We start from the raw sequence: 101,477 nt of genomic DNA, 5'->3' as shown, positions 1-101,477 counted from the left end.
CGCGCGCGGTGCCGACACTGCAAAACGTCCCGATGAATGCGAGTGTCGCAAAAGCGCTGCAGATGAATCCACTACGAGACATTGGCCGCTTCCGAGGCTCCCATGGCTAGTCCAGTGAAAGATAGGTAGTTACGACGGCATTTGAAGAAGTCGACCTGGGCCAACGCAGAGGCGGACCCAAGCCAGCACCCGTCCCGCAGACCGACGTGTCGTTCATACCGTACCTCCTGTCACATCGGGAACTCCCTGCGCTGCTAGCTGTTTACGCAGCGGAGGAGATGCCGATGCCCTCACAGAAATCCCAGAAGTGGTCGAAAGCCGTTCTCGTGGAGATCGAGTTTGAAGAGGAGTTTGCGGTTCTTCAGGTCGACAACACCCGCGAGGCCGCGGAATGCCTTATGGAGCTTTGGCCCACGTTGGATGGTGTCGCGTTCCACCGTGCCCTGGTTGTTTGTGCAACTGCCCTGGAGGGCGGCGCTGACGATCGCGGCGCTCGTGAAGCCTTCAGGGCAGCGGCGGAAGAAGCCGATATCCTCGTCCCGATCCATTGATCTACTGAGGAGCGAGGCGAATGGACCCGAGGTACTGGACCAAAAGCGTAGAGTTGGAGTTGGGAGGCCTAGCGCAGGTTGAAATTGTGCGGAGCACGCATCAGGCGGCCACCGCCCTTTCGCATTGGCCGCGTAGCAACAGGGCGCGGCCTACAAAGAAGCCAAGCGAGTCTGCCGGGCTGTTCTGAAACATGAAGCGCCTTCACAAATCGCCCGCGATGCCTTCATTCGCGCTGCTGAGGAAGCGGGAATCCTCATACGGAAGAAGTGAGAATGCGAGGATGAGTTTTGATCCGGCGCTCATTCTAACTACTAAAAAGACCGGGGCGAACCCGACCTTCCGAAAGCGGCGCCTCACCCATTTGGGGTGGGCAGGAAGGAGACGGGCCGTCCATGAGAGTTCTGCCGCCGGCTCGATCAGCTGCGAAACAAAAAGACACCGGGGACGTTGAGCTCTCACGAAGTTCAAGTTCGGGAGTCAGTTGCATGGGCACCAGCGACGATTTGGTCACAGAGTCGGCGAAGGTTCTATTCGAGGGCAACGAGCAACTTGAGATCGTCGATCGAAGCGACGGGGTGCGGTTTGTCGATCTCGTTACCGAGGCCAGATATGCCGACGGCATTGTCCATCTCTCCTTCGGCTGCAGCATCTACGAATACGACAATCCTGGGATCGCCGAGGTCTCGACACGGGTGAGGATGTCTATCCTTGGCGCCCAAAACCTGCGGGCCTTGCTTGATGACTGCATTACAGAGGCTTTGCAGCCAGTTATCGAAAAGAGGACTGGGAGATAAGCCCGGTTAAGCCGCAGGAACTCTGGATTCAACGGCTGATGCGCTTCCTGGGCCTCCGTGAGGCGCCCGGCCTGTAAAGTCGCGCCGGATACGCCCCGCCTGGCCGTCGAGCGATTAGCATGCGGTCTACGTTTCAGCAGCCGGAACGCCGTGTGTATCACGGCAGGAGCATCGCCTTGATAACGATCGGACTGTGCTGGCCCTGGGAGTAGACGCGGATGACTGCCCTGCGCATCGCTTCACCTTCTGCCGCGTATTGCGGGTGAGGATCGCCGGCATAGGACGCGCCTGTGTGAATGCTGTCGTACTTTTTTCACCGGCACCGGCAGTTCCCTTCGGTTGTCGCCGGTCAACAGGATGCGCGCCTGGCCGAGAGGAGAGAGATGGGCTAAAAGTTCGGGCGGTACATTGAGACTCTTGTTTCGCCGTTCAGCCGCCGCGTGCCGTGTCCGAGCCACAGGAATACCTTTCATGTTAATTCGTCCTTCCACACCCATCGATATGCCAGCCCTTCGCGAACTGTTCCTGCAATCGCGACAGGCGGCGTTCAATTGGGAGCTGGCATCGGCGCGTACGCTTCTTGATTTTGACAGCGAGACCGAGGGTGAACGGCAGATGGTGGCTCTCGATGGTAAGCGCTTGATCGGATTTATTTCGATTTGGGAGGCTGACGACTTCATTCATCATCTACACGTTCATCCGCAGTTCTTGCGCCGAGGCATCGGACGGGCGCTCCTCCATGCGCTGCCGGGCTGGTACACCAAACCTTATCGGTTGAAGTGTGTCTCCCTCAATAATGCTGCTCTAGCGTTCTACCGTAACAATGGCTTTAGACCCGTCGGAAGCGGTGTGGCAGACAATTACGAATATGTGCTGCTTGAATCTGGCGGCGGTGATAACATAGTAACTTCTCGTGCGCGGATACAAAAACAGGGAGGAGTTGAGTCGCTCAGGGAAAGTGGCGCTTGATCACGTGCGTCTGGTCAAAGGGTCGTCATGACTACCAACGGGCCACCGCGTCTATTCCGGCCAGCTTGCTCTGGTCGAAGCAATGGCGGGGCTGGCTGCGGCTCTTGTGGCCTCCGGTCATCGGCCGGCGAACACCGCACGCAGATATTGCGTCGCCTGATCGACGGCACCCCGCACCGCGGGCGTGCTCGCGATCGGGTTGAGCAGCATGAAGTCGTGGATCGTGCCATTGTAGCGGACCGACGTGACCGGAACGCCAGCCGCTGCCAGCTTCCGGCCATACGCCTCGCCCTCGTCGCGCAGCACATCGTTCTCGTCGACCAACAGCAGCGTCTGCGGCAGGCCCGTGAGCTGCGCCGAACTGGCGTTGATCGGAGAGACATGAATGTCGGCGCGCTTGGAGGCTTCGGGCAGATATTGATCCCAGAACCATTCCATCCCTTTTCGGGTCAGCCACGGCCCCTCGGCAAACTCCTTGTAGGAGCCGGTCGACGTCGAGGCGTCAGTGACCGGATAGAAGAGAAGCTGTGCCTTCACGTCAGGGCCGTTGCGCTCTTTGGCGAGAAATGCGACCGCGGCCGTCATGTTACCGCCAACACTATCGCCTGCGATCGCAATTCGGCTGGCATCTGCGCCGAACTCGTCGGGATGCTCGGCTACGTACTTAAGCACTGCATAACTTTCTTCGACCGCGACAGGATAGCGGCTTTCGGGCGAGCGATCATAGTCCACGAACACCACGACTGCGTTTGCTCCAATGGTCAGCTCGCGGACCAGCCGATCATGCGTCTCGCGGTCGCCCAGCACCCAGCCGCCGCCGTGGGTGTAGATCACCACCGGCAGCGGGCCTTTGGCGTTCTCCGGCCGATAGATCCGGATGTCGGTGCGCCCCTTGGGGCCGACATTGAGGACACGATCCTCGCTGCTCGCGGACACGAGCTTTACCGACACCGACTTCTGGGCGTCGGCGAGAACGTTACGAGCCGTCTCGGGTGAGAGCGTGTAGATCGGCGTTGCGCCGGCAAGGCTGTCGATGAAGGCTTGTGTGGTAGGCTCGAGCTGACTCATGAGGTTCCTCCGGTGTTATCCGACTGTCCTCAGCCCTTCGCGAAGCGCCTAAATCGTCTTGCAAATGGTGCAGGTGATGCACCAATGTTTTATTCGGTGCGGCGCACGCGAAACATCGGGCACACTGCCGCGCAACCGAGCCCGGCTATCATTTCGCGGCGTGCAAGTTGCATGCGCCCCCTTCAGTACGAGGCCTACCCAGTGAACTATAGCACGTCGCGCGTACCTGCGGTATTCACGTTCGCGAAGGCGGTCACGCGCGCCTCCGTCGTGCAAGCGGCGCGCCTGGCCTAAGGCTTCATACGAACAATGATCGGATATTATCTGATCTCACGTACGGTGACTCATTTCCTTTCCAGAAAATCGCGGATGGTGGCGACTGTGGCCGCGGGCTGTTCCTCCATCAGCCAATGGCCGGAGTTGGGAATCACCACGCCGGTCACATTCGTGGCAACGAAACGGATGTCGTCGGCCATCGCGGTGTTGAACGACTTTTCAGCACCGATCGCGAGAACCGGCATGGCCAACTTCCCGGTTTTGGAAAGCAGCGCCTTGTTATCCGCAGCATCCTGGGTAAAGGCGCCGAACTGCTCGAATGCATCATGCATCCCTCGCGGCCGCGCATAGAGTTCGGCGTAGTGGTTGCGGGTCGCCTCATCGATCGCGGCGGGATTGGCGGAAAGTTCGTTGTAGAAGCGGTCCAGATAGATGCGCTCACGCCCCGCGACCAGCCGTTCGACGTCCGGGCCGCGGAAGTTGAAGTGCCACAGGCGCGGATCACGTATGATATTGTCCCAGTCGCCGATGCCAGGCAGCGGGGCATCCATGACGACCCAGCGCGTCACGCGATCTGGATACTGTGCGGCGAAGGCGTAGCCGACCATATTCCCGATATCATGGGTAACGAGATCGGCCTTTTCGATCTTCAGGTAATCGAGCACGCCGGCAATGTCCACACCCTGGTTCTTCTTGGTGTAACCTGCGTCCGGATGCGCCGAGAGGCCCATGCCGCGCAGGTCAGGAACGATAACCGTGTGGTCCTTTGCCAGCACGGCCGCCAGCGGCGCCCACATGTCACCGGTGTCGCCGAAGCCATGCAGCATGAGGACAGCCGGCCCCTGGCCGCCGATACGGACGTGAAGGCTCGTGCCATTGGTCGCGATCTGGTCGGAGTGGAATTCGGCCGGGAACGGATCGACACCACCATACGATACCGAAGCCGCCAGGCTGAGGGCCAAGGCGAGACAGAGAGCATACATGTAGGCGGAAACACGCTGGATCATTGCTCGGCGCGCATTGCTCAAGGTGTTCGGATCTGCCCGCAAATCGTTCATCGCAGTTCCTTTCGCCTCGTGCGGGTCAGTTGCCCTGCTTCGCCAATGCGGTTCCGATCGGCAGTTTGCGCAGCCGCGTGCCGGTGGCGGCAAAGACTGCATTGGCGATCGCCGGGACGACCAATGAGGTTCCGGCCTCGCCCAATCCCCCGGGCGGCTCCTCGCTTTTGACAACATGCACTTCAACAGCCGGGACTTCGTTCATTCGAAGCATCTGGTAGGTGTCGAAATTGGCCTGCTCGACGCGTCCATTCTTCAATGTGATTTCGCCATACAGCGCCGCTGTCGTGCCGAATATGATCCCGCCTTGCACCTGCGCCTGCACGGTGTCGGGATTGACCGCGGTGCCGGTGTCAACGGCGCAGACCGCCCGATGAACACGAACCGCGCCGTCCTCCGACACCTCGACGTCGGCGACCAGCGCGAGGTAGCTGCCGAACACGGATTGCAGCGCAACCCCCCGCCCTCTTCCCGTCGGCATTGCCTGTCCCCATCCCGCCTTTTCTGTTGCGAGGTCGAGGACCGCCTTCGCGCGCAGCGATTTGGGGAGAAGAGCCCTGCGAAAGGCCACCGGGTCCTGCTTTGCTGCAGCCGCCATTTCATCGATAAAGCTCTCGGTGACGAAGACGTTGTGCGAGGGACCAACGCTGCGCCAGAAGGCCGTCGGGATGCCCGGCGGTTCCACGCGCACACATTCAACATGGAAGTTCGGCAGATCATAGGCCAGATTTATAGCGCCTTCCGTCGAGTCGGGGTCGAGGCCGTCATGGAACCCGGGGGGTAGCCAACGCGCGATGACCGAGGAACCGGCAAAGCGGTTGGACCAGGCAACTGGCCTGCCCTCCCCATCCAGTCCCGCGGAAATTCGATCGAACCAGTAAGGTCGGTACATGTCGTGCTGGATATCTTCCTCGCGGGTCCACACCACCTTCACGGGGCCGTCGACATGCCTGGCGATCTCGACGGCGCGGAGAGCGCCATCAGCCTCCAGCCGACGGCCAAAGCCGCCGCCGATCAGATGGTTGTGGACGATGACCTTGTCCTGCGGCAAGCCCAAGGCCTGGGCGGTCATCGCCTGGACACGAGCCACGGCCTGGCTACCGATCCAGATCTCGCATTCCTCCTTGCGAAAATGCACCGTGCAGTTCATCGGTTCGAGCGCGGCGTGCGCCAGAAAGGGCACCTCGTAACTGGCTTCGAGCCTTGTCACGGCGCTCGCCATCGCCATTTCGACATCGCCGATGTTCTGCGCCACCGCGCCGGAGCCGAGCGTCGCCACTTCGAGCTCACGGGCGATCTTTTCGGTGTCGAGCGCGGCGTTAGGGCCGTCATCCCATTCGATTTTGAGCGCTTCCAGGCCTTTCTTCGCGGCGCCCATGTGATCGGCGACGACGGCAACCGCGTCGTCGAGCCGGACGATCTTGTGCACGCCTTTGACGGCCATCGCCGCCGCATCGTCGACGCTCTTCACGCGGCCGCCGAAGGCCGGCGACTGCGCAAGGGTTGCAATCTTCACACCCGCCGGGCGGGCGTCTATCCCATAGACCGCCGTCCCGTTGACCTTGGCAGCCGCATCCAATCGTTTGGCCGAGGTGCCGATAAGCTTGAAATCTTGGGGTGACTTGAGCGACACGCTTTCCGGAATCGGCACCTTTGATGCCTCAGCGGTCAGGTCACCGTAGCTGGCGCGCTGGCCAGTCGGCTCATGGATCACCTCGCCGTTTTGCGCGCGGCAAGCCGCCGGATCAACGCCCCAGCGCTGGGCCGCAGCCGCGACCAGCATCATCCTCGCAGTCGCCCCGGCCTCCCGCAGGGGCTTCCATGCCCCTCGCATCGCATTGGAATTGCCGGTCGCCTGCACTCCCAGCAACGGATTGGCGTAGAGCTTTTCGTTCGGCGGGGCATGCTCCAGACGAACCTGCGCCAAGTTCACTTCCAGCTCTTCAGCGATCAGCATTGGGATCGCGGTATAGGTGCCCTGCCCCATCTCGACATAGGGCATGGTCATGACGACTTCGCCATCGCGGCCGATACGAATAAACGCATTCGGCGTGAAGTCGGCCGGATCAGCGGCCTCGCTCCGGCCGAACGGTAGAGCGAGACCCAGTATCAGCCCGCCGCCGGCGGCGGCGCTGGTCACGAGGAAGTTGCGACGGGAAAGATGGAAGCCGGGGGATGGGATGTGAGCGGGGGACATGGTCAGCCTCCTTGATTGCCGGCTTGCGCGGCGAGCTTGATCGCCTCGCGTATGCGGACATAGGTCCCGCAACGGCAGATATTGCCGCTCATCGCGTCGTCGATGTCGGCATCGGTCGGATGTGGATTGCTCTCAAGAAGTGCCGCCGCCGACATGATCTGACCGGACTGGCAATAGCCGCATTGCACGACCTGATGATCGAGCCAGGCTTTCTGGATTGCCGCCCCGGCCGGGGTCGCGCCGATGGCTTCGATGGTGGTCACCTTCGACTGGCCGATGCTGTCGATCGTCGTGATGCAGGATCTGGTCGCCACGCCGTCGATATGTACGGTGCACGCGCCGCACAGCGCCATTCCACAACCGAACTTGGTGCCGGTCATGCCAATCACATCGCGCAGGACCCATAGCAATGGCGTGTCGTCGTCGACATCGACGCTGTGCGGCTTCCCGTTGATTTCGATGGTGAAGGCCATGATGCTTCCCTTTCCATGACGGGTGGTCCCGAGGATCGCCCGATGATGTCCTTGCCCTCCGCCGATGGGGCGGCCTAAGAAAACAGGGCAGCCGCTCATCGCGACTGTGGCTGGCCGGTCTGCTCCTGGAACATGTACGCGGCGTACCAGGTGGGCCAGTCCTCGTCACGGTGACCGAGTTCCTTCTCGAATGCGCCGTGTGCGGCCTCCGTACGGCGGAGCGCACCAGCGAGATCTGCCGCCGAGGTAAACGTCGTGGCGCCCGCGTCGACGCGTCCGGGCAGGCGTTCCGTGACCTCCTGGAGCAGCCAGCCGTTGCCATCCGGATCGCTGAATGTAGCGTAGGAGCGGTAGCTGCGCCGCTGCGGATCTCGCCCGCTGATCGGCGGCTGTCCCGGCCCTTCACGGTGGGAGATCTCGCTCACCTCGGCCCCGCGATCGATGAGTTCGGCGCGCGCGGCCTCGATGTCCGACACGACGAGAAAGGCCCCGCTTGCCGTGCCGGGCGCGGCCGACGTGATCCCCTTGCCGAAGTGGATCGAGCTCGGTGAACCTGGAGGCGTGAACTGCACGACGCGGAAGCCGTCGCCGACAGCGAAGTCCGCGTCGAGCCGCCAACCGAGGCCGCCGTAGAACCGCTTGGCGCGATCGACGTCGGAAACAGGGATAACGACGACCTCGAGCTTCAAGTCGACCGTCGGCGCTCTGTCGATGCTGGGTGCTGCTGTCATGGTTTTCTCCTTGGCTGGACGGGCGACGCACGCCGTCTGCTTTGTTGACCGGCTAACGCAGCGACTCGAATGCGGCTCTGAGTTCCTGTGTGAGGACCTCCGGCTGCTCCCACGCTGCAAAGTGCCCGCCCTTGTTGAGCCGGTTGTAATAAATGAGCTTGGGAAACGCCTTCTCGGCCCATGATCGCGGTGCCTGGTAGAGCTCGTCTGGAAAGGCACTGACGGCAACCGGGATTGCAACGCCCTTTGGAGCAAAGAAGGCGAGCTTGTTTTCCCAATAGAGGCGCGCCGAGGAAACGCCCGTGTTTGTCAGCCAGTAGACTGTAACATTGTCGAGTACGTCGTCTCGCGTGAGGCCTTCGCTCTGACCGTCGAATACGCGTGCTATAAGAGCGTAGCTGCGGTCATCGTGGTCGAGCATCCAGCCGGCCAGTCCGATCGGCGAGTCATCGATACCGTACAGCGTCTGCGGACGCTTGCTCATCTCCAGGGCGTAGGAGAGCCCATTCTTGTAGAAGAAGTCGAGCTGGTCATAGGCTTGACGCTCGTCGGGCGACAGCCCGGACGGCGGCGGGCCGCCGGCGTTGAGCGCCTTTTGGATCTCGTCCGGCACGGTTGCCGGCATGTTTGTATGAATGCCGATGAGTTCGGGTGGTGCCAACAACGCCATCTGCTCCGTTACCGCGTCACCCCAATCGCCGCCCTGCGCGACATATCTGTCATAGCCCAGGCGCTTCATCAGAACCGTCCAGGCACGAGCGATCCGCACCGGATCCCAACCGAGATCGGCAGGCTTCCCCGAAAATCCATGGCCGGGCAGTGATGGTATGACGACGTCGAAAGCGTCTGCCTCGGTGCCGCCATGAGCCGTGGGGTTCGTCAGGGGATCGATGATCTTCATCTGCTCGACAATCGAGCCGGGCCATCCATGCGTGACGATCACCGGCATGGCGTTGTTGTGCTTTGAACGCACGTGAATGAAATGAATGTCGACCCCGTCAATGTTTGTGACGAACTGCGGCAAGACATTGAGCCTCGTTTCGAATTTGCGCCAGTCGTAGCCCGTCGACCAGTAATCTGCGAGCTTCTGCATCGTGGCGAGCTGGACGCCCTGGGTTCTGTCGTCCACCAGCTCCCGGTCCGGCCATTTGGTTGCGGCGACGCGCTGCTTCAGGTCGGCAAGGGCCTCGTCCGTTGCATGGAACTGGAACGGACGTATGGACTCGTCGACGGCCGGCTTGGTTTCGGTCGCACCGGCTGCGGAACCCTGCGCGACGATTTGGGGGCTCGGAGCGGGCGACGTGGTTTCGCCGTGCGCGGCGACCGCCGCAAGAAGACCAGTCGCTCCAACCAATGCGGAAGCCGCAAGGTGATAGCGCTTGCCCATCAGGGAATGGAGTCTGGACATGATCATTCTCCTTTTCTGTATGGGGGGCGACCGGAAGCCGCTGTTGTGGCTCCGCGATGTGAAAGGTGCGGACGGCATGAGCTACCCCATTGACTTCGAGCAACAACATTAAGACCAAGCCGCCATGTCTCAAATGCCATATATACGGCATTTTCAGTCACAGCAGGCTCACGCCAACGCGAAGATCACTTCGGCATCCCCTCGGTGGGGAGTGCCGTACCGTGCGCCGGCCGCCCGTCCGATCGCTCTGAAATCAGATACGATCGACGTCGACGACGGCCTGGGCAAAGGCCTGTGGCGCTTCCTGCGGCAGATTGTGGCCGATCCCGCCGGTGATCAGCCGATGTTCATATTTGCCCGAAAACTTCTTGGCGTAAGCAGCGGGCTCAGGATGTGGCGCGCCGTTGGCATCGCCCTCAAGCGTGATCGTCGGCACGCCGATGGGCGGGAATTTGGCGAGCCTCTCCTCCAGATCATCGTACTTCCGCTCGCCCTCCGCAAGGCTGATCCGCCATCGGTAGTTGTGAATCGTGATGGCGACGTGATCCGGGTTCACTAAAGCCGCCGCGCTGCGGTTGAAGGTGACGTCGTCGAAATTCCATTGCGGCGATGCGAGCTGCCAGATGAGTCTCGCAAACTCATTCCGGTATTGCTGGTAGCCGGCACGCCCGCGGTCCGTAGCGAAGTAGAACTGATACCACCAGGCAAGCTCGGCTTTCGGCGGCAAGGGCTTCTTGTTGGCTGCGCGGCTGCCGATCAAATAGCCGCTTACCGAAACCATGGCCTTGCAGCGCTCCGGCCACAGGGCGGCGATGATGTTGGCGGTTCGCGCTCCCCAATCGCAGCCCGCAATGATCGCCTTTTCGATCCCAAGCGCATCCATCAGACCGATGATGTCGGCGGCTATCGCCGACTGCTGGCCATTGCGCGGCGTGTCGGGCGACAGGAAGCGCGTGGTGCCGTAGCCACGCAGATATGGAACGATCACCCGGTAGCCGGCCGCGGCCAGCAACGGCGCCACATCGACATAGGTGTGGATGTCATAGGGCCAGCCATGCAGAAGAATCACCACAGGCGCACCGCTCGCGCCGAGCTCGGCATAGCCGACATTCAGGACGCCTGCATCGATCTGCCTGAGCGAGCCGAAAGTTGTGTCCGTCCTGGGCGCGGTCGCCGGAATGTTGGGGGCTGATTGCGCCTGACCGACACGCGTCATGCCGAGCTGCGCGCCAGCAACCGCCAACGCCATTCCCATGAAGTGCCGCCGCGGCTGGTTGATTTCCTCTGTCATTGATTTCTCTCCCGACTATTTGAAGACAGTCGCAGATGCAGGCGCGCCCACCTGCCGCCTATGCGCTTTCGCGCGCATTCCGCCGGATCGTCTGGGGCGGCTGTCCAAGGGTGCGAAGAAAGGCGCGGCGCATGCGATCACGATCGGCAAAGCCGGTTTCCTCGGCGATCACGTCCATGGAGTGCCGCCCCTGCTCCATCATCAGCCGGGCTGTCTCCACGCGGAGATTCTCCACCGCCTTGGCGGGCGACTGTCCCGTTTCGGTTCGGAACGCCCGGCTGAACTGCCGCGCGCTTAAGCCCGCCGCATCCGCGAGCTCTTCCACCGACAGAACGCCGCGAAGGTTCGCCTTGGCATAGTCGATCGATCGTTGGATCCGGTCGGATTTCGGCTCGAGCTCGAGCAGCGCGGAGAACTGTGACTGGCCACCGGCGCGTCGGTGATAGACGACGAGCTTGCGGGCGACGGAGCGGGCGATGTCCTGGCCGTGGTCCTTTTCGATCATCGCAAGCGCAAGGTCGATGCCCGCCGTCATCCCGGCGGACGTCCAGACACTGCCGTCGACGATGAAGATGCGGTCCTCCTCGACCTTCACGGCGGGGAAGCGCTCCTGCAGCAGGCGCGCGAAGGCCCAGTGGGTCGTGGCCCTGCGCCCATCCAGCAAGCGGGCTTCGGCAAGGACGAAGGCGCCGGTACACGGCGCTGCCACCCGCCGCGCCGTTTCGGTCGCGCGTCGCGCGAAATTGATCAATCCCGGTGTCATCGGCTCGATCGTAGAGCTGGCGCCGAACATGACCGTGTCGTACGCCGTGTCGTCGAACGCCTTCGTAAGGACGCCGAAGCCGGCGGACGACTTTACCTCGCCGCCGTTCTCCGAAAGCAGGTCAATCTCGTAAACCGTCTCCCCAACGGCGACGTTCGCCATCTCGAACGCGGTCACCGCCGCGAAGCCCATGAGCTGGAATCTGGGAAAGACCACAAAGCCGATCCGATGCATGGCACAAATCCCTGACTGGAATTGCTGTATATACGGCATTTGCGACATGGCATAAACCCTGATTGCTGTGAGGACGGGACGCCCCTCACCGCTTCGCCATCGGGATATCTGCTTTCTGGGCCTGCAACCGAACTAACGGCCCTCGCCAGCCCCGATTGTAGCGGTACCAGGTCCGACTTGGGTCGCTAGACCCGCTAACCCGCCACGGCCCGGTAGCGGGCGGCAGGAGCGCTGCGGGAAAGCTGCGGCATGAGCTTCTGACGCGCCACCTCGTAAGCCTCCCAATCGGCAAGTTCTGGCAGCGCCGGAATGGTGATCGCCTCGCCGAGATCAAAGCCGGCGAGCGCAGCGTCCACCATGTCCTCCGCGGACATGACGATTTCACTCGGGAGATGCTGTACGGGCGTCCCGGCTATACCCCAGAAATCGGTATCCGTCGCGCCAGGGAGGACAGCCTGGATGCGGATGTTCTTTTCGGCGAGCTCCTTTTGGAGCGAGAGCGTGAAGGCGAGCACGAAGGCCTTGCTGCCACCGTAGACGCCATTCAGCGCTTCCGGCGCGATAGCGACGATCGATGCGATGTTGATGATCGCACCGGTCGCGCGGGCAACGAAGCCTGGCACCACCGCGTAAGTCAGTCGCGTCAGCGCGGCGACGTTCAGCGTGATCATCTCTTCCATCTTGTCGACATTGGACGCCAGCAACGGGGCAGTCGCGCCGACGCCCGCATTGTTGACAAGCAGGGTTATGCTGGCGTCGGTCTGAAGGATCTGCTCGACGCGGCCAAGATCGGCCTTGTTGCCGAGATCAGCCGCGACCACCTCGACGGCGCGGCCGGTGCCGTCTGTAAGGCGCTTGGCCAAGTCGTTGAGGCGGGCCTGGTTGCGCGCCACCAGGATCAGATCATATCCCCTGCGCGCCAACCGATCGGCATAGATGGCACCAATGCCCGAGGATGCGCCGGTAATCAGCGCGGTACCTTTCGAATGCTGGGTCATGACGGGCTCCGTTCCGTTGGATTTGGAGCCCCGATACTAGGTCCAAACGGGTACGTCTCAAATGTCATATATCCAGCAAATCCCGCCATCAATCGTGTCAGCGCCGCAAAGAGGTGACAGCCCAACGGCTGGATGTTGCACCTCAATAGAGTGGTTTTCGGAAGCAAGAGACCTGCGAATGGGCTATAAAAGGCATGCGACGCACGCTGGCCAGCAGGACTGGAGCTTTTGGCTTGGATCGATGCTGGCCATAACCCGCTCACATGGTGAACGCCTACCCACAGGGGGAAACCGTTATGGACGTCGTTGTAAGAACTTACACAGGCAAGGGCGCGAAAGAGCTGTTTTCGTTGCTGGAGGAACGCAAGGCAGAGATTGAAAAGCTTTTGCGCTCGACCAAGGGCTTTGTAAGCTACACTCTGGCCCGGAGCAGTGAAAGTGACGGTGGGCTATCGATGACCGTATGCCAGGACAAGGCAGGCATCGATGAGAGTACCAGCATGGCCAAGGACTGGATTGCGAAAAACGCATCACACATCGCCGTAGATGCTCCGAAAATTTCTCTGGGCAAGATAGTCATACACGCCACAAAATAGCTGACCTTTGCCCGGCCGACCAAACCCGCCGACCGGGCTTTTTGCCGCCCTTAAAAGCGGATGCATCACCTCATTTGCGGCGATGGACGCCAAATGGCTTCCGCCTGCAAGTTTGGGAAACGGGTGGCTTCCAAAGACCTCCGGGCGGACCATGCAGTTCCCACAACTGAGGAACTTGATATGTCATCTATGCTGGCACTTCATATCCTCGCCGCGGAGCGCGGTGATGGACTCCGTCCAGAACTCGTGGAAGCGCTCAAGCGACAAGCCCTTATGGATCGGCTTCCATACATCTCTACGCCGCCTCGCGCTTCGTGGTCTTCACGAGCCGTGCCTTCCGAGGCGGTTTCGCTCGATCCAGCCGCCGCGAACAGTCGAGTTGCAGTCGATTGAGACGCGCTAAGTCATGACGCCTTGTGCCGATGTGCGACGCCCAGACCGCCAGAGAACTGGCCTTGTTTATGACAGTTCCATGACGGATTGTCTGCCGAGGCAGCAGAGAGGGTTATGCGGATGGGCGAGAAGCGCAAAAAGGTTTATGCGGCGCTGGTTGACGGTGCTACCGAAGGTCTGACCGATACGGAACTTTACAACTTCGTGCTCAACCATCGTCCTGGCACTTCCAGCAAGAAGATAATCCGTGCGTCATTGGGCGTTCTGAAGGATTCGCGTGTGCGGGACAGAAATGTAATGCAGGCAGTCCTTGCGTTGGCGATCAATGAACGAATGCGACGCTTCGACGGACAACCGCCAGCGCGTGACGCATCTGCTGAAGGTCAAAAGCGAAACTCGATGAAGGTCAAGAACAAGACAAAGGCCGACACGCCTACAGAGAGCAGCGGAACATCCGAGCCGACGGTCGCCTCAGGTGACTAATACAAGCGAAGAATGGCCCGCAGAAGCGGGCCAGTCGTGTTCAGGTGACTTTAACACGGGAACCTTCGTGCATTGTCGCCCAACGCTCAAAACTGTTTATGGGGCGGTAAGCCGTCAAGTCGAGGCGCGCCCTGCCCAACCGTTCCGTCACTTGGTCTCGGTTGCAGCCTTCTCGATGAGGTCAGCAACGGCCCTGGGGTTCGAGACGTAGATTGCGTGGCTGCCAGGCACTTCTTCGACCGTGGCACCGGCGCGCTTGGCCATCATGCGCTGCGCAGGCGGCGGGATCATTCGGTCATCACTGGCGACGAGATAGTAGCTCGGCTTGCTCTTCCAGGCGGGTTCTGTCACGGCACCGGCAAGAGCCTCGACGCCCCACCGAACCTGCGAGTCGGCCATGAAGGCCGCGGTGCCCGGATCGACGTCGGCCGCGAAGGCGTCGGCGAACTTGGCCTTGTCGAGGAGCAGGAACCCATCGACCGGAGGCAGGATCGGCGGCACCGGCGCGCCTTTCGGCGGATTGGCGATCAGCGTCTGGATCGACTCGCCCTTGTCGGGTGCGAACGCGGCGACATAGACAAGCGATTTCACCCTTTCATCGGTGCCGGCTTCGCTGATGACGACGCCGCCGTAGGAGTGGCCTACCAGGACTGCGGGACCGTCGAGCTCAGCAATGGCCCGCTTGGTGACGGCGACATCGCCGGCGAGCGAGACCGTCGGGTTCTGGACGATCGTGACATTGTAGCCATCCTTCCTGAGCAGGTCATAGACGCCCTTCCAGCCAGCGCCGTCGACGAAGCCGCCATGGACGAGGACGATGTTCTTGATGCCGGTCGGCTCAGCCTGAGCAACGGTGGAGCCGGTTGCAGCGATGACGATGGACGCAGCGGCGCCGAGCAGAGAATTCCTGGTCATTTCGGTATCTCCTTGTCATTGGCGCGATAATCATTATCGCAATAATCATTAATTAACTGATCCTGATTTGCCTGTCCAGAACTTTTTATCGCGATAATGATTTTTGTGGTAATGTGACGACATCCCGTGAACCAGGAAGCGCCCATGTCGAAAGCCCCACCCCTTCTGCCGTTGGACAGACAGCTCTGCTTTTCCATCTACTCGACCGCGATTGCGATCAACCGGGTCTACAAGCCCATGCTAGACGAACTCGGCGTTACCTACACCCAGTATCTGGTCCTCAGCACATTGTGGGAACAGGACGGCTTGACCATTTCGGCTATCGCCGAGCGACTGTGGCTCGAGCCGAGTACCATAACGCCGGCGGTCAAACGTCTCGAGGTCGCTGGCTACCTCGAACGCCATCGGAACAAGAATGACGAACGGCTGGTACAGGTCTTTCTGACTGCGAAAGGAAAGGATCTGCATGCGAAAACCGGCTGCCTGACCGAGACGTTGTTGCGGCGATCCGGCTTCTCGGTGGGCGAAATGGTCGACTTGAACGAGAAGGTGCAGAAACTGCGAAGCGGCATGCACAGCACCTCGTCGTGATCCTCACCTCGGTCCCCTGGTTCACAGCTTGGCGTGAGCTGAAATGAGTGTTCGCATGAAACGGCCGGGCGACTGCCCCTCCTGGCGAGTGAAGGCCGTGCAAAACGTGCTTGCCGAGCCATAGCCGATCCGCCCGGCTACTTCCTCGAGCGAGATCGCTCCGCTACGCAGCAGGCTCTTGGCGACGGCAATACGCCAGCCCAAAAGATACTCCATCGGGCTTGTCCCGACCGTACGGATGAAGCGCTCGAAGAAAGACGACCGGGACATTCCGGCCTCTCGCGCGAGATCAGCAGCCGTCCATGATCGCTGGATGTCGCTGTGCATCTTCCGCAGGGCGACAGCGATCCGGGGATCCGACAGGCCACGCAAGATGCCTGGCTGTGACGTATGCAGCGACACCGCCCGCAGAGCCTCGATAAGCAAGATTTCCACTAGGCGCGCCAGGATGAGGTCGCGGCCAAGGTTCTCTCTTTCCGCTTCCTCACCCACAAGCCGCACCAGTTGGGTCAGTCTCGGAACACTGCGGACGTGAACCATCCGCGGCAGCAGAGATACGACCATCGCGGCATCGGGCGATTCAAAGCTGAAGTAGCCACCGAACTGCCGGACATCCGGCGGCCCATCCGGACGACCATAGCGGACTTCCGTGGCAACTCCTGGGGCGGTCTTCGGGTCAATGAACTCAGGGGAGACCGGCTCGAAACCCGACATGGTGAAGGCCGGGGTCGCCGGCAGCAGGACAAAGTCCCCCTCTTCGAGAACGACCTGCTCCTCGCCATCGACAGCGAGGCGGCAACGCCCTTCGGTCACAGCCGCAAAGCCCGGTTGACCGAACTCGGCATAGCGCACCGCCCAGCGACCAGCACCGCTGATCCCTTTGGAAAACACGGCGCGGGGGCGCAGAAGCTCTATCACCTGAGACAGTGGGTCGGCCATTTCGGACTATCGCAAAAGAAATATGGACTTTCAATTGATGATAGTCCAATTCAATCCGGTTACTCCTTTCGTGTCAACATCGAACACAGGAGACCGACATGAAGACCGTCTTCATCACGGGCTGCTCGTCCGGCTACGGCCTGGAAACGGCGCGCCACTTTCATAGGCATGACTGGACTGTCGTTGCCACCATGCGCAATCCACGGAACGATCTGTTTCCCAGCTCGGAGCGCATCCGCATCCTGCCGTTGGACGTCACCAAGCCCGACAGCATTACCGCCGCACTAGAAGCGGCCGGACCGATCGACGCGCTGGTCAACAATGCCGGCATCGGCGTGGTCGGGGCTTTCGAGGCGACGCCGATGACGCATGTACGCAAGGTATTCGAGACCAACACCTTCGGCGTCATGGCAATGACCCAGGCCGTGATCGAACCGATGAGAATGCGCCGGTCCGGAGTGATTGTGAACGTTACCTCCAGCGTGACGCTGGCCCCGATGCCATTGGCAGCCGCTTACACCGCTAGCAAGCAGGCGATCGAGGGCTTCACCGGCTCGCTGGCCCATGAACTGGCGGCCTTCGACGTGCGGGTCAAACTGGTCGAGCCCGGCTATGCGCCGACGACACAGTTCGCGCAGAACACCGACATAGCTGTCGCGGATCTTATTCCCGAAGCCTATCAGGAATACGCGCGGCCGATCTTTGCCGAATTCGCCAATCCAGCGCTGACAACAAAGGAGAGCGACGTTGCCGAAGCCGTGTGGCAAGCGGTCACCGACGCCTCGGAGCGGCTGCACTATCCGGCGGGATCCGATGCGGTGAAGCTGGCCTTGGCGCGCTGAAGCGAACAGTGGAAGGCGAGTCCTCGCCCGCTTCTCGCCGGTCCTACGCACGCTTCATGACAAGCCCGATTGAACGGTGTATACCCCACCTTCAACTTGCCGCGTCGTTGGCATGGCCCCAAACCAGGGGTGCACGGTGGCTGTCACAGCACTGCGATGAAGCAATGACGGAAAAGCTCTCATCGATCTATCTGGCCAGACATGGCGAAACGGCCTGGAGTCTCTCCGGCCAGCACACCGGACTGACTGATCTGCCGCTCACGCAGCGGGGCACCGAGAACGCCTGCCAACTGCGTGAACGGTTGAGCGGGCTTCAGTTTGCGAAAGTCTGCACCAGTCCGCTGCAGCGTGCCATTCAGACGTGCGACATCGCCGGTTTCGGATCAGTGGCCGAAGTCGAGCGCGACCTTCTGGAATGGAATTACGGCGCCTATGAAGGGCGCCGCACCGGCGACATCCGCAAGGAGAGGCCCGACTGGCGGCTTTTTCGCGATGGCTGCCCCGGCGGCGAATCGCCGGCGGATGTTGGCGCGAGGGCGGATCGCGTGCTCGCGCGCATGCGCGCCATCAATGGGGATGTGCTGCTGTTTTCCAGCGGCCACTTCCTGCGCACGCTCACTGCCCGCTGGCTCGGGCTCGACCCTGCGGCGGGCAGATATTTTCAGTTAAGCACGGCCTCGGTCAGTATCCTCGGCTTCGAACATGACCTGTCCGATCCGGTGATCCGGTTGTGGAATGAGACCGCGTCGGTGCGCCAATGACCGTTTTGCGCGAGCGCCCTGTGCGACAGGATTCGACGGTCATATCGACCGCGGTTTCGTGGTAGGATTCGTCCACCAATCGCAGAAAGAACTGTGCAGCCAGGACCTTGGTGGAAGGTCGGAGCTCCAGTCGATCGATCGAGGAGCCCACGCGACAGCACGAGGGTTCGATAAATGCGCTTGTTGGCGCTGCCTTTGGCTAGCCTCGATTTAAACAGCGCGAGGAAGTGTCATGCAACTCGGAATGATCGGACTCGGCCGCATGGGCGCGAACATGGCGCGGCGGCTACTCAAGAATGGCCATCACTGCGTTGTGTTCGACAGGGCGCCGCAGGCTGTTCAGGCGCTGACGCACGTAGGGGCGGACGGCGTCGGTTCGCTGGCCGACCTGGTGAAAAAACTGGCCAAGCCGCGGGCAGTTTGGCTCATGGTGCCAGCGGCCGTGGTCGACAAGGCGATAGCCGATCTCGTGCCGCATCTGGAGGCCGGCGACATGCTGATCGACGGCGGCAATTCCTACTACGTGGACGACATAAGACGAGCCAAGGAGCTCGCCGCGATGCAGATCGATTATGTCGACGTAGGCACCAGCGGCGGCATTTGGGGCCTCGAACGCGGCTACTGCATGATGATTGGCGGGCCGCAGGCTGCAGTGGAACGCCTCGATCCGGTCTTCAGAACGCTGGCTCCGGGCCCCGGCGAGATCGTCCGCACCGCCGGACGGGAGACGCTCGCCGGTACTGCCGAGATGGGCTACCTGCATTGCGGTCCGAGCGGTGCCGGTCACTTCGTCAAGATGGTCCACAACGGCATCGAGTATGGGCTCATGGCCGCGTACGCGGAGGGACTGAGCATCCTGCGCGCCGCGGACGTCGGCACGAAGGAAAGCGAGACGGATGCCGAGACGACGCCGCTCCGGGACCCTGAGCTGTATCGGTACAACCTCGACCTGGCCGATATTGCCGAGCTATGGCGGCGCGGCAGCGTGATCGCCTCATGGCTTCTGGACCTGACGGCGGCGGCGCTCGTCGAAGACCCGGCGCTCACCAAGTTTGCCGGCCGGGTTTCGGATTCGGGCGAAGGGCGATGGACCATCAAGGCGGCGCTCGATGAAGCGATACCCGCGCCGGTCCTTTCGGCCGCTCTTTACGCGCGCTTCAGTTCGCGCGGAGAGGCCGAATTCCAGAACAAGCTCATGTCGGCGATGCGCTACGAATTTGGCGGCCATCTGGAAAAAGTGGCCGGCAAGTGATGATCGCAAACGGAGGTCACAGTGAGCGAGGTCAAATCCGACGCCCTGGTATTCTTCGGTGCCACTGGTGACCTGGCGTACAAGAAGATTTTCCCCGCATTACAGGCGATGGTGAAACGAGGCCACCTCGATGTACCGGTGATCGGCGTGGCCAAGTCCGGTTGGAACCTCGACCAGTTTCGTGATCGGGCGCGGGACAGCCTTGAGAAACATGGCGGCCTGGACACCTCGGCCTTCCGGAAGCTGGTCGCACTGCTTCGTTACGTCGACGGGGACTACGCCGATCCGGCAACCTTCCTTGCGGTCAGAAGGGAACTCGCGAATGCGGAGCACCCCGCCTTTTACCTCGCGATCCCGCCCGCCTTGTTCGGGCTGGTGGTCGAGCAGTTGGTAAAGGCAGAATGCACCAAAGGCGCGCGAGTGATCATCGAAAAGCCCTTTGGGCGCGATCTCCAGTCAGCCCGCGCGCTGAATGCCATCCTGCTCAAGACCTTCGACGAGGCGCGGATATTTCGTATCGACCACTACCTTGGCAAGGGGCCGGTGCGCAGCATGCTCCACTTCCGCTTTGCAAACGCCTTTCTTGAGCCATTCTGGAACCGCAACCATATCGAAAGCGTGCAAATTACAATGGCGGAGGATTTTGGTGTCCAGGGGCGCGGAGCGTTCTACGACGGAACGGGCACCACCCGCGACGTGGTCCAGAACCACCTGTTTCAGGTACTGACCAATTTGACCATGGAGCCGCCGGTAAGGACCGACAGCGAGTCGGTTCGCGACGAAAAGGTGAAGGTGCTCAAGGCGATCGCCGCTCTCGATGAGAACTGCATCTTGCGGGGACAGTTTCGTGGATACCGGAACGAGCCCGGTGTCGCGGCGAAGTCGACGGCCGAGACGTTTTCCGCGTTGCGGCTCAGCATCGATTCCTGGCGCTGGCAGGGCGTGCCGTTCTACATCCGCGCTGGAAAATGCCTGCCGGTGACCTGCACCGAGGTTTTCGTCCGCCTGCGACAACCGCCCAGCGTGTACACTGCGGCCAACCAGGTGCCCAACCATGTAAGGTTTCGGATCAGCCCGGATGTCTCGATTGCGATCGGCATGATGGTGTTGTCGCCGGAACAGGATCTCGTCGGCCTGCCGGTCGAACTGGTTGCCAGCCAGCTTCCCCGCGCCGGTGAGATGGATGCTTACGAGCGGGTTCTTGGGGATGCGATGGTTGGCGATGCGACGCTCTTTGCGCGCGAGGACTACGTGGAGGAAGCGTGGCGGATTGTGGACCCAGGGCTGGCGGCAAATCCGCCGGTCTACGAATACGATGCCGGCACCTGGGGGCCTCCAGAAATCCATCACCTCTCACCGCCGGGAGGTTGGCACAATCCCACTGTCGCGGACATGGTTTCGAACCGATCCAAGCCTCGTGAGAACTAAGATACTCGCAGACGCTGACCAGGTGACCCGACACGTCGCGAGCACGCGCCGCACTGATGCCTAGCCAATACTGCCGGCAAATCTCTCAGCGAGTTGCTGGCGTCGAAACGCGTCCGCGACGAAATCGACAAAGACCCGGGTCTTTGACGGGAGCAGCGTGCGGCTCGCGTAGTAGATCGAGATCGGCCCTTCGTCGATGTACCACTGGGGCATCAGGCGGACGAGCGCGCCGCTCTCCAGATGCGGCAGGACGTGGCACACGGCATTCAGGGTCACACCAAGACCAAGCACCGCCGCGCGACAGGTCGCTTCCGGGTCGTCAAGGACGATGGTCTCCTTGAGCTTCACCGGTACTGCGGCGCCTTCGACGTTGCGCATGATGCGTTCGCGGACCCGGCCCGTCCGGGATGAGCGCCATGCGATCCCATCGAAAGCAGAGAGCTGCGTGGGGTCGGTCGGCTGTCTGCGCTTCTTCATGTATTCGGGCGAAGCAACCGCGATAAGATGCAGCGGCGCGAGCGTGCGCGAGACGACGCCGGGACCCCATTCGATGCCGCCGCCAATTGCGGCATCGAAGCCCTCGGCGATCAGATCAGTCTGACGCGTCGTGAATTGCCAATCGGGCCGGATGCCGGGATAGCGGGCCAGGAACGCGGGCAGCATCGGGAGAATGTAGTCAGCTCCGAAGTTGAGGCCCATGCTCACCTTGAGCACGCCCGCCGGCTCTTCGCCGTCCGTCGCCACGCTCGAAATGGCGTTCTGGAGCCCTTCGAGATTTTCCGTGATCTCCAGCAGGAAACTCGCCCGCGTCCGTGAGCGTCAGCTTGCGCGTACTGCGATGAAACAGCCGGACACCGAGGTTGCGTTCGAGTGTCGCGACGTTGCGGCTCACCGCAGCAGGCGTGAGCGACAACCGACGAGCGGCCGCAGAAAACCCGCCCGTTTCGGCGCTGCGGACAAAGGATTCGAGGTTCGCAAGGGTTTCCATAGTCGACCTTCAAGCATCGCTTGGAAGTAATATTAGCTTTTACCGCCTAATCATCCAGCAACAAACATGGCGATATCGGCTTCGGAAACACCGCCAACCAAAACCGGAGCGACCGCCAATGACCCAGTCCACATTCCTCAAGAACGGCCTCAACGCCCTGCTGACCCCGGAAGAGTCCGTGCTGGTCCTGATCGACCACCAGCTCCAATTCGCCAACCTGCACAGCCACGAGCCGATGATGATCGTGAACAACGTCATCGGCCTCGCGAAGGCAGCCAAGGTCTTCAACGTCCCGACCATCCTGACCACCGTTGTCGAGGATCGCGGCGGCAAGCTCATTCAGGGATTGCAGGACGTATTCCCCGACCAGAAGCCGATCGACCGCACCTGGATCAACACCTGGGAAGATGCGCGGGTCGTCGACGCGGTGAAGAAGACCGGACGCAAGAAGGTCGTCATGGCCGCGCTCTGGACTGAAATCTGTCTCGCGATGCCCGCGATACAGGCGGCCGGCGACGGTTATGAAATTTACGCGGTCACCGATGCGTCGGGCGGCGTCAGCGTCGAAGCTCACGAGATGGGCGTGCGCCGTATGATGATGGCTGGCGTCGTGCCGATGAACTGGCTGGCGGTCGCAAGCGAATGGCAGCGCGACTGGGCGCGTCAGGAATCAGCGGCGGCGCTTGGCGACGCGGTCCTGCCGCACACCGGCGCAACGGGTACATCATTTGCGTGGGAGCTTCAGCTTCTAGGCCAGAAGGCGGGCATCGGGGCCTGAGCCCGAAATAGTGCTGCAAACATCTCGGCCGTTTTTTCCGGAGCACGTCATGACCATCAACGATATCGGCGAAGCGGCAAAGGCCGTCATTCGCCGCAATACCGAAGAAGTCCAAGGCGGCGGCAATTTTCAGGTGTTCGAGGAGTTGTTCGCGGACGACTTCCTCGATCACACGCCGCAGCCGGGCCGCACGCCAGACAAGAACGGCGCGCGCGAGCTTTACAAAGTCCTTCGCGCCGCATTCCCCGACTTCCATGCCGACATCCATTGGCAGCTTGCCGATGGAGACCGTGTGACGACCTACAAGACCTATCACGGGACGCACCGCGGAGAATTCTTCGGCATCGCGCCGACGGGCCGCGAAATTCAATTCGAGACCGTCGATGTCATGCGGGTGCGCGACGGCAAGATCACCGATCACTGGGGCGTAGCCAATCTCTTCTCACTCATGCAGCAGCTCGGCGCACTGACGCCGAAACTTTGACCCGCAGGCGCCATGTCGACCACGGTCGGCAACCGCGCCCGCTCATCCCGAAAGGACATCATATGACCATCGGAATCATCGGATCAGGCGCTATCGGCACAGCCTTCGCGCGCACGTTGGTGCGCGCAGGGATCGAGGCCGTGATCTCCAACAGCCGTGAACCGGACTCCCTGCAGGAGCTGGAGCATGACCTTGGCCCCACGATCAAGGCAGGCACGCGCGAGGAAGCGGCCCGCGCCGATATCGTCTTCGTGGCAGTGAACTGGACAAAGCTCCCGGCCGCGATGGCGGGCTTGCCGGACTGGAAAGGGCGCATCGTGATCGATGCCAACAATACGATCGAGGCGCCGCTGTTCAAGCCGGTCGACCTCGGCGGCCGTGCGTCGAGCGAGGTGTTCGCCAATCTCGTGCCCGGAGCCCGCGTCGTGAAGGCGTTCAACCACCTCCGCGCAGAGTTGCTGGCCACCGATCCGCGCTCCGATGGCGGGCGGCGCGTGCTGTTCTATTCCAGCAATGACAGCGCGGCGAAGGCGGAGGTCGCCTCCCTGATCGAGCGGATCGGCTTCGCCGGGATCGATCTCGGCTCACTGGCGGTCGGCGGTAAGCTCGCTCAATTTCCCGGCGGCCCTCTCCCGAACCAGAATCTCGTCAAGGTCGGGTGAGCGGCCGAGATCATCCATCCTGAACATTGGTTTGCGCCAGGTCTCAGAGGAATTAGCGACTGGGTTACCGGGGACTTTCCCGATGATGCCGCCAGCGCGAAAACAGTCCAGCGGAGAACCCGGTCCCGTTCAGGCGCATCGCCGGGCTGATTTCAGGGCCTGGTGTCGTGCATTTGTCAGATACCAAGCGCGGTGATCGCGCCATCTGTTACATGCCGCAGGATACGGGAGCGAATGCCGTCCTGACCGTCTACGAATCCATCCTGCTGTCCGCCAAGCAAGGCGGCGGCTGGCGGGGCCACGACGACGAGCTCTTTGAGATCGATGCGATCCTGAAAGCGCTACGGATCGAGGACCTGGCTTCCGCGGTTTGGGTGAATTGTCGGGCGGCCAGCGGCAGCTTGTCTCCCTCGCGCAGGCATTGGTCCGCAAGCAGTACTGCTGATGGACGAGCCGACCTCGGCGCTCGACCTGCACCGACAGATCGAGGTACTGGATTTCGTCAGGGAACTTGCCCGCAAGACCGGAATGATTGTCCTGGTGGCCCTGCATGACCTGAACCATGTCCTGCGCTACTGCGAGCAGGTTATCGTCATTGCTAACGGTGAAATGGTTATCAGCGGCCCAACTGCAGAAGTCGTCAATTCCGAGATGTTGCGCGATGTCTACAAGGTCACAGCGCGTATCGAAGCGTGTTCGAGGGGCCATCGGTTCATTCTCGTGGACGGACTGGCATAGCGCGCTTCACTCGCAAGCTTCGGTATGAGACTCATCAGCCGTCGCTGGTGGGCGACGCCACCCTATGCCCCGAAGGCATCTGGTGCTGCGTCGTGGTTTTTTCACACTTATTGGCTGAGCGTTATACGTAAAGCAGCCCTTGCCGCAGCGCCATGGCGACAGCGTCGGCGCGGTTCTGCGCATGAAGCTTGGCGAGCACAGCAGCGACGTGGAATTTCGCGGTATGCACCGAGATTTTGAGCTGGCGGGCGATCACCTTGTTCGAGGCACCGTCAGCAAGCAACGCAAGCGTTTCCAATTCGCGGGGGCTGAGTGACGGGTAGTGAGGCGCGTCTCTTAGCAGCCCTGCCTCGTCCGTATCAGCGGTCTCGTTTGCATCTCCAGCATCAACGGCGGACTGGGGCCGACATTTGTCGCGGTCGCGCTCGGCATGTTGATCAATCGCGGCATGTACGAGGGCATGATAGCGGACGCATTGCACTTTGGCATTTTGTTCTATCTGTCCGGTTTCTAAAAGCTCGGCCGAAGGCGGTTGCCTATGTCCGCAATGGAGCCGATGGCCGACCGTCCGCTGCTGGGACACCCAACACGAAGAGCGGACATCGGAGTTCTTGCCGCCGATGTCTGCGATTGGCCCATTGCTGACATTCAAGTCCCAGGGCAACTGAAAAGCGCATCTCAGTTTATTTGGGACGCCGCGCCTCGAAACTGATGATCTCGTCGTCCTTATGCGGTGCTCTTCCATGCTGGTAGTTGCCTGACACCACTACATCCACGAAGCCCGTGCGATGTAGCGCCATCAAGAACTCTTCGACACCCCACCACCGCAACTTAAACAAATCGAGTTCGGATTTCACAAGGTTTCCATCCCGCCAGTGTTCATAGCGGAGATGGGCTAGTGTGGTCTGCGCGACATAGTCGGTTTCAACCCGCTGATCTGTGAGTGTGAGCAGATCTCCGTCCTCTGTCTTCCAACGCCGAACCGAACCGGTCGGGCCAAGGAAACTGCCTATGGGATCGAGGTCTATGATCAATTTTGCGCCGGGAACCAGATAATCATAAAACCGCCTCAGCACAGCGGTCGCCGATGTCGCATCCGTGAGCAACTGAAACGACCCCGCCGGGATTATGATGGCCGCAAAGCTTTTGCCATAGGAGAACTCTTCGAACGTCTGTCGTGTCACGCTTGCGGAAAGGCTCCGCTTCCTGCATTCATCCTGGCAGTAACCAAGCATCTCGTCAGACGCATCGAACCCCTCTATCGAGAACCCGGACTCGAGCAGCGGCACAAAAATACGACCGTTGCCGACAGCAGGCTCCAGGATCGGACCCTCAGATTCCCCAAGACGTTGCTGATAATATTCCACATCTCCGAATGAACGCCCGACCGGTTTATCTAAATTATAGACCCAAGAAGCTAGTGTCCCGTAACGATTGTTCATTCCAGCCTCATAGAATTGCAAGAAGAGGATAATCAACGTCCGTGTAATTAAAGGAAACGATTCTCGCCAGTTGTAAGTGACCACAAATGGGGCGGGAACGGACCTTCACGCAAGCGGCCGCTAACTTACGCCCAAAGCGGACGTTAGATCATACACTCGTCAGGTGGTCGAAAAGGTCTCGAGCAGTTGGTGTTAAATCAAGGCTAGCGGCGACGCACACCGAGAGCTGTCGCCGCGCCCATGCGTCCTTCACCGGCGTAATCGAAATGGGAAACGTTCGCTTGCACCGGCGGGCCACCGTCTCCGGAACAATCGCGACGCCAACACCATCACTTGCCGCTGAGCATATGGATTCGAACGTGCGCAGCCTGATCCGGTATCGGAGTTTTACGCCGAGCCTGTCAGCTTGAACGTCGATATGATCCTGTAATGCACCACCTTCCAGTCCCACGAAATATTCTTCGGTGAGGTCGGAAAACCGGACTTCTTTTTCAGCCGCGAGCGAATGTGTCTGAGCCGACACCACTACGAGCTTGCTCACTGCAAAGGGTTTAAGAAGCAGTTCCTCGTTGACGGCTGCATCCGATAATATGCCGATGTCGGCAAACCCGGCAGCTATGCTTCGAGCGATCTCATGACTTTGGCGCTCTCGAAGATCAACATCGACTTGCGGATGCGCGGCAAGCCATGGCGACAGTCGTGTTGGAAGAACTTCCACGATGGCCGCTGTGTTGGCAACAACACGGATGCTCGCCCGTATCCCCTTCGCGTAGCGCCCCAGCTCTCCACGCATGAGAGCGGCTTGATGAAGGATTTCGCGGGCATGATGGGAAAGTGCCTCACCCGCTTCCGTCAGAGTCACACCCCGGCGACCTCTTTCCAATAGTCGAACTTGCCCAGTTGCCTCCATCTCCCGGAGTCGATCACTGGCCGCAGCAAGAGAGAGCCCGACGTCCGCCGCGCCGTGGGTGATGCTGCCAGCGTCAGCGACGGCGAGGAAAAGACGTAGGTCAGTGAAGTCGAAGCGCATCGTCTAAGGTTACAACTGATCCAGCCTTCGGTCTAGGCGAAGGCTGGATACGGGAATGCCGCATTGTGGATGATGTCGTAGCGCGTATGAGAAGGTCATGAATGACCTATCAATCTTTATGCTACTCGCTGTCGTAGCTACATTCTTTGCCGCCGGCACCGTCAAAGGGGTGGCCGGCATGGGCCTCCCGACAGTCGCAATGGGCATCCTCGCCGGCCTGCTGTCACCGCTAGCGGCAACGTCGTTGCTCATCATCCCGTCGTTCGTGACGAACTTCTGGCAACTGCTTGCTGGCCCGAGCTTTAAGGGCATCGTGCGGCGGCTTTGGACAATGATGGCCGGGGTCTTTGCGGGGACGCTGGCCAGTACGTCAATGCTGACAGGCGGCGATACCAGCCTAAGTACCCTTATGCTCGGCCTCGCGCTCACTGTGTACGCCGTCTACACCCTGCTTGCAAAGCCCTACCACATCAACCCAAGACATGAATGCTGGCTCTCGCCCGGGATCGGGTTGATCACGGGCTTAATCTCGGGTGCAACAGGCGTATTCGTGATTCCGGCTGTGCCATATGTCCAGGCGCTCGGTTTTGAGAAGGATGATCTCGTTCAGGCACTCGGCCTTTCCTTCACGGTTTCTACCGTAGCACTTGCATTCGGCCTCGCATCACGTGGGGCATTCCAAATTGACGGACTATCGCTCTCGGCGTTCGCCGTTGTGCCGGCATTGGTCGGGATGTGGGCGGGGCAGTACATCAGACGAGCGGTCAGCCCCGCCGTGTTCAAACGCTGCTTTCTGATCGCACTTGCGCTACTTGGCGCAGAGATGATGCTGCGTAGTGTTTGGTAATCTTATTCCTCTGGCATGACCGCTTGTGGCGCAAAACCGTCTAGTGGCTATTCAAACTTCATATGGCCGCATCGGAACCAACTGCAGTCTTTGGGCGCGCGTTAGTCCATCGGATATTTCCACGGTAGGAGTTCCCCAATCCGGCACTGCTTGTGGCCGGCGAGTAGATGGGTCTGCGGATCAACGGCGTTGAGATTGCAGGTTTCGACGAGTGAGGCGGCGGTGGCCCAGTTCTCGCCTCCGCGCCATGTCCTGCAAAATGCGCGTTCTTGCGATCGAGCGCTGTCCGCTGGATGGTTCGCTCATGCTGTTAGAATCTCCAACGAGTCTCCAAAGACAATTGCCGATCAGGCGAGACAGGCAAGCGGGAGCTATCAGATATTGAACAACTGTCTGATACGTGCCGTCAGGCGCGGTGCAGACTTGGAACCAGCATCGTCGTGATATTCATTTAGCCGAACCAGTTCCGTGGCGGCCCGCTTCGACAACATGGAGCCAAGTTCTTCGCAAATTGCAGGGCGGTCGCGCATTAGACCAGCGAGGCTCTCCTGGGTGATCTCGTAGACCACAACAAAAGTCAGCGCCTTGATAGTCCCAAATTCACCGGCTCCTGTCAGCAGCCCAGCTTCGCCGAAGAACTCGCCCGGTGCCAACCGAACGAGTTCCGTGAGCCTTGCCTCCTCGCGACGCGTGATTGCGACGATGCCGTTACGAATGATCATCAGCGAATTGAGGACGGCACCCTGTTCGACCAGAATCTCCTCTTTTCGGAACGTCCGGCGAACCATCGTCGATGTGAGGGCTTCTTTCTCGTCGTCGGTCAGAGAAGCAAACAGCGTGATCGCATCGAGAAGGCGCCGCGGCGTGCTGTGTTGGGCGAACGCGCTTGCGTCGTCGGTAGTGGCGACGATTGCGGCTCCGGCGGCCTCGGGCGGCTGAGCAAGGACGAGCCCACTCGCTTTTGCGTGACGGTAGATCAGGTCGAAGATCTCTGTCCTTGCTTTTCCCACAAGCCGGACATCAGCAACACTGAAAGTCAATTCCAGTTGAGCGGCGTTCGCATCCAAGGACGTCACCTGTGCGCTCGGTTGCGGATCCATCAAAATCGAGTTGCTGTTGATCAACACCGAATCCATCACCTCAACCATGGCTGACGGCAGTGTGGTCGGGCGGAACCTCACGGTGAGCGTTACGCCGTGGCTTCGCGCCGGACTGCTGAGATTGGTCAGCCTCGCCTTCGCGAGGTCACTGTTGGGAACGATGATCAGATCATTCGCGCCGGTGACAAGATGCGTTGCCCGCCAATTGGTTTCCACCACTTTCCCTTCGAACCCGTCACCGAGCACGAGCCAGTCGCCAATCCCGTAAGGCCTGGCGAGGTTGAGCGCGATTCCTGAAAACACGTCGCTGAGGGTGCTTTGCAGCGCAAGGCCAAGGACAATCGCGATCGCACCCGAGGTAGCGATCAGCGTACCGACCGGGGCGTCGAAAACATAAGCGATGACGGACAGGATCGCGCCGACATAGATCACGCCGACAATCAGATCCTGCAGAAGGCGCACCTCATTCGGTTGCCGCTCAATAATCAGAAAAACACGGACGATGCTGATCAGCGACCAAGCCGCGTTCGTCCACCAAATGATCTTGGCGATGGCGATAGAGACCCGCTGGAGGACAGGCGCCCCGGACGGTCCCGATTTGTAGGGAATTATGCCGTGATAGAGAAGCAAGGCCGTCAGCGCCAAGAAGAACCCGAGCTGGCCGATCAGGCGGCGCTTCGGATGATGACGCAGCAACACGCGGGTGATCAGCGCTCCGACGGCGGCGAGTATGCCTGTCTGGACGATCGGATCGACGATGATGTTCAATATATTGCTCAACCCTTGCGCTCCTATGGACGCGCGAGCCAAACAGTCATTCCGGGTTCCAGATTGTCTACGGCTTCGGCAGCGTCGAACCGCACTCGGAAGCTGTTGAGATCATGATCGCCAACGGCCCGGGCAGCGCGCCAGGTGGCGAACTCGCCCAGCGGACGCAGTTCCGTGACGCGGGCGGCGATGCGGCGTCCATCCTGAGCGACCAGCGTCACCGCAGCGCCAAGTGCGATATTATGCAGTTGGTCCTCGCGCAATGTGAAGGCAAACCACGGGCGTTCGTCGGGCTCCAACGTCATGACCGGCTTTCCCGGCCCCATGATCTCCCCCGGTTCGGCCACCCGTATGCGCACCGTTCCATCGGACGGCGCGGTCAGCTTCGTCTTGCCAAGGCGCGCTCCGAGCTGGGCGACCGTCGCCTCGGCCAGTGCAACCCTGGCCTCGGCCAGTGCACGTTCTTCCACCGTGGGGCCAGCGCCTGCCGCCGCCGCCCGAGCCCGCTTCAGGTCGAGGTCGGCCTGGGCCTTTGCCAGCGAAGCGGCAGTTTCGTCCGCGGCTTGGCGGCTGGCGACGTTTCTGGTCAGAAGGGCGCTGGTCCGCGTGTATTGCTGTTGGGCAAGAACGAGATTCGCCTCGGCCGTGCGCACGCTTTCGTCGGCGATGGCCACTTCTTCGCTCCTGACTCCCGACAGGACTCTGTCGCGGTCAGCTCGCGCGCTCGCCGCCGCAGCCCTGGCTTCGCCAACGAGAGCAACGAGATCCGGATTGTCGATAACGGCAAGCAAGTCGCCTTTCCGGACCTTTTCACCGGGCGATACCGCAATCGACCCCAACCGCCCGGAGATCTCGGGTGCGATCCGAATCTCGGTCCGGCGGACCATGCCGGGGAACGACCGCTCCGCGTCTTGCGCGCGTGCGCCGCCCCTCGTCGTCGCCAAAGTGAGGCCTGTTACGGCCGCGACGGCCAGAGCGATCAACAGACGACGTTTCGATCCAGCATCCATTCTAGCCTCTCCAGGCAGATGCAATCTGGGTACTGACAACCGCCAGGAGCGCATATGCGCCCGCCAGCGCCCAGAGTCTCATCCAATCGTCGAAAACGTCAAACAGCGAGGCGCCCATCTGGTTGACGCGCACCAGCGCGTCGATCCCCGATGTGCTTGGCAGGATCATGCTGGCGGTGCGCAGCCCGGCAGGGATTGCTTCGGGTGGCCAGGCCACGCCGACAAGGAAGAAGAGCGGCAGGCTGATCGCGATGAACAGCAGCACCGCGGTCTCACGGCGCTTGAACCAGCTTCCGGTAAACTGGCCAAGGAAGCTGACTGACAGGATGAAGGGAATGGCAAGCGCCAGGATTTCGAAGACGTGTTCGTTCGCGGAAAAACCGTAGACTCTCGGAAGGACGACCAGGAAGAGCGTGTAACCCGGCAGCGAGAGCAGCAGGTGAGTAAGGCTCTGGCCGATCACCGCCATCAAAGCGTTGCGATTGCGGCGCGCGGCGTGGCCGCCGCCCTCGAACGTTGCGCCGCCAACCGTGGCCACCCCCATCAGGAGCGTTTGTTGCAGGATCAGGACGAAAGCGGCCGGCACAATGTAGCTGCCATAACCACCGGTAGGGTTGAAAAGGGGCTGGTTGAGGATCTCGACGGGCGCGCTGCCAGCCAGCGCGGCGCGGTAGAGGCTGCCATCCGGTCGCGCGCTGCGGGCTGCAAGATCGGCGCGGACTGCCGCCACCGATTCCTGAATGCCCTGCAGTGTGCGGTTGTAGAGCAGAAAATAGGCGGAGTCGACGAAAGCGGGCAACCTTGCGCCACCACCCTTCAGAATGTCGCGCTCCGTGCCAGCCGGAATACTCAGGATTCCGAAAATCTCGCGCCGCGCCCAGGCCCTCTGCGCTTCTGCCAGAGTGGTTGGCCGAAGCGCGACCTTTAGATTTTCGTGTGCATCGAGGGCCTGGGTGATGGTCAGGCTGACGTTTGACCGGTCGTCGTCGACGACCGCCACGGGAACATCCTTGATGAGCTGACCAAGGTAGGGCTGCGGATAGAACAGCCCATAGATAATTGGCGCGAGCACGATCAGGCTGAAGGCGCCGCGGTCCCGAAGGATGCGGCCGTATTCGTCGGTGAAGGCACGCACGACACCGATCCGGTTCGAGCCGGGAGGGACTGGCTCTTCCGCCGGAATGCGCACCGGGCGCTGGGACACAGAGCGCAGCCTCAACCAGGCTAGGCCGAAATAGGCGATGGCCAGGCCGCCGAGCATCATGAAAGGCATGACCGAGTCCTGCGCGGGAACGCCGCGTGCCGCCTGGTCGAACAGAACCTGTATGTACCAGCGCAGCGGCAGGAGAGCGCCCCAGCCACGCGCAAACACGCCCATGGCAAGAACCGGGAACCCCACGCCCGCGTATCCGAAAGCCGGGGAGCAGACGATGCCCGTCAGGCTCAGCCCGAAGGCAAGGTTCCGGACCAGCAGTTGTAGCAGTGACCCTATGGATAGATAGGCGATGATCAGCAGAGAGGCCGAGACGCCCACAAGCGCCGCGTTGCCACGAAACGGAATCTCAAACAGGCCGTGAATGATGCCGAGCCCTACGACCATCATGAGCTGGAAAATGATGAAGTAGGGCAAGAGCTTGCCGACAAGCGCGGTCAGGCTGCTTCCTCCAGCCGTCTCCAGCCATTCCCCCATGTTGCGTGACCCGAACTCCGAGCCGACGGCATAGCCGGCAGCGATGGCGATCACGACGTGGAGGACCGTCGGCAAGATCGCACGCAGCAGAAACTGCGCATAATTCAGGGCAGGATTGGTGAGCACGTATTGTTCGACGATCAGCGGGCCGGGCCGAAACGATGTCGGGCGTGGACCGGGTGGCAGGTCGGCGACGGCGGCCGCGACGGCCCCCTGAAGTGCACCGGATGCAACATTGCCGGGAGTGAAGAACTGCTTGTTGAAGAAGATCACGATCCGCGGCCGCCGCCCCCCCTGAATGTCTCGCTCGAGATCCTTGGGAAGGTAGACCGCGGCAATGGCTTTCCCGGATCGGACCGCATGCATTGCATCGTTGAGATCGTCCGACCGCCTGTCGACATCCACGCCGGGTGCGGCGCTGATCGCATGAACGAAGGTCATCGAGGTCTTCGAGCGGTCCTGATCGACGACATCGACACGAAGGTTCCGGATGACGGCATTGCTGAAGGTCGCAGCGAGTAGTGCGAAGGCGAGCAAAGGAATACCGACGACGAGCAGCAGCGCCACCTTGTCCCGCCAGATCCAGGCTACCTCGCGCGTCGCCACACGGACGATTCCGGAGCGAGGGCGGGTCGGCATTATCGTGCCCGCCAGTCGACGTAGGCGCTCATTCCCGGCCTCAACGCGTCGACCCTCTTGACCGGATAGGCCCTCACCTCAAAGGTGCGCAGATCGAAGTCCCCGGTTGCCCGGGTCGCCCGCCAGCCGGCATATTCGCCCCGCGTCGCAATTGTCCGCACCTCGACCTCCATCGGGACGTCGCCAAGCGCTGGGATCTTTGCCGAGAACCGATCGCCGACCTTCAACCCCTTGAGCAGGTCTTCGCGAAGGTCGAAACGCAGCCAGACGTCGCCGAGGTCGATGAGCGAAAGCAAGGGAATGCCAGGCGAGACATATTCCCCCGGTTCGGCTGCGACCTGGTAAATCTGCGCCGAAACGGGGGCGCTTACCGTCAGTTCCGAAACCTGTGCCTTGAGGGTGACGATCGCTGCTTCGGCCTTGGCTACGGCAGCTTTTGCAACACCGCGTTCCTCGGCGGTATATCCGGCGACTGCCTCGTCAAAGGCGAGCCTGGTCTGCTCCAAAGATCGTTTGGCGACGTCGAGCGATGCCGTCGCTTCGTCCAGCCGCTGCAGCGATGCAGTTTCGCTCTTCGTCAACTGCACGGTGCGGTCATAGGTCTGTTGCGCAAGCGTCAGGCTGGCCTCACCGGCGGCGACGGCCGCCTTGCGCTCGGCGACGACTTCGGCGCGGGTGCCGACCTCGACGCGCGTGAGATCGGCAACCGCGACCAACCGCGCTGCTTCGGCCTCATTCAACTTCATCCGCAGCTCCGGATTGTCGATCGAGACGAGCAATTGTCCGGCCTTCACATTGTCACCCCGAGACACGGGCCGCTGACCGATGCGGCCATCGACGCGCGCGGCAATGTCTATACGCGTGGCATCAGCCTCGCCCTGCACCAGCAGAGGCTGCGACTGCACCAGATACCACAGCGACAACCCCACGATCACAGCCGTGCTGATGGCAACGATGGTGGCTGCAGCGACCGGCGCCCTGCCCTTCTCGGCCGGTGGCGCAGCTATCGGCGACGGTTCGATCTGGTCATCTAGCGTCGGCCTGGTCGTCTCCGCTTCGACGGACGAGGTTGGTTTGTCCGCGTCGGTCGCGACGCCGGATTTTTCTGTTGGCCCGGCGCCGCCTGGCGCGCTTGTCCCATTGGTCGGGCTCTGCCCGGCGACCGGCGATCGGTGTGACGGTTCATTCACTTCACCGCCTCCGCGTTCAAGCTTCAAGCTTGCATCACAAAATCGACGGCAATCGCGCTCCGCGTTTTGTCGCTATGGAATGCATTCTGAACAAAAATGTCCGGCGGCGCCAGCCCATTGGGCATTGGCGGGGGCCGATGCTGTTGATGCCATAGCCACCACCTCTAACCTCCGAGATGAGGGTGCAGAAACTATTTCCGACCTGGGGCCGCAAACCGAATGTAAGCTTTCATGCGTGATGCCGGAGCTAGTTGTCTGGCACATATAGCGAACCATTGAGAATCTGATTGAGCGTGACCGTGCGCCTCCTTAGCGCGTGAAGAACTGGAAAAGAGAAAAGACGAGGGCGCCAAGCGGCCGCACCTCTCGGCGCAAGAGTGGGCCGCGCTGGCCTCATGCCGATACCGCGTCTGTTCGAACATGGACGCAGTCTACCAATCCAACTTCAACAGTTGACGAGAGCCTTTTTCGGCACAATAGGGTCGGATGGGAAACGTGATAACCGCCCAGATAGATAACAACCGGAGGGCGCCGATGCTTCGAGCGTTCAGGATGGCACCCAGTGCGCAGGGAGCAAGGACGTCGGCGTTCGAACTAACGATATCATCGACATGCACCGCCTTTTGGCATCCGTCACTGCGACTAGGGCATCCAATCGTTGTTTTGAAATGTCGGCGATGATGAGTTTAGCGCCCGCCGCATGGAGCATGCGGGTTAGTTCGGCACCAACGTGGCCGAGCCCTTGAACGGCTACGACGCATCCTTTCAGTTCGCGACCAAGTCTGGCGCCCGCACCGATGTTCCGATCGACAAGAAGACGCCGCGGGCTGTCCAGGGCGACGGGTCTCCGCCAGGCTTTTTCACTGATGCCGGCAAACCCGCCACGAAACGGGTCTCAGTTGCGATTGCGAGCATGTCTTCTACAGATGTTCCAACATCCTCAGCGGTAACGTAACGGCCATCCAAAGAAGCAACGGCGCGAGCGAAAGCCTTGAAAAGTTCCTCCCGGTCGAAGTCTCTATTCGGGCAGCGGATGACCGCCTTTCCGCCGCCCGTGGGAAGACCTGCCAAGGCGTTCTTGTAACTCATTCCTTGCGCGAGGCGAAGGGCGTCAACCTTCATTCGGTGCTCATCGGAGTAGCTCCAAAGCCGGCAGCCGCCCGCTGCTGGACCGAGCGCGGTCGAGTGGAGTGCAATGACGGCTTCGAGCCCTGAGGCACTGTCACGGATCTACTTGAATTCTTCCGGAAGAAGAAATGTGGCGGTCGTCACGTGTCAACTCCTGATTGGCAATCCGCGGGACAGCGGTACGCTGGGTGGATCGAGCCGGCTATCGCTCCATAACGGTCCGGAATCCCTTGGCATTACGACGGTATGCCGAACAGGTTGCCGACTGACATCTCGGACGCCCTCCATCACTCGGCTGCATCGCGCCTGCCGATCCTTGTCAAGGCAAGCGCAACGCGTGGTTCCGTCGTGGTTCCGTATTGGGCGGTTCTAGCCTGCTGCTCAATCGCCTTCACTTCCACTCGTAGGATCGCTCCGTGTAGTGCGGCCGTTCAGCGATAAGGGCAGATGAGTTTATTGTCCCTGCTGCAAACTGCAGCGCATCTGCTTCGTCATTGAACCCAATGAAAACCATCAGCATCGATCGGGATCGCTACAAAGAGCCGGTAGCTGACGCTTGCATAGCTGATCGAGGGCGGATGTCACTTCGTGGCGCCGCTGCTTCCGAAGTTCTACGCCCTTTTCCCGCATATCAAGATCAGGCTTCTGGCCGCGGTATGGGCCGATACCTCGGCAAGCGTGGATGTCGACATCCGTTTCGGCGACGGACAGTGGAGCGACTTCGAGGTCCGCCCCCTGTGGCGCGAGCCATCGGTCCTTGTCGCAAGGAAGGACGACACCGTTCTGCAAGGGGACGAACGGGAAAAACTGCTCACGCTCCTGCAAGGCGGTGTGCCACATAAGCCGACCAGTGATCGCGGCCACGAGGGTCGTAAAAGCGCCGCCGAACCACGCATTGAGCAGTTCAACCAGCGTGTTGTATTTCTCGGATATCAGGACCCCCAGTTTAACGCCATGCGCGTTGTGCGACGCGACCTGGTTGGCGATCTAGGTCTGCTCCTTCAGAACTTCACCGAGGGTGTCAAACACCCGGACATCCAGTGTCTGGGAAACATTGAAGCGCATGAAATTTGTGGCCGACTGCGATAGGCTGAACGCGTTGCCTGGTGCCATCACGACCTTTCGTTCCAATGCAGCACGCGCGACATTTGCGGCATCTATCCCGTTCGGCAATTGACACCATAGAAACATGCCAGCCTGGGGCTCGATCCACGGCGTCACTCCCAGATTTCTCAATTTCGCGGAAACCCGGCTCATCGCCTGAGACAACCGTGTGCGCGTCGCCTCCAGATGCTTCCGATAGCTCCCGTCGCTTAAAACACTCAAGACCAGTTCCGCCGTCATCCGGCCGCCGCCGAACGAAGTCGCGATCTTGAGGTCGGTAAGACCCTCGACCCATTGCGGTCTGGCGGCAACGAAACCGCAGCGTGCCGAGGCCGACAGAGTTTTCGAGAAGCTGCCTATGTGGATGACGCGGTCCAGCCCGTCGAATGCCGCAAGGCGCGGCGCGGGCGTGTGCTCGAAATCGGCGAAGATGTCATCCTCGACAATCGTCAGGTCGAACTGATCGGCTATCTTGAGCACCCTGTGGGCAATCACCGGAGAAAGCGTCGCTCCGGTCGGATTGTGAATTCCGGAATTCGTGATGTAGAGACGTGGTCGATTTTCTGCGACAGCCCGGGCGAACGCTTCGAAATCGGGGCCAGACGGCGTGTAGGGTACGCTGACGATCTTTGCCCGATGGGCTCGAAGGAGCGCATGGAAATTGAAATAGCAGGGGTCGTCGACCAGCACCGTGTCGCCCGTTTCCAGCAAAAAGCGGCAAAGCAGATCGATGGATTGCGTGCTGGATTCGGTGAGTATGATCTGATCGGGAGAGGCTTCGATCCCCCTTTCGGCCATGCGCCGGGAAACGAGCTGGCGAAGTGCCGGCAATCCGAGCGGCGAGCCGTAATCGACCAATGTGGCCCCCTCGGCACGTGAAAGTGTCCGCAGAGCCCGCCGAACGCCCTCTTCGGGGAGCCATGATGGCGGTAGCCATCCGCATCCGGGCTTGAGATTGTCGTCACCTGCTTCAAGGGATTGGCGCGAGACCCAGAAGGGATCGACGGCACGATCCACTTTCGGCCCGACTTCCGTCAGGGTGAAAGGGGCTGCCTGATTGGCAACGTAGAAACCCGAGCCGGGACGGGACAGGATTGCGCCTTCCGCAACCAGACGGTCGTAGGCTTCGACGACAGTCGATATCGACACCTTCAAGGTCGAGGCCATACTTCTTACGGATGGCAGCTTCGCTCCGGGGGTCAGAGATCGACCCGCAATCCGTTGCCGGATTGTCTCCATGACCATTGAAACTCGGGTTTGTCCCGTAGCGCTCTCGTTCATCCGTATTGCCCTGTGAGCCATAACAGTTTTGACGAACCGTATCAGACTGTAGCTGGTCCCGCCAATGCCGTTGCCTGATAAGGAGCGGGATTGATGATGGAGCGGATCATGGACCGGACAACTGCAGGCTGGATGAACGGCTTTATCGGCGTGGTCATCTTCAGTGGGTCGCTTCCGGCCACGCGCGTTGCGGTAATGCAGTTCGATCCGGTCTTTCTGACAGTCGCGCGTGCGGCAATCGCAGGCATTCTGGCATTGGCCCTGCTGCTAGTGCTGAGACAGAAACGGCCATCCCACAGCGAACTCGCGTCGCTAGTAATCGTGGCGGCGGGTGTGGTGGTCGGCTTTCCTCTCCTGACGGCCTTGGCCCTTCAGCATGTGACGTCCGCACACTCGATCGTCTTCATCGGCCTGCTTCCGCTTGCCACGGCAATCTTCGGCGTGATCCGAGGGGGAGAAAGGCCGAAGCCGGCTTTCTGGCTGTTTTCCATTCTCGGAAGCGCGCTCGTTGCCGGGTTTGCGCTGTTTCGGGGGCTTGCTGCGTCGCCAGTCGGCGATCTCCTGATGCTGGCCGCCATCATGGTATGCGGATTGGGTTACGCCGAAGGTGGCACGCTGTCACGTACGCTGGGCGGGTGGCAGGTCATTTCCTGGGCGCTCGTCTTGTCCCTGCCGCTGATGATGATCGCCACCATCGTCTATATGCCTGCGACATTCTCCGGCATTGATGCGCCCGCCTTTTTCGGTTTGGCCTATGTATCGCTGTTCAGCATGCTTGTCGGCTTTGTGTTCTGGTACCGCGGCCTGTCGCAGGGAGGCATTGCCGCGGTAGGCCAATTGCAGCTTCTCCAGCCATTCTTCGGTCTTGCCCTGGCGGCGACACTCCTGCACGAATCTGTCACCTGGGGCATGCTTGCCGTGACGGTTGCCGTCATCATGTGCGTGGCCGGTGCCAAGCGGTTTGCGCGGTAGGAGGAAGGAACACGACCATGTATGTGTCACCTGCATTCCAGGGAGATGGCCCGGCTAACACCGCCGCGTCGCCTTTCGTTCGTGAAATCTGCCCCCATGTCACCGAAGTGATAGACTGCCTGCACCAGGGACAATTTCTATAGACGAAATCACTGCGTTCCGACACACGGACGCGATCAAGGTGTTCGCTGACGTGAAGTCCGGAAAGAACAATGGATCGACCGAGCCATCGGCACGCGTACCGTAGCCCCTGCTGTTCCAAGATTGTGTCGTTCTTGCATCACCTTCCGTGAGGTTGCATTTTCACGGTTGGCAACGGCGAACAGGTTAGATACAAAAAGACTCACCGCTTTAGATCGAACATAGGGGAGGCGTTGCATGACACCAGCATTCATCAGAATCCTCCCGCGTGGAATGAACCGACACTAGGTCATCTCCATTCGCGGCTCGCCGGAGCGAGCGCGATCTGCGGCTTTCTCTTCCTTCATAGCCCGATTGATCTGACGGGATCATTTCGTCTCCCGCTCGGGCTGCGCCATTCAACTCCCGATTTTGAGGACCGGCTGCCGAAACACGGGGCCGAGACTGGATAAAATGACTCGCAAGAAGCTCGATTTCCGTGCCGAGGCCTATCGCAACGTACTCGGCTTTGTTTTTCATCATTGGAGACATCGGCGCGGATTGGTCGGCATCATCATCCTGTTGGTGATTGCCAGCACGCTGGCTGAAGTGATGGTGCCGGTGTTTTCCGGCCAGATCGTCGACGCCATTGCGGGCGGCAATGCAGCTGATCGTGCCCTGCATGCCTTCGTCATCGTTGTGATATTGGGCTTGGCCAGCGTGGCTTTGCGCTGGTTCATCTTCAACGGCATCATCAGGCTGACGCTGCGCACGATGGTGGACGTGACAAATGACGGCTTCCACAAGGTGCAGCGCTTCTCAACCGATTGGCACGCCAACAGCTTTGCCGGTTCGACGGTCCGCAAGATCACTCGCGGTATGTGGGCGCTCGACTCGCTCAACGACCTGCTACTGGTCGCGCTGCTGCCGTCGCTCGTCATGCTGGTGGGCGCGACTGTCGTGCTCGGCAGCTACTGGCCGATCATGGGTCTGATCGTCGGCGCGGGGTCGCTGATCTATATCGGCGTGACGGTGACGCTTTCGATGGGGTTCGTTTCGCCGGCGGCAAGGCTCGCCAATGCCTGGGATACCAAGCTCGGCGGCGCGCTGGCGGATGCCATCAGTTGCAATTCGGTTGTCAAAGCCTTCGGGGCCGAAGACCGGGAAGAGACGCGACTGGGAAACGTGTTGGCCAGATGGGACAACCGCACGCGGCGGACGTGGAAGCGCGGAACATTGAGCGGCACGATCCAGGGGTTCATGATGGTTTCCATGCAAGCAGGGATTCTGGGAACCGGCCTCTTAATGTGGCAGCAGGGGGTGGCTTCGCCGGGCGACATCACCTTCGTCTTGGCGATGTTTTTCGTCCTGCAGGGATATCTGCGCAATGTCGGCCAGGACATCCGTAATCTGCAGCGGGCCGTCAACGACATGGAAGAGCTGGTGCTCCTCGAAAAGATGCAGCTGGGTATCGAGGACAGGACAGACGCCACACCCATCGAGATCGATAGGGGCCAGATCGTCTTCGATCGCGTTACGTTCCAATATGGCGCTCATCCCAGCCCGCTTTACGAGGATTTTTCGGTAACCATCAAGCCGGGCGAGCGTGTGGGACTGGTGGGGCACTCGGGTTCGGGCAAAACGACCTTCGTCAAGCTTATCCAGCGCCTCTACGACGTGAACTCGGGTTCGATCCTCATCGACGGGCAGGATATCGCCCAAGTCAGCCAGTCGAGCCTTCGCGGCCAGATCGCCATCGTGCAGCAGGAACCAATCCTGTTCCACCGCACGCTGGCCGAAAACATCGCCTATGGTCGGCCGAACGCCTCGCGGCGTCAAATCGAGCAGGCTGCGAAACAGGCCAGCGCGCACGACTTCATCATGGATCTTCCCAAGGGATATGAAACAATGGTGGGCGAACGCGGGGTCAAGCTGTCGGGCGGGGAGCGGCAGCGTGTCGCCATTGCTCGTGCTTTCCTGGCGGATGCGCCGGTGCTGATTCTGGACGAGGCGACCTCAAGTCTCGACAGCGAGAGCGAAGTCCAGATACAACAGGCAATGGAGCGCCTGATGAACGGCCGCACCACGCTGGTGATTGCGCATCGGTTGTCCACGGTGCGGGCGCTGGACCGACTGCTAGTCTTCGACAAGGGGACGATCATCGAAGAGGGCGACCACCACGCTCTGATCCGGCTGAGTGACGGCATCTATCGCCGACTGTTCGAGCGGCAGGCGCTGGAACTGACAAAAGGTCTGGTGGCATGAGTCGAAACGCCAGGGCGACGCTCTGGCGTTTCGGTTTTCAGCTTGGGACGCTCAACCTCGTGGAACACCGCCACCGCGTCTGGCGGCTGATCCCGGTCGTAATCTCGGCCTTAGTTAGTATGCGGATTCCTCTCGCGGTTGGAGAACTCGCTGCTCAATCGCCTTCACTTCCACTCGTAGGAAGAACGACCATCTTGCGCGCGTATTCGAAGCTGCCGGTCGCTCCCTTGCATTAATGCAGGTATCCAGCGTATGTTGTTCGTATGAAATCCGCAGACTGTACCATCTGAATTTGCTTCCGCGTTTCGGCGCGAGAAGCTTCTATGCCGGCATGTTCAATCAACTTGCTGGTTCGCGTTCGTATGCATCATCGCATGCGAAACGGCGTCGCACACGCGGCTAAAATTCAGTGGTAACTTTCATGAAAAACTTCTTCGAAAGTCCCTTCAAGGGCATTACGCTCGACCAGCAGGTCACAAATCCGAACCTCGTCGTCGGTCGCTACAGCTACTACTCGGGCTACTACCACGGTCACAGCTTCGATGACTGCGCCCGGTTCCTTCTCCCGGACGAAGGTGCCGACAGGCTCGTCATCGGCAGCTTCTGTTCGATAGGATCAGGCGCGGCCTTCATCATGGCAGGCAACCAGGGCCATCGGAACGACTGGATTAGCACCTTTCCCTTCTTCTGGATGGCGGAAGTGCCAGCCTTCGCGGGTGCGGAGAACGGGTACCAACCTGCAGGGGATACCATCGTCGGCAATGACGTGTGGATCGGCTCCGAGGCGATTGTCATGCCCGGCGTGAAGATCGGCGACGGCGCAGTGATCGGCACGCGTGCCCTAGTGACCCGGGACGTGGAACCCTATGCCATCGTTGGGGGCAATCCTGCCAAGGTGATCCGCAAACGCTTCGATGAGGCTGATGTCGCCATGCTGCTAGAACTGAAGTGGTGGGATTGGACCGAGGAGCAACTCCACAAGGCGATGCCGATCCTCACGAGCCCCACCGTGAGCGCACTTCACGACCATTGGCAGAAGGTGATCAAGAGCGACCGCTAGCTGCAGATAGGATGTCCGCTTCTGCCCGTTCGCGATCCGAAGCGGACGGGCAGACAACCACCCCATACTCGCCGTTCCTGATGGGTCTGATAATGCAAACGCTGTATAGCCGAAAGCAGGCATATCAGCCGCCAAACTCGGTCATGCGGCATAGTCAAGCTTACGGCATAATGGGTCAATTCAGCTCGGCGCATCACGAAGGGTCGTGCCCCTGCGGAGCTGGACGACGCGGGCGTTGGGCTTGGTGGAGCGAGTTGAACTGGATATTAGCAATTCCTTTCCAGCGATGCCCTTCAGGTGATCCGGCCCTTGCCGGTCTTCCCTGCGGGTGCGGTCGAAAGGAACCGGCGGAAGCAGGACGCTTCAGGGTCCGGGACCTGCTAGGCGAGCGTGGCTGGCTTGCGGACTAGCGGGGCAGTTTTTCGCTGGTCCCTGCGCAGAACGCGGGTCAGCCTTGCCGAGATCGGCTGCGTCCCGGCCGCTCCGCGGCGCGCCAGCGGCCTTGAAGGGGCCAGCCGTCGATCCGGATATCCGGCGGTTTCGTCATCTCCTGTCCGGGAAGTTGCCATTGTCATGCCGCAGCCCTCCCCTCGAGGGTATCGGCCGCGCGGTCGTCGGCTGTTACTTCCTGCAATACGGCATTCGGATAACCGTCCCGGCTCAGCCATTCCTCCGCACCTCCACGATGCCGGGCTAGATAGACCAGCTCGGCATCATCACTGGCACGGTCGAGAACCAGGACCGAGCCGATCTCGGGCCGCTCCTTGACTACGTCGACCTCTGGCCGATCCTTTCTGTCTTCTTCCCGAAGACATCCCCCGGCCCGCGGAGCGGGCGGGCCGGTGCAACTGCGGCCGAGCATCCCTGCCGGGCCGATCAAGCGGGGCTCACAGCCATGCGAAGAGCGAACGGCCGGGATCGCGAGCGGCTCGGTTGAGCGCAAGCTTCAGCGGCCTGCCCGATCGGCGAGCACGTTTCTGTTCTTTCTCCTGATTTTCACCTCTTCAATAGCCGATCGGCGATGACGGGGTGGATTTCTGCCCGACCGCTTCTGGATGGCGAACGGGCAGAAGCGGACATCCTATCTGCAGCTAGCGGTCGCTCAGGTAGCCTTGGCGATTTCCTGAAAGCTGCCGGTCCGCTGACGGCCCCAAAGCGGACGTCACCAATTGTTTGACCGGAGATATAGCCGGCGATCACCAATCAAGCCGTCGCGGACTCCTGGCGGAATATGGCCGAAGCCGGCGCCTACCCCTGCGGCGGGCCGACCTTCACCGTCAGCTTGTCAAGCGTACCCGTGAAGCGGAACGGCACTTGGTAGTCCTTGTCATCAACCGGGGTGCGGGTATCGATGCCCACGTCGAACGATTCGTCGATCGTCACCAGGAAGGGGATCGTATGTGGAATCGATTGCTCGGCGACTGTTGCACCGTCGACGCTCAACACACCCTTACCGCCCTTGCCAAACCCAGGTCCTGCATAGGTGAAGTCGAACACGATGCTGTGTTTTCCCGGCGTCAACGCCTCCGCGCCTTCCCAGCGGAACCGCTCCAACGCGAGCAGATTGTAGGTGAAGACCGGTTTGCCCTTCAGCAGGTAGAGACCATAACCGCCGAAGCGACCGCCCAATGTTGCGAGCATCCCTTCTCCGCCACCCTCCGGAACCTCGACCTCGGCGGTAATCGTGTAAGACCGGCTGAGTGGGCTGGGGGCGGAGGCCGCCGGCAGGCCGGACAGCTCGCCAGAATATACGAAGACATCGCGTCCGGCGGTCGCACTCGGCCGCGGCGCTAGTAGGCGCGCGGCGACGGAGTTATCCAGCGGTAATACCTGGTATTTCGCAGCCTCAACGAGAAAGAGGTCCTGCAACTCCTTCAGCTTGGCCGGCTCCTTGTCAGCGAGATCGTTGAACTGGGAGTAGTCGTCGGTAAGGTCATAAAGTTCCCAGTTATAGCCGTCGATCACGTTTGGCAGCTTGCCCAGTCCCATCAGCCAAGGCCCGGCCGGCGGCGTCGTGGAGGCGATCCATCCGTCGTGGTAGATTGCACGATCGCCGAACATCTCGAAATATTGCGTCTTCCGCGCGGAAGGCACGTCCTTGCCCTCCTTCGACCAGGTATAGGCCATGCTGACGCCCTCGATCGGCTTTTGCGCAATACCATTCACTGTCTGTGGTGCTTCGATGCCAGTCGCCTCCAGAATCGTTGGCACTATGTCGATCATGTGATGGAACTGACTGCGAATGCCGCCCTTGTCGGTAATATGCCCCGGCTAGGACATAGCCATACCCTGCCGGGTGCCCCCGAAGTGCGACGCTATCTGTTTCGTCCACTTGAACGGCGTGTCGAAAGCCCAGGACCAGGCGACCGACATATGCGGCTGGGTCGTCGGACCGCCCCACACGTCATAGAATTTCAGTTGGTCCGCGACCGGCATGTTGATGCCCTGTATCGCCGCAAGGTCGAAGGCGGTGCCGATGGTCGACCCCTCGGCGCTGGTACCGTTATCGCCCTCAATGTAGATAATAAGAGTGTTGTCCAGCTTGCCCTGTTTGCTGACCTCGTCAATCACCCGGCCGATCTCATGATCCGCGTAGGCAACGTAGGCGGCATAGACTTCGGCTTGGCGGGCGAACATCTTCTTATCGTCTGGGGTCAGCGTATCCCACTGCGGCAGATCGTCGGGCCAAGGGGTGAGCTTGGTGTTCTCCGGGATTACGCCGAGCCGCTTCTGGTTGGCGAAGATCACGTCGCGCATGGCGTTCCAGCCCATGTCGAACTTGCCTTCGAACTTTTTGATCCATTCCTCGGTTGGTTGGTGCGGCGCGTGAGTAGCGCCGGGGACATAGTACATAAAGAATGGTTTATCCGGCGTCGCTGCGTTGACTTCGCGCAGATAGTTGATGGCGTCATCCGCCATGCCAGTGATCATGTTGTAGTTGGGATTCTCATTCCATGGAAAGATCTGGCTGTGATTGCGGAAAAGCCAGGGTGTCCACTGGTCGGTTTCCCCGCCCATGAAGCCGTAGAAATAGTCGAAGCCCATCCCGGATGGCCATTGGTTGAACGGGCCCGATGTGGAAATTGCGTATGTGGGAGTATTGTGGTTTTTGCCCATCCACGAGGTGGCGTAGCCGTGGTCCTTGAGGATCGTGCCAATCGTCCCGTTGTTCGGTCCGATGATCGAATCGTAGCCCGGAAAGCCCGTGGACTGCTCGGCGATCACCCCGAAACCTGCCGAATGATGATTGCGCCCGGTGATCAGCGCTGCGCGCGAGGGTGAGCACAGCGCAGTCGAATGGAATTGGGTAAAACGCAGCCCATCGGCCGCGATCCGGTCCAGTGTGGGTGTGGGGATGACACCGCCAAAGGTCCCGGAAACGCCGTAACCCGCGTCGTCGGTCATGATCAGTAGCACGTTCGGGGCGCCCTTTGGCGGCACCACTGTTGGGGGCCACCAGGGGGTTGAGTCCTGGGCATCGAGATTGATCACCCCGCCGAACGGCGGTGGCGCGGCGGGTAGCGACTGACCATCGATCGTAGATGTGGCGCTTGGTGAGCCGGGTGCACCGGTGACTTGCTGGGCGGCAGCGGGAAAGATTGAAACGAAGCCAGCGGCAAGCACCGCTACGTAGGCGCGCGTCTTCATCGTTCAATGCTCCAGTTGGCTTAGGTTGAGAACGCTGAGGCTTCCCAGCGACAAACTCCCTCAAGATATTCCTTTAGTGCACAAGGCTAATATAGGCAGTCCTAACGTTACGGTAATCCAATGGGCACCAGCCCATCAAATTGTACTTAGTCCTTACGGATCCAAAATTCATTTTGCGGATAGCGCACAGGTGGTACCGCATTTTGCCGGTTGTGCATCCACTAAGTAGTAAGTGAGTGACCGAAGAAGTAGATTGCTGCATGAAGCACGCCTGCCCGCATGACTGCTAATGGCGCGAAGCTGAAGTCGCTCGTCCGCTATTGGCCCGAAGCGGACATGAGTTCTGGCGACGCCGAGGTGGGACCCTTTTGCCTTGGGCGTCTCCGCGGAATTTGCGATCAACGACTCTACCGCATAGACCCGCGACTGGTGCAGTTCCCGCAACCAACTGCCCATAGCTTTGCGTTTTGAATTTCGCTGCAAAAAACCCAAGAATCATGGCTAAATATCACCACTACCCCCTCTGCAAGCACATAGGTAAGAGGTGAATGCTATGCTCATCCAAGAGATGACCACCGATCAGTGCTTAGCCTTGCCAGCCGAAGAACATGTGCCCGGCTCGGATGCACCCTCGGCGGAAAGCCCTACGTCGTCCCGATTCAATTCGTGCTGGCAGGGAAGCGAATTTACAACTTCTCAATGCTTGGCCAAAAAATTTCGTGGATGCGTCAAACTGGTGGGAGCCCGGGGGGTACGAACCACGGCCTCAAAGCGCTGCCTCTAAGCCAGTGTTCTTTTTCATAGAGGTGGATGGGGTCACGGGTCGAATGGCAACTGAATCTGAGTCTGAAGTTATTTAGCTAGCTCCAAGCACATGCTGTCAGTGTCGCCGGTTAAGTTTCTTGTTTCGTTGATGCGGTTGGCACGATGGGGTCAACGCGAATTTGTTGACATCGTTCCGGCCAAGTAGCCAATCACACATCCCAGAACCACTGCCGTAACCAGGGCTGTGGATGTCGCGGTCGGATGTTGACGTACTGCGTCACCAACGGATGCAGCTTCGCCCTTGGCATATTCGATTGCGTCGTCCGCAATTTGGTATGCACTGTTACGAGCGGCGGCAACGCCTCCGCGGACGCGTTTTGCGGCATTCGCGCTTTGTTCGGTAAGGGACTTCTTCAAAGCGTCAAACTGCTCGCGGAGTTCGCGCACCTGCGCTTCGATATCCGTGCTGTCAGCCATTTTGGCCCCTCCATAATTGCGGCAGAAACGTGCAACCATGGCTTTCGTTCCCTCCCCTCCCGACGCGATCATGAGCGCGAAACGCTTTCCCGGGCGCCGCATCTCGTACAGCCGCCGAAAAGCTTGGTGTGGAATGGGGCTGAAGCTGCAGTTCGTGGATTCGCCGATGTGCTGCGAGATCCTGCAGAAATTGTCGGTGAAGAAGGGCAGGAGTGAACTTTGCGCGCCGATTGACAGCCTGATCGCGGCCCTCACCGGACGGTTACTGTCGAGCGAACGCGTTGCGCCTACTCAGACCTTCAATTGAAAGACGCGGCCGAAGCGCTTGACCAGGTCGCGCGCCCGCAGGATCGCCTGAGCTTCGCGGGGCGTCACGCTGCCACCCTCCTGATCCACTGGTCGATGGCGACGGCCGCGATGATCAGGAGCCCGATCGTGAATTCCTGCCAGAGCACGTCGGCGCCGGCCAGCACCAGACCGTTGCGGAACACGCCGACGATCAGCGCGCCGGCCAGTGTGCCGAATATCGATCCGCGTCCACCGAAAAGGCTCGTACCGCCGATCACCACCGCGGTGATCGAGTCGAGATTGGTGGTGCCGGCGGCAAGCGGCGTGACCGACTGCACGCGCCCGATCAATTGCCAGCCGCCGAACGCACAGATCAGGCCGGAAATGCTGTAGGCGCTGATCAGAACCCGGTTCGTCTGTACGCCGGCGAGCCGGGCGGCGTCTTCGTCATCGCCTGTCGCGTATATGTGCCGGCCGAATGCAGTCTGGTTCAGGATGTACCAGAACAGGACGAAGAGCAGGATCATGGCGATCGAACCGTAGGTCGGCCGGGCCCCGTAGAAATCGAATGGAGTTCCCAGCCATTGGAGAAGCGGCGCTACTGCTTCCACGTCCTGCGAGCGGATGGTCTTGCTCTCCGAGAAATAGAGATCCATCGACAGATAGACGCTCCATGTGCCGAGCGTAACGATGAAAGGCGGCATCCGGAAAAGTGTCACCAGAATGCCATTGATTCCTCCGGCGACTGTGCCGGCGAGAAACCCGAGGGCCATCGCCAAGTAGACCGGCACGCCGAAATCGACCGCTACCCGTCCCATTATCACCGATGTGATGACCATGATCGCGCCGACCGATAGGTCGATGCCGGCCGTGAGCACGATCAGCGTCTGGCCAACGCCGATGGTTCCAATGATCGTAACCTGTTGAAGGATTAGGGAGAAATTATAGGGGGTGTAGAAGCGGTCGCCAGCCACTAGGCTGAAACCGGCGATCCCCAGCACCAGCACCAGAGCAGGTATCATCGTCGGATGGCCATGGAGGAAATGCTGGCCACGCCGGAACAGCGACGGCTGTTCTTCGTCGAACTCTGCTGGCATCTCGCCGGCTGCCGCCGGTCGGATCATCTTGCTGCTCTGATTAGTCGTTTCGGTGGTGCTGTTCATCATTGACACCCGAGAGCGCATCGAACCGCGAGCATATCGCAGTGCCGAAAAAGGGCGGAGCGAGAGCAGGTCGCACGGTCAAGACTGGGAAGCACCGAGCCGGTACCAAACACTCGTCAAGCGATGAGGAGAAAGATTGGGAGAACGGTCCTCTACCACTCTCCCTCTTCAACTTTGCTCAAGACGGAAATGGGGCTGCCCATCAACCCCAGCAGAGCTTGAGGCCCTCGGTCGTATCGGTCGACTCCACGCCCGCCACCGGCTTGTCGGTGATGAGCTTGACGCCGGTATTGAAGAACTTTAGGCCCGGCGACGGCTCGGGCTTCTTGCCGCTCTTGGCGAATTCCACCACCGCCTCGACACCTTCGGCGGCCATCAGCAGTGGGAACTGCATTGAGGTCGCCCCGATGACGCCGGCTGCGACGTTCTTAACACCCGGGCAACCGCCGTCAACCGACACGATCAAGATATGGCCGTCGGCCATGCCGGCAGCCTTGATCGCCTCATACGCACCCGCCGCCGACGGTTCGTTGATTGTGTAGACCACGTTAATGGCCGGGTCCTTCTGGAGAAGATTCTCCATTGCCGTGCGCGACGACTCTGCCTGGCCGTTGCCGAGGCCATGGCCGGAAATCCGCGGATCGGTTTCGTCGCCGATCTTGGTCGGGTCCTTGGTATCGATGCCGAAGCCCGTCATGAAGCCTTGGTCGCGGGCAACGTCGACCGTGGCCTGATTGATGTTCTCGTCAATGAAGGTGACATGGGCGTCCTCAGCTTTGTCGCCCAGCGTGGCCTTCGCCCATTGGCCGATCAGGAGTCCGGCCTGGAAGTTGTCGGTGCCGAAAGTGGCATCAGCCGCCTCGATCGGGTCGAGTGCCGTATCGAGTGCGATCACTAGGACGCCCTTGTCGCGCGCCGCCTTGACCGGCGCCACCATCGCCCTGGTATCGGACGGGGTCAGCAAGATGCCCTTGGCGCCGGCGGCGATTAGATTCTCAACGGCATCGACCTGACCCTGGTTGTCGGCGGCGCTCTTGCCGGCAAAGGCGCGCAGCTCCGCGCCAAGTTCCTTGGCCTTGGCGTTGGCACCTTCCTTCATCTTGGTGAAGAAGGGATTGGTCACATCTTTGGTGATCAGACCAATAATGATCGGGCTGTCGGCCGTTGCCGAGCCCAGGCTGATGGCGCCGAGAGCAATCACACCGGCGACAGCGCCTATCGTGACGAAACGGAATTTCGTAAGCACATGTTCCTCCCTTGGTGAGACTTTCCGGCCGCCTGCGCGGCAAGGAGAGCTAGTCATTCTCCACTAAGGACACTCGCCACATTCAGGTGATCGCGGGCGGAGAGTGTCACCCCGAGCACATTACCCGAATAGCGCCCTGGGTAGCATCAATTATTTGCGGCGGATGTAGCTATGTAACCGTCCGGTGATGGCCGCCTTGCCGAGACAGGGCGAACATCGCAAGTCCTGCGACTAATCCTGGGAGTAGTCCTATGACGATGTCGCGCGTGGAGGTGATCGGATCGGTGCAGCGTCGTCGGCGCTGGCCGCGGGCGGAGAAGGAGCGGCTGGTTGCAGCGACGCTGGAGCCTGGCGTGACGGTTCTCGGAAGTGTCGCAGGCAGTTGGCGTGCATCAGATATCCGCTGCCGGACCTCATCGCCGGCTTGCGCACCGCGCTCTATCCGCGGCTTGTCGTGGTCGCCACCGACTGGAACGCGCGCATGGGGATCAAGGAGCGCCATCCGTACACGCGCTTTTGACGCAACTTCGCCATGTAATGCGAATGTAGCGATGCGAAGACGGACTTCCGCGCAGGCTTTCCTCGCTTCTCGAAGGAATTCATGCCTCTCAATATGCCGATCATCGAGTGGCTTACGGGCTATGCCGCAACGAAGGGCGCGACACCCTCGCAAATCGCTCTTGCGTGGCTAATGGCCAATCGCCGAGCTATGGAAGCCCTCATTCGCCACCAGCACACCCGGCCCCAAGGCGGAAACAATTTCCGCTTTGCGCCCTCATAACAGCCCGCTCGAACCACCGCCGCGTGCGCCGGATAGCCATTGCCAGCCGGCCACCGCACCACCGAGGACACCGAGCCGCGCCAACCAGATCAGGAAGCGGACAGCTTTCTGGGCGCCCTTTGCCTCGGTCAGGAGCGTGTGAATTGCGCCCACTTTCACGCGCATGTCCTCGACATCGTCTTTCAGCGCCTTCAGTTCGGTTTCCATCCTGATTACCCGGTCTCGCGTATCGATGTCGCTCGTCATATCAGCCCCCGATCGGCCGGCGAGCCACCCAGCGACCGTAAAGCGTCAGCGCCGCCCCACCGATCACAGCGATCTGCGCGGTGAAGCTGTCCGGCGTCGGTAGGCTGCCATCGGCGAAATCAAGTACGAGGGCATAGCTGCCGCCGACGAGCGCCGCGAGTGCGCCGATAGTCAGCTTCGCGGTTGCCCACTCGACATATTGGGCGTGGTCCTCCTGCGCGCTCGGCGAGTTTATACTCGGGCTTCCAGTAGCAAACCCTCGCGTGAAGAACGTCGTCGTCGCGAAAGCCGATGCCAAGCGCCGTCAGGTCGTTCTTCTTCGACAGGTCGAGCGACAGGAACACTGTCCGCCGCTTCGCCTCGCTGCTTGATATGATCGCAAGTGAGACGGTGTGTCGGTGTCTGGCAGGCTGGCACGACGCAGCGCCAGCCGTCCCGCTCGTGGGTCGCTTTCTTCAGCGCTCGCCAGTGCTTAGATCGGTCGTAGGCGTTACGGGCCATCGTGAGTCCTGGTACAGCTTGTGGTATCCTTCCGCTTTTGCTGGTCTGCTCCCATGCCAGGCGCTTTTTAGGACGAGCATGGATCAACCCTGAGGGGCACAGAAATGTGGCTTGAACTTCACGACACGAGCGGAGCCCTACACGTCAACATGGACAATGTGGTCAACTTTCGGCGATACGATGGGGCTGAATTCACTCAGGTTGCTACGCTCGCCGCATCTCGCGATGGCCTCGCCACCTATCACGTGGTCGAGACACCCCAGGAGATTGAGAACATGATCGTTGGCGAGCAACAACGGCTTACCCCGCACTGACGGCGGCGGGCGGTATCCGATCAGCCGTGCTATAGTGCAGCCATGGAGAAGTCAGGCCTCACCTTCGTGCTGCTGCTATGCGCCTTGGTCGTCATCGTGCTTAGCATAGCGCTACTTGATATCCGTCAGCCAATTACGTCACCGGACGATGGCTCGCTGATACCGCAGGATAGTCAGGACCAACCGCAGCGCTACGCTGCCCTCCCGCTCCCCTCCGTTGCCTAACGGGTTTTTGCCTTGTCCGCCGCCCTGTTTCCCTTGCAACTCGAGCTGGCCATTGATCGCTTGCTAGCGTCTGCAAAAACGCGCATTGTTTCTACTTCAGCATCCAAGTTACGGGCTTCGCTGCTTAAGCATGGACCTGTGAGCATGGGAAAATGAAGGTGCCCTGGGGTGAGCGACGATGTCTAGTCGATCGTTGATCTGTGCTTTGCTCGTACTGTTTTCAGTCGTGATGGTTTTACGTACGACTTAGCCCGGCGACATTGCGGCAGCCGGTATCAACGCAGTAAATTGCGTCGGCACCGTACGACAGCCCATCTCTCGTTGCCGATTCAGCCTCGAAGCGATCTCAATTGACCGTTTGCTAATAGGCACAGAAGAGCCCATAATCTCACTTCAGCAGACAATATCACGGGCGCTGCTGCTTGAGGGCTGGCTACCCTGGCCCCGATCCGAAAGGAGGACGCCATGTTCTCCGAAACCTTACGCCTCACCTACCTGAACACACGTGCTCTTGCACTTACCCTGCTCCACGATGAAGTTCTAGGTCAGTGGGCACTCATCCTCTCGCTAGTATTCATCGCGTGGGTCACGCTTCTGATGACAGCCAGTTGATCGCTACGTTGCCTTCCGTCGTTTTGCCCGGGACGGCCATTCGCTTGGCGCCGGCTTCGGTGGCCGTCAACAAAAAAGGCCGGGGCGAAACCGCACCGACCTTACCGTGCCTGTCGCAGCAAAGCGCGATCACCCCACAGTCGCCATGACCAGCGTGTTCCACCCGGTAGGCTCTTTTAGATTACCTCCGGAGGTCCTACCCGTCAAAAGTTGACCACTGCGGCGCATCTCGTGAGGCATCACCTCGAAGTGACCTTACTCGAAGTGACCTTAATTGACCCTTTGCTATTTGGCACAGGAGCGCCCATTATCAGTGCTTCAGCAGTCATCTCACGGGCTCTGCTGTTTGAGGGTTGGCTACCCTGGCCCCAAGCGAGGCAGAATCCATGCGCCCCAACATCTATCTTTCTTCACCGTCCGACGCGGCGCTAATGCGCGAGATGTTACATCGAGCCGGCTACGTCACGTCTAAACTGGAGCCGATCAACGGTTCCTTCCGCAAACGTTCTTCGCTCGTGCTGTCCGTTTTCGATGCCTTGCATCCCGAGACGACTTATGTTCAGCGATCTGCGGCTGAGCCCTACGGCCACCGAGAAGAATGTGATGGAACCTGGACAGTCTTTGCCAGCGACACCGGCAAACCAGTGGAATTGGGAAGCCGGCAGGTAACAGGATTGCGAGAGGCCGATGCAATCGAACTTAGAGGCGTGTTCAATCGCAACAAGTTCGGCTTTAGGCTACATTAGTTTAATCCGTTCCGCGTCTCACTATCAGGCTTGCGGCCTCCTTTTTTAGCGCCTTGCCTGCCGATTTTCAGTGGCCCCATGCAGCGAGTTACCGGAAACGCCACATGAGTAACCCGGGGAGTGTGACGGCGCCCCGAAACTATGCCGCCTCTCGCTTCTTGGCCTCGCGGGCGCGGCGGCGTTTGGCAGCACGATACTGACCCCACACCGAAAGCGTTGCTTCCTTCGCGAAAACCGTGTCCCGGTCCCGCTCGAATGTCCTCCCTTTACCCTTCGAAGCGTCGGCTGCGATGTTATCCGAAATGTGCTCGAAAACAGGGTCAACAGGCAGCCGAAAATTGCCGGTTTGTGCATTGGGTGAGCCGCCCCGAATAAGATGCTGTTCTATAACCGCAATCTCTAGATCTCTGCGGCGTCCGCCGGTCATTTCGTGGATGCCTTCCGACTGGCACCATGCGACGAAGAACACGCCCTTGCTGGTCCGCTTGTGCAGTTTCACCTCGCCGAACTTCCGCGTCTTGCGGGTCTTGTCTTCGTGCGCCTTTAGCGTCCCGGATTTGGCCATGGCCCACGCCCACAGCGCGCGGCGGTTACCCTCCGTCCGCGACAAGCGCGATTAGTTCGTTCGCCACTTCCCACAGGCCAACATCGTTGCGGCTGATGCGGTTCTCCATGTTCTGCCAGAACTCATATCGCCATTCATTCAAGGGGTCGTCGCCGGGTAGAAGGTGCTCCTTCTGCTTGCCCCGCGTGATGCCTGTTACACGGCGCTCCTTGATCTCGTCCTCGGTGTGGAAACCCACGATCCTTTCATCCGCTTCGGCCGCGCATCGATCGGTAAGCGACTGTCGATGAATGCCGCCTTGATGAAGAAATTCGCGATTTCAGCCTTGTTCATGCCGCCCGCCTTTCGTCGAAGAGATCGCCCTGTCCCGCGTTCGGGCCAAACCTACGCACTACTCTCTCGGCCAACATGCCCATCAGGGCGAACCGTTGGTGCCGGAGACATTCGCCCATAGGAGCCCTGTCGAAGCATTCGAGCCATCCAGAGGGATCTTGGCTCCACAATAGCCCTGTACGTCTCCACAAGGTCGCTGACGGCCAGAAGCAGGTGATTGTCGATATACCCCTGATTGTTCTCCGTTTCAGCAACCGTGGACAGAACGAGACGGAAATGATCCTCGCCTTTTGCCGCGAGGATTCGATCGAGTGTCACGACGGCGCGCGTCTCGCGAATGCCAGGGTAGGAGCGGCCATCGACGATGGTCACGCCGTACTCCTCGCAGATACAGTAGACACGCGAGTCAACCACTGATTGCCAGCCTTGCATCGCCTGCGAACCCTTCATGGATTCGCCTCGACATCATGCAGAAATGCGGAACTTTGGGCGCCGCTTCCAGTTTCTCTTTTTTGTTTCTACTGGGACCACGTCATGGGCGATAATGATCAACACCACTGGAAATCGCCAGTCCGCATCACTACCCCAGAAGGCACGATCGAGGTCATCCGAGGTCCGGAAGAGGCTCTCGCAGTGCTCCCCCAGGTGTGGCCGGAAGCCGACGATGAGCACTTCAGTCAAGCAAAGCGAGCATGCCTCGCAGCGCTTTCCAGATCCAAAACCCTGGAGGAAGCTCGATACACCTTCATGGGAGCATGCCGAGACGCGAACATAGACTGACGGGATCCGTCTCATGAATGAGAATGAGCAAAATCCCGCAAACCTTGGGAAGTGCCGATCTGTGTGAAAACCCCCCCGCGGAATGTCGCTGCTGGTACGCTCTCCGGACGAAGCGCTTCACGCTCTCTCTAACGTCTGGCCGTCCATGGGTGGTGCCAAATACAAAAAAGCTAGGCGGACATGCATCGCAGCGCTTTGTGGCAGCCGAACTACGGAAGAATGCCGTACGGCATTCCTTGCCGCCAGTCGGAGAGCGCCGTTCTTCTGGCGCAGTTGCCGCGGATCGAATGAGGCATTGCCGCTACTGGCCACCTGGAGTGCGGACATTGTGCCTGCATCAGATTTTTCATGCGGAACACCTCGCGAACTATCGTCATAAACGGGATTTGGAGTCACATTACGCGTCGTGACCGCGTCAGAGGTCAGCCCGTGAATGATGTCATCAGCGTAGATTTCCGTACAAGCTGGCGATTCGCGCGGCCAACAATCGCGTATCCACATCGATACGCCGGTGGACGCACCGGCCTCAAAATTGAACCGATGAAGAACGCTGAAAACTCCGGAATCCGAAAAAAACCAAAGCTCCCAAAGTCTTAAGCTAGCAATGTATCTGTGAAAACAACGCTCTCAACGAATCTTTGATCAAAAAGCGCTCAACGAGCACAACGCTCCAAGCCAACCTTCCGTTGAAATGACCCGAACGACTTCGAAGTTATCCTCAATCCCTTTCAGGGTTCCGAGGGCGCCTGACGAACCGTCCTCGCCAAGATCGATCGGGTCAAAGCCGCGCACTATGGCGAACGCGTCGCTGGGCATTCCATCCACGATGCCCTCGCAATTCTCCAAATATCGGCCTGCACTGTGACTACATTGCTCAACGCCAGTTTCATATTAGTCTCGAAGCGTTGGCGGTCCTGCTCGATGGTCCTGAATTGCGACAAGAACTGGCGGCAGTTCAAGTTAAGCGTGCCGGCTTGAACCACGCATCCAGAGCTCGCTGGGATTGGGACGCTGTTTCCCAGATTCTTCATTTCGGGACTTATCTCCGAAGAGACGACGAAAAAGTCACGCGGTTCGGCCGGGCCTTGCACCGCGATTGCCGCCGTCTCGATTTCGCTTACTTCAGCAGCCTCGGAGACCTGTCAAAAGCTAGACCGTTCCATGAACTGCGCGGGGTCTGTCTTCGCAGAGCTGCCGGAGGGTCTCGAGAGCCTGGCGCAAACGGTCAATCCCGATAGTGCCGGAAATGTTTATTCGCACGCCTTGTTCGATTTCCTTGTTGTCGGCGGCGAAATCGGGAGACGGTAAGAGCTTAACACCGCGGCGACGGCATCCGGCCGCAAAATCGATAGCGCGCCATGGCTCTGGCAAGCGCAGCCATAGAAACATCGAATATGGCGCCGATCTGTAATCCAACCCATTGAAGACTTCGTCCACCATCATTTGGCGCAAATTGATTTCCCGCCTGTTGGCATCAAGAAGCTTTCGTGCCGTACCATCTTCGACCCACCGGGTCATGACGAGTGCCGACACCGGCGTAGCCATCGAGCCCGTCAGCCGAGCGGATTCCGCCGCAACACCGACGTGCTCTGCGGGTGCCACCAGATAACCGAGGCAAAGGCTGGGGGCGAGCGCCTTTGACGTGGTGGTAATATAAAACGCGCGTTCAGGACACAGTGCCGAAATTGGTTTCAGCCCGTTGTCGGCAAGGAGCGAATAAACATCGTCTTCTACGACAATGAAATCGAACGTCCGAGCCAAGGTGGCAATCTGCTGGCGTCGCTCAGCGTCGAGTGTTTTTGCGGTTGGATTGTGCAACGTCGGCACAACGAACAGACCCGTCACCCTTTGACTTCGGCAAATTGCTTCAATCGAATTGGGAAGAATACCATCTTCATCCGAATCGACGCAAACAAGAGAAAATTGAAGGGTAGCGGCTAACGCACGCAGTCCAAAATAGGTCAGCCTATCGGTTAGTATGACATCGCCGGGCTTGATGAAGGTTGCAAGCGCCGAAAAGAGCGCATGCTGGGCGCCGCTGGTGACAACAACGCGCTCGGGCGTGGTTATCAATCCCCCCTCAGCAATCCACTGGCAACCAGCTGCCCGAGCCCAAAAAGAGCCACTAGCCGAGGAGTAGTTTTGGACTTCCTTGAACCGGCTGTCACCGTCGATGCGATCAAGTTCCAACGCATACGCTCGGATGAAATCCGAAACCGGTGGGGAGTTGTAGGTGAGATCCGCAAGCTCGGCTACCGCCTCTGTCGCGTCTGTAGGCGCGAACGACAGTGGAGCTACGATCGTCCCTAGTCGTTTGCGGCCCGTTACCAATCCACGCGCCTGAAGTTCCTGATAGGCCCTGAGGATCGTCGAAACATTGACCCCTAGCTGGTTCGCCAGATCGCGCTGCGTCGGAAGCGCCGTACCCGGTGCGTAAATGCCGGCTGCGATCTCTGCCTGGAGCTGTGTGGCAATTGCCGAATATGCTGGCTCTTTGTCTGGCTTATCAATTCTCATTGCCTGCCCCTCGGCCATCGACATTCATTCCCCATCAGGCTTCAAAAATGCCTATATTTTCCGTACTTAGCCTCTAACGGCCGCTTTTTGCTACCATAAACCCATATATTAGTTGAATCAAGAAACCAGATAAAAACGGTTTTGGAGCCATTTTTTGGCGTGGACAAAACCGTTTTTGTATGAATTTATTCTCCTCACTGTATGGTTTTATGGAGGAGCCGCTCTGCGGTTAAAACCATTGATGGTCGATTTTATACCAACGCAGAATTCCCAGATCCGCGGAACATCGCACTCGGTTGCGGTCATCGGTGCGGGTATCGTCGGCGCGTCTTCTGCGGTATTCCTGCAGGCGGCCGGCCACAAGGTGACGCTCTGGGACCCGCGCGGACCGGCTGGCGGCGCCTCATACGGCAATGCGGGAATCGTCGAGGCCTCGAGCTGCCTCCCGATCGCGACACCTGGGATCCTTCGGGAAATCCCCTCCATGCTTCTCGACAAGAACGGACCGGTTATTATTCGACCGAGCTACTTTCCGGCCGCACTGCCGTGGTTGATGCGGCTTGTGCTTGCAACGCGCTGGAGCAAAATCGAAACAACCGCCCGCGCACTTCTTTCGCTCAGCCAAAATGCCCTGAAAGCCTACGACTCTTTGCTGGATATCGTGCCGGCTCGCGATGTCATCCATGACGTGGGCAGGCTTTCGGTGTACTCCACAGAGGCAGGCTTTGCAGCAGGCGCGGCATCAAGACGCTTTGCCACCGATCACGGGATGTCGCTCGACATACTCGACGAGGCGGCCATACACGACATTGAGCCGCATCTCGCGCCGATTTTTTGCAAGGGCGTTTTGCAGCCACATTCGCGCTTTGTCAGCAATCCCAAGCGACTGGTAGATGCATGCGTCGCCCACGTCTTGGCACAGGGAGGCGCATTTCGCCCTTCAGCGGTTGTGCGCATTGAAAGCCGTGAAAGAGGCTGCGCAATTGTCACCGACGCAGGCACATTTCCTTTTGACAAGATTGTCGTCGCTTCAGGCGCTTGGTCGGAGCCACTCTGCCAGAGCCTTGGCTTTTCGGTCCCGCTCGAATCGGAGCGCGGCTATCACCTGCTGCTGCCGCAGCCGGCCCAAACGCTTCGGCGCCCTACGGTATGGGCCGAACGATACATCAATCTCTGCCCCATGGAAGAAGGCCTGCGGATGACCGTAGGCGTTGAGTATGCCGGAAGAGACGCGCCACCAGACTATGGGCGTGCACACCGACTTCTCGCCCATGCGCGTACCATGCTGCCGTCGCTTGCAGGCGAACCGCAGAGCGAATGGCTAGGCTTGCGCCCCTCGTTGCCCGACTCGCTTCCTGTTCTCGGGCCTGCGCCCGGCCATCCAAACGTCATTCTGGCCTTTGGCCACAACCACATTGGCCTCACGCTTGGACCCGCGACGGGCCAGGTCGTTGCCGATCTCGTTTCCGGGCAGATACCGGCCCCTGATCTGGCGCCGTTCTCACCCAAGCGCTCTTACGTCCGATAATTCCGAAATCCAACAAAAGGGGATATCATGTCTGAAAATTACGGAAGCAAACTGGGCAAGCCTATCACCAGACGCGTCTTCAATCGCGCGAGCCTCGCATCGGTGGCGGCGCTCGTTGCGCTTCGCTCTGCCCCGTCCTGGGCGGCCGGCGAAACGATTACTTACTACGGCTTCGGAGGCTTGACCCAGAAAGCAATGAACGAGGCCGGTCTTGCGCCCTTCAGCGCGGCGACGGGCATCGAGGTGGTCGAAGGGACGTTCGGCGACGAGACCGAAGTGATCACTCGCATCAAGTCGGGGGGCACCGGCGATTTGAATGTCTTCGCTAACTCCGGCTTCGAAATGTACAAGCGATATGTTGATCTCCAGGCCAACTCCGAACTCAACGAAGCCAACATTCCAAATCTCAAGTTTGTCTCTCCCGTACTTCTCGGCAAGTTGCGCGAACTGACACCAAACGGCGTTCTCTCGGGTGTTCCTTACAACTACGGCACAACCGGAATTGCGTACAACACCAAGCACATATCCCGTGAGGAAGCTCAGAAACTCGGTTTCAAGCTCCTTTGGGATCAGCGCTTCGCCGGTAAGCTCGCCATCAGCAACAATGCAATGGAGCGCATCTGGGCGGCAGCGGTCTTCACCGGGCAGAACCCGAACGACTTGAGCGACACCGACACCGTCTTCAGCGCGCTCCGCGAGCAGCGCCCTCTCGTCAAAAAATATTGGGAGTCGGGGGCGGAAGTCATGGATCTCCTCGCCAAGGAAGAGGTCATCGTCGCCGACATCTGGTCAACGCGTGCGACGGCGCTCAAAAAGCAGGGATATCCCATCGAGTATCTTGAGCCGGAGCAATGCCTGGCCTGGATGCAGAACCTCTTCGTCCTCAAGGGTTCGCCGATGGAGCCATGCGAAAAGCTGCTCGACTATCTGCTGAAGCCGGAGGTCAACTTCGACTATTGCCAGCGCACCAACAACGGCTCCTCGCTTGACCCGAACCAGGTACCCTTCCCCGAGCAGTTGAAGAGCCAGGCCGGGTACGATCCGAGTGGCACTTTTGCAGGCTTCAGCATTCCCGACGGAAGCTACTGGGCGGAAAACCTCGACCGGTTTGAAACCCAGTGGCGGCGCATCGCCAAGGGCGCCTGAGACTCCATGGGACACACGCGCCCCGAGGGCCGTGTGTCCCACTTTTCCATTGCTTCATCCACATAGGAACGCCGCCAGATCATGTTGGAATTTCGCTCTGTAACGCTGAGTTACGGCTCCTTCATTGCCGTCCACGATGTCAATCTGAACGTCGATACCGGTGGCTTCGTTGCGCTGCTCGGCCCATCCGGCTGCGGCAAGACCACCCTGCTGCGCTCTGTTGCCGGCCTTGCCGGCACGATAAGTGGCGAAATACTGATCAATGGCCGATCGGTGACAGACGTTCCGGTTCACAAGCGCAATGTCGGCCTCGTCTTCCAGAACTATGCACTGTTTCCACACAAGACGGTGTTCGAAAACATCGCCTTTGGCCTGAAACACCGCGGACTGCCAAAGTCTGAGATCGCCCGGCAGGTCAAGGAGGCACTCGATATGGTGCAGCTTCCGGCAGCCGCCAGACGATATCCCTCGCAGCTCTCGGGGGGGCAGCAGCAACGCATCGCCATTGCCCGCGCCATCATAACCAAACCCGACGTGTTGTTGCTTGACGAACCACTTTCGGCGCTCGACGCCAACCTTCGCGCCGACATGCGCAGCGAAATCCGTTCGCTTCAGCAGCGAACCGGCATCACCACGGTCTTCGTGACGCACGATCAGGAAGAGGCGCTCGCGATGGCCGACGTGGTGGTTGTCATGAAAGACGGGCGTGTCATACAGACTGGCGCCCCTGAAGAGATTTATCGCACGCCAAAAACGCGTTTCGTCGCTGAGTTTCTGGGACATGCCAACGTGCTGAGGGGAACGGTTACAGAGAGCGGCACCGCGCACACCATTGTCGATGTAGCAGGTATCCGGGCACGGATCGACGGACGCGTTGCGGCAAGGCCCGGCGACGCCATCGATGCGGTCATACGTTCACCGCATGTCCGCGTCACCGCTCCGGGCCAGTCTCATACACGCAGAGCACGGGTGGTAGAACGTACCTTTCTCGGCGACAAGACGGCCTACACACTCGACCTTGACGGCATTCGGATCACCGCCTCCGCCGCAGACGACCTACAACCCCTGCAGGTAGGGGATCCGGCGGAGCTGACGTTCGATCCAGCGCGCATCACGCTTCTCGACGCGTCCGGCAGTCACCTGCCGATCGACGGGAGAGCATGACATGGCAACAGTGCCTCTCGAGCGCGGCGACAAGCTGCGCATCCTTATTCTTTTGGCCCCGGCACTCATCCTGCTTGCGCTGCTGATCGTTGCGCCGACCGCCATGATGGTGCGCTACAGCTTTAACACCTATATCGGTGGCGGCCGCGACGCTGCGGCTTTCAGTTTCGAGAACTGGTCGCTGCTCTTTTCGGATCCCTACTACTACTTCGGTCTCGTCAAAACGATGCGCATCGCCCTGACGACCACTGTCATTGCCGTCTTCATCGGCTATCCGGTCGCCTACACGATTGCCTTTAGCAAGACTGTATTGCGACCGCTGCTGCTGTTTTTGCTGGTCCTGCCCTTCTGGATCAGCTTCATCATCCGAAACCTTGCCTGGATAAATATCCTGGGCGAAAGGGGGGCAATCAATGCCCTTCTGATGTGGCTAGGTGTGATCGATACTCCGCTGACCCTGCTCTACACCGAGTTCTCAGTGATCCTGGGCATATTGAGCTTCGTGCTGCCCTACCTGATCCTCAACATCTACGTGAGCCTCGACGGAATAGACCGCAACCTGCTTCATGCGGCCCGGACGCTCGGATGCACGTCATGGCAGGCCTTTCTGGAAATCACCTTGCCATTGTCGCTTCCGGGCCTCTGCTCCGGCATCTTGCTCTCACTGGTCTTGGCCGCTGGCACCTACATTACACCGGCCCTGCTTGGAGGACCTGACGACTACATGTTCGGCAACATCATCGGCGATACCATCAATCACGAGCTTAACTGGCCGATGGGGGCAGTCCTCTCGCTGGCCCTGACCCTCCTCCTGCTTGCCGTGACTGCCGTCTACAGTCGCTATCTGGGCATTGGCTCCATCACGAAAGGCTTGACGCGATGACTGCTGGCGAAAACGGCGTGAGCTGGCCGCTGAAGCTCTTCACCGCCCTCGTCTACCTATTCCTGTTCGGTCCGGTCCTGGTGGTGATCATTCTTTCCTTCAACAGCGCAGATTACGGCTCCTTCCCGATCAAGGGGTTCGGGCTGTACTGGTTCGGGGAGCTATTCCAAAATCAGACAGTGATGCGCGCGCTGAAGACTTCACTCATCCTGGGCATTCTCACCGCCGTCATATGCGGGGTCGTCGGGGTCCTCGCAGCCATTGCCCTTGCCCGCTACGACTTTCCTGGCAAGAGGCTCATTAACACCTTCCTGCTGACGCCGCTCCTGGTGCCGGAAACGGTGCTTGCAGTCGGCCTTCTGCTCTTCCTTCAATGGTTCAAGCAGCCACGCAGCCTCGGCCTTCTGCTGATGGGACATATCATGCTCGCATTGCCCTATGTGGTTCTGGTGGTGCACGCTCGGCTTGCGACGATCCAAAAATCGTATGAGGAGGCGGCTGCGACGCTTGGGGCAAACCGGTTCCAAGTCTTTCGCGAGGTGACTCTGCCATTGCTGATGCCGGCGGTCGTCGCAGGGCTGCTTCTTGCGTTCACGCTCTCCTTCGACAACGTGACCGCTTCCATCTTCTGGCGGCCTGTGGGCACCGAAACGCTGCCAACGCAGATCTACAGCATGCTGCGGGATTCTGTGAGCCCGGAAATCAACGCCCTGGGGACCGTCATGGTCGCTATTACCGTAGGACTGCCACTGCTTGGCATTGCTTTCTACCGCATCCGGGCGCAACGGCGCCTCTAGCCGTACCCCAGGCCCCACATACGAGGAAAGGTATTGGAATGGCACCAAGGGTGAACAGTATCGCTGCGTCCGAATGGACCGGCGAAGGCGCCGACGTCGTCATCATCGGTGGCGGAATCATCGGCTGCAGCACAGCGCTGTTTCTCGCTGAGCGCGGTATCTCGACCGTTCTTCTCGAGAAGGCTGAGATTGCTTGCGAGCAGTCGAGCCGAAATTGGGGCTGGTGCCGCACACAGGGCAGAGATGTTCGCGAAATCCCCCTGATCCTCGAAAGCATGCGGCTTTGGCAGCAGCTCGACGCGCAGCTTGGCGGAAAGATGGGCTTTAAAGTATGTGGAACGCTGAATGTCTTCACAAATAACCATGCCGTCGACGGCGGCCATCGTTGGCTTGAGCAGGCCCGCGACTACGAGGTCGACTGCAGGATGCTTTCTTCCGCCGAAGTCGGGCGGCTCGTTCCAGGACATCAGGGCAAATGGCGCGAAGCACTCTACGCGCCGACAGACGGACGCGCGGAGCCTAGTCTAGCAACGCCCGCCATCGCCGAAAGAGCCATGCAGGCCGGCGCGCGAATTTACACACACACGAGCGTTAGGGGCATCGAGCTTTCCGGCGGGCGAGTGTCTGGTGTTGTCCTGGACCATGGACGACTGGCCTGCAGCCAGGTTGTGGTTGCAGGTGGCGCCTGGTCGAGTGCCCTGCTCCGCCCCCTTGGTATTCGATTGCCGCAGCTTGCCGTCACGGAATCCACGCTGCGAACCGAGGCCTTCGACGGTGGACCTGACATTTCAATCAAGGGCGGCGGCTTTTCCATTCGCAAGCGGCTCGACGGCGGCTACACCGTCGGCTTCGGCAGCACGATGATGGCAGAAATCGTCGCCGATAGCTTTAGGTTTTTACCGGATTTCCTTGGACTGATGCGGGAAGAGTGGCGATCGATCCGTCTTCGCGTGGGACGCCGGTCTGCCGAAAGCTTCCTGTCCCCGCGCCAGTTTAACCGTCCGCAAGCGAACAAGGTACTCGACCCGGCTCCGATCCGTAGCGATCTTGCGAAGGCGTGGCGTAACCTCCAAACGACTTTTCCGGGCTTCCGGAACGCTCGGATCGCTGAACAGTGGGCCGGCATGATCGACGTCACACCGGATGGGGTACCCGTGATTTCCCGTGTCGATGCCGTACCGGGGCTTATGGTGTCCACCGGCTATTCGGGACATGGCTTCGGCCTTGGACCAGGTGCCGGTCGGCTGACAGCCGATCTCGTCGCCAACGACAATCCGATCGTGGACCCCCACCCTTTCAGCATTTCGCGCTTTCGCTGCGGCTGACCTCACACGAACCAATACTGGCAGGAGACAAACGTGTCCGCACTTCGCCTAGACGACCCACGCTTGGTGGTCCTGCCGACGCCCTGTGCCATCATCGACGTCGATGCGTTGAAGCGAAACATCGACACCATGGCGGACCGCGCTCGGCAGGCTGGCATCGCGTTGCGCCCCCACGCGAAAACCCACAAGTGCGCGGAGATCGCCCGCCTGCAGCTCGCCACGGGTGCGGCGGGCATTGCTTGCGCCACCATCGGCGAGGCAGAGGCCCTTGCACATGCCGGGATCGACCGCTTGATGATCACTTCGCCCCTTGCCGGTCAGGAAAAATACGGGCGCGCGATGCGGCTTGCCGACCGTGCAGAACTTATCCTCACCATCGATCATATCGATCATCTTGCGCAGATCGAGGCCAAGCACCGCGGCGACGACCGGCCTATATCGGTTCTCGTCGAACTCGATGTAGGGCAAGGCCGGTCAGGGACGAGCTCGGTTGCAGCCGCTATCTCGCTCGCCGAACGCGTCGTTGCGTCCAAATCAGTTCGTTTTCGCGGCATCCAGGGCTTTGCGGGGCAGGTGCAGCACATCATGGACTACCATTCCCGCGAACACGGCGCCCAGCAGGTAGCGGATACCTTAAGAGAGGCGATCACCGGGCTTCGTCACCGAGGCATGGCAGCGGATATCGTGACAGGGGGAGGAACAGGGACTTTCAGTTTCGATTGCCGGGGCCCGTTCAACGAGGTGCAGGTCGGATCCTATGTATTCATGGATGCGGACTATCGGCGCGTGATAGACGCAGATACTTCTGCGTTACCGTTCGAGCAGTCACTGTTCATTTTTGCGACAGTCGTTTCAGCCAGTCATGCAGGGCAGGTTACCGTCGACGCGGGAACGAAAGCTCTTGCATTCAATGGACCTGCACCAGACCTGATCCTTGGCGCCCCGAGTGGAGCCACCTACGGTTTCGCTGGCGACGAGCACGGGATCGTGCGCTTTCCCCCAGACAGTGAGCCGCCACGTATCGGAAGCCGCATGCTTCTCGCTGCCAGCCATTGCGACCCAACCGTCAACCTTTACGGGCACTACGTCGCCGTGTCCGGCAAACACATCGAAAATTGGCCCTTGCTCGGTCGCCACTAGCTCGCGGCAACTAATATCGGCAAATCACGGAGACAGACATGACAAATCACCCCGGCATTTTCTTCCTTGCAGACACGGACGAGGACGCCCTTTCGGCGGACGTCACTGGGTTTGGCGACCTGCTGATGACCAGCCAGATCCCCCTGCGCCCAGATGGTTCCCTCGAACTCGGCGATATCGAGGCGCAAAGCGAGTGCACTTTGGCGAGCCTCAAGGCCTCCCTCGAAAAATGCGGCAGCGGCCTCGAGTCTGTCCTTCATCTGACGATCTACTTCACCGACATGGCCGACCGCCCGGCCTTCAATGAAGTATACCGCCGCTTCTTCAAGAAGCCCTACCCTGTTCGCTGCGCCATCGGTGTCACCGCATTGGCGACGAAGGGCATGCTTGTCGAAGTCACGGCCATGGCCGCTAGGAGGCAGGAGGCTGATACACGGTAACGAATGTGAATGAAAAAATCGGCCGCTATTGAAGAGGAATTGGACTACCGTCACCGATAAGGGCAGTATTCGCATTTCAATGCTTAGCAAATCTGCCGTCGCCAACACCAGCGACACCACGGTGCAAAGTGGGACTCGACGTTTCTGGAGAGCGTTGACCAACCGCGGATCTGGATCGAGCGAACGCACGGTCCAGATCCCATTGATGTCGCTGGTCGCCAAGGTGAACGACGAGACCCTGGCAGCTGACGCGGCCTAGTTTGGCCGACGGATCGCGCGTCATACCGCCGCCAGTCTACGTCCTGCGCAAGGGCACACAGCTGCGATTGCCCTTGCAATGACCGCCGCGGCCAAAGAAGCGCCGCTTCTCGAAGAGGCGGCTGCCATCCTTGCTCTACACAATGGCGACGCCGTGCGCACCGTGGATTCGTCAGCGAAGGCATTTCCATCAAGGAAATCGTGCGCAGGAGCGGGCACAGCCGAAGCTGGTTCGTAGTGTTGTTCGAGACCAACACCTATGACCTCGGCCTTTCGGCCTCGACCTCTTCCGCCGGCTTGTCTTCCCGCAGGCCCTTGAACGCCGCCTGGCGGACCGGGCCATCCGCACTCCAGCCAGCGAACTCGATTTCGGCGACCAGCTCGGGCTTCAGCCAAACGACCTTCTTTTCCTTCTTCGGCTCCCCTACGCCGGTAAAGGGAGACTTGTCCGCTTCAATCGCTTTCAGCTCCGGTAGAAGCGTCTCGACCTTTTGGCACCGTAGCGTCTACCGACACGACCGACATACACGAAATGATCGCCGCGATGAACACCGACCAAGCAGCGATCGGAATTTGCCATTCGTCGTTGATCGCAGATGCTTGGTTGCAGGCGCCCGGCATGCTGAATATGCTGCGCCGGCGGCACAGGCCGCTCAGTTCACGAGGATCATATGGCGACGGGCACTGTTAAATTTTTCAATCAGGACAAGGGCTTTGGTTTCATCACGCCCGACGATGGCGGGCAGGATGTATTTGTCCATGTCTCGGGAGTGCTGTCGGGTGGCCCGCTGCGGGACGGCTCGAAGGTCAGCTATGACCTTGGCCAGGACCGGAAGACCGGCAAGTCGAAGGCGGAAAACGTTCGCGCGATCTGATCGGACGGCGTGCGGCGGTTATTTGCTGCCGCCGCCTAAGCGGATCGGGTTGGGCCAAGGGCGAATGGGCGTTGCCGCTGGATCTGTTGGGTCTAATCTTAAATATCTACCCTGATTGGTCGATGATCGGCAGCAGGCTCTATGGGGCACGGGAGAACCTGGCTCACGAAAGGAGCGCGGCGGCCCTTCAGCCGCTTCGTCCTGACAAATGGCACCTACACGAGGAGCGCCGGTGAACTAAGGAATCGCCAGTTACGTGGTCAATCAATCCAAGCACCAACGCTCCGATGAGCCCATGGCTTCACTCAGTTAAGCACCAACAGCGGACCGCCATCAGCACCCACGCATCCACTCGTCGCCTCAAGGTTCATCCACCTCAAGGACGAAGGCGCCCATGTCTTGCCGACGCACGCCTACTTTTACGGCATGGCCTCGGGTGAGGAACTCTTCGGCGACATCGAGAAGGGCATGGTCAAAGTGTTCTTCGAGCTGAACGGCCAGCCGCGCCCGATCAAGGTGCCGGACCGCAACCGCGGCGCATCGAGCGCCGCCCGCCGCAAGGCGGAGGCGGGCAACGCCGCGCATCTTGGCGCGCCGATGCCGGGCGTGGTCTCGACAGTTGCGGTCGAGGCGATGAAGATGGAGACGGCGCTGCATGCCGAAAAGGAATGCACGATCGCCGAAGTGCTCGTTCGCGCCGGCGACCAGATCGATGCCTCGTAACAAGAATGCAATGATCACACGAACACGCGACCATCAACGAGTTTTCGCGCAGTCCGTAGGAAAGAGCACTCAGCTAGCATACCCGGGCTGATGCCGTTGAGGCGCAGCAGAATTTCCATGCTTCCAGTTGGGTGTTCGACAGAAACGGTTTTGTCCTCACCCTCGGGGAGCACAGCCATCGAAGCGGCAGGGCTGTCGGGAAACATGCACGCCGTCGCCACGCTGAGTGCACCGAAGACGCCGATGGAGGCGTGTACTCGATGCGGTATGAGGCTGCGGGTCATGATTGCGCCGCCTGCCATCGGTGGAGCGACCAGCGTCATTTTGGGCACGGACTTCTTTGCGACATCACCAAGGTTCATCAACGGTCCGGCGGCAAGCCGAATGCGTTCGATACGAGCCTTGACGGTGTCGTTCGACTCCAGTTCCTCGCGGCTTTCATAGCCCGTCAGGCCGAAATCTGCCGCGCGCATCACGACGACGGGCATGCCGTTGTCGATCAACGTGCAGGTCACACCCTCGATTTCGGTTGCGGCCGAGCCGGTCGGCAGTAGCGCGCCGCAGCTCGAGCCGGCGGCATCCGTAAAGGCAAGGTACACGGGTGCTGCCGATCCCGGCACGCCGTCGATGTGCGCCTCGCCGGCATAGTCGGGCCGACCATCCTTCGTGCGGATGCGCGCCACAGCGGATTGCGCCGTGTTTTCCATGTAGATGCGGATGGCAGTTTCGCCCTCGCCGGCCCGCACCAGCCCGCGCTCGACGGCAAAGGCGCCGACGCCGGCCAGTATGTTACCGCAGTTCTGGCTGTCGCTCACCAGCGCTTGATCCACAAAGACCTGAAGGAAAAGAAAATCGACGTCGAAACCTGGTCGCGTCGAGGCCTGCACGACGGCCACCTTGCTGGTCAGCGGGTCCGCTCCACCGATGCCGTCGATCTGGCGAGGGTCGGGCGAGCCCATGATGCGCAGCAGGAGCCGGTCGCGTTGCGCCGGGTCCGAAGGCAGGTCGTCGGCGAGGAAATAGGCCCCCTTCGACGTGCCGCCTCTCATCATCATGCAAGGGATGCCATCCGGCGTCATGTCCGTCACTCCTGTCAATCTATGGTTCCGGTCAGGGAAGCGGAAGCTCGAGCAGCTTGCCGAACAGTCCCCAGGCGATCAGCCAAAAGCCGGCGCCTGTCGCAACCGCCCGCACCAGCGGCTTTTCGCCGGGAAAGAGCAGCGTCGCCACGCCCGTGCCGATTCCGAGGCAAGGGGCGAGTCCAAGCCAATTCGCGCTGAGCACCGCCGCGACGAAGAGGCCGAGCAGACCGGTCACACGCGCCACGTCGATCTTCTCGCTCGACCCACCCAGATCAGCGCCACGCAGCACCTGCACCAGATAAACCGCCGAGACGACGAGGCCGAAGACGGACACCTGCATGGGCAGCGAGCCCGGCCCGACATCGCCACGCGAATGGCCGGCCGGAAGCGCAAGGCTCATGAAGAGGAAGCCTGCATTCCACGCAAGCGAGACGCAGGCTGCCAGAAGGTTCTGCCAGAAGTGCCGGCGGGGCGCCTCTCCCCCCGATGCGGGGGAGAGGTTCAGGCCCGGAACAGCCGAAGCCTGGTTCGTCATTGGGCGTATCCATTCGCCTTGAGGAACTCGAGCTGGTTGGCGAGATCGCTTTCAGCGCGCTTGGTGAATTCCTCTTCCTTCCAGTCGGGGCTGTCCTGGAACTGCTCGGCCTGGAACTTCTTCCAGTCCTCGGAGGCCGTAACCTTGTCGACGGCTGCCTGGATGCTGTCGACGACGTCGTCCGGCGTTCCCGCTTTCACGGCGATGCCGCGCCAGACCGCACCCTCGATATCGTAGCCGAGTTCCTTGAAGGTCGGCACGTCGGGCAGGAAGTCGCTGCGCTTGTCGGTGGAGATGCCAAGCAGCCGAATATCACCGCTCTTGACCTGCGCCAGCCCAGTCGACGGCGTCATCATCGCCGCGTCGATGTGCTTGCCGAGCACGGCAAGCGTCACCTTGCCTGAGGCGTCATGCGGGATCCAGCCGCTCTCGAACCCGCCCGACTTCATCAGTTGATAGAGCATGTACTGGTGGAAGCCGCCGGGCGCATGGCCGCCGACCTTCAGCCCGCTCGGATTGTCCTTCATGTATTTTACGAAGTCGTCGACCGATTTGTACGGGCTGTCGGACAGGACGGCCAGCGAGGACGGCTCCGACTGCATGGCGCGCAGCATGCGGAAGTCCTTGAGCTCGAAGGGAATGAGTCCCTGGGCGATACCGAAGGTCAGCGTTCCCGTGAAGACGAGGATGTTGTGGCCGTCTGCCGGCTGGGTCATGATCTGCGAAACGCCGACCGCGCCGCTGCCGCCCGGCCGGTTGTCGACCTTGACTGTCCAGCCGGATTCCTTTTCCAGAAGCTCGGCAAGCTTGCGGCCATAGGTGTCGAGCGCTCCCCCAGCACCAGCCCAGACCACAAGCGTCACGGATTTTTCCGGGAAACCGGCAGCCGCGGCAGGCCCCGGCAGGGAGACGCTCGAAAGCGCAATCGCCAGGCCCAGAGCTACCCCTGCAATGCGCGTGCCGAACGTTCTTCTATTGATCGTCATATGTTTTCTCCTCCTGTTGAAATTTTGCCTAGCGGGCGCCGTTCGCCGCTTCGTCGGCACCCAATCGCTGCATGCGGCGCGCCTGGAGCTGTCGCCACAGCGGCGTCAGCAGGCTGACGAGGCTGAGGACGAGGAACAGCAGGCTGACGGGATCGGTGATGAAAATCATGTAGTCGCCCTGCGAGGACACCAGCGCAGTCCGGTAGTTGGATTCCACAAGGTAGCCGAGCACCATCGCGAGAATGATGGGCGCGACGGGGAAGCGCAGCTTCTTCATGAGATAGCCGACGACGCCGAAGCCGAGCATCAGATAGACATCGAACATCAGGTTGCGGATGGCAAAGGCGCCGAGCACGGCAAAGGCCATGATGCCGACGGCGATCACCGCATCCGGCAGGCGCATCACCCGTGCCATCAACGGCAGAAACAGGGAACCCGCGGCATACTGCACCAACGACGCGATGATCGTGCCGAAGAGGATCGCATAGACCAGCGACGGCGCCTCGGTGAAGAGCTGCGGGCCGGGGTGAAGGCCATGCATGATCAAGGCGCCTACCATAATGGCGGTCGTCGGTGAGCCAGGCACACCGAGCGCAAGCAGCGGGACGAGCGCGCCACCGACGGTGGCATTATTGGAGGCTTCCGGGGCCGCAATGCCGTTGGCCGAGCCATGGCCGTACTCTTCCGGGCGCGGGTCGCGCGAACGGGCATAGTCCCGCGCCACCCAGCAGGCGATGTTGCCGCCGACGCCGGGCAGGATGCCGAGCAAAGTGCCGATGACCGAGCCCGACAGCATGGAGCGCCAAGTCTCCTTCCAGAGTGCTGCCGACATAAAGACATGGCCGACCTTGTCCTTGATGATGGGCGCTGCGGCAACGCGGCTCTCCATCATGACAAGCGCTTCGGAGACGGCAAAGAGGCCGATGAGCGCGGCTAGGAAGGGGACGCCCTCGTAGAGTTCGAACAGGCCGAAGGTGAAACGCGGCGTGCCGGCAATGGGGTCGATCCCGATCGTCGCGAGCGCAAGCCCAAAGGCGGCGCAGACGAGGCCCTTTACCAGCGAACCGCCGGACAGGGCGGCGACTGAGGTGAGGCCGAAGACGCCGACGGCGAAATATCCCGCTGGGCCGAACTTGAGCGCGAGCGAGGCGAGAGGCATGGCCAGCAGCAGCAGGGCCAGTCCGCCGAAGACACCGCCCACGGTCGATGCGGTCAGCGAGATCGAGATCGCCTCGCTGGCCTTGCCCTTGCGCGCCATCGCATAGCCGTCGATCGCGGTGGCAGCGGCCGCCGCCGTTCCGGGCGTCGAGAGCAGGATCGCGCTAATCGACCCGCCATATTCGGCCGAGGTGTAGAGCGAGATCATCATCAGCATGCTGAGCTCAGGGCCGAGATTGTAGGTGAAGGGGATGAGAAGGCTCAGCCCGATCGACGGCCCAAGCCCCGGCAGGGCGCCAATGACGATGCCGAGCAGGGCGCCGATGATGAGGACTGCCAGGCCCGAGAAGCTGAAGATGACGCCGAGCGACTGGAGAATGCCGTCCATCTCAGAGATCCTTTGCCATGCGGTGCGCCATCACGGGCACGAAACCGCGATATCCGTCGACTACGGCAAGGCCCTGGTCCTTCATCGCCGCATGGGCGGCGGCGATGGTCTTGCAGGCGGCCCGCGACATGGAGGCCTCGAGGCCGAACGATTCGATCGTCTCGGCCGCTTCGGTCATCTCGGTCACTCGGCGCGCGCCGTGCTCGAAGGTTCGCGACAGGTAGTAGTCCGCCACCTGTCGCCAGTCGAGCCCGGGAAAGGTTTCCTGCACGGAATCGAGGATGCGCTCGGTCACGCCCGCCCGTTCCGCCGAGGAAAGCGCTTCGATCAGCAGTGCTTCCACACCCTTGATCATCACCGAGCGGATCATCTTCAACGACGAGGCCTGGCCCGGCGTGTCCCCGACGACTTCGAGGTTCATGCCGAGCGCGTTCAACCGCTCAGCCGCCTCGCCCGCCCGCCCGCCGGCAACAAGGATCGGCACCTTCTCCGCATAGGGCGGGACGCGGGCCATGACGGCGCCTTCCACGAAGCTTCCCCTGCCGGTCGCGATTTCCCTGGCGGCAAGCGCCTTGGTGTCGGGACCGACGGAGTTGAGATCGATAAAGATCGCTCCCTCCGAAAGGTGCGGTGCCGCCGAAGCCGCGACGGCCTGCGTCGCAGCACCGACGACGAGCGACAGGACGACATCCGCCGAGGCGATGCCCGCGATGTCGCCGAGCGGTTCCACGCTGCGCTGCGTGGCCTTGTCGCGCAGGTCGGCAGAGGCTGCCGGATCCGCAAAGCGAAGGTCATAGGCGGCAAGCCTTGCGGCATTGTGGCCGGCAAGACCGCTGGCGATGGATTGCGCCGCTTCGCCGTAGCCGATGAAAGCAATCGTGGTCATTCGTCCCCCTTGCGGAAAAGGTTCCTCCCCCTTTCCCGGCTTCGATCAATCGATGTAGGTCAGCCCCTTGGCGGCAAGCGCCTCGCGCATCTTGTAAATGTCGAGGCCGAGTTCGCCGGCGGCGAGCCGCGCACGGGTCTGCTGCTCCTTCTCGAGCCGCGTCCGCGATGCCTTCAGCGCGGTCTCCGCCTTGGCCTTCGGCACGACCATCACCCCGTCGTCATCGGCGATGATGACGTCGCCGGGCACGATCGCGGCGCCGGCACAGACGACCGGAACGTTGACCGAGCCGAGCGTCGCCTTGACCGTGCCCTGCGCGGACACGAAACGCGACCAGACGGGAAAGCCCATCGTCTCGAGTTCCGCAACGTCGCGAACACCGGCTTCGATTACCAGGCCGCGCACGCCGCGCACCTGTAGCGATGTGGCAAGCAGCTCGCCGAAATAGCCGGCATCGCACGGCGAGGTCGGGGCGACAACGAGAAAGTCGCCTTCCTGGCACTGCTCCACTGCAACATGGATCATCCAGTTGTCCGCCGGGGGGATCGAGACCGTAACCGCCGCGCCCGCAACCCGCGCGCCGCGCCAGATGGGGCGCATATGGGACTGCATCAGGCCAACACGTCCCATGGCCTCATGCACTGTTGCCACGCCGCATTCTGCAAGGCCGTTCACGATGTCGAGCGATGCGCGCTCGATGTTCCGATGCACGACGCTCATGCCAGCGCTCCGTGCCCCAGCGTGCCTGTGACGTGCGGGAAGACGGCCTCGTAGGCCTCTCCATAGGTAATCTTGTGATCGGAGTTGCGCGAAGCCTGAACGCCGCGCTGGAGGGCGACCCGGGTATAATATTCCCAAAGGTGCTCCTGCCCTTCCATGCACTTGATGGCGGCCAGCTTCCTCTCCCAGACCTCGCTAATGTCGAGAAGAAAATTGGGCTTCCAGTTGCATTGCTCTGGCTGATGCGGCTCGAAAAGATAGACCGGCGGCGCGCCGAGAACCGGTACGTCCGGCTTGTGTCCATGCGCCTGCGCGATGACGCGTGCATGCTGTGCGAAATCGGTCGCCATCGGATGGTCGAAATTGTAGGGGTCCTGGCGGGAATGCGTCAGCATGAACTCCGGCCGGATCTCGCGGTAGAGGTCCACCAGCCTGCCGAAGGCCTCCGGCGTGACCTGCATGGGATAGTCGCCGAGGTCGTAGAATTGGATATCGTGCACACCAAGCGCCTTAGCAGCGTTTTCCGCTTCGCGGCGGCGGTCGGCTTTCACAGCGTCGAGCGTCATCCCGGGCTTGCGCCAGAGCTTTGCCGACTCGCCTCGTTCACCGAACGACAGGCACACGACGGTGACATTGTAACCCTGCTTTACGTGAGCCGCGATCGCCCCGCCTGCCCTCCAGACGAAGTCGGCCGAGTGTGCGCTGACGACGAGTCCGGTTTTCTGATGCATGTCCATGCTCCTTCACTTTCTGACGGGCACACTGGCATCGATCAGGGCATGGCTGCTAATACGAAAGCCGCGTCTGGTTATAACTTTTCTCGAATCACGTGATGGAGTCACCTTGCCCGCAACCGACCTTAATCTTCGCCACTTGCGGGCCTTCATGCGGGTCTGCGAATTTGGAAGCCTCAATCGAGCCGCTGCCGAACTGAATGTTTCCCAGCCTTCCCTCTCGGTTGCGTTAGCCGGCATAGAAGAACGCTTCGAGGCAATCCTTCTGACCCGCTATGCCGCCGGCAGCCAGCCGACGACCGCGGGGGAAGTTCTTCTGGTGCGATTGCGCCGCATGGAAAATCAACTTTCATCCGCACTGGGCCAGGCGCTCGGTTCGAGTTCTCAGCGCGACCCTACCATCATCGCCAAGTCGCTCGCACGCGTCACCTTCCGGCAGATCGAAGCGTTGATCACACTGGCCGGTAGCGGCTCGATCACCCAGGCGGCGCGGAGCGGAGGCACCTCGGCGGCAGCACTGCACAGATCCCTCCATGATCTGCAGGCCAATATCGGCAGGGCGATCCTTGTTCGCAGCGCGAGCGGTGTCGCGCCAAATGCGCTCGGTCGCCGTCTTGCGACGCGCTGGCAGATCGCCCTCACCGAGTTGGAACAGGCCGTGGATGAACTGCGCGAGATCGAAGGACGAATGGAGGGGCGGATCAAGATCGCAAGCCTACCGCTAGCGCGCACCTTGCTGCTGGCGCGTGCGGTCAATCAACTCCTGATGGCCCACCCGAGCGCGCGCGTGGAAGTTATGGACGGTTCGTACGAGCTCCTGTCGCAGCAACTGCGTATCGGCACGAGCGACATTCTGATCGGCGCGCTGCGATCGGGAAACGATCTTGGCGGGTTGAGGACGGAGACCCTCTTCGAAGACCCTTATGCAATTGTCGGACGGCCCGGACATCCTCTTCTCACGAGCAGCAGTGGCGCAACGCTCGACCAGCTTGCGAGGCAGGAGTGGGTCGCCCAACGCCCTGGAACTCCTATCCGGGCTGCATTCGACGCGCTGTTCGAGGGGAGCGGCACGCCACCGAGCGCCAGCATCGAGACGAGCTCGCTCGTTCTTACACGTGCGATCATCCTGGAAAGCGACCGCCTGTCGATGCTCTCTCGTCGGCAAATTGCCATCGAGGAAAGAGAAAACCTCCTAAGCTGCGTTCCCGTTACAAAGGAGGTACAAAGCCGGCTCGGGTCGCGGACCATTGGCATCACCATGCGCGAGAACTGGTTGCCAAGCAGGCTGCAAGCCACGTTTCTCGAATGTATTCGGGACGCGGCGGCAAATCTAGCATCAATCTGATTTTAAAGTCATCAACAGGATCCCTGGTGCAGCCTCCCTTGCTGACATAAGCGGTAAAGGCCTCAAGTCCTTTGCCATGAGAGCGATCTCTGGGAAGGCATCGAAGAACGGCTGCTGAAGGAGCAGATCGGTCACCGCCTTGAAACACCGGTCGTCCCGATCGTGCACAAATTGCAGGACGTCAACGACCAGCTTTCCCGCGGCCCCCCTTCTTCGTCGACATCGCCAAGGACGGCATCGTTCTCTACGAGGAGAGCGGTCATCCCCTCGTCCGACCGAAGCCACTGACGGCTGAGAAGCAACACAGCGAAGCGCAATCGCATTTTGACACGTGGTTCGGAGGCGGCCGAGAGGCTGAATCTCACGCAGTCCACCGTCAGCCACAAGATCGCCCGCCTCGAGACCCATCTCGGTAAGCAGCTGTTCGAGCGGACGATGCGAACCTGCACGCTGAGCTCCGACGGGCGGGAACTGATCGAGCATGCGACGCGCGTGGTCCGCTCCATCGAGGAGATGGAGCAGTGCTTCAAGCCCGATCTCCTGACTGGCCCGCTGGTAGTGGGCGTTCCGGACGACCACTACCTCTTCGTCCCGCTCACGGTAGCGCTCAACAACTTCATGGCGGAAAAGCCGCGCGTGGGCGTCGAGATCCGCGGCGGCCCTGTCGAACGACCTGATGCGGGACCTGCGTCAGCGCAACATCGACCTCGCCGTCATTTGCGATGTTGCCGCGATGCAGGACAGCGACGTGCTGTGCACCGAAAACCTGGTGTGGATCACCGCGCCGAACTGGGTGCCGCCAAGCGACGGCGTCGTGCCGCTCGCGCTGGTGCGCGGCCCCTGTGCCTATCGCGGCGCGGCGCTTGCCGCCCTGGAGCAGAACGGCATGCCCTGGAGATGCATCGTGACTTGCACGAGCCTGCAGGGCGTCTTCGCCGTGGTGCGCGCCGGCCTCGCAGTGGCCGTGGTCACGGAAGGCGATATCGGTAGCGGCGTACGGGCCGCGCCCGCCGGCGTGTTCCTGCCGCCGCTTCCCGGCTCTTCCCTCACCATCCGCCACGCCGACAAGCAGCCGACGCTTGCCGCTCGCGCGCTCGCTCGCACCATGGCCGACGTGCTGACGAACATGACGGGCGGCGACTGCGCCGAGCACCTGCCGGATCAACGTCGCGGTCGGCGTGTCGGCGACGAAGCTGTCGACGGCGATCAGATCGATGCCGCGCACTTTCAGCATCCCATGGCCGGTTTCACGATGAGCGCGCCGTCGACGAATCGCTGATGGGCGTGAGCACGCTGCCGCGCTAAGCGGGCTGGGGACACGCGAAAGGGCCCGCCGGGAGGCCGGCGCGCCCTTTTTTGTTGGGTTGTGGGTCAGACGAAGAGGAAATCCGAGGCCGAAAGCTGCGAGAGCTTCGTGTCTTCCAGCCGCAGTTCGTGCTTGCCGAAGTCGAAGACGAGGTCCTCGCCGCCATCGGTCGTGCGGGCGATGGCGCGCAGGTCCGCGAAGCTGTCGACGCCCAGCGACGTCGCGATCTCGATCTTGTCGTAGCCGCGCTGGAAGTCCTCGATCTCGGTAATCCCCGTCTTGAAGACGAAGGTATCGCGGCCGGAGCCGCCCTCGAGCTCGTTGCGGCCCGAGCCGCCATCGAGGCGATCGTTGCCGCTGCCGCCTTCGAGTTCATCGTTCCCGCTGCCACCATAGAGCCAGTCGTTTCCGGCGCCGCCCTCCAGTTCGTCATGGCCGGTGCCGCCATAGAGCCAGTCGTTGCCGTTTCCGCCGGACAGCTCGTCGTTGCCGCCGTAGCCATAGAGCTTGTCATTGCCGCCGTAGCCGAAGATGTCGTCGGCCGCGGATTTGCCCTTCAGCGTGTTCGCGCTGGAATTCCCGATCAGTCTGGCCATGAGAAAAGTCCTTTCGATATGCGTTTGGTGGGAAAGAGGGAGGCGTCAGTCCTTGGGCTTGATACGTAGGATCTCGCCGGTCACGCCGTCGATCTTGGCTTCGCTGCGGACCTTTTCCGGCGTGATCACGGTCGCCTCGAAATGACCATCATCCATCTCGATTTCGCGGATCGTGTAGCCCTTGGCGGAGAGGTCGGTGACGACCTGCTCGAGCGTCTTGCGGGCCGGCGCCTGGGTCGCCTGGGCGAGGGCCGGCGCGGCGACGGCGAGGCTGAGAAGGCCGGCGGCGACGAGGGGAAGCGTTCTTGTCATGCTTTGTCCTTTCCTGTGATGTCGGAGCGGTTTCGCATGGCCGGCCTGTCGCCTGCCTGACAGGGCCTGTCAGCGTTCTGTCAGCTTCGGTCGCGTAGAAGGGATCATGTTCCAGAAGCTGCTTTCCCCCGTTGCGCTCACCTGCGCCTTCCTCCTCGCCTTCTCTGCCGCCTCGCATAAGGGAGCGCAGGCCGATGACGAAGACGATGCTGTCGAGCATGAGGAGGCGCGGCGCGCGCTGGAGCAGGGGCTTGTGCGCCCGCTGGAGGAGATCATCCTCGAAGCGCGCAAGCATGTTCAGGGCGACCTGATCGAAGTCGAGCTTGAGCACGAGGATGGCCGGTATATATACGAGCTGGAACTCATCCAGCCGTCGGGGCAGATCATCGAGCTTCAGATCGATGCCAAGTCGATGGCGGTCATCGAGGACGATTGATGCGCCTTCTGCTTGTCGAGGACGACGCCCGGATCGCCGCCGATGTCGCCACCGTGCTGACGGGCGCCGGCTATACGGTCGAGACGGCGACGGACGGCAAGGACGCCTGGTTTCTCGGCGATACCGAGGATTTCGACCTCATCGTGCTCGATCTCGGCCTGCCCGGGCTCGACGGCATGTCGCTCCTGAAGCGTTGGCGGGCGAACGGCCGGCACATGCCAGTTCTCGTGCTCACGGCGCGAGGCAGCTGGGCCGAGCGCGTCGAGGGGATCGATGCGGGGGCGGACGATTATCTGCCGAAACCCTTCCAATTCGAGGAACTGCTCGCCCGCGTGCGCGCGCTCATTCGCCGCTCCGTCGGCCATGGCGCGGCGACCATCGCCGTCGGGCCGCTGACGATCGACACGCGGGCGATGCGGGTCAGCGTCAACGGCGTGCCGCAGGCGCTGACCCCGCTCGAATATCGCCTTGTCAGCTATCTCGGGCACCACCGCGACCGGATCGTCCCGCCGACCGAGCTGCAGGAACATCTCTACGGCGACGATTTCTCGCGGGATGCCAATGCGCTGGAAGCGCTCGTCGCGCGGTTGCGCAAGAAGCTCGGCGCCGTCGCCATCGGAACGCGGCGCGGCTTCGGCTACTATATGGGCGAAAGCGCGCCATGACGCGGCGTTCGCTGCGGCTGAGACTGGCGCTCGCCGGCGCCGCATCGATCGTTGCCGCCCTCGTCGCGGCCTTTTTCATCCTGTCGACGCTGTTCGAGCGCCATGTGGAGCGCCGCATCGCCGCCGAACTGGTGCTCCACCTGAACCAGATCATTGCCGGGCTTGCCGAGCAGTCCGGCGCGACGCTCCAGCTCACGAAGCCACCCGTGGACCCGCGCTTTGAGCGGCCGCTGTCCGGTCTCTACTGGCAGATCGAGGGCGAGGGAACGCGGCTGCGCTCCCGGTCCCTCTGGGACAGCGTGCTGACGCTTCCCGACATTGCGCGCGGCGGGATTCATACAGAAACCGTGAACGGGCCGGGCGGTGTGGACCTGCTGATGGTGGAACGGGAAATCGTGACGCCGCAGCAGCGCGGAGGTCGGCCGCTTCGCATCGCCGTCGCGATCGATCGCAGCGACATCGTGCAGGCGACGGCGGAGTTCGAGGGCGATCTCCTGCCCTATTTGCAAGTTCTCGCCGCGCTTCTCCTGGCCGCAAGCCTCATCCAGATCGTTGTCGGCCTTCGACCGCTCACGACACTCACCGGCCGGCTCTCCGCCATCCGCGCCGGGCGGGCGGAACGGCTCGGCAGCGACTTTCCGGACGAGGTGTTGCCGCTGACGGGCGAGGTCGATGGGCTCCTTCAGTCCCGCGAGGAGCAACTCCGCAAGGCGCGGTCCCGGGCGGCGGATCTGGCGCACGGGTTCAAGACGCCGCTGCAGATCCTTTCGGGCGACGTGCTGCGGCTCAGAGAGCGCGGCGAGGAGGGGATCGCGCGAGATATCGAGGCGGTCATCGAGCGCATGCGCCGCCATGTGGACCACGAAATGGCCCGCGCGCGACAGGCGGAGCGGGCGCATGCGGCGCGGAGCGACCTCGCGAAGGTTGCCGACCAGGTCGTCAGCGTCGTGGCGCGCACTCCAAACGGCGCGAAACTCGACTGGCAGCAGGAAATCGATGCAGGGCTCTACCTCCGCCTCGACGCGGAAGACCTTGCGGAAATCCTGGGCAGCCTCGCGGAAAATGCCGCGCGCTATGCGGCGACGACCGTCTGCCTAACGGGACGCAAGGAGGATGGCGTCGCCGTCATCGAGGTCGTGGACGACGGTCCCGGCATTCCGGAGAGCGAGATCGGCCTCGCCTTGAAGCGCGGGGGTCGGCTGGATACGACGAGCGACGGTGCGGGCCTCGGGCTCTCCATCGTCGAAAGTTTCGTCGAGGAGGCGGGCGGTGCCTTCACGCTTGAAAACCGTCGGCCGGGCCTCGCGGCTCGGATCGTCGTTCCGCGGATACCCGACTATTCAGACTGAAGCTGTTTGAACAGCTGCACCGTGTCGCCGCGGCGCTCGATCAGACCGATGCCGGCGGGCAGAGGGACTTCCACTGGACGAAAACCAGGTCGCACAGGCGGTAGGCGCCTGGTTAGAGAACAGGGGCTTCGCTTCCAAAGTGATCACAACCAGGCAACGCAATTACGCCATTGATGCTCGGCACCCGACCACCGGCGCACGATGGGTTACCCGCGATGTTCGCAACGTCGGGCATTTCGGCAGTGGTGATCTGCAGGTGACGCTCAAATCGATGGCGGATTTCGAGAAAGCGCAGCCCCTTCTGCGTCAAGCTTACGAGGCGGGATGAACTTGCACGCGAACTTCACCTCAATCGTCGGCTTCGACTCGGCCTGGACTGACAATCCGAAAGCGCCAGGAGCAATCTGTGTCATTCGCCTAGATGGGGACGGCGCGCATTTACATCTTGCGCCACGGCTAGCCTCGTTTGCGGAGGCTCTGGACGTCATCCGAAGCGAGGGAAAGGACGCTCAAAAGTGCCTCGTGGCATTGGATCAGCCGACAATCGTTCCGAACCTCACTGGCTCGCGTCCGGTCGATAAGGTAGCCGGCTCGCTGATTTCCTGGATCGGAGGCGGCGTTCAGCCGGCCAGCCAGTCGAAGAAGGGTATGTTCGATGACGCAGCCCCCATTTGGCGCTTCAAGCAGGCGCTGGGAGCGATTGAAGATCCCGAGTTGGCACGAACAGCATCGAGCGGCACCTTCCTGCTCGAAGTCTTCCCAGCGCTGGCACTGGCCGCAATCGAGAACGCGTTCTGCTCGAGACTTGCCGCCCCGAAATACAATCCTGCCAACCGGAAGCGTTTCAACATCAACCACTGGCAGGCAGTCGCCGAGGCCGTCAGGCGTTTTGGCATGCTCAGTTCACTGCGGCACCTGGACGAATGGTGTTCGGTGGTAGCGAGCTCCGAGGCACCGAGAAAGGCTGACCAGGATAAGGTGGACGCCGTGATCTGTGGACTCATCGGATTGCATTGGCTTGTCGCGCCGCGCGACCAATCGGTCATGATCGGCGACCTGGAGAGTGGCTATATGATTGCGCCGGCGATAAACGGCGTCCACGAGAGACTGCACGCAGCTGCGCGGCTGCGGGATGTGCCGGTTAAATGAAACAGAACAAATTCGATGTTGCCGGCACACGCCGGCCACTCCCATCTCCGGAACGTTGACCTTGGCAACGTCGTAGGCTGCGCTGTCGACCTGCCCGACCGCGCCTTTTGGCGCCAACCGGCGATGCGGAGAGGTGGCAGAGTGGTTGAATGCAACCGGGCGATGTCACGTTGTCTACAGCTTAAAGGTTACGGGATATTTCGGCTGGCATGAACTCGCCGACTATCAGTTACAAGAACCACCGCTTTCCACCGCAGATCATCGCCCGTGCGGTCTGGCTGTATTTCCGGTTCCCTTTGAGCCTGCGGCTGGTTGAGGAGATGCTGTTGGAGCGCGGCATTGTCGTTTCTTACGAAACGATACGGCGATGGGGCCGCAAATTCGGGGCGGCATACGCGAAGCGGTTGCGCAGAAAGAAGCCGTCGCGAAAGGATATCTGGCACGTGGACGAGGTCGTGATTTCCATCGGCGGCCGAAAACATTGGCTTTGGCGTGCTGTTGACCAGGACGGTTACGTTCTCGATGAGATCGTCCAAGCCCGCCGCGATACCAAAGCTGCCAAGCGATTGCTGGTCAGACTGCTGAAGAGGCAAGGCCTGACGCCGAAGCGCATCGTCACCGACAAACTGCGCTCATACGGAGCGGCAAGACGGGACGTGATGCCCGCGGTCGAGCATCGATCGCACAAGGGCCTGAACAATCGTGCGGAACTCACGTGCCACTTCGAAAACGAGAATGGATGATGCAGGGATTTCGATCTGTCGGCGGCTTGCAACGTTTCGTCTCGGTCTTTTCAGCAGTTCGAAATCTTTTCGTCGCACCGCGCCAGAAACGCTCGGCCCTCGCCACCCACATTCATCGGATCCGCGCAATGGCGCAGTGGCAAGCCGTGACCGGTGCAGCTGCCTGAGGTCACAGACAAACGCCTTGTCCGGGCGTTGATGAAACAACGTGACATCGCCGTTGTAGCCGCCAATGGCAACGAACGCCTTCGCGTCTGCGATTAGTTCCTCCTTGCGGTTGTGGAACTCGATTACCTCTGGAGATCTCGCCCCTTGCGCATAAGCTTCAGTCGCTGTGGCATGTAGGGGCCGAGCCGGGAATCGAGGTTTCGCTCGCTCCGAGGAGAGTGCGCCGATCTCGACAAGTTCCTGGAGCCGGCGCCGCTCGGCTATTCACTGTGGATAAAACGAGTCTAATGCAATGCGTGCTTTTTGATCGCCACTCCGTCCCGCTTCTCAGCAGGTTCCTTGATCACGCACTAGTCTGTCGCCAAGTAATATTCGAGTTCATTCTCTCCCTTCACGGCTTAGGGTTTCAAAATCGTCATCAGAGAGTTTGATGCCGACCGCGGCAACGTTTTCCTCCAGGTGATGGACTCTGGACGTGCCCGGGATCGGTATCATAACTGGACTGCGTTTTAACACCCACGCAAGGGCGACCTGGCTTGGACTAGCGCCGGAAGCCTTTGCAATCCCATCCAAAACGGATCCCGGTCGAGCCAGCTTACCGGCCGCGAGCGGATACCACGGGATGAACCCAATGTTGTGAGCTTCACAGTAGTTTAACACCGCCTCGCTCGCGCGGTTTACTAAGTTGTACTTGTTCTGGACTGTCGCGACAGGAAATGTCTTTCTTGCGGCTTCAATCTGTTCGACGGACACTTCGCTCAGTCCTACGTAACGAATGACGCCTTCGTCAATCAGCTGCTTTACGGCGCCGAACTGCTCATCCTGCGGCACTTCCGGGTCAATTCGATGGAGCTGCCACAGGTCAATTTGCTCGACGCCTATTTTCTTGAGGCTCTTCCGAGCTTGGCTTATCAGATATTCTGGACGCCCGTTTGGCTTCCACTGATCGGGACCGGCTCGCATCTGTCCAGCTTTGGTGGCGATAATCAGTCCTTCATATGGGTGCAATGCCTCACGAATGAGTCCCTCCGAAATGTCAGGACCATAGGAATCAGCCGTGTCGATAAAGTTAATGCCTAATTCGCGTACTCGCTTCAATGTGCGTATCGACGCGGCTTTGTCCGTGGGGGGACCCCATATCCCCGCTCCGGTTATGCGCATGGCACCGTAACCAAGCCGCACGACAGGTAAGTCACCTCCGATCCGAAACGTGCCAGAAAGTGCTGCATTTAGGGTACTCATACCCGGGTCCTTTCATCTTGTGATGGTCATTGGGCGAGGCCTAAGGTGTCGGACGTCGGAACGCTCAGTTTTTAAGTCCGAGGATTTCGCGTGCCTGTTTGGGCGAGGCGACTTCGTCGTTCAGCAAGCGCACAATTTGGACGGCTCGATCAACAAGGTCACCGTTCGAAGCAAGAACACCTCGATCGAGATACAGATTATCCTCTAGACCAACGCGTACATGACCACCAAGAATGACTGCCTGCGCCGCCATCGGAAATTGCGCAGCACCTATGCCGAACGCGCTCCATACCGCTTTCGGCGGCAACCGCCGAACGAAGCTCGCCATGGCATCGGTATCGGCAGGCGCGGCCCAGGGAATTCCCAAACAGATTTGGAAATATGGAGGTGACGCGATCAAGCCTTCCTCGACCATGCGCAGGGCGAATCGAAGATGCCCAAGCTCAAATACTTCCATTTCCGGCTTGATACCGAGGGACGAAGCAATCGTTGCGATCGCACGCACATGATCAGGGATATTGATAAACACGCTGTCATCCGTCCCAAAGTTCGTGGTGCCGACGTCGAGGCTGCATATTTCCGGCCTGCAGAGCTGCAGATGCTTTGTTCTCTCGTTCGGAGATATAAAATCGGAAACAGGAAGAGGCTTGGCGTCGGCATCGAAGAAGAGGTCCGCACCGATGCCTGTAGTTAGGTTTATGATGACGTTCTGATCCTGCGCCCGGATCAATCGTGTAACCTCTGTAAAGAGCCGAGGATCGCGAGACGGCGCACCAGTCTGCGGATCACGAACGTGACAATGCACGATTGCTGCACCGCGCTGCGCCGCATCAACTGCTGCTGCCGCGATTTGCTCCGGCGTGACAGGCACGTGCTGGCTTTTGGCTGTGGTGTCCGCGCTGCCTGTCACCGCACAGGTGATTATAACTGGTCGACCCATTGGTTTCTCCGAATCTTACCGCTCGTCAGCGCGGTCATAGTGTTATTTTAGGAAGCCTCTCAACAAACAGATGAGAGGCTCTATCGAAGGTATTCGCCAGGCTAGCGGGAAGATCGAGTGCTCGGCGGGACGATAGATCTACATGCGCCCATTCAAGCAGGGCTTTCGCAACCAGTTGTCCGTTTTCGCCGTTGTAGAGACAGAAGTAGGTCAGCAGCCTGCGGCGATCAAAAGCAAGCAACCTGGCTTCCGCCACGTAGGAAACACCGCACGTCATCTCCAGCAGATAGCGAATAGCCACTCTGCTGGCAAAGAACGACTTCCTTTGTGATGCGACATAGGCCTCACCGACACCGATCTCGTCGAGAGTCAGACCTGAAAGACTGTCGATGATCTTTAGATATTCGGCCATATTGAGATGATCATTAAGGTCGCATTGTGCGGCCGTGACGACCCCTTCCGTTCGCGCGAGAATTACGCCAGAAGCGGAGTCCAGCTGCGCAACGTCGACAAGGGGTCTCTCGACTAGGCCGAGAGTTGCCGCGGTCGCTGAAGGTCCGACGGAGTTATCCATCTCCATCCGGTCACCAGCATGGGCCATGACTTGTTCGCGCAACTCTGACATGCTACTCGGCCGTTGAACCGCCGTCCACGGGTAGAACCGCACCGGTCATCTGCTTTGCCGCATCCGAGCAGAGGAAGACTGCGAGCGCGGCGATTTCCTCAACTGTCACAAATCCCTTAGTCGGCTGAGCAGCAAGTAGAACATCGCGCTTGACCTCTTGCTCAGTCATGTTGCGCGCCTTCATCGTATCGGGGATCTGCTTTTCGACCAACGAAGTCCACACATAGCCAGGAGCGATAGCGTTGACCGTTACACCGTGGGCTGCCCCTTCAAGCGCGGCCGTCTTGGTCAGTCCGGCGAGGCCATGCTTGGCGGATATATAGGCCGATTTGAACGGTGAGGCGACCAAGGCGTGCACGGAGGCGATATTGATGATGCGACCCCAATTGCGCGACTTCATGCCGGGAAGCGCCGCCTTTATGGCGTGAAAGGGCGCAGTCAAGTTAATGCGAATAATCGCGTCCCATTTGTCTTCGGGGAATTCCTCGATCGGCGCGACATACTGTATGCCTGCATTGTTGACCAAAATGTCGAGAGTTCCGAAGGTTTTTTCGGCTTCGCGCACCAGCGCGGCAACCTCCTGGCCATTCATCATGTTGGCGGCTGAGTATCGGCATTTGACACCGAAATCCCTTTCGATGCCGGCGCGCTCCAATTCAATGGCATCGGCATCGCCTAGTCCATTGAGGGTTATGTTGGCACCTTCGGCAGCGAAGGCGCGCGCAATCGCAAGTCCGATGCCGCTGGTCGAACCTGTGACGATCGCATTTTTCGAGCTGAGTGGACGCATGGGATTCTCACAAAACGTTGACAAAGAAGGGTTCGCCGTCAACCGAAGCATTTACAGCTTCGGGCGTCTGGCATTGTCGCCGTACCAGCCGCCGACGGCCTCTTCGTAGGCCATGCCGGCTCTGAACACGTCCGCATCGCAATAGGTGCGACCGATGATCTGCATGCCAGTCGGCACGCCGTTGGATGCGTGACCAGACGGTACAGATAGAACGGGGCAGCGGCTCATCATATTAAAGGGCGTTGTCATCACCCAGCCGAGCGCAGGATGAACCAACTTGCCGTTGATCCTGATTTCATCCCTGGTCTCGTCGAACTCGGCTGGCACAGCCGGCAACGCAGTCGTCGGACAAATCAACACATTGTATTTCTCGAGCAGCGGCCCGAGCGTAAGATACATCCTGCCAGCAACTTCCAGACTGGCAACGAAGTCCGCTGGCGTCGATTTGGCGCTGCCCTCCGCAAACGCTCGGGCGTAACTTGTCATCAGGTGGGCCTGCTCGGGCACGTATTCGGCGAGGAGCGCACCGCAAAGGTGGTTCAAATATGCGTCGCTAGCATCGAGTACCTCCGGACCCCAGCCTAAATCGACTTCCTGAACCTCGGCACCAAGCGCTCGCAAAACATCAAGCGCAGCCAGCGTATTTCTGCGTACCTCCGGATCAACCTCGAAGCCCCCGAGATCGATCGAATAGCCGATCTTCCAGCCCCTGATCGCTCCAAAGCTTCTCGGCAGCCGCAGCTTTGGTCGCAACGACGCTATGTCGAGCGGGCTCGGACCAGCCATGACGTTCTGCAGCAGGATTACATCCTCAACAGACCGCGCCAGCGGTCCGGAATGGTAGTAGAAATCGAGGTTTAGAGGAGGATCATTGGGATTTCGGCCATAGGGTGGCTTGTAGCCAACAACGCCGCAGGCAGAAGCGGGAGTGCGGATGGAGCCACCTATATCCGAGCCGGTGGCAAGCGCTGATGTCCCGGACGCGAGCGATGCGCCAGTGCCGCCCGATGAGCCTCCCGTCGTGAACTCAGTATTCCAAGGGTTGCGCGTCACCCCCCAACGATGTGACCAGGTGTAGGCTGCGCAGCAAAACTCCGGCGTCGCCGTGCGCGCATGCACGATGCCGCCGGCCTTCAATATCCGCTCATTGATCGTCGAGGAACGATCGGCGACGTAATCCTGCGTTATCAGAGATCCGCTTGAGGTTGGCTTACCCTTGATGTCGCTCTCATCCTTGACCCCGATTGGGAGACCTTCCAAGGCGCTGGTCCGAGCGCCCGTAGCGTATTTGGCCTCGGCCCTTTTAGCGAGCGTCATCGCCTCGTCGAAATGAGTGTAGGTAAACGCGTTGACCTTGGCGCTCGTCTTTTCCGCGCGTGCAATCACCGCCGCCATGAGCTCCACAGGCGAAAGAGTCTTTGCTCGGAAGCGGCGCAGTGATTCGGTCGCGGTCATATAGCAAAGTTCGAGGTCTTCCATCACATGATATCCAACTATAGTGTGCGAAGCGCTGCATTTTCGAACATCGCTTCGCGCCAATGAAAAAAGAAAAAGACTTTGTTTTCGGTCTTTATGGTAATTATACCGACCTTCTACTTCATCAGTTCTGTCCAAATTCTTGTGTAGATCTCCTGCACCTCGGCGGGGCAGGTCATCAGGAACTTGCCCTTCTGGAGGAGCTCAGCAGGCGGGTTCACTTCCGGCGCCGCCCTCATGTCCTCGGGCATGAATTTTTCCGAGCCCTTGATGGCGTTGGCGTAGCGGGTGAACGAAGAGTTTATTGCGGCGTTTTCCGGATCCATCATGAAGTTCTGGAAGAGCTTGGCATTCTCGACGTTCCGGGCATCCTTCAACACCATCACATTGTCCATCCAGATCGGGAAGCCTTCCCTCGGATAGCCGTAGGTAATCTTGTCGTTCATTAGACGAGAGCGGAAGGAGGAACCGCTGAAATTGGCGCCGCCTGCGATGTCCCCCTTAGCCAAACGGTCATTGGTCCCATAATCCATCGACAGCCACTTGGGCTTGGCGGCCGTTAGGGCGTCACGTACCTTCTTCAGAATTTCACGGTCGCCACTACATGGTGCTCCGCCTTCATATGCGATCGCCAAGTACATCACATCGTTCATTTCAGGGACGACATTGATCTTGCCAACCAGCTCCGCGGGAGGGTTCAGGAAAATGGCCGAAGTGTTCGGATCGCCAGAATATAGGGAAGTGTTTACGCTCACCCCGGTCGTACCCCACTGCCATGGAATGGAATAATGCCGGCCCGAGTCAAAGGGAACATCGACCCATTTCGGATCCATGTTCTTGAAATTCTCCATCTGGTCTGGACGAGTTTCCAGCACCAGTCCTTCTTTGATCCAGACGCTTACGCTACTGGATGACACCATCACAAGGTCGAAGCCGTGGCCGCCTTGGCGTACCTTAGCAAGCGCAGTGTCGCTGGAATCGTAGTCTGTGACGGTGACCTTCACGCTGTACGTTTCCTCGAACTTCTTGACCAGGTCAGGGCTGGTGTAGTTGCCCCAATTGTAAATGTTCAATTCACCCTCGGCATGGGCGGACGCCGTCCCGGTGAGGAGGCACATAGTAATAGTTGCGAGTCCCAGTATAGGCTTCATTGCAGCTCTCCCTTTTTGACTAGTAGTTATGCTTTTGAGGGTTCCTGGTAAGGAAGAAGAAGACCGTCACAATCGCTAACGAAATCAGCAGGAATACGGTCGAGATTGCGTTCATCTCCGGCGTCACCACACGGCGGAGCTGGCCTAGCATGTAGGTCGGAAGCGTATCCTGGCCGCCTGACTTGACGAACTCGGTGATAACGACGTCATCGAGCGAGATTACGAAAGCCAGCATGAGCCCCGCTAGAATGCCCGGCCACAAGAGCGGCAAGGTTACGTATCGAAAAGCCTTGAACGGCGTAGCGTAGAGGTCGGCCCCAGCTCGCTCGAGGGAGAGGTCCATGCTTTCAAGACGTGCTCGGATCGGCAAGTAAGCGAACGGAACGCAGAAGGCCGCATGCGAGATCATAAGGTATCCGAGGCCGGAATAGCCGGTCCAGACTTTGATGTACGAGAAGAAGATCAGCAACGCCACCGCGGTAACGATCTCCGGGACCAGCAGTGGCAGATTGATGAAGGCATACTTGAACGTCATGCCCCGATACGCGGCTGTGCGCGTTGTCGCCAACGCAGCCAGGGTCGCGCAGATCGTTGCCACCACGGCGGCGACCGATGCAATTTTAAGCGATCGGATCGATGCTTCGATAACAAGATCGTTGTTCCAGGCTGACTCAAACCAGCGAAGAGAAAAGCCTTCCCATGTCGCAATGGAGGTACCCGAGTTGAACGCATAGACGACAAGCGTTGCTATCGGCAGGTACAACGCGAAGAAGGAGATCATCGCGATGGTCGAGAAGCCCGGCAGGCGCTTGATCGAAAACGATTTAGCCATGGGCGCTGCCTCCGGACTTTCCGGCATTGCGGACGTAGTACAACATTGCAAACAAGACAATGATGACAAGCGTTACCGAAAGTGCCGAGCCAAGCGGCCAGTTACGCCCCTGTCCGAACTGCAGCTCGATCAGGTTGCCGATCATCATGCTCTTTCCGCCGCCGAGAACACGTGGGATGACGTAGGACGACAACGCCGGAATGAAAACCAAAATGGAACCGGCGATCAGGCCTTGCTTGACCAGCGGAACGATAACCTTGAGAAGCACATTGCAGCGGCTGGCATAAAGATCATAAGACGCCTCGATGAGCCGGAAATCCAGCTTCTCCATGCTCGCATAGAGCGGCAACACCATCAGCGGGAGGTGCACGTAGGTCATGCCGAGCAAAATAGAAAAGTCTGTATACAGCATCTGGATCGGCTGAGAAATTAAACCAATTGTCAGCAGGAACTCGTTTAATATGCCCTCTATCCGGATCAGTTCCTGGATCGCGAAGGCACGGATCAGCATGTTCGTCCAGAACGGTATGGTTATCAGGAACAGCCAGACCGAGCGGTTATGGGGCGGACGCGTCGCGATGAAATAGGCAGTCGGAAACCCGCAGATGGCACACAGCGCCGTCGTCGCGAGTGCAAGCTTGACGGACCGCCAGATGATCTCGAAATGCGCATTCGCGAGCGAGACGGTGTCGTCGAAGATGTCACGCGAGAAGAATACGTTGAACCAGCCTTCGGTCGAGAACTCCCATTTCACATCGCCGTAATTGCCGGGCGCAAGGAAGGAATAAAGAATAATGATGAGGAGCGGACCAACGCCCGCCGCCAGGATGAGGAGGAGTGCCGGTGAGCTTAACAGCCACCGGTCGCGAACGTCTTTTTTCTGACGAGCCTCACCGGCTCGTGTATCGTTGAGAGCCATGGTCTAGTCCCTCAGAATTTGCGCGGCATTTTCGCCGAGCCGGATCCCGACGCGAGCACCCGCTTCGGGAGCCGAAGCCCCGGAACGCGTGTTCTGTTGGCGGATAATGAGGGTGCCACCGTCATCGAGCTTGACGTGATAGTGCGTGTCGGTACCGAAATAGATCACTTCGCTCAGCGTTCCGTCGAAAGTCCCCGCGCCGGCTGCTGCCAATTCCGCATGTTCGGGACGGACCACCACGCTCAATTCCCCTTTCGGCGCACCGCCCTGCGGTAATCCTGCATGAATGGTGCCGCCTGCCTTTAGCTGAACCGAGGCGACTGCCCCGTCAGTTCCGACGAGCTTCCCCTCGAGGAAGTTCGTTTCGCCGATGAAGTCGGCAACAAAGCGGTCCGCCGGACGATCGTAGATCTCACGCGCGCTGCCGACCTGACGTACCTGACCATTTGACATGACCGCGATACGATCCGACATCGTCAGAGCTTCTTCTTGGTCGTGCGTAACGAAAACGAAGGTGATGCCTGTTTCTGCCTGAAGTCGCTTCAGCTCGATCTGCATCGACTTACGCAGCTTCAGGTCAAGGGCCGAAAGCGGCTCGTCGAGCAACAGCACTTTCGGCTGTGGCGCGAGTGCGCGAGCCAACGCCACACGCTGCTGCTGTCCACCGGAAAGCTGTGTTACCGGATTGGTGCCGCGTCCCTCGAGATGCACGAGCTTGAGCATCCGCGCAACGACCGTTTCAATCTCGCCCTTGGGTTTGCCAAGCATCTTAAGGCCGAAGCCGATGTTCTCAGCAACAGTGAGATGCGGGAAGAGCGCGTAGTTCTGGAAGACCGTGTTGACCGGGCGATGGTTCGGCAGAAGGCTTGAAATATCCTTGCCATCGAGCAGGACCTGGCCCTCGGTCGGAAGCTCGAATCCGGCGATCATCCGCAAAAGCGTGGTCTTGCCGCAGCCGGATGGACCGAGAAGCGTGAAGAACTCGTTCGGTCGAATATCCAATGTCACGTCATCGACGGCTTGGAAGTTACCGAACCACTTTTTGATGCTGCGCATACCGATGGCGCCGCCGTGAGTAGTCTTCATCTGGCTCTGATCCATTTCGTCCCCGTGGTTAACCCGACCCGACAGGATGCGCATCTCAGCACGGTCTAATGCGTCCGACGACGTTTCTGCCGGGTGCGCGATGCGTTCGCCCCTCATGCCTTTGCCTCCCTTTTAAGAGATGGACTGAACATCAGGAGGCTCAGAATCTCGAAGAGTACCTGCGCGCCGGTCTGTGCTGTATTGGTCGTGGGATCATATGCCGGGGCAACCTCCACTACATCGCCGCCTACGAGATTGAGGCCCTTCATACCGCGGAGAAGGGCCAAGGCCTCACGCGTGGTCAATCCGCCAACTTCCGGCGTTCCGGTTCCGGGTGCGAAGGAGGGATCTAGGCTGTCTATGTCGAAGGAGAGATAGGTCGGCCCATCACCAACGACCTCACGGACCTTTGCGACAATCGCTGGGATTCCCAAATTGGATACGTCTCTCGCATGCACAACCGTCATTCCGGAGATCGTGGAGAACTCCCATACATACTCGGCCGAGCCACGGATACCGATCTGAATCGTGCGTGTCGGATCGAGTGCACCGTCGAGCACGGCGTTGCGGAACGGCCCGCCATGATGGAACTTTTCGCCATCGTAAGGCCCAGCTGTATCGCAATGGGCATCGATGTGGACCAAACCGACTGGGTGGTCCCTTCCCAGCGCCTTGAGGATCGGGTGCGTGATCGAGTGGTCGCCACCCACGGCAAGCGGAATGACTCCGGCTTGCACGATCTGCTCGACGTGGTGCTCGATGTCTTCATGGCTTTGTGTTAGGTCGAACCGGCTTCGGAACGGCACATCGCCGATGTCGGCAACGGCCATCTCATGGACCGGCGCGCATCCGAGGGCGTCGTTGTAGGGTCCTACGCGTTCAATCGATCGCAGCGCCCGGGGACCAAAACGGGAGCCAGCCCGATTGGTCACGGCGAGATCCATAGGAACGCCAAACAGGGCGACTTGAAGCCCTTCCAAGTCACGCCCGTCGGGATCAATCATGCGAGCAGGTGCGTCGAGAAGTGTAGGCATGCCAGAATACGGGAACTCGCGCCGGCCACGTTCAGAAATAATTTCGGCTATGCGCTTGTATTCCGGCGTCAGCATCCGGTCGCCAAACTGCGCGCGCAGCGCGGACAATCGTTCCGCGTTCCAAGTCACAATATTTTTCCTCCTAATACTACGCCGCTCGTCCAATTTTTCGGATCAGACATTCCTCCATCGGCTGAAGAGATTGTGCGCGGAAAGAAAATTTATTACAAATGAGAAAATTTTCGCATCAAATAAGAGAAAAACTCATAAATGAGCAGCGCGCGCCGCCGTCTTCCGCCTCTTAACCCACTAAAAACCTTCGAGGCGGTCGTCCGGCATAAGGCGATCTCCGGAGCGGCTGCCGAGCTTCATGTGACGCAAAGTGCGGTTAGTCACCAGTTGCGCATACTCGAGGATTCAATGGGAATGCCGCTGCTGAAGAGGAGCCACGGGAGGGTTTTGCCGAACGAAGCCGGCACGCTCCTCTACTCTGAGGTTTCGACAGCGTTCGGAATGATCGCTGGTGCAGTCGCAAAAATCGAGAAGCCGCTCTCGGAAGGGGACCTGCACCTAAGCTGCACTCCGGCTTTCTTGTTTTACTGGCTCATACCGCGACTGGGGCGGATAAGGCAGAGCATCCCGGGTATAAGGGTGCATTTGGCTCCATCCAACAGCACTCCTGAAATCTATACCGCGGGTATAGATATCGCGATAAGGTATGGCGATGGGAATTGGCCGGACTGCTGGGTTCATCTGCTTTCAGAACTCTTCCTCTTTCCAGTCATCAGCCCATCGGTGGCAACTTCTTCTCCATTGCGTTGCGCTGAGGATCTGAAGCACCACATACTGTTGCACGCGGATGATGGCCTGGAATGGGAATCCTGGTTCAGGGCCGTTGGCGCCGGAGGTTTACTCCACCACCAGCAAGAGTATCTTTCCGACGCCCACATCGCATTGGAAGCCACGATCCATGGATATGGCGTTGCGTTGGGGGACCAACTTAACGCTCAAGGCGCTCTCCGCAGCGGACGTCTGTTGGCTCCTTTGGGCTTGCGAGTTCCTGCCCCCAAGGCGCTATATATCGTCTGTCGAGACGGAATCCAGAAAACCTCGATAGCAATGGCATTTCTGGAGTGGTTGTTTGCCGAAATTTGCGAAGTTCCTTCTGCGTACTAGCCCTACTTTGGCAGAATTGATTTGGGGTGATTTGGATGCGGCAGGTGGACATCGTTGTGGGGACGGTGGTTTGAGAGCGCGGCTATGACCGCACGTCGGATGGCCAGTTTAGGTGGGCCGCGTCTCGCCCTCTTTTCCCGCTTTACCTCGCCTGCGGATGTTCTCGTCGCCGTCGACAATAATAGTGTCTTGATCGTGAAGGGAAAGATTTCGCCCTTAGCGAAAGCATCCTGTTCGCCGCGGGAGAGGTGCCACCGTTTAGCGATGTTCTCGGCCGTTATGCCATATGGTAGCGGTAGAATGCGTCGGTCACGTCCTTGGTCATCGTGTCGAACAACTTAAGTCGCCCACGCTGCCACGCAGATGTGCGCAGAGTGGTGTCATGGACATAGATTCCAACGATGATGCTGGCATCGCCGGTGGCGATCTACTGCATACCAAGCGCTACGGCGCGCAGGGATGGCTGCCTTCCAGGCAGTCTGCAAGCACCTGGACGTCACTTTCGCCCCGCGCGCTCCAGAACCGCCGAAATGGCTCTGGCACCAAGCTCATGCGGAGGCGTGTTGGCGAAGGCTCCGTTGAAGGATCCGACCGCGGCGCGGCGGCGTTAGCGGTGACTATTGATGTCTAAGCGATTGTTTGCAATCCCACTTATTGATGATTGGAGAATGCGAGAGAACCTAAAGTCCTTCCCGCTAGTGAGGAAATTTTGGGAAGGCAGTGATACGATTATCTGAGATCGATGGACACTCTGGCGGCCGTCTTTGCCACGACTTCGTCGACCGAAACTCCATCAGCCAACTCGATCAAAGTCATTTTCGGCTCACCATGGCGTGCTACCTTGATCACGCCAAGATCCGTGATCACCATATCGGTAACGCGACGACCTGTTAGAGGAAGGTTGCACTCCTTCATAAGTTTGGGCTGGCCTTTCGCTTCGTGCTCCATAACGACAACAACGCGCTTGACGCCGGCAACGAGGTCCATCGCTCCGCCCATCCCCTTGACCATCTTCCCAGGTATCATCCAGTTGGCGAGGTCGCCAGATTCGGACACCTGCATGGCACCGAGGATCGATAGGTCGATATGACCGCCTCGGATCATCGCGAAACTGTCGGCAGAGGAGAAATAGCTTGTCTTCTTCAACTCGGTTATCGTCTGTTTGCCGGCATTAATGAGGTCAGCGTCCACTTCCCCTTCAAAGGGGAACGGCCCCATTCCGAGCATTCCATTTTCGCTTTGAAGTGTGACTTCAATATCGTCAGGGATAAAGTTTGCGACAAGAGTCGGGATTCCGATACCCAGATTCACGTAAAAACCATCGCGGATTTCGTGTGCGGCGCGCGCAGCCATCTGTTCACGTGTCCATGCCATATCAAGCTACCTCAACCTGGATCGTCGGGCGAACTGTCCTCTGCTCAATCCGCTTTTCCGGATTTGGCACGTGTAGGATCTTTTGGACAAACACACCGGGTGTGTGGACGGAGTCAGGATCGATCTCGCCTATGGAAACAAGGTTTTCAACCTCGGCAATCGTCAGCTTCGCAGCGGTCGCCATCATCGGGTTGAAGTTGCGCGCCGTCTTGCGATAAACGAGATTGCCTTCGGTATCACCTTTCCACGCATGGACAAGCGCGATATCTGCAACAAGGCCTGTCTCCATCACGTAGTCTTCTCCGCCAAAGCGGCGAACCTCCTTACCGTCGGCGATTAGCGTCCCGACACCCGTTTTTGTGTAGAATGCAGGAATTCCCGCGCCGCCGGCGCGGATTCGCTCCGCGAGGGTACCCTGTGGGTTAAATTCGAGTTCAAGCTCTCCTGTAAGGAACTGTTCCGCGAAGAGCTTGTTCTCACCAACATAAGACGAGATCATCTTCTTGATCTGCCGTGTACGCAAAAGTATCCCAAGACCAAAACCGTCAACACCGGCGTTGTTGGAGATGAACGTAAGGTCGCGGACGCCTGATAGACGAACCGCCTCGATGAGGGTTGATGGGATTCCACACAGCCCAAACCCGCCCGACATGATCGTCATGCCGTCGGTGAGCACTTCGGCAAGCACTTGCGAAGCGTCCACGATAATTTTACGCAATTGTTTCCTCCACGAAAGCAGGGCCGCGAGCGGCAGTGCCGAACAGTAGCGCTTGATGGCGCCAATCGGTTAGCAGTATAAATACTGCGTTATTCCGAATTTGAGGTATCTCGTGGACGACCCAGTTCTGCGCTTCAATTTGAGGGAACTGCCGGTTCCGATGGTGTATGCGACTCACCGGATCATTAGGGATTGCAATGAAGAGTTTTCCGAACTCTTTGGATACAGTCGGTCCGACTTGGTCGACAGGAGTTTCGCCCGCCTTTATCCTAAACATGCCGACTTCGTCCGCACGGGCCACATGTGGGGCGCTCATCTTCCGGGCGGGAAGACATACTATGACGAACGTATAATGACCGCGAGCGATGGTCATCGATTCTGGTGCCGGGTCCATGGTCGAACCCGGCATCCGACTGATCCCTTTGCGCAGGCAATCTATTGTTTTCAGGCGCTTACACGCCCCGTTGTACTCGGCAAGATCCGGCTGACCGACAGGCAGCGCCAGATAGCAACGCTAGTCGCCCAGGGAAAGACGAGCGCACAGATCGCCGAGGAAATTGCTATATCGGTCCGAACCGTGGAATCTCACCGAGCAAGACTTATGAAGGCGGCGCGTCTTACCAATGCTGCTGAGCTAGTTGCCTGGTTCAGTACCCAGAATTCTAGTTGAATTTCTCGGATCACAAGTCACGAGTGGCAATTCGTCGTTCCGTTGAGAGATCCTTGTCGCTTTGCACCCCAATAACCCCGCGCGAGCAATTTCAATGGCTTGGTACGATCGCAGGAGTTAGAATTGGCATCCCCGCGGTCAAGCAGGGATCGTTGTGAATTTGGCCGCATCGACATCTCGCATTTGCTTGACTTCGATTTCCTGACAATCAATATGCGATCCCAGTCACTGAGACCAAGGGCAAACGACACATGCGAGAAAAAGAACCGCTGCAGGGCATGCAAAGCCTCGAACGGGCGATGCTGACATTGCGCGTGGTCGCCGAAATCGGCCCATCCGGTGCCAAGCTCGCCGATGTAGCCGAAGCGACCGGGCTCAGCCGCTCAACCGCCCATCGTTTTTTAGGTGCGCTCGCACAACTGGGTTTGCTCGAGCAGGATGAGGCTTCCGGCGCCTATTATCTTGGCATGGATCTAAGCTATTTCGGTGCGATAGCCGCCAACCGCTACGGCTTGCGCGATATTGCCCATCCCTCGATGGAGCGTTTGACCGAGCGCACCGGCGACACGGTGTATATGTCGATCCGACGGAACTATGAATCGGTGTGTATCGAACGTTTTGAGGGCGATTATCCGATCAAAACGCTAACTCTTGATGTCGGGGACAAGCGACCGCTCGGAGTTGGGGCCGGTAGTTTGGCTTTGTTGGCGTTTCAGCCGGACGACTTCGTTAGTCGCGCCATTGCGGTCAATGCGACTGCGATGAAGGCTTGGAACATCTCCGCTACCGAGGTCTTCGGCTTCGTCGAGGAGACGCGCAAACAGGGCTTCGCCTACAATCCAGGCCGCGTTGCCCCCGGCATGACCGCGATCGGTGTCCCGGTTCTCGGCGCCAATGGCGAAGCTGTTGCTGCGTTGGGTGTTGGGGCGATCACCAGCCGGATGGTCCCGGAAAGACGCTCCAACATTGCGTCCTGGCTGCTTGAGGAGGCACACGAGATCGAAACGCGCATGACTAAACTGCTTGGCCCCCTCAATGGCCACGCTGTACGCCGGCTGGCGCGCAAAGGGTCGCGCGGCGTGCGATGATGTGCGCCAAGAACCGGCCAGACGTTCCGAGCGGCGTTAGCTCGCTTGCGCTTTCCATGATGACGGGCGCTTTTCGATAAAGGCCGTAAGGCCTTCGCGCGCTTCTGCCGTCTCCCAAGTATCGGCAAGCCGCGTCAGGGTCATTTCGATTACCTGCTCTTCGATCGGCTGACCGACGGCCCGGACCAACGCCTTTGCCGCAGCGACCGCACCCGGTGCCGTGGAGAAATAGGGGCCGATCTCGACCTCGATCGCCGCATCCAGTTCATCCTGTTCTACCACGGCACTCACAAGACCAACGGAACGTGCCTCACTCGCTGCGAAGAACCGTGCGGAAGAAAAATAGCGAAGGGCCGCGGCGGTGCCGATCCGGTCGACCACATAGGGGCTGATCGTCGCAGGGATGAGGCCGAGGCGGGTTTCCGTCAGGCCGAAGCGTGCCCCGGCTGTGGCGATTGCTGCATCGCAGACGGTGATCAGGCCGACGCCACCGCCATAGGCCTGCCCATTCACGCGGCCGATCAGCGGCTTTGGCAGTTCGCGGAGCGCCTTCAGCATCAGGGCGAGCTTGCGCGCTTCGGTGATGCGCTGCTCGCGGGTGGCATTAACCTGCTCCTTCATCCATTTGAGATCAGCACCCGCGCAGAAGCTCGTGCCCGCGCCGGTGAGGACAACCACCCGCACCTTGGGATCGACCCCAAGCCGCGCGGCAGCGCTCGTCAAATCGCCAATCATTTGCCCCGAAAGGGCATTGTGCTGGTCTGGACGGGCGAGCGTCAGCACCGCCACACCACGTTCATCCACCGCAACCGAAATCGTCTCGAAATTCATCGCCGAACGCCCCCTCCTGCACCTTCACAAGGTCGCGGCAAACGCCCCAGCGTCCACCAGCAAATCCATGTCCAAACCGGTGGCATACCCCATCGCTTCCAGCATCCGGGCGACGGCAACCGTATCGACATTGCCCTTCGCCCCTGGCGCGTAGGGGCATCCGCCAAGGCCTCCGGCCGTAGCATCGAAGACCCGCAGTCCCTTGTCGAGACTGACGCGGATGTTGTCGAGCGCGCAGCCGCCGGTGTCGTGAAAATGCCCAGCGAGTTTGTCTACCGGCACGCGCGCCAGCACGGCATCGAGCATCTTCGTGATCTCCTCCGGTGTTCCGCGCCCGATCGTGTCGCCGAGGCTCACCTCATGACAGCCGAGAGCGAACAACTTGTCCGCCACATCGGCGACCATCGCGGGCGGAGTCGGCCCGTCATAGGGACAGGCGACGACACAGCTGACGTAGCCACGCAATGGAATGCCGTCAGCCCGTGCCGCGACGGCGACCGGCTGCAGCCGGGAGAGGCTTTCCGCGATCGAGCAATTGATGTTAGCACGTGAAAAGCCTTCCGAGGCGGAAACGAAGATCGCCACCTCGTCGGCGCTCGCGGCCCGTGCCGATTGATAGCCCTTCATGTTCGGCACAAGCACCGAAAAGCTTACTTCCGGGCGACGGATGATCCCTGCCATCACCTCTCCGCCATCGGCGAGTTGCGGCACCCATTTCGGGCTGACGAAGCTGGTCGCCTCGACCCGGCGGAAACCGCAGACCGATAGCCGGTCGATCAATCCAATTTTCTCGGCCGCCCGAATCATCCGCTTTTCATTTTGCAGGCCGTCGCGCGCGGCCATTTCAACGATTTCGACGAATTCACCCATCAGCCTTCCTCTACGCCAAGTTCCAGCAACACCATACCTTCGCTCACCTGGTCGCCGGCGGTAGCGGCAATCGTGGTAATCACGCCGCAGCGTGGCGCCGAAAGCGCAAGCTCCATCTTCATCGCTTCCATCACAATGAGCGGATCGCCCTTGGTAACCCTGACGCCCGGCGCGACCAACACGAGCCGGATGAAACCCGGCATTGGTGCGAGAAGGCGGTTGCCGCCTGTGTTTGAGTCCGCCACGTCACCATCTTGCTCATGCAAATGAAAAACCGCGCTCTTCCCATTGTGGAAAATAAAGAAGGCGTCCTCATCGCAAACCACAGTGGCACGAGTCGTGCGTCCCCCGCTCTCCAGTTGAACGTCGCAGCCCCCAACGACCCGGACCAAGAGATCGAACACCGAGCCATCGAATTCAACCGAACATCTGCCGTTCTCGCCAATCGAGAGAAAAATCTCGTGACGCTCGCCACGGTATTCGAGCTCAACCGCCTGCCTCGCCGTCTGCCACAGGCGGAAGCCGCGCAACGTATCCCACGGGTCGCGACCGCCTGGTGGGTGCAGCAGGCCAAGCGCCACCATCGCGGCAAGCCCGAAGGCCTGAGGGTCAGTGGCATCTTCGCTGGACAGCGCGGCGCCCGCCCGTTCGATCAGGCCGGTGTCGACATCGCCTGTAGCGAATTGCGGCTCGCGGCACAGCCTACCCAGAAAGCCCGTATTGGTCGTCAGGCCGGCGATCCGGCATCGATCAAGCGCGCCGGCAAGCCGGCCGAGCGCCTCGGTCCGGTCCGCACCATGGGCGATCACCTTGGCGATCATCGGATCGTAGAAGGCGGTGATCTCGTCGCCAGCGCGCACGCCGGAATCGACGCGAACCCCGTCTGGAACGTCGAAGCGCGCCAACCGGCCGGTTGCTGGCAGGAAACCGCGGGCCGGATCTTCCGCATAGATGCGCGCTTCGAAGGCCCAGCCGTCGATCGCAAGCTCGTCCTGTTTTTTCGGCAGCGGCTCGCCCGCCGCCACGCGCAACTGCCATTCGACGAGATCGAGCCCGGTGATCGCCTCCGTGACGGGGTGCTCCACCTGCAGGCGGGTGTTCATTTCCATGAAGAAGAAGCGGTCGCCCCTCAGCCCGTCGGAAACATCGGCGATAAACTCCACCGTGCCGGCACCGCTGTAGCCGATCGCCTGCGCGGCGCGCACCGCCGCCGAGCCCATGGCCTCGCGCATCTCTGCGCTCATGTCCGGCGCCGGCGCTTCCTCGATGACCTTCTGGTGCCGGCGCTGGGCCGAGCAGTCGCGCTCAAACAGATGCACGACGTTGCCGTGGTTGTCACCGAACACCTGCACCTCGACGTGGCGCGGCTTGGCCATGTATTTTTCCACCAGAACGCGTCCGTCGCCAAACGACGCCTCGGCCTCGCGTCGCGCGCTCGAAAGGGCTGCGGCAAAATCCTGCGGCCGCTCGACCTTGCGCATGCCCTTACCACCGCCGCCGGCGCGGGCCTTGATCAGCACCGGGTAGCCGACCGCCTCAGCCTGCGCGGCAAGGAAACCTGCCTCCTGTTCGTCGCCGTGGTAGCCCGGCACGACGGGCACGCCGGCCTCCTCCATCAACGCCTTGGCGGCATCCTTCAACCCCATGGCCCGGATGGCCCTCGCCGAGGGACCAATGAAGACAAGACCCGCCGCCTCGACAGCCTCGACGAAGGCGGGGTTTTCCGAAAGAAAGCCATAGCCCGGATGCACGGCTTCAGCACCGCTCGCCTTGCACGCGGCGATGATCGCACCGATGTGCAGATAGCTCAGCGCCGCCTCCGGCGGGCCAACGTGAAAGGCCTCGTCTGCCATCGCTACATGCAGCGCGGCGCGATCCGCATCCGAATAGACCGCGACGGTCGCTACACCGAGCTTGCGGGCCGTACGGATGATCCGGCAGGCGATTTCGCCGCGATTGGCAATCAGGATCTTCTTGAACATCGTTTCTCCCGGTTATTGCGCGGCGACCGCTTCCACTTCGAGCAGCCACCGATCGTCGAAGATGGCGCTCCGTCGCGCCGGGGCGAAGACGCACAGTACCTCGCTGCGGATTCCCGGCTCTGCGTCGCATACTGCCGTTCCGGCAGGTACACCGTCACTTACGAGGTTGGATTTGTCAGGGGTTGGATTAGGCCCGGAACCTACATGCGGAACAGGCCGAACCGGCTCGGTTCGATCGGGGCGTTGAGGGCGGCCGAGAGCGATAGCCCGAGCACGTCGCGGCTCTTGCGCGGATCGACGATGCCGTCGTCCCAGAGCCGC

General features: G+C 60.1%; 99 protein-coding genes and 10 pseudogenes. 49 read left to right on the top strand and 60 right to left on the bottom strand.

Annotation, left to right across the window (positions count from 1 at the left end):
• The first annotated feature begins 284 nt into the window (after positions 1-284).
• The 5 genes from J2Y48_RS23525 (at position 285) to J2Y48_RS23515 (ending at position 2,315) form a co-directional block, all read left to right on the top strand.
• Entirely contained in the window at positions 285-551 is a 267-nt protein-coding gene (locus J2Y48_RS23525; RefSeq protein WP_310423446.1) for a DUF982 domain-containing protein, read from the top strand.
• Positions 552-571: 20 nt separating this feature from the next.
• Positions 572-739, top strand: coding sequence for a DUF982 domain-containing protein (locus J2Y48_RS25475; protein WP_405030298.1), 168 nt, complete (start codon positions 572-574; stop codon positions 737-739).
• On the top strand, positions 736-822 hold the full coding sequence (locus tag J2Y48_RS25470) for a DUF982 domain-containing protein (protein ID WP_405030301.1): 87 nt from the start codon (positions 736-738) through the stop codon (positions 820-822). The genes J2Y48_RS25475 and J2Y48_RS25470 overlap by 4 nt, the downstream gene beginning before the upstream one ends.
• Positions 823-1,037: 215 nt before the next feature.
• Complete coding sequence (locus J2Y48_RS23520; protein WP_310423442.1) at positions 1,038-1,346, top strand: hypothetical protein; 309 nt, start codon at positions 1,038-1,040, stop codon at positions 1,344-1,346.
• A gap of 471 nt (positions 1,347-1,817) precedes the next feature.
• Positions 1,818-2,315 (top strand): GNAT family N-acetyltransferase, encoded by a 498-nt coding sequence (locus tag J2Y48_RS23515; RefSeq protein WP_310423438.1) that lies wholly within the window; start codon positions 1,818-1,820, stop codon positions 2,313-2,315.
• 117 nt (positions 2,316-2,432) lie between these two features.
• Here the strand turns inward: J2Y48_RS23515 and J2Y48_RS23510 are convergent, their stop codons facing one another.
• From J2Y48_RS23510 to J2Y48_RS23470, 9 genes are all read right to left on the bottom strand, one after another.
• The gene (locus J2Y48_RS23510) at positions 2,433-3,383 is read right to left on the bottom strand and encodes an alpha/beta hydrolase (RefSeq protein WP_310423434.1); all 951 of its coding nucleotides are present in this window, start codon (positions 3,381-3,383) and stop codon (positions 2,433-2,435) included.
• A 344-nt stretch (positions 3,384-3,727) separates the two neighbouring features.
• Positions 3,728-4,642: an alpha/beta hydrolase gene (locus tag J2Y48_RS23505; RefSeq protein ID WP_310423460.1), complete on the bottom strand. Its 915-nt coding sequence runs from the start codon at positions 4,640-4,642 to the stop codon at positions 3,728-3,730.
• Between the two features lie 100 nt (positions 4,643-4,742).
• Positions 4,743-6,914, bottom strand: a complete 2,172-nt coding sequence (locus J2Y48_RS23500; protein ID WP_310423430.1) for a xanthine dehydrogenase family protein molybdopterin-binding subunit — start codon at positions 6,912-6,914, stop codon at positions 4,743-4,745.
• A 2-nt stretch (positions 6,915-6,916) separates the two neighbouring features.
• The gene (locus J2Y48_RS23495) at positions 6,917-7,387 is read right to left on the bottom strand and encodes a 2Fe-2S iron-sulfur cluster-binding protein (RefSeq protein WP_310423427.1); all 471 of its coding nucleotides are present in this window, start codon (positions 7,385-7,387) and stop codon (positions 6,917-6,919) included.
• A 95-nt stretch (positions 7,388-7,482) separates the two neighbouring features.
• Entirely contained in the window at positions 7,483-8,118 is a 636-nt protein-coding gene (locus J2Y48_RS23490) for a VOC family protein (RefSeq protein WP_310423425.1), read from the bottom strand.
• Between the two features lie 52 nt (positions 8,119-8,170).
• Positions 8,171-9,526 carry an epoxide hydrolase gene (locus J2Y48_RS23485; protein WP_310423422.1) on the bottom strand — a complete coding sequence of 452 codons (1,356 nt, stop codon included), beginning with the start codon at positions 9,524-9,526 and terminating at the stop codon, positions 8,171-8,173.
• Between the two features lie 253 nt (positions 9,527-9,779).
• Positions 9,780-10,817: an alpha/beta hydrolase gene (locus J2Y48_RS23480; RefSeq protein WP_310423420.1), complete on the bottom strand. Its 1,038-nt coding sequence runs from the start codon at positions 10,815-10,817 to the stop codon at positions 9,780-9,782.
• Between the two features lie 58 nt (positions 10,818-10,875).
• A complete protein-coding gene (locus J2Y48_RS23475; RefSeq protein ID WP_310423416.1) occupies positions 10,876-11,814 on the bottom strand; it encodes a GlxA family transcriptional regulator in 939 nt (312 codons plus the stop codon).
• A 194-nt stretch (positions 11,815-12,008) separates the two neighbouring features.
• A complete protein-coding gene (locus J2Y48_RS23470; RefSeq protein ID WP_310423414.1) occupies positions 12,009-12,812 on the bottom strand; it encodes an SDR family oxidoreductase in 804 nt (267 codons plus the stop codon).
• Positions 12,813-13,108: 296 nt separating this feature from the next.
• Here J2Y48_RS23470 and J2Y48_RS23465 point away from each other — a divergent pair, with 296 nt between their 5' ends.
• Both J2Y48_RS23465 and J2Y48_RS23460 read left to right on the top strand, forming a co-directional pair.
• Positions 13,109-13,408, top strand: coding sequence for a hypothetical protein (locus J2Y48_RS23465; RefSeq protein ID WP_310423411.1), 300 nt, complete (start codon positions 13,109-13,111; stop codon positions 13,406-13,408).
• A gap of 513 nt (positions 13,409-13,921) precedes the next feature.
• Positions 13,922-14,284 (top strand): hypothetical protein, encoded by a 363-nt coding sequence (locus tag J2Y48_RS23460; protein ID WP_310423409.1) that lies wholly within the window; start codon positions 13,922-13,924, stop codon positions 14,282-14,284.
• Between the two features lie 147 nt (positions 14,285-14,431).
• Here J2Y48_RS23460 and J2Y48_RS23455 read toward each other — a convergent pair whose 3' ends face one another.
• Positions 14,432-15,199, bottom strand: a complete 768-nt coding sequence (locus J2Y48_RS23455; protein ID WP_310423406.1) for an alpha/beta hydrolase — start codon at positions 15,197-15,199, stop codon at positions 14,432-14,434.
• Positions 15,200-15,343: 144 nt separating this feature from the next.
• Here J2Y48_RS23455 and J2Y48_RS23450 point away from each other — a divergent pair, with 144 nt between their 5' ends.
• On the top strand, positions 15,344-15,790 hold the full coding sequence (locus tag J2Y48_RS23450; RefSeq protein ID WP_310423403.1) for a MarR family transcriptional regulator: 447 nt from the start codon (positions 15,344-15,346) through the stop codon (positions 15,788-15,790).
• A gap of 21 nt (positions 15,791-15,811) precedes the next feature.
• Here the strand turns inward: J2Y48_RS23450 and J2Y48_RS23445 are convergent, their stop codons facing one another.
• Positions 15,812-16,729: an AraC family transcriptional regulator gene (locus J2Y48_RS23445; protein WP_310423400.1), complete on the bottom strand. Its 918-nt coding sequence runs from the start codon at positions 16,727-16,729 to the stop codon at positions 15,812-15,814.
• Between the two features lie 98 nt (positions 16,730-16,827).
• Here J2Y48_RS23445 and J2Y48_RS23440 point away from each other — a divergent pair, with 98 nt between their 5' ends.
• The 4 genes from J2Y48_RS23440 (at position 16,828) to zwf (ending at position 21,012) form a co-directional block, all read left to right on the top strand.
• Positions 16,828-17,571, top strand: coding sequence for an SDR family oxidoreductase (locus J2Y48_RS23440; protein ID WP_310423397.1), 744 nt, complete (start codon positions 16,828-16,830; stop codon positions 17,569-17,571).
• A gap of 164 nt (positions 17,572-17,735) precedes the next feature.
• Complete coding sequence (locus tag J2Y48_RS23435) at positions 17,736-18,332, top strand: histidine phosphatase family protein (protein WP_310423394.1); 597 nt, start codon at positions 17,736-17,738, stop codon at positions 18,330-18,332.
• 232 nt (positions 18,333-18,564) lie between these two features.
• The gene (gene gnd, locus J2Y48_RS23430; protein ID WP_310423390.1) at positions 18,565-19,584 is read left to right on the top strand and encodes a phosphogluconate dehydrogenase (NAD(+)-dependent, decarboxylating); all 1,020 of its coding nucleotides are present in this window, start codon (positions 18,565-18,567) and stop codon (positions 19,582-19,584) included.
• Between the two features lie 21 nt (positions 19,585-19,605).
• Positions 19,606-21,012, top strand: a complete 1,407-nt coding sequence (zwf, locus tag J2Y48_RS23425; protein ID WP_310423388.1) for a glucose-6-phosphate dehydrogenase — start codon at positions 19,606-19,608, stop codon at positions 21,010-21,012.
• A gap of 60 nt (positions 21,013-21,072) precedes the next feature.
• Here the strand turns inward: zwf and J2Y48_RS23420 are convergent.
• Positions 21,073-22,000 (bottom strand): annotated as a pseudogene (locus J2Y48_RS23420) (LysR family transcriptional regulator).
• A 118-nt stretch (positions 22,001-22,118) separates the two neighbouring features.
• On the opposite strand from J2Y48_RS23420, the gene J2Y48_RS23415 reads away from it, so the two are divergent.
• From J2Y48_RS23415 to J2Y48_RS23400, 4 genes and pseudogenes are all read left to right on the top strand, one after another.
• On the top strand, positions 22,119-22,778 hold the full coding sequence (locus J2Y48_RS23415) for a hydrolase (protein WP_310423385.1): 660 nt from the start codon (positions 22,119-22,121) through the stop codon (positions 22,776-22,778).
• Positions 22,779-22,827: 49 nt separating this feature from the next.
• Positions 22,828-23,262, top strand: coding sequence for an ester cyclase (locus J2Y48_RS23410; protein WP_405030297.1), 435 nt, complete (start codon positions 22,828-22,830; stop codon positions 23,260-23,262).
• Complete coding sequence (locus tag J2Y48_RS23405) at positions 23,259-23,924, top strand: NADPH-dependent F420 reductase (protein ID WP_310423382.1); 666 nt, start codon at positions 23,259-23,261, stop codon at positions 23,922-23,924. Before J2Y48_RS23410 ends, J2Y48_RS23405 begins: the two co-directional genes overlap by 4 nt.
• Before the next feature lie 128 nt (positions 23,925-24,052).
• Positions 24,053-24,662, top strand: a pseudogene (locus J2Y48_RS23400) (ABC transporter ATP-binding protein); the annotation flags it as partial.
• Positions 24,663-24,783: 121 nt separating this feature from the next.
• On the opposite strand, the gene J2Y48_RS23395 reads toward J2Y48_RS23400, so the two are convergent.
• From J2Y48_RS23395 to J2Y48_RS23385, 3 genes are all read right to left on the bottom strand, one after another.
• Positions 24,784-25,326, bottom strand: coding sequence for a helix-turn-helix transcriptional regulator (locus J2Y48_RS23395; RefSeq protein ID WP_310423379.1), 543 nt, complete (start codon positions 25,324-25,326; stop codon positions 24,784-24,786).
• Between the two features lie 19 nt (positions 25,327-25,345).
• Positions 25,346-26,104 carry a class I SAM-dependent methyltransferase gene (locus J2Y48_RS23390; RefSeq protein WP_310423376.1) on the bottom strand — a complete coding sequence of 253 codons (759 nt, stop codon included), beginning with the start codon at positions 26,102-26,104 and terminating at the stop codon, positions 25,346-25,348.
• A gap of 148 nt (positions 26,105-26,252) precedes the next feature.
• A complete protein-coding gene (locus tag J2Y48_RS23385; RefSeq protein ID WP_310423373.1) occupies positions 26,253-27,134 on the bottom strand; it encodes a LysR family transcriptional regulator in 882 nt (293 codons plus the stop codon).
• Positions 27,135-27,231: 97 nt separating this feature from the next.
• On the opposite strand from J2Y48_RS23385, the gene J2Y48_RS23380 reads away from it, so the two are divergent.
• Positions 27,232-27,981 (top strand): sulfite exporter TauE/SafE family protein, encoded by a 750-nt coding sequence (locus J2Y48_RS23380; RefSeq protein ID WP_310423371.1) that lies wholly within the window; start codon positions 27,232-27,234, stop codon positions 27,979-27,981.
• A 101-nt stretch (positions 27,982-28,082) separates the two neighbouring features.
• Here J2Y48_RS23380 and J2Y48_RS23375 read toward each other — a convergent pair.
• From J2Y48_RS23375 to J2Y48_RS23350, 7 genes and pseudogenes are all read right to left on the bottom strand, one after another.
• Positions 28,083-28,285 (bottom strand): annotated as a pseudogene (locus J2Y48_RS23375) (IS66 family transposase); the annotation flags it as partial.
• Between the two features lie 70 nt (positions 28,286-28,355).
• On the bottom strand, positions 28,356-29,861 hold the full coding sequence (locus J2Y48_RS23370; protein ID WP_310423369.1) for a mechanosensitive ion channel family protein: 1,506 nt from the start codon (positions 29,859-29,861) through the stop codon (positions 28,356-28,358).
• 11 nt (positions 29,862-29,872) lie between these two features.
• Complete coding sequence (locus J2Y48_RS23365; RefSeq protein WP_310423366.1) at positions 29,873-30,859, bottom strand: HlyD family efflux transporter periplasmic adaptor subunit; 987 nt, start codon at positions 30,857-30,859, stop codon at positions 29,873-29,875.
• Between the two features lies 1 nt (position 30,860).
• Entirely contained in the window at positions 30,861-33,188 is a 2,328-nt protein-coding gene (locus J2Y48_RS23360) for an ABC transporter permease (protein WP_310423363.1), read from the bottom strand.
• Complete coding sequence (locus tag J2Y48_RS23355; RefSeq protein ID WP_310423360.1) at positions 33,188-34,378, bottom strand: HlyD family efflux transporter periplasmic adaptor subunit; 1,191 nt, start codon at positions 34,376-34,378, stop codon at positions 33,188-33,190. The genes J2Y48_RS23360 and J2Y48_RS23355 overlap by 1 nt, the downstream gene beginning before the upstream one ends.
• A 547-nt stretch (positions 34,379-34,925) precedes the next feature.
• Positions 34,926-35,147, bottom strand: a complete 222-nt coding sequence (locus J2Y48_RS25465) for a hypothetical protein (protein ID WP_405030300.1) — start codon at positions 35,145-35,147, stop codon at positions 34,926-34,928.
• Positions 35,144-35,608: a Glu/Leu/Phe/Val dehydrogenase dimerization domain-containing protein gene (locus J2Y48_RS23350; RefSeq protein ID WP_310423454.1), complete on the bottom strand. Its 465-nt coding sequence runs from the start codon at positions 35,606-35,608 to the stop codon at positions 35,144-35,146. The genes J2Y48_RS25465 and J2Y48_RS23350 overlap by 4 nt, the downstream gene beginning before the upstream one ends.
• 486 nt (positions 35,609-36,094) lie before the next feature.
• Between J2Y48_RS23350 and J2Y48_RS25460 the strand changes: the two genes are divergently transcribed.
• On the top strand, positions 36,095-36,595 hold the full coding sequence (locus J2Y48_RS25460) for a LysR substrate-binding domain-containing protein (protein ID WP_405030296.1): 501 nt from the start codon (positions 36,095-36,097) through the stop codon (positions 36,593-36,595).
• On the opposite strand, the gene J2Y48_RS23340 is transcribed toward J2Y48_RS25460, so the two are convergent.
• Positions 36,494-37,912 (bottom strand): PLP-dependent aminotransferase family protein, encoded by a 1,419-nt coding sequence (locus J2Y48_RS23340; RefSeq protein ID WP_310423357.1) that lies wholly within the window; start codon positions 37,910-37,912, stop codon positions 36,494-36,496. The genes J2Y48_RS25460 and J2Y48_RS23340 overlap by 102 nt on opposite strands.
• An 87-nt stretch (positions 37,913-37,999) precedes the next feature.
• On the opposite strand from J2Y48_RS23340, the gene J2Y48_RS23335 reads away from it, so the two are divergent.
• The 3 genes from J2Y48_RS23335 to catB all read left to right on the top strand — a co-directional run bounded on the left by J2Y48_RS23335 (position 38,000) and on the right by catB (position 42,308).
• Positions 38,000-38,863 carry a DMT family transporter gene (locus J2Y48_RS23335; protein WP_310423354.1) on the top strand — a complete coding sequence of 288 codons (864 nt, stop codon included), beginning with the start codon at positions 38,000-38,002 and terminating at the stop codon, positions 38,861-38,863.
• Between the two features lie 594 nt (positions 38,864-39,457).
• Positions 39,458-41,248, top strand: coding sequence for an ABC transporter ATP-binding protein (locus tag J2Y48_RS23330; protein ID WP_310423351.1), 1,791 nt, complete (start codon positions 39,458-39,460; stop codon positions 41,246-41,248).
• 421 nt (positions 41,249-41,669) lie between these two features.
• Positions 41,670-42,308 carry a type B chloramphenicol O-acetyltransferase gene (gene catB, locus J2Y48_RS23325; protein ID WP_310423347.1) on the top strand — a complete coding sequence of 213 codons (639 nt, stop codon included), beginning with the start codon at positions 41,670-41,672 and terminating at the stop codon, positions 42,306-42,308.
• Between the two features lie 571 nt (positions 42,309-42,879).
• Here catB and J2Y48_RS23320 read toward each other — a convergent pair.
• The 3 genes and pseudogenes from J2Y48_RS23320 to J2Y48_RS23310 form a co-directional block, all read right to left on the bottom strand.
• A pseudogene (locus tag J2Y48_RS23320) lies at positions 42,880-43,077 on the bottom strand (hypothetical protein); the annotation flags it as partial.
• A gap of 479 nt (positions 43,078-43,556) precedes the next feature.
• A pseudogene (locus tag J2Y48_RS23315) lies at positions 43,557-45,956 on the bottom strand (arylsulfatase).
• A 933-nt stretch (positions 45,957-46,889) separates the two neighbouring features.
• Positions 46,890-47,198 (bottom strand): hypothetical protein, encoded by a 309-nt coding sequence (locus tag J2Y48_RS23310; protein WP_310423344.1) that lies wholly within the window; start codon positions 47,196-47,198, stop codon positions 46,890-46,892.
• Between the two features lie 37 nt (positions 47,199-47,235).
• Between J2Y48_RS23310 and J2Y48_RS23305 the strand changes: the two genes are divergently transcribed.
• Positions 47,236-47,505 carry a hypothetical protein gene (locus J2Y48_RS23305; protein WP_310423339.1) on the top strand — a complete coding sequence of 90 codons (270 nt, stop codon included), beginning with the start codon at positions 47,236-47,238 and terminating at the stop codon, positions 47,503-47,505.
• Positions 47,506-47,569: 64 nt separating this feature from the next.
• Here the strand turns inward: J2Y48_RS23305 and J2Y48_RS23300 are convergent, their stop codons facing one another.
• Positions 47,570-48,649 carry an ABC transporter permease gene (locus J2Y48_RS23300; RefSeq protein WP_310423336.1) on the bottom strand — a complete coding sequence of 360 codons (1,080 nt, stop codon included), beginning with the start codon at positions 48,647-48,649 and terminating at the stop codon, positions 47,570-47,572.
• Positions 48,650-48,851: 202 nt separating this feature from the next.
• On the bottom strand, positions 48,852-49,895 hold the full coding sequence (locus J2Y48_RS23295; protein ID WP_310423333.1) for a substrate-binding domain-containing protein: 1,044 nt from the start codon (positions 49,893-49,895) through the stop codon (positions 48,852-48,854).
• A 382-nt stretch (positions 49,896-50,277) separates the two neighbouring features.
• On the opposite strand from J2Y48_RS23295, the gene J2Y48_RS23290 reads away from it, so the two are divergent.
• Positions 50,278-50,415 carry a 2OG-Fe(II) oxygenase gene (locus J2Y48_RS23290; protein WP_405030295.1) on the top strand — a complete coding sequence of 46 codons (138 nt, stop codon included), beginning with the start codon at positions 50,278-50,280 and terminating at the stop codon, positions 50,413-50,415.
• A 255-nt stretch (positions 50,416-50,670) separates the two neighbouring features.
• On the opposite strand, the gene J2Y48_RS23285 is transcribed toward J2Y48_RS23290, so the two are convergent.
• Entirely contained in the window at positions 50,671-50,883 is a 213-nt protein-coding gene (locus J2Y48_RS23285) for a hypothetical protein (protein WP_310423330.1), read from the bottom strand.
• A 40-nt stretch (positions 50,884-50,923) separates the two neighbouring features.
• Positions 50,924-51,220: a hypothetical protein gene (locus tag J2Y48_RS23280; protein ID WP_310423327.1), complete on the bottom strand. Its 297-nt coding sequence runs from the start codon at positions 51,218-51,220 to the stop codon at positions 50,924-50,926.
• 307 nt (positions 51,221-51,527) lie between these two features.
• Between J2Y48_RS23280 and J2Y48_RS23275 the strand changes: the two genes are divergently transcribed.
• The 3 genes from J2Y48_RS23275 (at position 51,528) to J2Y48_RS23265 (ending at position 53,320) form a co-directional block, all read left to right on the top strand.
• Positions 51,528-51,737 (top strand): hypothetical protein, encoded by a 210-nt coding sequence (locus J2Y48_RS23275; protein WP_310423324.1) that lies wholly within the window; start codon positions 51,528-51,530, stop codon positions 51,735-51,737.
• A 690-nt stretch (positions 51,738-52,427) separates the two neighbouring features.
• Positions 52,428-52,574, top strand: a complete 147-nt coding sequence (locus J2Y48_RS23270) for a hypothetical protein (protein ID WP_310423321.1) — start codon at positions 52,428-52,430, stop codon at positions 52,572-52,574.
• A 386-nt stretch (positions 52,575-52,960) separates the two neighbouring features.
• A complete protein-coding gene (locus J2Y48_RS23265) occupies positions 52,961-53,320 on the top strand; it encodes a hypothetical protein (protein WP_310423318.1) in 360 nt (119 codons plus the stop codon).
• Positions 53,321-53,459: 139 nt separating this feature from the next.
• Here J2Y48_RS23265 and J2Y48_RS23260 read toward each other — a convergent pair whose 3' ends face one another.
• The 3 genes from J2Y48_RS23260 to J2Y48_RS23250 all read right to left on the bottom strand — a co-directional run bounded on the left by J2Y48_RS23260 (position 53,460) and on the right by J2Y48_RS23250 (position 54,668).
• Positions 53,460-53,885, bottom strand: a complete 426-nt coding sequence (locus J2Y48_RS23260) for a hypothetical protein (protein WP_310423315.1) — start codon at positions 53,883-53,885, stop codon at positions 53,460-53,462.
• Positions 53,886-53,910: 25 nt separating this feature from the next.
• Positions 53,911-54,123: a hypothetical protein gene (locus J2Y48_RS23255; protein WP_310423311.1), complete on the bottom strand. Its 213-nt coding sequence runs from the start codon at positions 54,121-54,123 to the stop codon at positions 53,911-53,913.
• Positions 54,124-54,269: 146 nt separating this feature from the next.
• Positions 54,270-54,668, bottom strand: coding sequence for a hypothetical protein (locus J2Y48_RS23250; RefSeq protein ID WP_310423308.1), 399 nt, complete (start codon positions 54,666-54,668; stop codon positions 54,270-54,272).
• Positions 54,669-54,752: 84 nt separating this feature from the next.
• On the opposite strand from J2Y48_RS23250, the gene J2Y48_RS25455 reads away from it, so the two are divergent.
• Both J2Y48_RS25455 and J2Y48_RS25450 read left to right on the top strand, forming a co-directional pair.
• Positions 54,753-54,998, top strand: a complete 246-nt coding sequence (locus J2Y48_RS25455; protein WP_405030294.1) for a DUF982 domain-containing protein — start codon at positions 54,753-54,755, stop codon at positions 54,996-54,998.
• A gap of 82 nt (positions 54,999-55,080) precedes the next feature.
• A complete protein-coding gene (locus tag J2Y48_RS25450) occupies positions 55,081-55,377 on the top strand; it encodes a DUF982 domain-containing protein (protein WP_405030293.1) in 297 nt (98 codons plus the stop codon).
• 770 nt (positions 55,378-56,147) lie between these two features.
• Here J2Y48_RS25450 and J2Y48_RS23245 read toward each other — a convergent pair.
• The gene (locus tag J2Y48_RS23245) at positions 56,148-57,539 is read right to left on the bottom strand and encodes a PLP-dependent aminotransferase family protein (RefSeq protein WP_310423305.1); all 1,392 of its coding nucleotides are present in this window, start codon (positions 57,537-57,539) and stop codon (positions 56,148-56,150) included.
• Between the two features lie 130 nt (positions 57,540-57,669).
• Between J2Y48_RS23245 and J2Y48_RS23240 the strand changes: the two genes are divergently transcribed.
• The 8 genes from J2Y48_RS23240 to J2Y48_RS23205 all read left to right on the top strand — a co-directional run bounded on the left by J2Y48_RS23240 (position 57,670) and on the right by J2Y48_RS23205 (position 65,938).
• Positions 57,670-59,043, top strand: coding sequence for an FAD-binding oxidoreductase (locus J2Y48_RS23240; RefSeq protein WP_310423301.1), 1,374 nt, complete (start codon positions 57,670-57,672; stop codon positions 59,041-59,043).
• A gap of 27 nt (positions 59,044-59,070) precedes the next feature.
• Entirely contained in the window at positions 59,071-60,189 is a 1,119-nt protein-coding gene (locus J2Y48_RS23235) for an extracellular solute-binding protein (RefSeq protein WP_310423298.1), read from the top strand.
• 81 nt (positions 60,190-60,270) lie between these two features.
• A complete protein-coding gene (locus J2Y48_RS23230; protein ID WP_310423295.1) occupies positions 60,271-61,353 on the top strand; it encodes an ABC transporter ATP-binding protein in 1,083 nt (360 codons plus the stop codon).
• Position 61,354: 1 nt separating this feature from the next.
• Positions 61,355-62,236: an ABC transporter permease gene (locus J2Y48_RS23225; protein WP_310423292.1), complete on the top strand. Its 882-nt coding sequence runs from the start codon at positions 61,355-61,357 to the stop codon at positions 62,234-62,236.
• The gene (locus J2Y48_RS23220; protein ID WP_310423289.1) at positions 62,233-63,033 is read left to right on the top strand and encodes an ABC transporter permease; all 801 of its coding nucleotides are present in this window, start codon (positions 62,233-62,235) and stop codon (positions 63,031-63,033) included. Before J2Y48_RS23225 ends, J2Y48_RS23220 begins: the two co-directional genes overlap by 4 nt.
• Before the next feature lie 38 nt (positions 63,034-63,071).
• Positions 63,072-64,358: an FAD-binding oxidoreductase gene (locus J2Y48_RS23215; protein ID WP_310423284.1), complete on the top strand. Its 1,287-nt coding sequence runs from the start codon at positions 63,072-63,074 to the stop codon at positions 64,356-64,358.
• Between the two features lie 33 nt (positions 64,359-64,391).
• Positions 64,392-65,498 (top strand): DSD1 family PLP-dependent enzyme, encoded by a 1,107-nt coding sequence (locus J2Y48_RS23210; RefSeq protein ID WP_310423281.1) that lies wholly within the window; start codon positions 64,392-64,394, stop codon positions 65,496-65,498.
• Positions 65,499-65,536: 38 nt separating this feature from the next.
• Entirely contained in the window at positions 65,537-65,938 is a 402-nt protein-coding gene (locus J2Y48_RS23205; protein WP_310423278.1) for a RidA family protein, read from the top strand.
• 524 nt (positions 65,939-66,462) lie between these two features.
• On the opposite strand, the pseudogene J2Y48_RS23200 reads toward J2Y48_RS23205, so the two are convergent.
• A pseudogene (locus tag J2Y48_RS23200) lies at positions 66,463-66,786 on the bottom strand (ATP-dependent DNA ligase); the annotation flags it as partial.
• An 81-nt stretch (positions 66,787-66,867) separates the two neighbouring features.
• Here J2Y48_RS23200 and J2Y48_RS23195 point away from each other — a divergent pair.
• Both J2Y48_RS23195 and J2Y48_RS23190 read left to right on the top strand, forming a co-directional pair.
• Positions 66,868-67,071, top strand: a complete 204-nt coding sequence (locus J2Y48_RS23195) for a cold-shock protein (protein WP_272809088.1) — start codon at positions 66,868-66,870, stop codon at positions 67,069-67,071.
• Between the two features lie 396 nt (positions 67,072-67,467).
• Positions 67,468-67,794 (top strand): annotated as a pseudogene (locus J2Y48_RS23190) (biotin/lipoyl-containing protein); the annotation flags it as partial.
• 14 nt (positions 67,795-67,808) lie between these two features.
• On the opposite strand, the gene J2Y48_RS23185 reads toward J2Y48_RS23190, so the two are convergent.
• Genes J2Y48_RS23185 through J2Y48_RS23155 form a run of 7 tightly spaced genes read right to left on the bottom strand, consistent with a single transcriptional unit; the run spans position 67,809 to position 74,280 of the window.
• A complete protein-coding gene (locus J2Y48_RS23185) occupies positions 67,809-68,873 on the bottom strand; it encodes a 4-oxalomesaconate tautomerase (RefSeq protein WP_310423271.1) in 1,065 nt (354 codons plus the stop codon).
• 31 nt (positions 68,874-68,904) lie between these two features.
• Positions 68,905-69,411: a tripartite tricarboxylate transporter TctB family protein gene (locus tag J2Y48_RS23180; protein WP_310423266.1), complete on the bottom strand. Its 507-nt coding sequence runs from the start codon at positions 69,409-69,411 to the stop codon at positions 68,905-68,907.
• Positions 69,408-70,397 (bottom strand): tripartite tricarboxylate transporter substrate binding protein, encoded by a 990-nt coding sequence (locus J2Y48_RS23175; protein WP_310423263.1) that lies wholly within the window; start codon positions 70,395-70,397, stop codon positions 69,408-69,410. The genes J2Y48_RS23180 and J2Y48_RS23175 overlap by 4 nt, the downstream gene beginning before the upstream one ends.
• Before the next feature lie 28 nt (positions 70,398-70,425).
• Positions 70,426-71,943, bottom strand: a complete 1,518-nt coding sequence (locus J2Y48_RS23170) for a tripartite tricarboxylate transporter permease (protein ID WP_310423259.1) — start codon at positions 71,941-71,943, stop codon at positions 70,426-70,428.
• 1 nt (position 71,944) lies between these two features.
• Positions 71,945-72,829, bottom strand: coding sequence for a DUF1932 domain-containing protein (locus tag J2Y48_RS23165; RefSeq protein ID WP_310423256.1), 885 nt, complete (start codon positions 72,827-72,829; stop codon positions 71,945-71,947).
• A 45-nt stretch (positions 72,830-72,874) separates the two neighbouring features.
• Entirely contained in the window at positions 72,875-73,549 is a 675-nt protein-coding gene (locus tag J2Y48_RS23160; RefSeq protein WP_310423253.1) for a 4-carboxy-4-hydroxy-2-oxoadipate aldolase/oxaloacetate decarboxylase, read from the bottom strand.
• The gene (locus tag J2Y48_RS23155) at positions 73,546-74,280 is read right to left on the bottom strand and encodes a PIG-L deacetylase family protein (RefSeq protein ID WP_310423251.1); all 735 of its coding nucleotides are present in this window, start codon (positions 74,278-74,280) and stop codon (positions 73,546-73,548) included. The genes J2Y48_RS23160 and J2Y48_RS23155 overlap by 4 nt, the downstream gene beginning before the upstream one ends.
• Positions 74,281-74,392: 112 nt before the next feature.
• Here J2Y48_RS23155 and J2Y48_RS23150 point away from each other — a divergent pair, with 112 nt between their 5' ends.
• From J2Y48_RS23150 to J2Y48_RS23140, 3 genes and pseudogenes are all read left to right on the top strand, one after another.
• Positions 74,393-75,628 (top strand): LysR substrate-binding domain-containing protein, encoded by a 1,236-nt coding sequence (locus J2Y48_RS23150; RefSeq protein WP_310423248.1) that lies wholly within the window; start codon positions 74,393-74,395, stop codon positions 75,626-75,628.
• A gap of 324 nt (positions 75,629-75,952) precedes the next feature.
• Positions 75,953-76,036 (top strand): annotated as a pseudogene (locus tag J2Y48_RS23145) (LysR family transcriptional regulator); the annotation flags it as partial.
• A gap of 268 nt (positions 76,037-76,304) precedes the next feature.
• The gene (locus tag J2Y48_RS23140; RefSeq protein WP_310423245.1) at positions 76,305-76,907 is read left to right on the top strand and encodes a LysR substrate-binding domain-containing protein; all 603 of its coding nucleotides are present in this window, start codon (positions 76,305-76,307) and stop codon (positions 76,905-76,907) included.
• A gap of 92 nt (positions 76,908-76,999) precedes the next feature.
• Here J2Y48_RS23140 and J2Y48_RS23135 read toward each other — a convergent pair whose 3' ends face one another.
• Together J2Y48_RS23135 and J2Y48_RS23130 are read right to left on the bottom strand one after the other, a co-directional pair.
• Positions 77,000-77,530, bottom strand: a complete 531-nt coding sequence (locus J2Y48_RS23135) for a calcium-binding protein (protein ID WP_310423242.1) — start codon at positions 77,528-77,530, stop codon at positions 77,000-77,002.
• A gap of 45 nt (positions 77,531-77,575) precedes the next feature.
• Positions 77,576-77,842, bottom strand: coding sequence for a PepSY domain-containing protein (locus J2Y48_RS23130; RefSeq protein WP_310423239.1), 267 nt, complete (start codon positions 77,840-77,842; stop codon positions 77,576-77,578).
• A gap of 106 nt (positions 77,843-77,948) precedes the next feature.
• Between J2Y48_RS23130 and J2Y48_RS23125 the strand changes: the two genes are divergently transcribed.
• From J2Y48_RS23125 to J2Y48_RS23105, 5 genes and pseudogenes are all read left to right on the top strand, one after another.
• Positions 77,949-78,278: a PepSY domain-containing protein gene (locus J2Y48_RS23125; protein ID WP_310423236.1), complete on the top strand. Its 330-nt coding sequence runs from the start codon at positions 77,949-77,951 to the stop codon at positions 78,276-78,278.
• A complete protein-coding gene (locus J2Y48_RS23120; RefSeq protein ID WP_310423232.1) occupies positions 78,278-78,943 on the top strand; it encodes a response regulator transcription factor in 666 nt (221 codons plus the stop codon). The genes J2Y48_RS23125 and J2Y48_RS23120 overlap by 1 nt, the downstream gene beginning before the upstream one ends.
• Positions 78,940-80,292, top strand: coding sequence for a HAMP domain-containing sensor histidine kinase (locus tag J2Y48_RS23115; RefSeq protein WP_310423229.1), 1,353 nt, complete (start codon positions 78,940-78,942; stop codon positions 80,290-80,292). The genes J2Y48_RS23120 and J2Y48_RS23115 overlap by 4 nt, the downstream gene beginning before the upstream one ends.
• Before the next feature lie 324 nt (positions 80,293-80,616).
• The gene (locus J2Y48_RS23110) at positions 80,617-81,441 is read left to right on the top strand and encodes a DUF429 domain-containing protein (RefSeq protein WP_310423226.1); all 825 of its coding nucleotides are present in this window, start codon (positions 80,617-80,619) and stop codon (positions 81,439-81,441) included.
• A 162-nt stretch (positions 81,442-81,603) separates the two neighbouring features.
• A pseudogene (locus J2Y48_RS23105) lies at positions 81,604-82,351 on the top strand (IS6 family transposase).
• A gap of 379 nt (positions 82,352-82,730) precedes the next feature.
• Here the strand turns inward: J2Y48_RS23105 and J2Y48_RS23100 are convergent.
• The 10 genes from J2Y48_RS23100 to speB all read right to left on the bottom strand — a co-directional run bounded on the left by J2Y48_RS23100 (position 82,731) and on the right by speB (position 92,522).
• Entirely contained in the window at positions 82,731-83,594 is an 864-nt protein-coding gene (locus J2Y48_RS23100; RefSeq protein WP_310423223.1) for an aldo/keto reductase, read from the bottom strand.
• Positions 83,595-83,658: 64 nt separating this feature from the next.
• Entirely contained in the window at positions 83,659-84,534 is an 876-nt protein-coding gene (locus tag J2Y48_RS23095) for a 3-keto-5-aminohexanoate cleavage protein (RefSeq protein ID WP_310423220.1), read from the bottom strand.
• A gap of 34 nt (positions 84,535-84,568) precedes the next feature.
• Positions 84,569-85,159, bottom strand: coding sequence for a thioesterase family protein (locus tag J2Y48_RS23090; protein ID WP_310423217.1), 591 nt, complete (start codon positions 85,157-85,159; stop codon positions 84,569-84,571).
• A gap of 1 nt (position 85,160) precedes the next feature.
• Entirely contained in the window at positions 85,161-85,949 is a 789-nt protein-coding gene (locus J2Y48_RS23085) for a 3-hydroxybutyrate dehydrogenase (protein WP_310423213.1), read from the bottom strand.
• Between the two features lie 51 nt (positions 85,950-86,000).
• Positions 86,001-87,428 (bottom strand): amidase, encoded by a 1,428-nt coding sequence (locus J2Y48_RS23080; protein ID WP_310423210.1) that lies wholly within the window; start codon positions 87,426-87,428, stop codon positions 86,001-86,003.
• A gap of 113 nt (positions 87,429-87,541) precedes the next feature.
• Complete coding sequence (locus tag J2Y48_RS23075) at positions 87,542-88,576, bottom strand: extracellular solute-binding protein (protein ID WP_405030292.1); 1,035 nt, start codon at positions 88,574-88,576, stop codon at positions 87,542-87,544.
• Positions 88,577-88,595: 19 nt separating this feature from the next.
• Positions 88,596-89,408 (bottom strand): ABC transporter permease, encoded by an 813-nt coding sequence (locus J2Y48_RS23070; RefSeq protein WP_310423207.1) that lies wholly within the window; start codon positions 89,406-89,408, stop codon positions 88,596-88,598.
• Positions 89,401-90,327, bottom strand: coding sequence for an ABC transporter permease (locus J2Y48_RS23065; protein WP_310423204.1), 927 nt, complete (start codon positions 90,325-90,327; stop codon positions 89,401-89,403). The genes J2Y48_RS23070 and J2Y48_RS23065 overlap by 8 nt, the downstream gene beginning before the upstream one ends.
• A 3-nt stretch (positions 90,328-90,330) precedes the next feature.
• Complete coding sequence (locus tag J2Y48_RS23060) at positions 90,331-91,383, bottom strand: ABC transporter ATP-binding protein (RefSeq protein WP_310423448.1); 1,053 nt, start codon at positions 91,381-91,383, stop codon at positions 90,331-90,333.
• A gap of 143 nt (positions 91,384-91,526) precedes the next feature.
• The gene (gene speB, locus J2Y48_RS23055; RefSeq protein ID WP_405030299.1) at positions 91,527-92,522 is read right to left on the bottom strand and encodes an agmatinase; all 996 of its coding nucleotides are present in this window, start codon (positions 92,520-92,522) and stop codon (positions 91,527-91,529) included.
• Positions 92,523-92,717: 195 nt separating this feature from the next.
• Between speB and J2Y48_RS23050 the strand changes: the two genes are divergently transcribed.
• Positions 92,718-93,623 carry a LysR substrate-binding domain-containing protein gene (locus J2Y48_RS23050; protein WP_310423200.1) on the top strand — a complete coding sequence of 302 codons (906 nt, stop codon included), beginning with the start codon at positions 92,718-92,720 and terminating at the stop codon, positions 93,621-93,623.
• A gap of 188 nt (positions 93,624-93,811) precedes the next feature.
• On the opposite strand, the pseudogene J2Y48_RS23045 reads toward J2Y48_RS23050, so the two are convergent.
• The 3 genes and pseudogenes from J2Y48_RS23045 to J2Y48_RS23035 form a co-directional block, all read right to left on the bottom strand.
• Positions 93,812-94,224: pseudogene (locus J2Y48_RS23045) on the bottom strand (acetyl-CoA C-acetyltransferase); the annotation flags it as partial.
• Positions 94,225-94,352: 128 nt separating this feature from the next.
• A complete protein-coding gene (locus J2Y48_RS23040) occupies positions 94,353-94,997 on the bottom strand; it encodes a 3-oxoacid CoA-transferase subunit B (RefSeq protein WP_310423197.1) in 645 nt (214 codons plus the stop codon).
• Position 94,998: 1 nt separating this feature from the next.
• Positions 94,999-95,715 carry a CoA transferase subunit A gene (locus tag J2Y48_RS23035; RefSeq protein WP_310423194.1) on the bottom strand — a complete coding sequence of 239 codons (717 nt, stop codon included), beginning with the start codon at positions 95,713-95,715 and terminating at the stop codon, positions 94,999-95,001.
• A 112-nt stretch (positions 95,716-95,827) separates the two neighbouring features.
• Between J2Y48_RS23035 and J2Y48_RS23030 the strand changes: the two genes are divergently transcribed.
• Together J2Y48_RS23030 and J2Y48_RS23025 are read left to right on the top strand one after the other, a co-directional pair.
• The gene (locus J2Y48_RS23030) at positions 95,828-96,385 is read left to right on the top strand and encodes a LuxR C-terminal-related transcriptional regulator (RefSeq protein WP_310423191.1); all 558 of its coding nucleotides are present in this window, start codon (positions 95,828-95,830) and stop codon (positions 96,383-96,385) included.
• A 251-nt stretch (positions 96,386-96,636) separates the two neighbouring features.
• Complete coding sequence (locus J2Y48_RS23025; RefSeq protein WP_310423188.1) at positions 96,637-97,473, top strand: IclR family transcriptional regulator; 837 nt, start codon at positions 96,637-96,639, stop codon at positions 97,471-97,473.
• Between the two features lie 36 nt (positions 97,474-97,509).
• On the opposite strand, the gene J2Y48_RS23020 is transcribed toward J2Y48_RS23025, so the two are convergent.
• The 3 genes from J2Y48_RS23020 to J2Y48_RS23010 are packed head-to-tail and all read right to left on the bottom strand — an operon-like array spanning position 97,510 to position 101,156.
• Positions 97,510-98,304 (bottom strand): crotonase/enoyl-CoA hydratase family protein, encoded by a 795-nt coding sequence (locus J2Y48_RS23020; protein ID WP_310423185.1) that lies wholly within the window; start codon positions 98,302-98,304, stop codon positions 97,510-97,512.
• Positions 98,305-98,328: 24 nt separating this feature from the next.
• Positions 98,329-99,174: a hydroxymethylglutaryl-CoA lyase gene (locus J2Y48_RS23015; RefSeq protein WP_310423183.1), complete on the bottom strand. Its 846-nt coding sequence runs from the start codon at positions 99,172-99,174 to the stop codon at positions 98,329-98,331.
• Entirely contained in the window at positions 99,174-101,156 is a 1,983-nt protein-coding gene (locus tag J2Y48_RS23010) for an acetyl/propionyl/methylcrotonyl-CoA carboxylase subunit alpha (protein ID WP_310423179.1), read from the bottom strand. Before J2Y48_RS23010 ends, J2Y48_RS23015 begins: the two co-directional genes overlap by 1 nt.
• Between the last annotated feature and the right edge of the window lie 321 nt (positions 101,157-101,477).

It is taken from the genome of Mycoplana sp. BE70 (genome assembly GCF_031455855.1).
In the GTDB taxonomy this organism is placed as follows: Bacteria; Pseudomonadota; Alphaproteobacteria; order Rhizobiales; family Rhizobiaceae; genus Mycoplana.
This window is presented reverse-complemented; position numbering and strand designations above follow the sequence as displayed.

Bases quoted from the DNA above. Each gene is read 5' to 3' on its own strand.
- J2Y48_RS23520 (WP_310423442.1), top strand. From the start codon at position 1,038: ATGGGCACCAGCGACGATTTGGTCACAGAGTCGGCGAAGGTTCTATTC.
- J2Y48_RS23155 (WP_310423251.1), bottom strand. From the start codon at position 74,280: ATGCATCAGAAAACCGGACTCGTCGTCAGCGCACACTCGGCCGACTTC.
- J2Y48_RS23175 (WP_310423263.1), bottom strand. From the start codon at position 70,397: ATGACGATCAATAGAAGAACGTTCGGCACGCGCATTGCAGGGGTAGCT.
- J2Y48_RS23490 (WP_310423425.1), bottom strand. From the start codon at position 8,118: ATGACAGCAGCACCCAGCATCGACAGAGCGCCGACGGTCGACTTGAAG.
- J2Y48_RS23265 (WP_310423318.1), top strand. From the start codon at position 52,961: ATGCGCCCCAACATCTATCTTTCTTCACCGTCCGACGCGGCGCTAATG.
- J2Y48_RS23180 (WP_310423266.1), bottom strand. From the start codon at position 69,411: ATGACGAACCAGGCTTCGGCTGTTCCGGGCCTGAACCTCTCCCCCGCA.
- J2Y48_RS23480 (WP_310423420.1), bottom strand. From the start codon at position 10,817: ATGACAGAGGAAATCAACCAGCCGCGGCGGCACTTCATGGGAATGGCG.
- J2Y48_RS23485 (WP_310423422.1), bottom strand. From the start codon at position 9,526: ATGTCCAGACTCCATTCCCTGATGGGCAAGCGCTATCACCTTGCGGCT.
- speB (WP_405030299.1), bottom strand. From the start codon at position 92,522: ATGCTGACGCCGGAATACAAGCGCATAGCCGAAATTATTTCTGAACGT.
- J2Y48_RS23135 (WP_310423242.1), bottom strand. From the start codon at position 77,530: ATGGCCAGACTGATCGGGAATTCCAGCGCGAACACGCTGAAGGGCAAA.
- J2Y48_RS23130 (WP_310423239.1), bottom strand. From the start codon at position 77,842: ATGACAAGAACGCTTCCCCTCGTCGCCGCCGGCCTTCTCAGCCTCGCC.
- gnd (WP_310423390.1), top strand. From the start codon at position 18,565: ATGCAACTCGGAATGATCGGACTCGGCCGCATGGGCGCGAACATGGCG.
- J2Y48_RS23365 (WP_310423366.1), bottom strand. From the start codon at position 30,859: ATGGATGCTGGATCGAAACGTCGTCTGTTGATCGCTCTGGCCGTCGCG.
- J2Y48_RS23110 (WP_310423226.1), top strand. From the start codon at position 80,617: ATGAACTTGCACGCGAACTTCACCTCAATCGTCGGCTTCGACTCGGCC.
- J2Y48_RS23505 (WP_310423460.1), bottom strand. From the start codon at position 4,642: ATGTATGCTCTCTGTCTCGCCTTGGCCCTCAGCCTGGCGGCTTCGGTA.
- J2Y48_RS23340 (WP_310423357.1), bottom strand. From the start codon at position 37,912: ATGGCTCACAGGGCAATACGGATGAACGAGAGCGCTACGGGACAAACC.
- J2Y48_RS23450 (WP_310423403.1), top strand. From the start codon at position 15,344: ATGTCGAAAGCCCCACCCCTTCTGCCGTTGGACAGACAGCTCTGCTTT.
- J2Y48_RS23075 (WP_405030292.1), bottom strand. From the start codon at position 88,576: ATGAAGCCTATACTGGGACTCGCAACTATTACTATGTGCCTCCTCACC.
- J2Y48_RS23225 (WP_310423292.1), top strand. From the start codon at position 61,355: ATGGCAACAGTGCCTCTCGAGCGCGGCGACAAGCTGCGCATCCTTATT.
- J2Y48_RS23440 (WP_310423397.1), top strand. From the start codon at position 16,828: ATGAAGACCGTCTTCATCACGGGCTGCTCGTCCGGCTACGGCCTGGAA.
- J2Y48_RS23335 (WP_310423354.1), top strand. From the start codon at position 38,000: ATGGACCGGACAACTGCAGGCTGGATGAACGGCTTTATCGGCGTGGTC.
- J2Y48_RS23460 (WP_310423409.1), top strand. From the start codon at position 13,922: ATGGGCGAGAAGCGCAAAAAGGTTTATGCGGCGCTGGTTGACGGTGCT.
- J2Y48_RS23100 (WP_310423223.1), bottom strand. From the start codon at position 83,594: ATGAGTACCCTAAATGCAGCACTTTCTGGCACGTTTCGGATCGGAGGT.
- J2Y48_RS23285 (WP_310423330.1), bottom strand. From the start codon at position 50,883: ATGGAAACCGAACTGAAGGCGCTGAAAGACGATGTCGAGGACATGCGC.
- J2Y48_RS23245 (WP_310423305.1), bottom strand. From the start codon at position 57,539: ATGTCGATGGCCGAGGGGCAGGCAATGAGAATTGATAAGCCAGACAAA.
- J2Y48_RS23025 (WP_310423188.1), top strand. From the start codon at position 96,637: ATGCGAGAAAAAGAACCGCTGCAGGGCATGCAAAGCCTCGAACGGGCG.
- J2Y48_RS23060 (WP_310423448.1), bottom strand. From the start codon at position 91,383: ATGCGCAGCATCAAAAAGTGGTTCGGTAACTTCCAAGCCGTCGATGAC.
- J2Y48_RS23125 (WP_310423236.1), top strand. From the start codon at position 77,949: ATGTTCCAGAAGCTGCTTTCCCCCGTTGCGCTCACCTGCGCCTTCCTC.
- J2Y48_RS23215 (WP_310423284.1), top strand. From the start codon at position 63,072: ATGGCACCAAGGGTGAACAGTATCGCTGCGTCCGAATGGACCGGCGAA.
- J2Y48_RS23415 (WP_310423385.1), top strand. From the start codon at position 22,119: ATGACCCAGTCCACATTCCTCAAGAACGGCCTCAACGCCCTGCTGACC.
- J2Y48_RS23330 (WP_310423351.1), top strand. From the start codon at position 39,458: ATGACTCGCAAGAAGCTCGATTTCCGTGCCGAGGCCTATCGCAACGTA.
- J2Y48_RS23470 (WP_310423414.1), bottom strand. From the start codon at position 12,812: ATGACCCAGCATTCGAAAGGTACCGCGCTGATTACCGGCGCATCCTCG.
- J2Y48_RS23115 (WP_310423229.1), top strand. From the start codon at position 78,940: ATGACGCGGCGTTCGCTGCGGCTGAGACTGGCGCTCGCCGGCGCCGCA.
- J2Y48_RS25455 (WP_405030294.1), top strand. From the start codon at position 54,753: ATGGGCGATAATGATCAACACCACTGGAAATCGCCAGTCCGCATCACT.
- J2Y48_RS23065 (WP_310423204.1), bottom strand. From the start codon at position 90,327: ATGGCTCTCAACGATACACGAGCCGGTGAGGCTCGTCAGAAAAAAGAC.
- J2Y48_RS23260 (WP_310423315.1), bottom strand. From the start codon at position 53,885: ATGGCCAAATCCGGGACGCTAAAGGCGCACGAAGACAAGACCCGCAAG.
- J2Y48_RS23495 (WP_310423427.1), bottom strand. From the start codon at position 7,387: ATGGCCTTCACCATCGAAATCAACGGGAAGCCGCACAGCGTCGATGTC.
- J2Y48_RS23235 (WP_310423298.1), top strand. From the start codon at position 59,071: ATGTCTGAAAATTACGGAAGCAAACTGGGCAAGCCTATCACCAGACGC.
- J2Y48_RS23185 (WP_310423271.1), bottom strand. From the start codon at position 68,873: ATGACGCCGGATGGCATCCCTTGCATGATGATGAGAGGCGGCACGTCG.
- J2Y48_RS23020 (WP_310423185.1), bottom strand. From the start codon at position 98,304: ATGAATTTCGAGACGATTTCGGTTGCGGTGGATGAACGTGGTGTGGCG.
- J2Y48_RS23310 (WP_310423344.1), bottom strand. From the start codon at position 47,198: ATGGCTGACAGCACGGATATCGAAGCGCAGGTGCGCGAACTCCGCGAG.
- J2Y48_RS23090 (WP_310423217.1), bottom strand. From the start codon at position 85,159: ATGTCAGAGTTGCGCGAACAAGTCATGGCCCATGCTGGTGACCGGATG.
- J2Y48_RS23040 (WP_310423197.1), bottom strand. From the start codon at position 94,997: ATGGCATGGACACGTGAACAGATGGCTGCGCGCGCCGCACACGAAATC.
- J2Y48_RS23085 (WP_310423213.1), bottom strand. From the start codon at position 85,949: ATGCGTCCACTCAGCTCGAAAAATGCGATCGTCACAGGTTCGACCAGC.
- J2Y48_RS23275 (WP_310423324.1), top strand. From the start codon at position 51,528: ATGTGGCTTGAACTTCACGACACGAGCGGAGCCCTACACGTCAACATG.
- J2Y48_RS23435 (WP_310423394.1), top strand. From the start codon at position 17,736: ATGACGGAAAAGCTCTCATCGATCTATCTGGCCAGACATGGCGAAACG.
- J2Y48_RS23465 (WP_310423411.1), top strand. From the start codon at position 13,109: ATGGACGTCGTTGTAAGAACTTACACAGGCAAGGGCGCGAAAGAGCTG.
- J2Y48_RS25475 (WP_405030298.1), top strand. From the start codon at position 572: ATGGACCCGAGGTACTGGACCAAAAGCGTAGAGTTGGAGTTGGGAGGC.
- J2Y48_RS23015 (WP_310423183.1), bottom strand. From the start codon at position 99,174: ATGGGTGAATTCGTCGAAATCGTTGAAATGGCCGCGCGCGACGGCCTG.
- J2Y48_RS23270 (WP_310423321.1), top strand. From the start codon at position 52,428: ATGTTCTCCGAAACCTTACGCCTCACCTACCTGAACACACGTGCTCTT.
- J2Y48_RS23095 (WP_310423220.1), bottom strand. From the start codon at position 84,534: ATGGGTCGACCAGTTATAATCACCTGTGCGGTGACAGGCAGCGCGGAC.
- J2Y48_RS23385 (WP_310423373.1), bottom strand. From the start codon at position 27,134: ATGCGCTTCGACTTCACTGACCTACGTCTTTTCCTCGCCGTCGCTGAC.
- J2Y48_RS23230 (WP_310423295.1), top strand. From the start codon at position 60,271: ATGTTGGAATTTCGCTCTGTAACGCTGAGTTACGGCTCCTTCATTGCC.
- J2Y48_RS23010 (WP_310423179.1), bottom strand. From the start codon at position 101,156: ATGTTCAAGAAGATCCTGATTGCCAATCGCGGCGAAATCGCCTGCCGG.
- J2Y48_RS23160 (WP_310423253.1), bottom strand. From the start codon at position 73,549: ATGAGCGTCGTGCATCGGAACATCGAGCGCGCATCGCTCGACATCGTG.
- J2Y48_RS23080 (WP_310423210.1), bottom strand. From the start codon at position 87,428: ATGGAAGACCTCGAACTTTGCTATATGACCGCGACCGAATCACTGCGC.
- J2Y48_RS23305 (WP_310423339.1), top strand. From the start codon at position 47,236: ATGGCTTTCGTTCCCTCCCCTCCCGACGCGATCATGAGCGCGAAACGC.
- J2Y48_RS23195 (WP_272809088.1), top strand. From the start codon at position 66,868: ATGGCGACGGGCACTGTTAAATTTTTCAATCAGGACAAGGGCTTTGGT.
- J2Y48_RS23410 (WP_405030297.1), top strand. From the start codon at position 22,828: ATGACCATCAACGATATCGGCGAAGCGGCAAAGGCCGTCATTCGCCGC.
- J2Y48_RS23140 (WP_310423245.1), top strand. From the start codon at position 76,305: ATGCGGGACCTGCGTCAGCGCAACATCGACCTCGCCGTCATTTGCGAT.
- J2Y48_RS25450 (WP_405030293.1), top strand. From the start codon at position 55,081: ATGTCGCTGCTGGTACGCTCTCCGGACGAAGCGCTTCACGCTCTCTCT.
- J2Y48_RS23220 (WP_310423289.1), top strand. From the start codon at position 62,233: ATGACTGCTGGCGAAAACGGCGTGAGCTGGCCGCTGAAGCTCTTCACC.
- J2Y48_RS23525 (WP_310423446.1), top strand. From the start codon at position 285: ATGCCCTCACAGAAATCCCAGAAGTGGTCGAAAGCCGTTCTCGTGGAG.
- J2Y48_RS23455 (WP_310423406.1), bottom strand. From the start codon at position 15,199: ATGACCAGGAATTCTCTGCTCGGCGCCGCTGCGTCCATCGTCATCGCT.
- J2Y48_RS23205 (WP_310423278.1), top strand. From the start codon at position 65,537: ATGACAAATCACCCCGGCATTTTCTTCCTTGCAGACACGGACGAGGAC.
- J2Y48_RS23515 (WP_310423438.1), top strand. From the start codon at position 1,818: ATGTTAATTCGTCCTTCCACACCCATCGATATGCCAGCCCTTCGCGAA.
- J2Y48_RS23300 (WP_310423336.1), bottom strand. From the start codon at position 48,649: ATGAACAGCACCACCGAAACGACTAATCAGAGCAGCAAGATGATCCGA.
- J2Y48_RS23475 (WP_310423416.1), bottom strand. From the start codon at position 11,814: ATGCATCGGATCGGCTTTGTGGTCTTTCCCAGATTCCAGCTCATGGGC.
- J2Y48_RS23445 (WP_310423400.1), bottom strand. From the start codon at position 16,729: ATGGCCGACCCACTGTCTCAGGTGATAGAGCTTCTGCGCCCCCGCGCC.
- J2Y48_RS23500 (WP_310423430.1), bottom strand. From the start codon at position 6,914: ATGTCCCCCGCTCACATCCCATCCCCCGGCTTCCATCTTTCCCGTCGC.
- J2Y48_RS23390 (WP_310423376.1), bottom strand. From the start codon at position 26,104: ATGAACAATCGTTACGGGACACTAGCTTCTTGGGTCTATAATTTAGAT.
- J2Y48_RS23510 (WP_310423434.1), bottom strand. From the start codon at position 3,383: ATGAGTCAGCTCGAGCCTACCACACAAGCCTTCATCGACAGCCTTGCC.
- J2Y48_RS23050 (WP_310423200.1), top strand. From the start codon at position 92,718: ATGAGCAGCGCGCGCCGCCGTCTTCCGCCTCTTAACCCACTAAAAACC.
- J2Y48_RS23170 (WP_310423259.1), bottom strand. From the start codon at position 71,943: ATGGACGGCATTCTCCAGTCGCTCGGCGTCATCTTCAGCTTCTCGGGC.
- J2Y48_RS23165 (WP_310423256.1), bottom strand. From the start codon at position 72,829: ATGACCACGATTGCTTTCATCGGCTACGGCGAAGCGGCGCAATCCATC.
- J2Y48_RS23120 (WP_310423232.1), top strand. From the start codon at position 78,278: ATGCGCCTTCTGCTTGTCGAGGACGACGCCCGGATCGCCGCCGATGTC.
- J2Y48_RS23070 (WP_310423207.1), bottom strand. From the start codon at position 89,408: ATGGCTAAATCGTTTTCGATCAAGCGCCTGCCGGGCTTCTCGACCATC.
- J2Y48_RS23380 (WP_310423371.1), top strand. From the start codon at position 27,232: ATGAATGACCTATCAATCTTTATGCTACTCGCTGTCGTAGCTACATTC.
- J2Y48_RS23360 (WP_310423363.1), bottom strand. From the start codon at position 33,188: ATGCCGACCCGCCCTCGCTCCGGAATCGTCCGTGTGGCGACGCGCGAG.
- J2Y48_RS23250 (WP_310423308.1), bottom strand. From the start codon at position 54,668: ATGAAGGGTTCGCAGGCGATGCAAGGCTGGCAATCAGTGGTTGACTCG.
- catB (WP_310423347.1), top strand. From the start codon at position 41,670: ATGAAAAACTTCTTCGAAAGTCCCTTCAAGGGCATTACGCTCGACCAG.